At 69.8% G+C, this 114,914-nt stretch carries 98 protein-coding genes and 3 pseudogenes (2 of these 101 cut by a window edge); 46 read left to right on the top strand and 55 right to left on the bottom strand.

What is annotated here, in order from left to right; translation table 11 throughout:
• The 6 genes from OG787_RS45220 to OG787_RS45245 form a co-directional block, all read left to right on the top strand.
• Positions 1 to 32: the final stretch of an amino acid permease gene (locus OG787_RS45220; RefSeq protein WP_405539258.1), read on the top strand. The gene continues 1,465 nt to the left of window position 1, outside the view; the window shows 32 of its 1,497 coding nt (coding positions 1,466-1,497); the start codon falls outside the window, past its left edge; its stop codon occupies positions 30 to 32.
• Positions 33 to 82: 50 nt separating this feature from the next.
• On the top strand, positions 83 to 1,090 hold the full coding sequence (locus OG787_RS45225) for an asparaginase (protein ID WP_405540770.1): 1,008 nt from the start codon (positions 83 to 85) through the stop codon (positions 1,088 to 1,090).
• Positions 1,091 to 1,328: 238 nt separating this feature from the next.
• Entirely contained in the window at positions 1,329 to 2,759 is a 1,431-nt protein-coding gene (gene aspA / locus OG787_RS45230; RefSeq protein ID WP_369029878.1) for an aspartate ammonia-lyase, read from the top strand.
• Positions 2,760 to 2,911: 152 nt separating this feature from the next.
• The gene (locus OG787_RS45235; protein WP_369029877.1) at positions 2,912 to 3,853 is read left to right on the top strand and encodes a glutaminase; all 942 of its coding nucleotides are present in this window, start codon (positions 2,912 to 2,914) and stop codon (positions 3,851 to 3,853) included.
• A gap of 205 nt (positions 3,854 to 4,058) precedes the next feature.
• Positions 4,059 to 5,465 (top strand): polyprenol phosphomannose-dependent alpha 1,6 mannosyltransferase MptB, encoded by a 1,407-nt coding sequence (mptB, locus tag OG787_RS45240; RefSeq protein ID WP_405539259.1) that lies wholly within the window; start codon positions 4,059 to 4,061, stop codon positions 5,463 to 5,465.
• On the top strand, positions 5,462 to 6,850 hold the full coding sequence (locus tag OG787_RS45245) for a glycosyltransferase 87 family protein (protein WP_405539261.1): 1,389 nt from the start codon (positions 5,462 to 5,464) through the stop codon (positions 6,848 to 6,850). Before mptB ends, OG787_RS45245 begins: the two co-directional genes overlap by 4 nt.
• Positions 6,851 to 6,933: 83 nt before the next feature.
• Here the strand turns inward: OG787_RS45245 and OG787_RS45250 are convergent.
• Together OG787_RS45250 and rho are read right to left on the bottom strand one after the other, a co-directional pair.
• Positions 6,934 to 7,767 (bottom strand): annotated as a pseudogene (locus tag OG787_RS45250) (D-alanyl-D-alanine carboxypeptidase family protein); the annotation flags it as partial.
• 177 nt (positions 7,768 to 7,944) lie between these two features.
• The gene (gene rho, locus OG787_RS45255) at positions 7,945 to 9,093 is read right to left on the bottom strand and encodes a transcription termination factor Rho (RefSeq protein WP_405539262.1); all 1,149 of its coding nucleotides are present in this window, start codon (positions 9,091 to 9,093) and stop codon (positions 7,945 to 7,947) included.
• 418 nt (positions 9,094 to 9,511) lie between these two features.
• Here rho and OG787_RS45260 point away from each other — a divergent pair, with 418 nt between their 5' ends.
• From OG787_RS45260 to OG787_RS45270, 3 genes are read left to right on the top strand one after another with little or no spacing between them, the layout of a single operon-like run.
• Positions 9,512 to 10,291 (top strand): SDR family NAD(P)-dependent oxidoreductase, encoded by a 780-nt coding sequence (locus tag OG787_RS45260; RefSeq protein ID WP_405539264.1) that lies wholly within the window; start codon positions 9,512 to 9,514, stop codon positions 10,289 to 10,291.
• Positions 10,292 to 10,297: 6 nt separating this feature from the next.
• Positions 10,298 to 10,711, top strand: coding sequence for a VOC family protein (locus OG787_RS45265; RefSeq protein ID WP_369029873.1), 414 nt, complete (start codon positions 10,298 to 10,300; stop codon positions 10,709 to 10,711).
• Positions 10,708 to 12,252: an MFS transporter gene (locus OG787_RS45270; RefSeq protein ID WP_369029872.1), complete on the top strand. Its 1,545-nt coding sequence runs from the start codon at positions 10,708 to 10,710 to the stop codon at positions 12,250 to 12,252. The genes OG787_RS45265 and OG787_RS45270 overlap by 4 nt, the downstream gene beginning before the upstream one ends.
• Before the next feature lie 80 nt (positions 12,253 to 12,332).
• Here OG787_RS45270 and OG787_RS45275 read toward each other — a convergent pair whose 3' ends face one another.
• From OG787_RS45275 to OG787_RS45310, 8 genes are all read right to left on the bottom strand, one after another.
• Positions 12,333 to 13,103 (bottom strand): SDR family NAD(P)-dependent oxidoreductase, encoded by a 771-nt coding sequence (locus tag OG787_RS45275; RefSeq protein WP_369029871.1) that lies wholly within the window; start codon positions 13,101 to 13,103, stop codon positions 12,333 to 12,335.
• A gap of 37 nt (positions 13,104 to 13,140) precedes the next feature.
• Positions 13,141 to 14,136, bottom strand: a complete 996-nt coding sequence (locus OG787_RS45280) for a LysR family transcriptional regulator (protein WP_405539266.1) — start codon at positions 14,134 to 14,136, stop codon at positions 13,141 to 13,143.
• A 223-nt stretch (positions 14,137 to 14,359) separates the two neighbouring features.
• On the bottom strand, positions 14,360 to 15,316 hold the full coding sequence (locus OG787_RS45285; protein WP_405539268.1) for a fumarylacetoacetate hydrolase family protein: 957 nt from the start codon (positions 15,314 to 15,316) through the stop codon (positions 14,360 to 14,362).
• A 3-nt stretch (positions 15,317 to 15,319) separates the two neighbouring features.
• The gene (locus OG787_RS45290; RefSeq protein ID WP_405539270.1) at positions 15,320 to 16,690 is read right to left on the bottom strand and encodes an FAD-binding oxidoreductase; all 1,371 of its coding nucleotides are present in this window, start codon (positions 16,688 to 16,690) and stop codon (positions 15,320 to 15,322) included.
• Positions 16,691 to 16,701: 11 nt separating this feature from the next.
• Positions 16,702 to 17,694, bottom strand: a complete 993-nt coding sequence (locus tag OG787_RS45295) for a cyclase family protein (RefSeq protein ID WP_405539271.1) — start codon at positions 17,692 to 17,694, stop codon at positions 16,702 to 16,704.
• Complete coding sequence (locus OG787_RS45300; RefSeq protein WP_405539272.1) at positions 17,691 to 18,695, bottom strand: amidohydrolase family protein; 1,005 nt, start codon at positions 18,693 to 18,695, stop codon at positions 17,691 to 17,693. The genes OG787_RS45295 and OG787_RS45300 overlap by 4 nt, the downstream gene beginning before the upstream one ends.
• The gene (locus tag OG787_RS45305) at positions 18,692 to 19,816 is read right to left on the bottom strand and encodes an FAD-dependent monooxygenase (protein ID WP_405539273.1); all 1,125 of its coding nucleotides are present in this window, start codon (positions 19,814 to 19,816) and stop codon (positions 18,692 to 18,694) included. The genes OG787_RS45300 and OG787_RS45305 overlap by 4 nt, the downstream gene beginning before the upstream one ends.
• Before the next feature lie 53 nt (positions 19,817 to 19,869).
• Positions 19,870 to 20,175, bottom strand: coding sequence for an antibiotic biosynthesis monooxygenase family protein (locus OG787_RS45310; RefSeq protein WP_405539274.1), 306 nt, complete (start codon positions 20,173 to 20,175; stop codon positions 19,870 to 19,872).
• Between the two features lie 395 nt (positions 20,176 to 20,570).
• Between OG787_RS45310 and OG787_RS45315 the strand changes: the two genes are divergently transcribed.
• The 6 genes from OG787_RS45315 to OG787_RS45340 all read left to right on the top strand — a co-directional run bounded on the left by OG787_RS45315 (position 20,571) and on the right by OG787_RS45340 (position 27,612).
• Positions 20,571 to 21,536 (top strand): fumarylacetoacetate hydrolase family protein, encoded by a 966-nt coding sequence (locus tag OG787_RS45315; RefSeq protein WP_405539276.1) that lies wholly within the window; start codon positions 20,571 to 20,573, stop codon positions 21,534 to 21,536.
• Complete coding sequence (locus OG787_RS45320) at positions 21,533 to 22,483, top strand: VOC family protein (RefSeq protein WP_405539278.1); 951 nt, start codon at positions 21,533 to 21,535, stop codon at positions 22,481 to 22,483. The genes OG787_RS45315 and OG787_RS45320 overlap by 4 nt, the downstream gene beginning before the upstream one ends.
• Positions 22,484 to 22,512: 29 nt before the next feature.
• Positions 22,513 to 23,817: a histidinol dehydrogenase gene (hisD, locus tag OG787_RS45325; RefSeq protein WP_405539279.1), complete on the top strand. Its 1,305-nt coding sequence runs from the start codon at positions 22,513 to 22,515 to the stop codon at positions 23,815 to 23,817.
• A complete protein-coding gene (locus OG787_RS45330; protein WP_405539280.1) occupies positions 23,814 to 24,584 on the top strand; it encodes an SDR family NAD(P)-dependent oxidoreductase in 771 nt (256 codons plus the stop codon). Before hisD ends, OG787_RS45330 begins: the two co-directional genes overlap by 4 nt.
• A gap of 275 nt (positions 24,585 to 24,859) precedes the next feature.
• Positions 24,860 to 26,764 (top strand): hypothetical protein, encoded by a 1,905-nt coding sequence (locus OG787_RS45335; RefSeq protein ID WP_405539281.1) that lies wholly within the window; start codon positions 24,860 to 24,862, stop codon positions 26,762 to 26,764.
• Between the two features lie 86 nt (positions 26,765 to 26,850).
• A complete protein-coding gene (locus tag OG787_RS45340; RefSeq protein ID WP_405539283.1) occupies positions 26,851 to 27,612 on the top strand; it encodes a class I SAM-dependent methyltransferase in 762 nt (253 codons plus the stop codon).
• 38 nt (positions 27,613 to 27,650) lie between these two features.
• Here the strand turns inward: OG787_RS45340 and OG787_RS45345 are convergent, their stop codons facing one another.
• Together OG787_RS45345 and OG787_RS45350 are read right to left on the bottom strand one after the other, a co-directional pair.
• Positions 27,651 to 28,817, bottom strand: coding sequence for a serine hydrolase domain-containing protein (locus tag OG787_RS45345; protein WP_405539285.1), 1,167 nt, complete (start codon positions 28,815 to 28,817; stop codon positions 27,651 to 27,653).
• A gap of 175 nt (positions 28,818 to 28,992) precedes the next feature.
• Complete coding sequence (locus OG787_RS45350) at positions 28,993 to 29,961, bottom strand: acetylxylan esterase (RefSeq protein WP_405539286.1); 969 nt, start codon at positions 29,959 to 29,961, stop codon at positions 28,993 to 28,995.
• A 168-nt stretch (positions 29,962 to 30,129) separates the two neighbouring features.
• On the opposite strand from OG787_RS45350, the gene OG787_RS45355 reads away from it, so the two are divergent.
• On the top strand, positions 30,130 to 31,488 hold the full coding sequence (locus OG787_RS45355; protein WP_369029855.1) for an 8-oxoguanine deaminase: 1,359 nt from the start codon (positions 30,130 to 30,132) through the stop codon (positions 31,486 to 31,488).
• Between the two features lie 6 nt (positions 31,489 to 31,494).
• On the opposite strand, the gene OG787_RS45360 is transcribed toward OG787_RS45355, so the two are convergent.
• From OG787_RS45360 to OG787_RS45370, 3 genes are all read right to left on the bottom strand, one after another.
• Positions 31,495 to 32,085, bottom strand: a complete 591-nt coding sequence (locus tag OG787_RS45360) for a hypothetical protein (RefSeq protein WP_405539287.1) — start codon at positions 32,083 to 32,085, stop codon at positions 31,495 to 31,497.
• A 335-nt stretch (positions 32,086 to 32,420) separates the two neighbouring features.
• Positions 32,421 to 33,143 (bottom strand): ferredoxin reductase, encoded by a 723-nt coding sequence (locus OG787_RS45365; RefSeq protein ID WP_369029888.1) that lies wholly within the window; start codon positions 33,141 to 33,143, stop codon positions 32,421 to 32,423.
• A gap of 46 nt (positions 33,144 to 33,189) precedes the next feature.
• Positions 33,190 to 33,795 carry a sulfite oxidase-like oxidoreductase gene (locus OG787_RS45370; RefSeq protein ID WP_369029853.1) on the bottom strand — a complete coding sequence of 202 codons (606 nt, stop codon included), beginning with the start codon at positions 33,793 to 33,795 and terminating at the stop codon, positions 33,190 to 33,192.
• A gap of 210 nt (positions 33,796 to 34,005) precedes the next feature.
• Between OG787_RS45370 and OG787_RS45375 the strand changes: the two genes are divergently transcribed.
• From OG787_RS45375 to OG787_RS45385, 3 genes are all read left to right on the top strand, one after another.
• The gene (locus tag OG787_RS45375; protein WP_405540771.1) at positions 34,006 to 34,935 is read left to right on the top strand and encodes an NADP-dependent oxidoreductase; all 930 of its coding nucleotides are present in this window, start codon (positions 34,006 to 34,008) and stop codon (positions 34,933 to 34,935) included.
• Entirely contained in the window at positions 34,932 to 35,651 is a 720-nt protein-coding gene (locus OG787_RS45380) for a GNAT family N-acetyltransferase (protein WP_369029852.1), read from the top strand. The genes OG787_RS45375 and OG787_RS45380 overlap by 4 nt, the downstream gene beginning before the upstream one ends.
• A gap of 209 nt (positions 35,652 to 35,860) precedes the next feature.
• Positions 35,861 to 36,652 (top strand): putative protein N(5)-glutamine methyltransferase, encoded by a 792-nt coding sequence (locus OG787_RS45385; protein ID WP_369029851.1) that lies wholly within the window; start codon positions 35,861 to 35,863, stop codon positions 36,650 to 36,652.
• A 153-nt stretch (positions 36,653 to 36,805) separates the two neighbouring features.
• On the opposite strand, the gene OG787_RS45390 is transcribed toward OG787_RS45385, so the two are convergent.
• Positions 36,806 to 37,342 carry a hypothetical protein gene (locus tag OG787_RS45390; RefSeq protein ID WP_369029850.1) on the bottom strand — a complete coding sequence of 179 codons (537 nt, stop codon included), beginning with the start codon at positions 37,340 to 37,342 and terminating at the stop codon, positions 36,806 to 36,808.
• Between the two features lie 206 nt (positions 37,343 to 37,548).
• Positions 37,549 to 38,532 (bottom strand): fibronectin type III domain-containing protein, encoded by a 984-nt coding sequence (locus tag OG787_RS45395; RefSeq protein ID WP_369029849.1) that lies wholly within the window; start codon positions 38,530 to 38,532, stop codon positions 37,549 to 37,551.
• A gap of 366 nt (positions 38,533 to 38,898) precedes the next feature.
• Between OG787_RS45395 and OG787_RS45400 the strand changes: the two genes are divergently transcribed.
• A complete protein-coding gene (locus OG787_RS45400) occupies positions 38,899 to 39,612 on the top strand; it encodes a glycoside hydrolase family 75 protein (RefSeq protein WP_369029848.1) in 714 nt (237 codons plus the stop codon).
• 60 nt (positions 39,613 to 39,672) lie between these two features.
• Here the strand turns inward: OG787_RS45400 and OG787_RS45405 are convergent, their stop codons facing one another.
• From OG787_RS45405 to dhaK, 3 genes are all read right to left on the bottom strand, one after another.
• Complete coding sequence (locus OG787_RS45405; protein WP_369029847.1) at positions 39,673 to 40,086, bottom strand: PTS-dependent dihydroxyacetone kinase phosphotransferase subunit DhaM; 414 nt, start codon at positions 40,084 to 40,086, stop codon at positions 39,673 to 39,675.
• The gene (dhaL, locus tag OG787_RS45410; protein WP_405539288.1) at positions 40,079 to 40,678 is read right to left on the bottom strand and encodes a dihydroxyacetone kinase subunit DhaL; all 600 of its coding nucleotides are present in this window, start codon (positions 40,676 to 40,678) and stop codon (positions 40,079 to 40,081) included. Before dhaL ends, OG787_RS45405 begins: the two co-directional genes overlap by 8 nt.
• A gap of 62 nt (positions 40,679 to 40,740) precedes the next feature.
• Complete coding sequence (gene dhaK, locus OG787_RS45415; protein WP_405539289.1) at positions 40,741 to 41,733, bottom strand: dihydroxyacetone kinase subunit DhaK; 993 nt, start codon at positions 41,731 to 41,733, stop codon at positions 40,741 to 40,743.
• A 796-nt stretch (positions 41,734 to 42,529) separates the two neighbouring features.
• Between dhaK and OG787_RS45420 the strand changes: the two genes are divergently transcribed.
• From OG787_RS45420 to OG787_RS45435, 4 genes are read left to right on the top strand one after another with little or no spacing between them, the layout of a single operon-like run.
• Positions 42,530 to 44,026 (top strand): hypothetical protein, encoded by a 1,497-nt coding sequence (locus OG787_RS45420; protein WP_405539290.1) that lies wholly within the window; start codon positions 42,530 to 42,532, stop codon positions 44,024 to 44,026.
• On the top strand, positions 44,023 to 44,838 hold the full coding sequence (locus tag OG787_RS45425; RefSeq protein ID WP_405539292.1) for a hypothetical protein: 816 nt from the start codon (positions 44,023 to 44,025) through the stop codon (positions 44,836 to 44,838). Before OG787_RS45420 ends, OG787_RS45425 begins: the two co-directional genes overlap by 4 nt.
• Positions 44,839 to 44,850: 12 nt before the next feature.
• Positions 44,851 to 49,317, top strand: a complete 4,467-nt coding sequence (locus tag OG787_RS45430) for a hypothetical protein (RefSeq protein ID WP_405539293.1) — start codon at positions 44,851 to 44,853, stop codon at positions 49,315 to 49,317.
• Positions 49,298 to 50,413: a Wadjet anti-phage system protein JetD domain-containing protein gene (locus tag OG787_RS45435; protein WP_405539294.1), complete on the top strand. Its 1,116-nt coding sequence runs from the start codon at positions 49,298 to 49,300 to the stop codon at positions 50,411 to 50,413. The genes OG787_RS45430 and OG787_RS45435 overlap by 20 nt, the downstream gene beginning before the upstream one ends.
• Before the next feature lie 421 nt (positions 50,414 to 50,834).
• Here OG787_RS45435 and OG787_RS45440 read toward each other — a convergent pair whose 3' ends face one another.
• From OG787_RS45440 to OG787_RS45470, 7 genes are all read right to left on the bottom strand, one after another.
• Positions 50,835 to 51,248 (bottom strand): hypothetical protein, encoded by a 414-nt coding sequence (locus OG787_RS45440; RefSeq protein ID WP_405539295.1) that lies wholly within the window; start codon positions 51,246 to 51,248, stop codon positions 50,835 to 50,837.
• Between the two features lie 186 nt (positions 51,249 to 51,434).
• Complete coding sequence (locus OG787_RS45445; protein ID WP_405539296.1) at positions 51,435 to 52,232, bottom strand: ATP-binding cassette domain-containing protein; 798 nt, start codon at positions 52,230 to 52,232, stop codon at positions 51,435 to 51,437.
• The gene (locus OG787_RS45450) at positions 52,229 to 53,230 is read right to left on the bottom strand and encodes an ABC transporter ATP-binding protein (RefSeq protein WP_405539297.1); all 1,002 of its coding nucleotides are present in this window, start codon (positions 53,228 to 53,230) and stop codon (positions 52,229 to 52,231) included. The genes OG787_RS45445 and OG787_RS45450 overlap by 4 nt, the downstream gene beginning before the upstream one ends.
• Positions 53,227 to 54,084, bottom strand: coding sequence for an ABC transporter permease (locus OG787_RS45455; protein ID WP_405539298.1), 858 nt, complete (start codon positions 54,082 to 54,084; stop codon positions 53,227 to 53,229). Before OG787_RS45455 ends, OG787_RS45450 begins: the two co-directional genes overlap by 4 nt.
• Entirely contained in the window at positions 54,081 to 55,064 is a 984-nt protein-coding gene (locus tag OG787_RS45460; protein ID WP_405539300.1) for an ABC transporter permease, read from the bottom strand. The genes OG787_RS45455 and OG787_RS45460 overlap by 4 nt, the downstream gene beginning before the upstream one ends.
• A gap of 18 nt (positions 55,065 to 55,082) precedes the next feature.
• Positions 55,083 to 56,744: an ABC transporter substrate-binding protein gene (locus tag OG787_RS45465; RefSeq protein ID WP_405539301.1), complete on the bottom strand. Its 1,662-nt coding sequence runs from the start codon at positions 56,742 to 56,744 to the stop codon at positions 55,083 to 55,085.
• A 159-nt stretch (positions 56,745 to 56,903) separates the two neighbouring features.
• Complete coding sequence (locus OG787_RS45470) at positions 56,904 to 57,527, bottom strand: TetR/AcrR family transcriptional regulator (RefSeq protein ID WP_405539302.1); 624 nt, start codon at positions 57,525 to 57,527, stop codon at positions 56,904 to 56,906.
• Between the two features lie 186 nt (positions 57,528 to 57,713).
• On the opposite strand from OG787_RS45470, the gene OG787_RS45475 reads away from it, so the two are divergent.
• From OG787_RS45475 to OG787_RS45515, 9 genes are all read left to right on the top strand, one after another.
• Entirely contained in the window at positions 57,714 to 59,471 is a 1,758-nt protein-coding gene (locus OG787_RS45475; RefSeq protein ID WP_405539303.1) for a CocE/NonD family hydrolase, read from the top strand.
• Between the two features lie 1,044 nt (positions 59,472 to 60,515).
• Entirely contained in the window at positions 60,516 to 61,943 is a 1,428-nt protein-coding gene (locus tag OG787_RS45480; RefSeq protein WP_405539304.1) for an aldehyde dehydrogenase, read from the top strand.
• Positions 61,944 to 62,444: 501 nt separating this feature from the next.
• Positions 62,445 to 62,567, top strand: coding sequence for an alpha/beta hydrolase fold domain-containing protein (locus OG787_RS45485; protein WP_405540772.1), 123 nt, complete (start codon positions 62,445 to 62,447; stop codon positions 62,565 to 62,567).
• A gap of 309 nt (positions 62,568 to 62,876) precedes the next feature.
• A complete protein-coding gene (locus OG787_RS45490) occupies positions 62,877 to 63,701 on the top strand; it encodes an SDR family NAD(P)-dependent oxidoreductase (RefSeq protein WP_405539305.1) in 825 nt (274 codons plus the stop codon).
• Positions 63,702 to 63,797: 96 nt separating this feature from the next.
• Positions 63,798 to 64,553, top strand: coding sequence for an SDR family NAD(P)-dependent oxidoreductase (locus tag OG787_RS45495; RefSeq protein WP_405539307.1), 756 nt, complete (start codon positions 63,798 to 63,800; stop codon positions 64,551 to 64,553).
• Between the two features lie 423 nt (positions 64,554 to 64,976).
• Complete coding sequence (locus OG787_RS45500; RefSeq protein ID WP_405539309.1) at positions 64,977 to 65,651, top strand: TetR family transcriptional regulator; 675 nt, start codon at positions 64,977 to 64,979, stop codon at positions 65,649 to 65,651.
• Positions 65,652 to 65,748: 97 nt separating this feature from the next.
• A complete protein-coding gene (locus OG787_RS45505) occupies positions 65,749 to 65,949 on the top strand; it encodes a hypothetical protein (RefSeq protein ID WP_405539310.1) in 201 nt (66 codons plus the stop codon).
• Between the two features lie 134 nt (positions 65,950 to 66,083).
• Complete coding sequence (locus OG787_RS45510) at positions 66,084 to 66,332, top strand: hypothetical protein (RefSeq protein WP_405539311.1); 249 nt, start codon at positions 66,084 to 66,086, stop codon at positions 66,330 to 66,332.
• A gap of 914 nt (positions 66,333 to 67,246) precedes the next feature.
• On the top strand, positions 67,247 to 67,423 hold the full coding sequence (locus tag OG787_RS45515) for a hypothetical protein (protein ID WP_405539312.1): 177 nt from the start codon (positions 67,247 to 67,249) through the stop codon (positions 67,421 to 67,423).
• Positions 67,424 to 67,558: 135 nt separating this feature from the next.
• On the opposite strand, the gene OG787_RS45520 is transcribed toward OG787_RS45515, so the two are convergent.
• The 3 genes from OG787_RS45520 to OG787_RS45530 are packed head-to-tail and all read right to left on the bottom strand — an operon-like array spanning position 67,559 to position 71,549.
• On the bottom strand, positions 67,559 to 68,524 hold the full coding sequence (locus OG787_RS45520; protein ID WP_405539313.1) for a DedA family protein: 966 nt from the start codon (positions 68,522 to 68,524) through the stop codon (positions 67,559 to 67,561).
• A gap of 5 nt (positions 68,525 to 68,529) precedes the next feature.
• Positions 68,530 to 69,480, bottom strand: a complete 951-nt coding sequence (locus tag OG787_RS45525; protein WP_405539314.1) for a phosphatase PAP2 family protein — start codon at positions 69,478 to 69,480, stop codon at positions 68,530 to 68,532.
• Positions 69,477 to 71,549, bottom strand: coding sequence for a glycoside hydrolase family 15 protein (locus OG787_RS45530; RefSeq protein ID WP_405539316.1), 2,073 nt, complete (start codon positions 71,547 to 71,549; stop codon positions 69,477 to 69,479). Before OG787_RS45530 ends, OG787_RS45525 begins: the two co-directional genes overlap by 4 nt.
• A gap of 244 nt (positions 71,550 to 71,793) precedes the next feature.
• Here OG787_RS45530 and OG787_RS45535 point away from each other — a divergent pair, with 244 nt between their 5' ends.
• Positions 71,794 to 72,603 (top strand): patatin-like phospholipase family protein, encoded by an 810-nt coding sequence (locus OG787_RS45535; RefSeq protein ID WP_405539317.1) that lies wholly within the window; start codon positions 71,794 to 71,796, stop codon positions 72,601 to 72,603.
• 25 nt (positions 72,604 to 72,628) lie between these two features.
• On the opposite strand, the gene OG787_RS45540 is transcribed toward OG787_RS45535, so the two are convergent.
• The gene (locus OG787_RS45540) at positions 72,629 to 73,354 is read right to left on the bottom strand and encodes a TetR/AcrR family transcriptional regulator (RefSeq protein ID WP_405539318.1); all 726 of its coding nucleotides are present in this window, start codon (positions 73,352 to 73,354) and stop codon (positions 72,629 to 72,631) included.
• 479 nt (positions 73,355 to 73,833) lie between these two features.
• Here OG787_RS45540 and OG787_RS45545 point away from each other — a divergent pair, with 479 nt between their 5' ends.
• Both OG787_RS45545 and OG787_RS45550 read left to right on the top strand, forming a co-directional pair.
• A complete protein-coding gene (locus tag OG787_RS45545; protein WP_405539319.1) occupies positions 73,834 to 75,321 on the top strand; it encodes an MFS transporter in 1,488 nt (495 codons plus the stop codon).
• 37 nt (positions 75,322 to 75,358) lie between these two features.
• Positions 75,359 to 75,961, top strand: a complete 603-nt coding sequence (locus tag OG787_RS45550) for a TetR/AcrR family transcriptional regulator (protein ID WP_405539320.1) — start codon at positions 75,359 to 75,361, stop codon at positions 75,959 to 75,961.
• A 24-nt stretch (positions 75,962 to 75,985) separates the two neighbouring features.
• On the opposite strand, the gene OG787_RS45555 is transcribed toward OG787_RS45550, so the two are convergent.
• The 3 genes and pseudogenes from OG787_RS45555 to OG787_RS45565 form a co-directional block, all read right to left on the bottom strand.
• Positions 75,986 to 76,270, bottom strand: a complete 285-nt coding sequence (locus OG787_RS45555) for a hypothetical protein (protein ID WP_405539321.1) — start codon at positions 76,268 to 76,270, stop codon at positions 75,986 to 75,988.
• Positions 76,271 to 76,322: 52 nt separating this feature from the next.
• Positions 76,323 to 77,101: pseudogene (locus tag OG787_RS45560) on the bottom strand (SDR family NAD(P)-dependent oxidoreductase).
• A gap of 44 nt (positions 77,102 to 77,145) precedes the next feature.
• A complete protein-coding gene (locus OG787_RS45565) occupies positions 77,146 to 77,628 on the bottom strand; it encodes an FAD-binding protein (protein WP_405539323.1) in 483 nt (160 codons plus the stop codon).
• An 862-nt stretch (positions 77,629 to 78,490) separates the two neighbouring features.
• Between OG787_RS45565 and OG787_RS45570 the strand changes: the two genes are divergently transcribed.
• Positions 78,491 to 79,039, top strand: a complete 549-nt coding sequence (locus tag OG787_RS45570) for a YceI family protein (RefSeq protein ID WP_405539324.1) — start codon at positions 78,491 to 78,493, stop codon at positions 79,037 to 79,039.
• Positions 79,040 to 79,252: 213 nt separating this feature from the next.
• Positions 79,253 to 79,633: a transposase gene (locus tag OG787_RS45575; RefSeq protein WP_405539325.1), complete on the top strand. Its 381-nt coding sequence runs from the start codon at positions 79,253 to 79,255 to the stop codon at positions 79,631 to 79,633.
• Between the two features lie 366 nt (positions 79,634 to 79,999).
• Here OG787_RS45575 and OG787_RS45580 read toward each other — a convergent pair whose 3' ends face one another.
• The 9 genes from OG787_RS45580 to OG787_RS45620 form a co-directional block, all read right to left on the bottom strand.
• Positions 80,000 to 80,692, bottom strand: coding sequence for a TetR/AcrR family transcriptional regulator (locus OG787_RS45580; protein ID WP_405539326.1), 693 nt, complete (start codon positions 80,690 to 80,692; stop codon positions 80,000 to 80,002).
• Positions 80,693 to 80,791: 99 nt separating this feature from the next.
• Positions 80,792 to 81,358: a hypothetical protein gene (locus OG787_RS45585; protein WP_405539327.1), complete on the bottom strand. Its 567-nt coding sequence runs from the start codon at positions 81,356 to 81,358 to the stop codon at positions 80,792 to 80,794.
• Positions 81,355 to 81,633 (bottom strand): hypothetical protein, encoded by a 279-nt coding sequence (locus tag OG787_RS45590; RefSeq protein ID WP_405539328.1) that lies wholly within the window; start codon positions 81,631 to 81,633, stop codon positions 81,355 to 81,357. The genes OG787_RS45585 and OG787_RS45590 overlap by 4 nt, the downstream gene beginning before the upstream one ends.
• A 165-nt stretch (positions 81,634 to 81,798) precedes the next feature.
• Complete coding sequence (locus tag OG787_RS45595; protein WP_405539330.1) at positions 81,799 to 82,449, bottom strand: CoA transferase subunit B; 651 nt, start codon at positions 82,447 to 82,449, stop codon at positions 81,799 to 81,801.
• Complete coding sequence (locus OG787_RS45600) at positions 82,449 to 83,231, bottom strand: CoA transferase subunit A (protein WP_405539332.1); 783 nt, start codon at positions 83,229 to 83,231, stop codon at positions 82,449 to 82,451. The genes OG787_RS45595 and OG787_RS45600 overlap by 1 nt, the downstream gene beginning before the upstream one ends.
• A complete protein-coding gene (locus OG787_RS45605) occupies positions 83,231 to 84,403 on the bottom strand; it encodes an acyl-CoA dehydrogenase family protein (protein ID WP_405540773.1) in 1,173 nt (390 codons plus the stop codon). The genes OG787_RS45600 and OG787_RS45605 overlap by 1 nt, the downstream gene beginning before the upstream one ends.
• A 40-nt stretch (positions 84,404 to 84,443) precedes the next feature.
• Entirely contained in the window at positions 84,444 to 85,457 is a 1,014-nt protein-coding gene (locus tag OG787_RS45610) for a hydroxymethylglutaryl-CoA lyase (protein ID WP_405539333.1), read from the bottom strand.
• The gene (locus OG787_RS45615) at positions 85,454 to 87,514 is read right to left on the bottom strand and encodes a biotin carboxylase N-terminal domain-containing protein (protein WP_405539334.1); all 2,061 of its coding nucleotides are present in this window, start codon (positions 87,512 to 87,514) and stop codon (positions 85,454 to 85,456) included. Before OG787_RS45615 ends, OG787_RS45610 begins: the two co-directional genes overlap by 4 nt.
• A gap of 43 nt (positions 87,515 to 87,557) precedes the next feature.
• The gene (locus OG787_RS45620; protein ID WP_405539335.1) at positions 87,558 to 89,270 is read right to left on the bottom strand and encodes a carboxyl transferase domain-containing protein; all 1,713 of its coding nucleotides are present in this window, start codon (positions 89,268 to 89,270) and stop codon (positions 87,558 to 87,560) included.
• A gap of 653 nt (positions 89,271 to 89,923) precedes the next feature.
• Between OG787_RS45620 and OG787_RS45625 the strand changes: the two genes are divergently transcribed.
• Positions 89,924 to 90,580, top strand: a complete 657-nt coding sequence (locus OG787_RS45625) for an FMN-dependent NADH-azoreductase (protein WP_405539336.1) — start codon at positions 89,924 to 89,926, stop codon at positions 90,578 to 90,580.
• Positions 90,581 to 91,340: 760 nt separating this feature from the next.
• Here the strand turns inward: OG787_RS45625 and OG787_RS45630 are convergent.
• From OG787_RS45630 to OG787_RS45640, 3 genes are all read right to left on the bottom strand, one after another.
• Complete coding sequence (locus tag OG787_RS45630) at positions 91,341 to 92,387, bottom strand: LLM class flavin-dependent oxidoreductase (protein WP_405539337.1); 1,047 nt, start codon at positions 92,385 to 92,387, stop codon at positions 91,341 to 91,343.
• 180 nt (positions 92,388 to 92,567) lie between these two features.
• A complete protein-coding gene (locus OG787_RS45635) occupies positions 92,568 to 93,482 on the bottom strand; it encodes a VOC family protein (protein ID WP_405539338.1) in 915 nt (304 codons plus the stop codon).
• Positions 93,483 to 93,566: 84 nt separating this feature from the next.
• Positions 93,567 to 94,505 carry an NADP-dependent oxidoreductase gene (locus OG787_RS45640; protein ID WP_405539339.1) on the bottom strand — a complete coding sequence of 313 codons (939 nt, stop codon included), beginning with the start codon at positions 94,503 to 94,505 and terminating at the stop codon, positions 93,567 to 93,569.
• 105 nt (positions 94,506 to 94,610) lie between these two features.
• Between OG787_RS45640 and OG787_RS45645 the strand changes: the two genes are divergently transcribed.
• Entirely contained in the window at positions 94,611 to 95,285 is a 675-nt protein-coding gene (locus tag OG787_RS45645; protein WP_405539340.1) for a TetR/AcrR family transcriptional regulator, read from the top strand.
• 498 nt (positions 95,286 to 95,783) lie between these two features.
• Here OG787_RS45645 and OG787_RS45650 read toward each other — a convergent pair whose 3' ends face one another.
• Positions 95,784 to 96,269, bottom strand: coding sequence for an Lrp/AsnC family transcriptional regulator (locus tag OG787_RS45650; protein ID WP_405539341.1), 486 nt, complete (start codon positions 96,267 to 96,269; stop codon positions 95,784 to 95,786).
• 161 nt (positions 96,270 to 96,430) lie between these two features.
• Between OG787_RS45650 and OG787_RS45655 the strand changes: the two genes are divergently transcribed.
• Complete coding sequence (locus OG787_RS45655; protein WP_405539342.1) at positions 96,431 to 99,946, top strand: indolepyruvate ferredoxin oxidoreductase family protein; 3,516 nt, start codon at positions 96,431 to 96,433, stop codon at positions 99,944 to 99,946.
• A gap of 197 nt (positions 99,947 to 100,143) precedes the next feature.
• On the opposite strand, the pseudogene OG787_RS45660 reads toward OG787_RS45655, so the two are convergent.
• From OG787_RS45660 to OG787_RS45670, 3 genes and pseudogenes are all read right to left on the bottom strand, one after another.
• Positions 100,144 to 100,873, bottom strand: a pseudogene (locus tag OG787_RS45660) (transposase); the annotation flags it as partial.
• Between the two features lie 82 nt (positions 100,874 to 100,955).
• Positions 100,956 to 101,900 (bottom strand): nuclear transport factor 2 family protein, encoded by a 945-nt coding sequence (locus OG787_RS45665; protein ID WP_405539344.1) that lies wholly within the window; start codon positions 101,898 to 101,900, stop codon positions 100,956 to 100,958.
• Between the two features lie 96 nt (positions 101,901 to 101,996).
• Positions 101,997 to 103,415: an FAD-binding oxidoreductase gene (locus OG787_RS45670; protein ID WP_405539345.1), complete on the bottom strand. Its 1,419-nt coding sequence runs from the start codon at positions 103,413 to 103,415 to the stop codon at positions 101,997 to 101,999.
• 73 nt (positions 103,416 to 103,488) lie between these two features.
• Here OG787_RS45670 and OG787_RS45675 point away from each other — a divergent pair, with 73 nt between their 5' ends.
• The gene (locus tag OG787_RS45675) at positions 103,489 to 104,145 is read left to right on the top strand and encodes a TetR/AcrR family transcriptional regulator C-terminal domain-containing protein (RefSeq protein WP_405539347.1); all 657 of its coding nucleotides are present in this window, start codon (positions 103,489 to 103,491) and stop codon (positions 104,143 to 104,145) included.
• A gap of 28 nt (positions 104,146 to 104,173) precedes the next feature.
• Here OG787_RS45675 and OG787_RS45680 read toward each other — a convergent pair whose 3' ends face one another.
• From OG787_RS45680 to OG787_RS45695, 4 genes are all read right to left on the bottom strand, one after another.
• Positions 104,174 to 105,013, bottom strand: a complete 840-nt coding sequence (locus OG787_RS45680; protein ID WP_405539349.1) for a fumarylacetoacetate hydrolase family protein — start codon at positions 105,011 to 105,013, stop codon at positions 104,174 to 104,176.
• 160 nt (positions 105,014 to 105,173) lie between these two features.
• Positions 105,174 to 105,920, bottom strand: a complete 747-nt coding sequence (locus tag OG787_RS45685; RefSeq protein WP_405539351.1) for a FadR/GntR family transcriptional regulator — start codon at positions 105,918 to 105,920, stop codon at positions 105,174 to 105,176.
• Between the two features lie 60 nt (positions 105,921 to 105,980).
• On the bottom strand, positions 105,981 to 106,571 hold the full coding sequence (locus OG787_RS45690) for a VOC family protein (RefSeq protein WP_405539352.1): 591 nt from the start codon (positions 106,569 to 106,571) through the stop codon (positions 105,981 to 105,983).
• A gap of 129 nt (positions 106,572 to 106,700) precedes the next feature.
• Positions 106,701 to 107,636, bottom strand: coding sequence for a PDR/VanB family oxidoreductase (locus OG787_RS45695; RefSeq protein WP_405539354.1), 936 nt, complete (start codon positions 107,634 to 107,636; stop codon positions 106,701 to 106,703).
• A gap of 557 nt (positions 107,637 to 108,193) precedes the next feature.
• On the opposite strand from OG787_RS45695, the gene OG787_RS45700 reads away from it, so the two are divergent.
• Genes OG787_RS45700 through OG787_RS45715 form a run of 4 tightly spaced genes read left to right on the top strand, consistent with a single transcriptional unit; the run spans position 108,194 to position 113,685 of the window.
• Positions 108,194 to 111,007, top strand: coding sequence for an ABC transporter permease subunit (locus OG787_RS45700; protein WP_405539355.1), 2,814 nt, complete (start codon positions 108,194 to 108,196; stop codon positions 111,005 to 111,007).
• Positions 110,988 to 111,770, top strand: coding sequence for an ABC transporter ATP-binding protein (locus OG787_RS45705; protein ID WP_405539356.1), 783 nt, complete (start codon positions 110,988 to 110,990; stop codon positions 111,768 to 111,770). Before OG787_RS45700 ends, OG787_RS45705 begins: the two co-directional genes overlap by 20 nt.
• Complete coding sequence (locus OG787_RS45710) at positions 111,767 to 112,945, top strand: ABC transporter substrate-binding protein (RefSeq protein ID WP_405539358.1); 1,179 nt, start codon at positions 111,767 to 111,769, stop codon at positions 112,943 to 112,945. The genes OG787_RS45705 and OG787_RS45710 overlap by 4 nt, the downstream gene beginning before the upstream one ends.
• Positions 112,942 to 113,685 carry an SDR family NAD(P)-dependent oxidoreductase gene (locus OG787_RS45715; protein ID WP_405539359.1) on the top strand — a complete coding sequence of 248 codons (744 nt, stop codon included), beginning with the start codon at positions 112,942 to 112,944 and terminating at the stop codon, positions 113,683 to 113,685. Before OG787_RS45710 ends, OG787_RS45715 begins: the two co-directional genes overlap by 4 nt.
• A gap of 54 nt (positions 113,686 to 113,739) precedes the next feature.
• On the opposite strand, the gene OG787_RS45720 is transcribed toward OG787_RS45715, so the two are convergent.
• Positions 113,740 to 114,914: the final stretch of an indolepyruvate ferredoxin oxidoreductase family protein gene (locus OG787_RS45720; RefSeq protein ID WP_405539360.1), read on the bottom strand. It continues 2,386 nt past the right edge of the window; the window shows 1,175 of its 3,561 coding nt (coding positions 2,387-3,561); its start codon lies off the right edge, out of view; it ends in the stop codon at positions 113,740 to 113,742.

The raw sequence follows: 114,914 nt of genomic DNA on the forward strand, positions 1-114,914 counted from the left end.
GATCCAACGGGTCGGCCGGAGCCGACGCGTGAACCACGCAGTGATGCAGGATGCAGTAATGCAGGAAGCAGCGCAGACAGCCATGTACGGCAGTTCCCTCTCGGACGCTCCCGCGATCCGCGAACCCCTCCACTCTCCCGTCGCGCACCTCGTGCGCGGCGGGGTCATCGAGGGCATCCACTACGGCTCCGTCGTCGTCCTCGGCGCCGACGGACAGGTGGAGTTGCAGGTCGGCGACATCGAGGCGGCCTTCTATCCGCGCTCGGCCCTGAAGCCGGTCCAGGCGGTGGCGATGCTGCGGGCGGGCCTGCCTCTCGACGGCGAACTGCTGTCCCTGACCGCCGCCAGTCACTCCGGCGAGGAACGCCACCTGGCAGGCGCCCGCCGCATCCTGGAACTCGCCGGTCTCACCGAGGACGACCTGCGCAACGTGTCGGACCTGCCGTTCGACCCGGTCGTCCGGGACACCTGGATACGCGAGGGCCGACCGCCCTCCCGCCTCGCCCAGAACTGCTCCGGCAAGCACGCGGCCATGCTCTACACCTGCAAGCTCAACGGCTGGCCCCTCGACACCTACCTCGACCCCGCCCACCCCCTCCAGCAGGCGATCGCCGAGATCGTCGAGGACCTCACCGGCCAGCGCATCGCCCAGGTGACCGTCGACGGCTGCGGCGCACCCCTCTTCTCCATCTCCCTGCATGGCCTCGCCCGTGCCGCCGCCCGGATCACCACCGCCGCCCCGGACACCCCGGAGGCGCTGGTCTCGGACGCGATGCGCGACCACGCCGAGATGGCCTCCGGGTCCGGCCGGGACGTGGCCGCGCTGATGCGGGCCGTGCCCGGGCTGCTCAGCAAGGACGGTTTCGAGGGCGTTCAGGTCGCCGCACTGCCGGACGGGCGTTCCGTCGCGGTGAAGATCGCCGACGGGGCGAATCGGGCGCGTGTTCCGGTGACGGCGGCGGCGCTCGTGCGGGCCGGGGTCGCGGAGTCGGCGCTCGCTGAGTTCGCGGGCGAGGCGCTGCTGGGCGGTGGGCAGGAGGTCGGACGGGTCCGACCGGTCCGCGCGCTCGATCCGGTGGCGCGTCGATAGGGGGCCGCGCGGAATCCTTTTTTCGCCCCCGCCGCCCTTACCCGTTCCCATCCTTCTGGGGGCTGCCGCCCCCAGACCCCCGCTGTCGGCCTGAACGGCCTCGTCCTCAAACGCCGGACGGGCTGGAGGGCGGAGGTGCGGCGGGTGGGTGGGAAAGTCGCGCTGAACATGCTCGTCCTCAAACGCCGGACGGGCTGAAATGCCCCAGCCCCTCTCACGAAAGCAGGCCCGCCCCACCATGACCGCAGCAGCCCAGCGCAGCGCCGCCGCAGTCCATCGCAGTGAACACGATCTGCTCGGTGACCGTGATGTTCCCGTCGAGGCGTACTGGGGTGTCCACACCCTGCGTGCCACGGAGAACTTCCCCATCACCGGCATGACCATCTCCGCCTACCCGCACCTCATCGACGCCCTCGCCGCCGTCAAGGAGGCCGCAGCCCTCGCCAACGAGGAACTCGGCCTCCTGGAGCCGAAGAAGGCCGCCGTGATAGTCGAGGCGTGCCGGGAGATACGGGACGGCAGGCTGCACGACCAGTTCGTGGTGGACGTGATCCAGGGCGGGGCCGGCACCTCGACGAACATGAACGCCAACGAGGTCGTCGCCAACCGGGCGTTGGAGCTGCTGGGCCACGAGAAGGGCCAGTACCAGCACCTGCACCCCAACGAGGACGTCAACCTCGGCCAGTCGACCAACGACGTCTACCCGACCGCCGTCAAGGTCGCGACCGTCTTCGCGGTGCACGAACTGCTCAAGGCGATGGCCGTGCTCCAGGACGCCTTCGCCCGCAAGGCGGTTGAGTTCCGCGACGTGCTGAAGATGGGCCGTACGCAGCTCCAGGACGCGGTACCGATGACGCTCGGGCAGGAGTTCTCGGCGTACGCCGTGATGATCGAGGAGGACCGCAGCCGTCTCGCCGAGGCGGTCGAGCTGATCCACGAGATCAACCTCGGCGCCACCGCCATCGGTACGGGCCTCAACGCGCCCGCCGGATACGCCGAGTCGGCCCGCCGCCACCTTGCCGAGATCACCGGCCTCCCGCTGGTCACCGCCGCCAACCTGGTCGAAGCCACCCAGGACTGCGGGGCGTTCGTCCAGATGTCGGGGGTCCTGAAGCGGATCGCGGTCAAGCTGAGCAAGAGCTGCAACGACCTGCGCCTGCTGTCCTCCGGGCCGCGCGCGGGCCTCGGCGAGATCAACCTGCCGCCGGTGCAGGCGGGTTCGTCGATCATGCCCGGCAAGGTGAACCCCGTGATCCCCGAGGTCGTCAACCAGGTCGCCTTCGAGGTGATCGGCAACGACGTCACGATCACGATGGCCGCGGAGGCGGGCCAGCTCCAGCTCAACGCCTTCGAGCCGATCATCCTGCACTCCCTCTCCGAGTCCATCACCCACCTGCGCACCGCCTGCCTCACACTCGCCGAGCGCTGCGTCGACGGCATCACCGCCAACACCGAGGCACTGCGCGCGAGCGTCGAGAACTCCATCGGCCTGGTCACCGCCCTCAACCCCCACATCGGCTACACGGCCGCCACCGACATCGCCAAGGAGGCCCTCGCCAGCGGCCGAGGCGTAGCCGAACTGGTCCTGGAGAAGGGCCTGCTACCGGCGGAACGCCTCGCGGAGCTACTCCGCCCGGAGAACGTGGCGGGCACGGGCGCGGCAAGGTAACCGGCCTACGGTGCAGCCGGGGCGCGTAGCGCGCCCCTCAGGGGCGCGGGGAACTGCGCGACCAGCCCCCACCGGGCCGCAGATTCATCACTACCGCCCCAACGAAGCGCCCAGCACACACAAACGCGCATCAGGACCTGCCCGGAGGGACAATGGCGATCATGGCATCCGCACCGTCGCCCCCGACCTTCCAGCCGGTCCTGGACCGCATCGCCGAGGAGATCGCCCGCACCCCGGGATGCGGGCGCCCCGCCGACTACATCCCTGCCCTCGCGTCGCAAGACCCCCGCAGCTTCGGCATGGCCGTCGCCGAACTCGACGGCACGGTGTACGGCGTGGGGGACTGGCGGCAGCCGTTCTCCGCACAGTCCGTCACCAAGGTGTTCACCCTCGCCCTCGACCTGGCCCGCGAGGGCGACGAACTCTGGGAGCACGTGGGTCGCGAACCCTCCGGGAACCCCTTCAACTCCCTGATCCAGCTGGAGTACGAGAACGGCATCCCGCGCAACCCGTTCATCAACGCGGGCGCGCTCGTCGTCACCGACCGCCTGCACACCCGTACCGGCGACGCGGCCGGCGCGCTCCTCGACTTCCTGCGCGCGGAGTCGGGCAACCCCGGCCTCACCTTCGACAAGGAGGTGGCCGCCTCCGAGGCCGGACGCGGTCACCGCAACGCGGCCCTGGGCCACTTCATGGCCTCGTACGGCAACATCGACAACCCGGTACCGGACCTGCTGGAGCAGTACTTCCGCCAGTGCTCCATCGAGGCGTCCTGCGCCGATCTGGCCCTCGCGACCGGCTTCCTGGCCCGCCACGGCGTCCGCGCCGACGGCACCCGCCTCCTGACCCGCAGCCAGGCCAAACAGATCAACGCCATCATGCTGACCTGCGGCACCTACGACGCGGCAGGCGACTTCGCCTACCGAGTGGGCCTCCCCGGCAAGAGCGGGGTCGGCGGCGGCATCATCGCCGTGGTCCCCGGCCGCTGCACGCTGTGCGTCTGGAGCCCCGGCCTGGACGAGAGGGGCAACTCGGTAGCAGGCGTCACAGCGCTGGCCCGCTTCACCACACTGACGGGAGTGTCGGTGTTCTGATCGGTTCGAGTGATCTGAGGGAACATCTCAATGCCCTGCGGGAGACGTGCCCTGTCTTCAGGGGCGCGGGGAACTGCGCGACAAGCCCCCACCGGGCCCGCACCCGACACTCAACCCCCAGAGATCACCCGCCAGTAACTCCCAGGTCCCCACCCGGAGAGCACTCCTTAGCCTCCCGGCCACCCACGATTGACACCCTGACCGAGTGTTGGCCAAGGCTCTCCCCATCAACCTCCCCCGCTGCCAGGCCACAGGCCTGATCGGCACCGCCTGCCTCGCCCTGGGAGGCGAGACCGCCGGCGCCCTCCCCGTACGAGAACTCATCGCCCCCTCGACGGGCCGGGCGGCGCTGGGCCTCGTCGGTGTCTACTTCGGCGTCGTCCTCCTGATCGCCGCCTGGACCATGCTCGGCAAACTGGTCCGCAGCCAGGACCCGCCCACCGTACGGTCCCTGATGCTCGTGCTCGTCGTCTGGGCGGCCCCGCTGCTCCTCGCCCCGCCCCTCTTCAGCCGTGACGTGTACAGCTATCTCGCCCAGGGCGCGATGGTCGAGGCGAACATGGACGTGTACACGCACGGCCCGGCCCTGCTCGGCGGCCCGCTCGCCGCCGAGGTCGCCCCGGTGTGGCAGCAGACCGGCGCCCCGTACGGCCCCGTGTTCCTCGCCGTCGCGTCCGGGCTCTCCGGACTGACCCGGGGCGAGATACCCGCCGGCCTCTTCGGCATGCGGCTGGTCGCGCTGCTCGGCGTGGCCCTGATGGCGGCGGCCCTGCCCCGCCTCGCCCGGCACAGCGGCGCCGACCCGGCCGCCGCACTCTGGCTCGGCGCCCTCAACCCGCTGGTCCTGCTGCACCTGGTGGCCGGCGCCCACAACGACGCGATCATGCTCGGGCTGCTCGGCGTCGGCCTGGTCACGGCGCTGGGCCGCTGGCCGGTCCTGGGCGCCGTACTCGTCACACTCGCCGCCCTCGTCAAGGCACCCGCGCTGCTCGGCCTCGCCGCGGTCGTGGCCCTCCAGATCCGCGCGGGCCGCAGCCCGCTCCGGGCGGTACTGACCACGGCGGGCGCGGCAGCCGCCACCACCGTGGCCGTCACCACGCTGGCCGGTACCGGGTACGGCTGGATAGGCGCCCTCAAAACCCCGGTGTCACCCCAGAACTGGGCCCTCACCAGCCTCCTCGGCCGCGCCACGGCCGCCGTGCTCACGGAGATCGGCAGCGACCTCGCGCCGCTCGCCGTGCCGGCCTGGCATCTGCTCGGCATCGCGCTCACCGCCCTCGCCGTTGCCCACATATGGCTGCGCCGCCCACGCCTCAGCCCGGTCTACGCACTCGGCCTGAGCCTGGCCGTCGTGGTCGTCCTCGGCCCGGCGATCCGGCCCTGGTACGCCCTGTGGGCCCTGTTCCTCATCGCCGCCGCCGCGCCCAGCAGTTCGGTACGGCGGCGGCTCGCGGCCGTCACGGGAGTCGTCGCGCTCCTCGCCCTGCCCAGCGGCGCGCCCGCCGGCACCGAGGAACTGGTCCTGGCGGTCTCCGGCGGCGCGCTGGCCGTCGTCGTCCTCTGGCAGGCCCACCAGGCGGCCCAGGCACCCCTGCGGGAGAGCACGGTATGAGCATCAGCACTGTCAGACTGCCCCGCACCGACCGGGGACGGCTCCTCCTGGTGCTCGCCCTCGCCGTCGCGGTGACCGTGTTCACGGCGACCGTGCCCCTGCTGCGCGGCTGGTTCGACCTGCGCGTCTACTACGGAACCATCGACACCTGGGTCCACCACGGCGGCCGGATCTACGACTACCGGGTGCCCGGTACGACGTACGGCTTCACCTATCCGCCGTTCGCCGCCGTCAGCATGCTGCCGATGGCACTCCTCGGACTGCACGCCGCCATCACCGCCGCGCTGCTGCTCAACCTGGCGGCGCTCGGCGCGGTGGTGTGGATGACGGCCGGGCCGGTGCTGCGCCGCCACGGCTGGTACGGCTGGGCCCTGACCGGCTGCGCGCTGGCCCTGTTCGAACCCGTTCGCGACACCTTCAGCTTCGGCCAGGTGAACCTCGTCCTGCTGGCCCTCGTCCTCGTCGACGCCTGGCTGCTGACGACCGGCAGGGCGCGCTGGGCGGGCATCGGGATCGGGCTCGCCGCCGCCATCAAGCTGACGCCCGCCCTCTTCATCGGGCTGCTGCTGCTCGCCGGGCGGCGACGGGCCGCCGGGGTCGCGACGGCCGTCGCCGGTGCGGCCACCGGCCTCGCGGTCTGGATCGCGCCGGACGCCTCCCGCTTCTACTGGGGCGAGGCGCTGTGGGACACCCAGCGCATCGGCAGGCTCGCGTACGTCTCCAACCAGTCGCTCCAGGGTGTGCTGGCGCGGCTGGCCGTGCCGGGCGAACCGAGCCGCGCCGTATGGCTGGTGGTGGTTCTGGTCGTCCTCGTGGTCTGGGCGTGGCGGGCCCGGCGGGCCGTCGTGGTGGGGGACTGGTGGGCCGCGTTCGCCCTCACCGGGCTGACCGCCTGTCTGGTCAGCCCGATCACCTGGGTGCACCATCTCGTCTGGCTGCTCCCGTCGTTCGCCGTCCTCCTGCGCACCGGGCACGCGCGCGTGGCGGGCGCCCTGTACGCGGTGCTGTGCACGAGCGTGGTGTGGCTGTGGTTCGACGACGCGTCCGGCGTCGACGGGTTCATCGGCGGCAGCGCGTACGTCTGGGTCACCCTCGGGCTGCTGCTGTGGCTGCCGGTGGACGGCGCCGATCAGGCCCGCCGTACGCCCGCGATCCGCAGCGCCAGCGACACCGCTGCGGCCCCGAGCACGGCCGCACCCACGATCGTCCAGGTCTCCGGCCAGCCAGGCCCGGTCCCGGACGTCACGGTGGCGGCCACCGGGACCGAGCGCGGCGCCTGCGGACCGGCCTGCGGTACGGGCCGTGAGACGGCCAGCGAGCCGACGGGATCGACGCGTCCGGCGGCCCCGAAGCCCCAGTCGAGCAGCGAGCGAGCCTCCTCGTAGACGGCGTACCCGCCGCCCTCCTGAGGGTTCATCACCGTGACGACCAGAGTGCGCTCGCCCCGGCGCGCGGCGGCGACCAGCGTGTTGCCCGCCTTGCTGGTGTAGCCGTTCTTGACACCGACGACGCCGGGGTAGCGCCCGACGCCGTCGGCACCGGTCAGCAGCCGGTTGGTGTTCTGGATCTCGTACGACCAGCCGCCCCCGCCGGGGAACTTCGCCCGCGCGGTGCCGCAGTAGTCGGCGAAGTCGGCGTTGTGCAGTCCGGCCCGTCCGAACACCGCGAGGTCGTACGCCGACGACACCTGCCCCGACGCGTCGTACCCGTCGGGAGACCGTACGTGCGTGTCGCGGGCGCCCAGGGAGCGGGCCTTGGCCTGCATCCGGGCGGCGGTCTCGCGCCAGCCGCCGCTCATGGCGGCCAGGACGTGCACGGCGTCGTTCCCGGAGTTGAGGAACACGCCCCGCCACAGGTCGGCGACCCGGTACGTACGCCCCGCCGCGACCCCGACCAGACTGCTGCCGGCCCCGATGCCCGCCAACTCGTCCTCCGTGACCTTGTGCCGCAGGCCCGCGGGCAACGTCGGCAGCACGGTGAGGGCGAAGAGCGTCTTGAGCGTGCTGGCCGGGGGCAGCTTGCGGTGCGCGTTGTGCGCGGCGAGCACGTCACCGGTGCGGGCGTCGGCCACCAGCCAGGACAGTGCGGACACGTCCCGGGGGAGGCGGGGTGCGCCGGGACGGAGGCGGGCGTGTGTGCCTGTGCGGTACAGCAGCTGGGCGTCCGCCGTCGGCGGCGTGGTCTGCGTGGTTGCGTCGGCGGTGGCGCGGGCGGATGCCGGGGCCGGTGCGAGGGCCAGTACGCCCGTCGCGCACAGCGCACAGCAGGAGACGGCGACGCGAGAAGAGAATCTGATCGTCATACCGCAAACGTAGGAACGGATGTGCGGTACGGGGTGGTGCCGGGGCCGAGGGCTGGGCCCTAACACCCGGATGCGCTAGCGCTCCGCTGGGTGGGGCCGCTTTTTGGCCGCGGGTCGGTGGGGGCTGGTCGCGCAGTTCCCCGCGCCCCTGTCGGGGGCGCTGCGCGGCCCCCGACTTCAGCCGGTCGTGGGCAGTGTCGGCTGGATTCGGCGCAGGAAGGTCGCGTTGTCGGGGGTGTCGCGCAGGCGTTCCAGGAGGGTCTCCATGGCCGACTGGCCGTCTCGCGTCTGGAGGACCCGTCGCAGGCCCTGTGCGGTCGTCAACTCGGCCGGGGGCAGCAGGAGTTCCTCGCGGCGGGTGCCGGACGGGACGATGTCGACGGCCGGGAACACGCGCCGGGACGCCAGCTCGCGGCTGAGTCGCAGCTCCATGTTGCCGGTGCTCTTCAGCTCCTCGAAGAAGAAGTCGTCGGCGCGCGAACCCGTCTCCACCAGGGCGGTGGCGAGGATGGTCAGCGAACCGCCCTCCTCGGCGAGGCGCGCCGCGCCGAACAGCCGCTTCGGTCCGTGCAGCGCGGCGGCGTCGACACCGCCGCTGAGCGTACGGCCGCCGGAGGCCGCCGCGTTGTTGTGGGCGCGGCACAGCCGGGTGAGGGAGTCCAGGAGGATGACGACGTCCTCGCCCGCCTCGACGAGCCGCTTGGCCCGCTCGATGACGAGTTCGGCGAGGGCGATGTGCTGCTTGGGCGCCTTGTCGAAGGTCGAGGCGTACACCTCGCCGCGTACGGAGCGCCGCATGTCGGTGACCTCCTCGGGGCGCTCGTCGAGCAGCACCACCATCAGGCGGCACTCGGGGTGGTTGCCGGCGACGGCCGCCGCGATCTGCTGGAGCAGTACGGTCTTGCCGGTCTTGGGCGGGGCCACGATCAGCCCGCGCTGGCCCTTGCCGACGGGCGTGACCAGGTCGGCGACGCGTCCGGCGAGTCCGGCGGCCGGGTGTTCGAGGCGGAGCCTCTCACGCGGGTGCAGCGGGGTGAGGTCTCGGAAGTGACGACGGCCGCGCAGCTCTTCGGGCGTACGGCCGTTGACCAGCCCGACCTCGGTCAGGGCGCGCTGGGCACCGCGGGCGCCGGCGACGAGGTCGCCCTTGCGCAGGCCGTACCGGCGGATCAGCGCCGGGGAGACCTGGAGGTCGGTGGGGGAGGGCAGGCAGCTGTCGGCGGCCCGCAGGTATCCCTTCCCGTTGCCGTCGATGTCGAGGACACCGGTCGCGACGCGGGTCGGGGGCAGTTGTTCCACAGGGGGGTGTTCGAGTGTGGTGGTCATGAGACTGGGTCCTTTCAAGGACGGAGACGCATGCCGCATGAGGCACGCGGAGACAGAGAGGAAGGGGGAGAGGCCGCTGGAACTGAGCGCGCCGAACGCGCTACGGGCGGCGGAAGAGCCGATGCGCCGGTCGGAAACCGACGGGCGGGTCAGCGAGAGTGAGAATGAACTGGCACCGGCGCCCAAGACAGGGCGTACACAAGTGCTGTGGGCACCGTACCACACGATGCACGGCCACGGCTGTGAGGTGTGACTCAGCGGCTCGACGCCCGCCGAGGTGCGGACGCGCCCCCGACTCCACTGCCCGCATACCTGCCATACGAACCCCCGATGGACCTGAAGCGACGCATTTCTTGTTCTGCCCAATGGCCGTACCTACGCTTCCACCACCGCACTCCGGCGGTACGGGACAAGGGACATGGCAACCATGGGTCGACTGGCCGGGAAAATCGCTTTCATCAGTGGAACGGGGGCCGGAATAGGTCGCGCCGCGGCCCTCGTATTCGCCGCGGAAGGCGCCACGGTATTCGGCTGCGACCTGGACGAGGCGAACGCGTCCGAAACCGTCGAACTCGTCGAGAAGGCCGGCGGAACCATGAAGTCCCTTGCCCCCGTGGACCTCTCCACCGAAAGCGGCGCCCGGGAATGGATCGAGGCGGGCCTGGCGGCCTTCGGCGGGATCGACATCCTCTACAACAACGCCTCCGCACTGCGGAACGGGCCGTTCGACACCCAGCCCGTCGAGGACTGGTACTTCACCATCCGCAACGAACTGGACATCCCCTACTTCTGTACACGCGCGGCCTGGCCGCACCTGATCGCGCGCGGCGGCGGAGTCGTCCTCAACGTGGCCTCCGTGGCCGCCGTACGCGGGGCGCCCTTCATGCCGATGGTGCCGCACGGGGCCGCCAAGGGCGGGGTGCTGGCGATGAGCAAGCACCTGTGCGCGGCCGGCGCCCCGCACCACATCCGCGTCAACACCATCGCCCCCGGCATGACCCGCACCTCGGCCACCGCCCCCTTCCTCGACGATCCGGACGGCCCCCGGGCCCAGTTGGAGGCCCGTATCCCCGTCGGGCGGGTCGGCGAACCGGAGGACATCGCCCGGGCCGCGGCCTTCCTCTGCTCCGACGAGGCGGCCTTCGTCAACGGCGCCAACCTCATGGTCGACGGCGGCGACAGCGCGATGGCGGGCTGAGCGGACGTGACCACCCGACTCGACCACGTGGGCGTCAACGTGCGCGATCTGCCCGCCCAGACCGCCTGGTACCAGGGCGCGTTCGGCCTGAGGACCGTCTTCGAGTTCCACCTCGAAGGACCCGGACTGCGAGGAGTCGTTCTCGAACATCCGGACGGCTGGCGCATCGAACTGCTCGCCCGGCCCGGTTCCGCCCCGGGCCTGCGCGCACCGGACCCGCTGACCGCCGCCCTCACCGAGGGATACGGGCACTTCGCGGTCACCACCCCCGAACTCGACCCCGTTCATGACGCCTTGGTCGCCCATGGAGCGGGCGAGGTCATGAAACCGGGGCCGTCCCCCGAACCGGGCGTGCGTATGGCCTGGGTCAGTGACCCCGAGGGAAATCTCATCGAACTCATAGAGAAGAAGCCGCGATGACGCAACCAACGAAATCGATCTCCCTGAACAGACTCGACAAGGGCACGCTCATAGCCTGCTGCCTCGCGGTCGCGGCGGCGCAATTGTGCATTACCGTTCCCTCGCCCATCAACGGGGAAATCCAGGCCGCATTCGGGGCCTCGGGTTCCCAAGTGGCCTGGGTGACTTCCGCCTTCATTCTCCCCACCGCCATTCTGGAACTCAATTTCGGTGTGGTCGGAGATCTCTTCGGCCGTAAGCGCCTGCTGGTCCTCGGCGGACTGATCCTGGCCCTCGGTGAACTCCTCAACGCCACCGCGCAGAGCATCGGCATGCTCTGGACCGGCCAGGCCCTCGCCGGTATCGGCGCCGCCGCGCTCTTCCCCAGCTCCCTCGCGGTCATCGCAGCGGCCACCCCGGACCAGAAGGACCGGGCGAAAGCCGTCTCCACCTGGGCACTGAGCATCTCGCTGGCTTCGGCGCTCGGACCGCTGTCCTCCGGTGTCCTCGCCACCGTCGCCGACTTCCGCTGGGCGTTCGTCCCGCCGGTCGTCCTCGGGCTGATCGTCGCGGTCGCCTGCTGGAAGCTGGTCACCGACTCCAAGGCACCCGAGGGCCGCACCCTGGACTGGCCCGGCCAGATCACCATCGCCGTCGGCCTCACCGCCCTGCTCTGGGGCATCATCGAGGGCGGCGAACGCGGCTGGAGCAGCGCGGCGATCGTCGGCTCCCTCTCCCTGGCCGCGGTGGCCCTCGTCGGGTTCGTCGTCGCCGAACTGCGCGCCGCCTCACCGATGTTCAACCTCGAACTGCTGAAGATCCCCTCGTTCGCGGCGGCGGCCGTCGTCGCCCTCGCCGGGATGTTCGGCTTCATCGGTACGGCGTACTGCGTGTCGATCCGGCTCGGCGCGGTCATGCACCTGAGCGCCCTCAAGGCCGGCATGCCCTTCGTCATCCTCCAGCTGATCCCGCTGCTCCTCGCCCCTGTGCTGAGCAGAATGCTGACCAGGATCGACGCCCGCTGGCTGCTGATGGGCGGTCTGCTGCCCATGGCCGCCGGTCAGTTCTGGATCGCCGCCCTGCCCATCACCACCACCTCCCTCGCGGCCTTCATCGGCCCGGTGCTGCTGCTCGGCGTCGGCTTCATCTGCGTGGTCTCCTCGCTGACCTCCGCCGCCGTCAACGCCGTACCGATCCACATGACCGGCATGGCCAGCGGTGCCACCAGTCTCGTCCGTGAGTTCGGGCAGGGCCTCGGCCCGGCCGTCATCAGCACGATCGCGATGAGCGCCGCGTCCTCCGCCCTGGTCGGCAAGCTCAGCGGGGCCGACGCCGGGATGGAGGCGGCGGCCGGACCGCTCGCCGTCGTCAACGCGGGCAGCGAGAGCGCCCGGGCCGCCGCGCAGGATGCCCTCGCCCACGGCATGGCGCTGGGCGTGGTGATCTGCGGTTGCGCCTCACTGCTCGGCGCGGTCGTCACGCTGCTGCTGGTCCGCAAGAACACGGCCCGGTCGGAGGTCGACGCGACCGGGGAGGCGGCGGTGCAGCCCGCGACCGCGTGATCCGTAGGGCGTACACGAGGAGGAGGCCGGGGCACCCGCCCCGGCCTCCTCCTCGTTCGCACATGAACCAAAGGCGTTCGTCAGGACGCGTCGAGCGCGTTCGTGATCGCCTTCACGCCACCGTGTGCCGCGTAACCGCCGTCCACCGTGATCTCCGCGCCGTTGACGTACGACGCCTCGTCCGACAGGAGATACACGACCAGGGGCGCCACTTCGTCCGTGGTGCCGGGACGGCCTTGAGGCGTCATCGCGAGATGTGCGCTCACGAACACCGGGTTCGCGGTAGCCATCAGCGGCGTCTCGATGTACCCGGGGTGGATCACGTTCGTACGGATGCCACGCGGCGCCAACTCCAGTGCGGCCACTCGCGACAGGCCCCGCAGCGCCCACTTGCTCGCCGTGTACGCGACCGCGTGGTGAGCGGTGAGACCTGCCACCGAGCCGACGTTGACGATCGACGAACCGGTCGGCATCAGCGGAGTCAGTGCCTGGATGCCGAGCAGCGCACCCGTCGTGTTCACCGCGAACGCCCGGTTCCAGTCGGCGAGTTCGACGTGCCCGAGCCGGGCCCGTACGGCGATGCCCGCGTTGTTCACCAGCCCGTGCACGACGTCCAGCGAGGCCGCGAGGGTCGCCCAGTCGTCCTCCGACGACACGTCCAGGTGCCGGTAGGTGACGTCGAGGCCGTCGGCGCGCAGGGAAGCGGCGAGTTTCTCGCCGGGCTCGTCGAGGACGTCGGTCGCGATCACCGACGCGCCCTCCCGGGCGGCCGCCGACACCTCGGCGGCGCCCTGTCCCTGCGCGGCTCCGGTGACGACGACGGTACGGCCGGCCAGACGCGTACGGCTCACGGTTCCTCCAGGAGGCTAGGGGTCTTCCCCTGCCACGCTAGGAAGCGGGGGCCAGATCCGGAAACGCGCGTTCCTCATGGCTGGCATCCGTGTCCACGATCGCCTCGGTACCGTCGGTCGACGGCTCCTCGTCCAGCGAGGCGCCCACCCTGCGCATGGTCTCGCGCAGCCAGCGGTGCGCCGGGTCGGAGTGCCGGTTGTGGTGCCAGTACATGGCCTCCACGAGAGGTACGTCCGGGAACGGCGTCGGTACGGCGACACAGCGCGCGAAGCCCTCGTAGCGCCGGGCGAGCCGCTCGGGCACGAGGGCGACCAGGTCGGTGCCGCCCACCAGGAACGGCAGCACACTGAACCCCGGTGCGCTGACCTGCACCTTCGGCACGATGCCGAGGGTCTCCAGCTGCCGGTCCGCGGGCGTCTGACTCTTGCCGAACGCGGAGGCGGCATGCGGCATGTCGGCCAGGTCACGGAGCGTGAGCCGGCCGTCGACGAGGCGCGGGTTGTCGGGGTCCACGATGCAGACGAACCGGTCGTGCATGACGGCCTCGCTGATCCCGGGCAGCCGGTAGCCGAGCGGTACGACCATCAGATCGTGGCAGCGCAGATGGGTCTCGTTCTCCGGCTGGCCGTGCACCAGGGGGTGGAAGTCGATGCGTACGCCGGGCGCCTCGTCCGCGATGGCCCGCAGCAGCGGCTCGACGAACACCGTCATCACGTAGTCCGACATCACCACCGAGAACCGCTGCCGACTGCGCTCCGGGTCGAAGCGCCGGGTCAGCGACAGGGCCTCCTCGGCCTTGTACAGGGACGCCTGTACGACGGGCAGCAGCCGCTCGGCCAGCGGGGTCAGCTCGTACTCGCGGCCCACGCGGACCAGCAGCTCGTCGTTGAAGTGGCGGCGCAGCCGGGCGAGCGAGCCGCTCATCGCGGACTGGCTGGTGGAGAGCCGGACGCCGGCGTGCGTGACGTTCTTCTCCTCCAGCAGGGCCTCCAGCGCCACCAGAAGATTGAGATCGATCGCTCCCAGACCCACGGATGTCCCCTTCCGTCACGCCTGGCGGCAGGCGCCGGCCACATCGTCGTACGGCCGTGAAACCGGAGCGTAACTTCGGGAGGACGTCATGAGGAAGGTCCGTGCGCGCATTCTCAGAAACGCGGATGCGAGCCATCGCGCCCGGGAATACGCGCAGGTCGGCGGGCCTGCGCCCGCATGGGCAGGACACAGGCCCGGCTCGGCGGACGCACAGGATTCCGTGCTACGGCCGTGGGGTGCGGCCCCGCTTTCGGGCGCGTGGAAGGTACACGTCCGTACGTCCGGTGACGATGCGGTTGGAGAGGCTGCCGAGGCGTTCCACGGTGAGTGTCACCTCGTCGCCGGGGGCCAGCGGCGGGGGAGTGCGCTCGCCGACGCGGCCCCAGAACTCCGCCAGGGCGCCCCAGCCGCAGGTGCCCGAGCCGAGGATGTCACCGGGGCGCACCCAGGCGTCACGGGCCGCGTAGGCGATCATCTCCTCGAAGGTCCAGGAGACGTTGGCAAGAGTGTCCCGGCCGATCAGCTCGCCGTTCAGGGTCGCGGTCATCTCCAGATCGAGGAAGCCGTCGGCGTCCCTGCGGTCGTCCACCTCGTCCGCCGTGACCAGGAACGGGCCGAGCGTGTTGGCGAAGTCCTTGCCCTTGGAGAAGCCGAGGCCAAGATTCTTCTCCGGTTTCTGAAGGTCACGCGCAGACCAGTCGTTGAAGACGAGATAGCCGACGATGTGCTCACGGGCCTGCTCGGGCGTGAGGTCACGCCCCGCCCGCCCGATGACCACGCCCACCTCCAGCTCGAAGTCGAGCACCGAGCAGCCCGCCGGAATCGGCACCTCGTCGTGAGCGCCGTAGGCCGCGTGCGGATTGGTGAAGTAGAAGTTGGGCGCCCGGTACCACTCCTCGGGCACGTGCTCCAGCCCGTCGAGGGACTTGGAGACCCCCTCGATGTGCGCCTCGAAGCCGACGAAGTCCCGGATGGACGGCGGTTTGAGCGGCGGCAGCAGCCGCACCTGATCCACCGTCAATTCGCTTGCCCGGCCCAGTGCTTCGGCCCCGGCCGCGTGCAGTGTCTCCGTCTCGACGAGCGAGAGGACGGTGACACCGTCCGGCAGCGGATGGATGGTCTGCCCCTGGACGGCACCGGCGCGCTCCACGCCCGCGTACTCGTATGTCGCGAACCGCATGCCTCACTGCTCCCAGTGGTTGGTGTTGGTGACGGCCCCGGCGCTCAGATACCCGGCGAAGAGGCCCTTCGGGTCGCGGACGGCCCGGATCTCGCGCAGCCGCCGCCACTGCGCGTCGCCCATGAACCTGACCTGCCGGACGGTGAAGTCGGAGTCCCCGAGGTACTGGCCGGCGGTCACCGGCTCCATGTCCGCCATCGCGTCGTCGAGCCAGGCCCGCAACTCGGCGTCCCGCTCGGGCTCGTCGTGCACGACGTAGGTGGCGCAGTAGATCTCCGACTGCAACGAGAAGGCCATGTCGGGGAGTTCATGCAGCGGGGCCATCGAGAACCAGATCGTGAACGTCTGTCGAGTGGGCTGCTCGGTGAACGCCTTCCGGATGGCCGGTACGACCTCCTCGGCGGGCCCGGTCAGCCAGGCGTTGTCGACGAGATAGCGATACCCCTCGGGGTTCGCGCTCCGCTGGCCCTGGAGCTGCTCGGCGAGCGTGGTCGGCTGCGCCTCGACGCGGAAGACGGCCCGGTCGGCGTACGGATTCGTGTGCAGCGGCGCCAGCGCCTCGGCGGCCTGCTCGGCGGTGTCGGTCATCGACACGCCTGTGACCAGCAGCAACGGCTCGTCGTGGCCGGGTGGGGTCTGGGTGAGGGCGACGATCTCGACCAGGTCCGACACCGTGTGGTGCATCCCGTGCAGCCAGGACATCACCTCGTCGAAGAGGGCGACCGGGTACGCGTGGACCGTGTGCGCCAGATGCTTCGGCAGGGGACGCGTGCGGAGGTGGAAGCGGGTGACGACGCCGAAGAAACCCGGGCCGGCTCCCCGCGCCGCCCAGAACAGGTCGGAGTTCGTCGTCTCGTCCGCGCGGACCAACTCACCCTCGGCGGTGACGACATCGATCGCCACGAGGTTCTCCGCCGCCCAGCCCCAGCCGCGCGCGTTCCAGCCCTGGCCGCCCTGGAGGAGGAAGCCTCCGATGCCGACCGAAGGGCAGTGCCCGCCGTTGAAGAACCGGCCGAACTCGCCCAGGAACGGGTTGAGTTCATCGCCGCCCTTGACGCTGGGGGTGGCCGTCACGATCCCGGTCGTGTCGTCGTACGTCATCTCGCGCAGATCCCCGAGGTCGATCAGCAGCGCGTCCGTACGCACCGACCAGGCGGCCCAGCTGTGCCCGCCGGAACGGACGGCGACCTGCCAGCCCCGCTCCAGGGCCAGCCGTACGCCCTCCACGACGTCCTGCTCGGTCGCCGCCCGCAGTACGGCGGCCGGTGAACGGTCCGACGGTCGGCGGGCGTTGAAGACACGCCCGAAGCAGGCCTCGTCGAAGTCCTCGTCACCGGGGAGGTGGAGGGTGCCGGAGAAACGGTTGGTGTTCATCGATGCCGTACTCACTTGACCGCGATCGGGTTGACGGGGGCGCCCACCGCGCCGGTCACCGGCAACGGCGCCGCGACCAACAGGAATTCGTACACACCGTCCGCCGCGCAGTCCTCCGACAGCTCCTCCAGGTCCCACATCTCGCCCAGTGGCAGGCCCATGTTGGGAATCGCGATCTGGTGCAGCGGGGACATCGCCCGCTCGGCGAACTCGTACGGTCGCACCTCAAGTCCCCAGGTGTCGGAGGCGATTGCGGCGATCTCCGTACGGTGCAGCCAGCCGAGGGTGGTGAAGGAGAGGCCGGGGGCGTCGCCAGCCGCGTAGCCGCCCCAGTCGCCGAGCCGTCGTACGCGGCCCAGTTGGCCCGTGCGGACGAGGACGAGGTCGCCGCGGCGGACCGTCGAAGTGGCGCCCTGGGCCTCGATCGTGGCCCGCAGATGCTCCTCCAGGATGGGGAAACCGTCGGGGAGTTCGCCGTGTTCGTCGCCGATCGCGCGGCCGACGTCGAGGAGGACACCACGTCCGGTGAAGGCGTCCTTCATGTGCTCGATGCCGGTGACGGAGTCGCCGTCGCCGTTCACGATCGTGCATGAACGGCCGTTCCACGCCTGCTTGTTGTCGAAGATGTGGCCGAGCCCGTCCCACTGCGTGGACGCCTGGAGCGGCATCACGACATGGTCGTCGGCGCCGCCGAACCCGTGCGGAAAGCCCTGTGTGCCCGCCGCCGCGTCCGAACCGGTGTCCTTCATGTAGTGCACGGGGTTGATCCGGCCCCGGAAACCGCGCTGCGGGCCCTGCTCGTTGAACTCCTGCGCGAGCGAGAAGGGCCGCCCGCGCCGCACCAGACCCACCGCGTGCGCACGCATCGCGTCGTCGACGTGGTTGAGGGTGCCGAGTACGTCGTCCGGGCCCCAGCGCCCCCAATTGCGGTACGCGGAACGAGCCTTGGCGAGCTCTTCCTCGATGGGGCCGAGAGTGGGACCAGGGTTCGGGCCGGAGTTCATCGGACGCGTCCTTTCAGCAGCAGGTCGTAGGCGTTGCCCCCGGCGACGGCGGACCGGTCCGCGGCGATGAGCCCGGAGGCGTCCAGGCGGTCGAGCGGGTCGTCCACGCCCATGTCGAAGGGGTAGTCCGTGCCCAGGACGACCCGGTCCGCGCCCACCTCCTCGACCAGTTGGCGCAGCGCGCGCGGGGTGTAGACGAGCGAGTCGAACCACATGCGCCGCAGATACGTGCTCGGCGGCTCGACACACCCGCGCGCGTCCTCGCGGACCCGCCAGGCGTGGTCGGAGCGCCCGATGTACGTCGGCAGATAGCCGCCGCCGTGCGCGACCACCAACTTGAGGCGGGGGAAGCGGTCGAGGACGCCGGTGAAGATGAGATGCGAGAGCGCGACCGTCGTCTCGACCGGCTGTCCGACCGTGTTGCCGAGGTAGTTGGTGGCCAGGCGGGCGCCGAGCGAGCAGCCCCACGGATGCACGAACACGACCGCGCCCAGCTCCTCGGCCCGCCGCCACACCATGTCGCGCGCGGGATCGGCCAGCTCCCGCCCCTCGACGGTTGTGGACACGCTGATCCCGTACAGGCCGTGGTCGACGACCGCCGCGCCCAGCAGGGCGACCGCGAGTTCCGGGTGCTGGAGCGGAACCGTGCCGAGCCCGTACAGCCGCTCCGGCGCCTCGGCACAGTGCGCGGCCACCGCTTCGTTGACGGTATGGGACAGGCGTGCGGCGAGGTCGGTGTCGGCCCAGTAATGGTGCATCGGCATCGGGCCGACCACCTGGGCGTCCACGCCCATCGCGTCGAGATCGGCGAGGCGTGCGCCGACGTCCGTCAACTTGGGGGCCAGTCGTTGGAGTTGGGCCCGGTTGACGGTGAGGGAGGCGGGGGAGTGGGCGCGCTGTTCGGCGGCGAACTCGGCGGCGAGACCGGGCGTACCCGCGCACAGCGCGTCGGCGTCCGGTACCGCGAGATGCCCGTGGAAGTCGACGACGGGGCCGCTCACGCCGCCGCCGTCAGGGAGTTCAGCGTCCGCGACATGATGCCCGCCGGGTCGGCGCCCGGTGTGCCCGGGGCGATCTCCCACGCGGCCAGCTGGAGCGAGTTCTCCAGCACCATCCGCACCCTCGGCAGCCGTCGCGCCATGAAGTGCTCCAGGGCCAGGTCCACCGGCTCGTCCCCGGTCACCAGTTCGGCCAGCAGCACCGCGTCCTCCGCGCACATCGCCGCGCCCTGCGCGATGAGCGGCGGGCACGCGTGCGCGGCGTCGCCGATCACCACCGTACGGCCGCGATGCCAGGGTTCGTCGACGAGGATCGCCTCGATCCAGCGGTAGTCGACCGCCGTGTCGTCGGGCAGCGAGGCGAGTATCTTGCCCCAGGTGCCGCCGTACCCGGTACCGCGCTCGCGCAGCAGCCCGAGGGGGGCGCGGGGGCCGACGAGGGAGGCGTCGAGGTTCTCGTCGAGGAGGTAGGCGTAGCACTGGTCCGGGGAGATCGGGCTGTAGCCGGCCTTGTAGCGGGGGCCGCCGTAGTACACCTCCGCACAGTCCATCTCGGCGGGGCGGTCGGCGACGACCCGGAAGATCGACATACCGACCGGGTGGGGCCGCGTGTCGATACCGATCTGTCCGCGCATCCGCGAGTTGATGCCGTCGGCGCCGACCACCAGGTCGTACCGCCCGGTCGAGCCGTCCGTGAAGGTGACGTCGACGTGGTCGGAGGCCTGGTCGAGCCGCTCGACGGTCAGCCCGAGCCGGACCCGTACCCCGTGCGCGTGCACGGCGTCGCACAGCGCGTTCTGTAGATCGGTGCGCAACGCCCCTGCCGTGGACGGCAGTTCGGGCCCACCGGTGTGGGGCGTCGGCAGCTCGGTGAGCAGCTCACCGTCGGCGTGTCGCAGCCGCATGATGTCGAACGGCACCGCCCGGGCCAGCACCCGTTCCAGTACGCCCACGGAACGCAGCGCCTTGAGGGCGTTGCCCTGGAGGGTGATGCCGTGCCCCACCCCGAACCACTGGGGCGACAGTTCCACCAGCTCGGCCTCGGCACCGCGCTGGGCCAGCGCGAGGCACAGCACGCTTCCGGTGATGCCGCCGCCGACGACGAGCACCTTTTCAACGGGCATGGGGATCCTTGCGAACGTAGGGGGAGGTAGAGGTAGGGGGTGGCCGGCAGAGGTCAGCCGGTGAAGCGGGCGGCGCGCTCGCTGTAGTGCTCGACCACCGGCGGCGCGGCGAAGAACGGGCCGACCAGCGCACGCCAGCGGGCGAAGCGTTCGGACTCGCGGAACCCGACCGTGTGGTGGGCGACGGACTCCCAGCCGACCAGCAGCAGATAGGTGTCCGGCCGCTCCTCGCAGCGCAGCAGCTCGGTCCAGCGGAACCCGTCCGCCTCGGCGAGAACGAGGCGCGCCTTCTCGTAGGCCTCCTCGAACGCCTGCTCACGACCGACTTCGACGGCCAGCTCGGCATGCTCGACGATCACGACTGTCTCGCTTCTTTCTTAGGGCTCGGTTCGCCTCCGGGGCGCTACAGACGGTGTCGAGGGGGCGACCGTGCTCAGCCCTTCCTTCGTCAGGGCCTCCGCGCGCTCGCCCCCTCGACACCGTCGCGCCCCTTTGGCTCACTCGCCGGGTTCGGTGGGTGGTCCGAGCCTGCGTGGGCGGTGGATGCAGGGTCAACGGATCGAGGCATCGGCAAGGGGCACGTCATCCATTGCGCACGGCGATGGGCCGCTGATCACGGGCCGTACGGGCCGCTGATGCCAGGCATCGCCAATCACCATTTCCGCCGCCGGGCAGCGCTGCCTAGCGTCAATGGCAGCCAACGCCCCCGCTTTCACCAGTCCGCCCGCCCGTACGTCGTACGAGGAGACCGCCCGTGTCCGACCGACCCCCCTCCCACGCTGGCCCGTTCGCCCTGGGCACCTTCGAGGCCGGCAACGGCACGTTCCCGGGCCTGGTCGTGGGGCCGAGGGTGCGCGACCTCACCGACCTCGCGCCCTCCGTGCGCGCGATCGTCGAGGACTGGGACACCTGGCTGCCCCGCCTCCACGACCTCGCCGCGGCCGCCGACGGCCCTTGGCTCGACCTGGCGGCGGTTCGCGTCCTGGCCCCGGTCGAACCCGGCCAGATCCTCCAGAGCGGCGCCAACTACCGCAAGCACGTGGTCGATCTGGTCGCCGCCGAGAAGGAGAGCGTGCACGGCGCGACACCCGAGGAGGCCCGCGCCGACGCCGAGAAGATGATGGACGTACGGGCACGGAACGGCGTCCCGTACGTCTTCCTCGGCTCGCCGCGCGCGATGTGCGGCCCGTACGACGACATCGTGCTCCCCGCACTCGGTGAACAGCACGACTGGGAACTCGAACTCGCCCTGGTCATAGGGAAGTCGGGCAGGAACATCCGCACCGAGGACGCGATGGAGTACGTCGCCGCCTACACGATCTGCAACGACCTCACCACCCGCGACCGCCTTTACCGGCCCGATCTGAAGGCCATCGGCACGGACTGGTTCACCGCCAAGAACGCCGACACGTTCCTGCCGACCGGCCCCTTCCTCGTCCCGGCCGCCTTCGTCGGGGACTCCTCCGACCTGCGGATCACCCTGCGCCACAACGGAGTTGTGCGCCAGGACGAGTCCACCAAGGACATGATCTTCGACATCCCGCGGCTCATCGCGTACGTCTCCACGACCACCACCCTGCGCCCCGGCGACCTGCTCCTCACCGGCTCCCCTGCCGGCAACGGCGCGCACTGGGGCGTCTTCCTCAAACCCGGGGACGTCGTGGAGTCGGAGATCACCGGCCTGGGCCACCAGCGCAACACCGTCAGGAGCGACGCATGAGCACCCTGGACACTCCCTTCCAGCCCATCACCCATCTGCGCCATGTCGACCTGGCCGTACCGGACTTCGCCACCCAGCGCGCCTTCTACGGCAGCACCTGGGGCCTGACCGAGGTCGCCGACGACAACGGCATCGCGTTCTTCGCCGCCGAGGGCAGCCCCGAGCAGTACATCGTGCGGATCCGCCAGGACGAGCGGAAGCGGATGGACCTGATCGCCTTCGGGGCCGCGACACCGGCCGCCGTCGACGAGCTGGCGGTACGGCTAGGCAGCGCAGGTGTCCAACTGGTCCATGAACCAAGGGCGTTGGACACCCCCGGCGGCGGCTACGGCTTCCGCTTCTTCGACCCGGACGGCCGGGTCGTCGAGGTGTCGGCCGACGTCGCCACCCGCGCACACCGGAAGATCGAGGAACGCGAGGCCATCCCGGTACGGCTCTCGCACTGTGTCGTGAACTCCCAGGACCCGGAAGGGCTGCGGGACTTCTATGTCCGGCACCTCGGCTTCCGGCTCACCGACACCCTCTACTCGACCCACATGGGCGACCTCATGTACTTCCTGCGGTGCAGCCCCCTCCACCACTCCTTCGCCATCGCGCGCGGCCCCCATGTCTCCCTGCATCACGCCTCGTTCGAGATGCGGGGCGTCGAGGAGTACATGCGCGGGACGGGCCGTGCGCTGCGTGCCGGGACCCGGCTCACCTGGGGGCCCGGCCGACATCTGGCCGGCGACAACACCTTCTCCTACTTCCACGACCCGCACGGCAACACCGTCGAGTACACGACCGAACTCGCCGTCCTCGAAGAGGACTTGTGGCACCCCGGCCGCCATGACGTCGACGATCCGATCACCCAGGACCAGTGGGGGACGGCCGATCCGATGAGCGAGTCGGTCGCCAAGGAGCAGTTCAACGACCCCGACGTGCTGTTCACCGCGCCGCCCGTCTGAACCGAACTACCCACGGAAAGGCCGCAGTTGTGGCAGAGATCCTGAAGCACGCCGTACCGAGGTCCGAAGTCGCCGCCTCCCTCGCCCAGGTGCGGGAGACCGTGACCGGCGTCATCGCGGACATCCGTGAACGCGGTGACGCGGCCGTGCGCGAGTACTCCGAGAAGTTCGACAACTGGAGCCCGGACTCCTTCCGGCTCTCCGACGAGGAGGTCGAGAAGATCGTCGCGTCGGTGCCCGAGCAGGTCATCGCCGACATCCGCTTCGTGCAGGACCAGGTCCGCGCCTTCGCCCGCCAACAGCTGGACTCCATGCGGGAGTTCGAGGTCGAGACGCTGCCGGGCGTCCGGCTGGGCCAGAAGCACATCCCCGTGAAGGCGGCAGGCGCCTACATCCCGGGCGGCCGCTACCCGCTCACCGCCTCCGCCCACATGACCATCGTCACGGCGAAGGTCGCGGGTGTACCGCGAGTCGTCGCCTGCACGCCGCCGATCCGTGGCGAGATCCCGGCCGCGACCGTCGCCGCGATGCACCTGGCGGGCGCCGACGAGATCTGGCTCCTTGGCGGAGTACAGGCTGTCGCCGCGATGGCGGTCGGGACGGACTCGATGCGGCCCGTGAACCTGATCGCCGGACCCGGCAACGCCTATGTGGCCGAGGCCAAGCGGCAGTTGTTCGGCGGGATCGGCATCGACCTGTTCGCCGGGCCCACCGAGATCCTCGTCCTCGCCGACGAGGACGCCGACCCGTTCGTCTGCGCGGTCGACCTGCTCTCCCAGGCCGAACACGGCCCCGACTCCCCGGCCGTCCTCATCACCACCTCCCGCGAGGTCGCCGAGCGGACGATCGCCGAGGTGGAACGGCTCCTGCCCGGCATGCCGACCCGCGACTTCGCCGGACCGGCCTGGCGCGACCACGGCCAGGTGCACGTCGTCGACACCCTGGACGAGATGTACGCACTCGCCGACGACTTCGCCTTCGAACACGTCGAGGTCCTCACCGCCGAACCACGCCTGGCCCTGGAGAAGATGACCCAGTACGGCGCCCTGTTCCTCGGCGAGGGCACCTGCGTGTCCTTCGGTGACAAGGTCATCGGCACCAACCACGTCCTGCCCACACGCGGTGCCGCCCGCTACACCGGCGGCCTCTGGGTGGGCAAGTACCTCAAGACGGTGACGTACCAGGAGGTCACCGACACCGCCTCGCAGGCCCTGCTCGGCCGCCTCTGCGGGCGCGCCTCCCGCGTCGAGCTGTTCGAGGGCCACGCTCGCTCCGGCGACGTACGCGCGGCGAAGGCCGAGGGTGACGCCCTGCCGTGGAACGGCGTCGCATGAGCCTGCACGGGCGTACGGCACTGATCACGGGCGGGGGAGGACCGCTCGGGCGGGCGTTCGCGTCGTCGCTGTCGGACGCGGGCGCCCGGGTGATCCTCGTCGGCCGAGACGAGACCGCCCTCGCGGACGCGGCGGACCGGATCACCAAGGAGGGCGGCGAGGCGCGTACGGCGGTGTGCGACGTCTCCGCCCCCGACTCGGTAAGCGCGCTGGCATCCCAACTGGCCGACGAGGACGTGTCGTTGCTGGTGAACAACGCGGGCGTCGCGGGCCCCGTGAAGCCGCTCGTCGACATCGAACCGGACGAGTGGGACGACGTGTTCGCCGCCAACGTCCGGGGCGTCTACCTGATGTGCCGGGCCTTCCTGCCGCCCATGCTGGCGGCGGGCCGAGGCGACATCGTCAACATCGCCTCGGTGAGCGGCAAACGCCCCCTGCTCCACCGCACCCCGTACACGGCGTCGAAGATGGCCCTCCTCGGCCTCACCCGCACCCTCGCGGGCGAGGCAGGCCCCCAGGGCGTCGCGGTCAACTCCCTTTCCCCGGGCCCGGTTCGAGGCCCACGCATGGACCGCAACTTCCGCCTGACTGCCGAACTGACCGGCTGTACTCCGGAGGAGGCGGAACGTGACTTCGCCTCCCGGGCCGCACTGGGCCGCTTGGTGGAAGCGGACGAGGTGGCCCGCGCCCTGCTGGCGATGCTCGCGATGCCGGGCCTGTGCGGGGCGGACATCGACCTGTCGGCGGGGATGATCGCCCCGGCGTAGCCGACCGATGGTGCCCTGATCAGCAGGCCCTTATGGACACGCTGTGTGAATGTCATGGACCGGGCCGTGCGATCCGAGGCATCGGGTTCCGGGATGGGTGCGCCGGGCCCCTTCTCCCCGTTGTGCAGGGCTGATTCACTCCCGGGAGTGCTTCATCGGGCCTCAAGTCCGAGCCGTGGCCGCCGTGTTGAGGCGGCCGGACAGTCACTCTGCGCGATTCCGCATCTGCGTCCACTCGGACCGCACCGCGCATTCGATCCCTGGGAAGGCATGCCATGACGCTGATCACCCGACGTTCGATCCTCATCGCCGGTACCGCGACCGCCGGTGCCGTACTGGTCCCGGTGGCCTCCGTGAGCGCCGCGCCGGCGACCGCGCGGGGCGCGCGGATCACGGTCGCCGCCGGGGAGACGTACGAGCTGTCCGCGACCACCCGCGTGGACCGACTGTCCATCGCCGAGGGCGGAAAGATCGTCGCCCCCGACGGCTACAGCGTCACCCTGACCGTCGACGGCGTGGAGACGGGTCAATTGCTGACCGAGACGGGCGGTACGGAGACGCTGATCCAGGCCGGTACCTACCGGGGCGATGTCGTCCTCACGGTGGCCGAGGCGAACCCGGTGACCTACGAGACGCTCACCTTCCCCTTCCGGCAGGCCCTTTACGTGGACGCCGACGGCGTAGCGCGCGCCAAGTCCGTGCTGACCAGCGTCATCGGGGGTCGGCTCGCCGACTCCGTGGCGAAGAACGTGTCGATCACCTCGACCGGCGAGTGTTTCGACGGCGTGTATGTGAAGGACGCCGACTACACGCTGGAGCGGCCCGTCATCTCCTTCACCGGGAACGGGCGTTCCGATTTCGCCGGGTACGGAGCCGCAGTCGTCGGCGCCGGATCGGCGACCAAGCTCGTGCTCGACGGCGCCCGGATCGCGACCAAGGGCGTCGTGCGTACCGGTGTCATCGCGGACGCCGGTGCGAACGTCGTCGTCAAGAACTCCCGGATCCACACCCGCAACGGCGTCCTGCCCGCCGACTACCAGGCCACCGTCGAGACGCCGTACATGCAGTCGGTGCCCTGGATGCTGGGCCTCGACGGGAACGTCCGCGCCACCAACCTCATCGGGGCCAACAGCCGGGCGACCTATGTCAACTCCACGGTCTTCTCGGAGACTTGGGGCGCGCTGTCCGTGGAGGGCGGCCGGGGTCTCAAGCTGACGGTCGTCAACAGCCATGTCGGCAACACCGGTTCGTACGGCTACGGCACCTACGCCATCGGCGACGCGACCGTCCGCGTCCTCGGCTCGCGGTTCGACGTGGGCAGCTACGCGACGATCATCGCGGGCCCGGCGGCCGTCGTCCACTACGGCGACAGCACGCCCGCAGCCGTCGCCGCACTCAACACCGAACTCGAACTCGGTCTGACCAAGACCGAGTTGAAGGCCGTACCGGCCCGGAACACGGTCGTGAACTCGGGGCACTTCGGCTACATGTTCTTCGGTGCCGGAACGCTGACGCTCGACGGCGGGACCGTCATCAACTCCGAGAAGGCCACCTTCCTCAACAAGGGGCAGCAGACCACCATCACCGTCGACGGCTCGCAGGGCGCCCGGCTCAACCCGCGCAACGGGATCGTCCTTCAGATGATGGAGCTGGACGACCCGGGACCGGTCCCCGTCGACGGCAAGATGATGAACGTCGGCGTCTACACCGAACCCACCGGCGACCCGGCCGAGGACACCACCTTCGACGTCACCGCCGTCCACACCGCCGACGGAGCCGCCACCTTCACCTCCATCGCGCTGAAGGGCGACTTCTACAACGGCATGCGCAAGGGCAAGAACCTGGTCCTCACCTTCGACGACAGCAGCGTGAAGGGCGTCATCTCGGCCTCCAGGACCCAGCACTACGTCTCCACCATCGACGCTTCCACCTTCTACGAGCTGGGCGAGGTCACCAACACGAAGCAGGCGGCCGTCAACAACGGGGTGATCGTCCAGCTGGGCGCCGGCTCCGCCTGGACGGTCACCGGCACCTCGTACCTGACGAAGCTCACCCTCGCGGCCGACGCGGTGGTCGAGGCACCCGGCGGCAAGAAGCTGACCATGACCGTCGACGGGACCGTCACAGCCGTCACGGCCGGGCAGACGTACGCCGGAGCGATCACGCTGACCGTGGGGTGAGCCGTCCCCGGCAGGGAGGCCAGGGGCCCGCTCGGGCGGGCCCGACGGCCTGAGCGATCCGCCCGCTCTCCCCCTAAGCTGAGCCGATGTTCAGCCCCGAAGGTCCCACCCTCCGTGAACTCGCCGTACAGGCGCTGTCGTCCGTCGAGCACGGCTACGACCTGCTCGCACCGAAGTTCGACCACACCCCGTTCCGTACGCCGGACACGATCCTCGACGCCGTGGCGTCGGCGCTCGGCGGCCTCGGGCCCTTCGACGACGGCCTCGACCTGTGCTGCGGCACCGGCGCCGGTCTGGACGTACTGGAGCGGGTGTGCCGGGGGAGCGTCACCGGGATCGACATCAGCGCGGGCATGCTGGAGGTGGCCCGGCAGCGGACCGGGGCGGGTGAGCGGACCGGCGGGCCCCGCGTCTCCCTGGTACGCGGCGACGCCCGCGCCCTGCCCTTCGCCACGACAGCCGCACCCACCCCCGCCTTCGATCTGGTCGTCAGCTTCGGGGCGTTCGGGCACTTCCTGCCGGGTGAGCTGCCGGGGCTGTTCGCCCAGGTCCATTCCGTACTGCGGCCGGGCGGGCGCTTCGCCTTCCCCGTCGTGGCACCGGCCCGCCCGGGAACGCGCGCCTACTGGGCGCTCCTCGGCTTCGACGCGGTGATGCGGGTGCGCAACGCCGTGTGGAAGCCGCCGTTCGTCATGTACTACCGGGCCTTCCGACTGGCCGACGTACGCAGGGAGTTGACCCGCGCCGGCTTCGACGTGGAGACCTGTGCGCTCCCCGAGTTCGGACGGCGACCGGACGGCAGTCCGCGCTGCCGGATGGTGGTGGCGACGCGGACACCGGCCGGGTAGGCCTTCAGCACTCCTCGGCGCAGTCGTGGGCAGCCGGGTCAGAGCGCCCCGTAAAGGGCGTCGATCAGCGCCATCTTCCGCGGGTCGTCGGCGATATGCGGCCCCATGCGGTTCATGACGTACCCGAGCGACACGCCCGCCTCCGGGTCGGCCAGCCCGCAGGAACCGCCGAAGCCGTCATGGCCGTACGCCCTCGGGTTCGGCCCGTACGAGCCGCCCGGGCCACTCAGCCACAGCCCCAGCCCGATCTCCGTCTCGTGGCCGAGACCCGCGCCGAGCACCAGGTCGCGGCAGCTGCCCTGCCCCTCGCGCACCCGCTCGGCCGCCTCGGGGGAGAGGACGCGCTGTCCGCCGTACGAGCCCTGCCCGGCGAAGACGCCGTACAGCGCGGCGATCGCGCGGGCCGTGCCGTGGCCGTTGGCGGCCGGTACCTCGGCGGCCCGCCACTCGGGGCTGTTCGCCTCGGCGGCGCCCAGAACGGGATTGGCCAGGGCGGCGATCGCGGCGGGCGTCAACTGGGCGAAGATCGCGGCCTGTTCACTGGACGAGGCGGCCGGTGGCTGCACCAGCTCGGCGGCCCGCCCCGCCTCCTTCTCCGGCAGCCCGATGGTGAAGTCGACGCCCAGCGGCCCGGTCACCTCCCGCTCCAGGAAGGCACCCGGCAGCAGCCCCGACACCCGGCGGACCACCTCACCGACCAGGAAGCCGTACGTGAACGCGTGATAGCCGGACTGCGTCCCCGGCTCCCACCAGGGCTCCATCGCGGCGAGCCGCTGGGTCGTCAGCTCCCAGTCGTAGAACTCGGCGAGCGCGTGGGGCTCACGCAGACCGGCCAGGCCCGCGCGGTGCGACAGCAGATGCCGTACGAGCACACCCTCCTTGCCGCCCGCCGCGAACTCCGGCCAGTACGTGGCCACCGGGGCGTCCAGGTCGAGCACGCCCCGGTCGGCGAGGATGTGCGCGCACAACGCCGTCGGGCCCTTCGACGTCGACCACACGTTGACGAGCGTGTCGCGCTCCCACACGCGTGTGCGGCCCGCGTCGGCCCAGCCGCCCCACAGGTCTACCACCGTCTCGCCGCCGACCGTGACGCTCACCGCCGCGCCCAGTTCCCCGCGCTCGCGGAAGTTCTCCTCGAACGCCGTCCGCACCGCCGAGAAGCGTGCGTCGCAGTCACCGTGAACGTCTGGTACGTGCTCGGCCATGGGACCTCCGTCGTCCGCCGGAAAACCGGGCCACGACACTGTGACCCGGCACCGCCGAACATACCGACTGGTCGGATCGCGGGGAAGGGAGGGGAAGTCATCGGAATCGACGAGTTGGCCGTCGCCGTTGCCGCTCTCCCTGCCGCTGCCCCGACCGCAGCCGCCCACGGGCCCGTCAGGCGTACGAGCGCAGCCACCTCACCTTCGTCGCCTCCTGGAAGGGGCCGCCGCCCTCGTGGTCGTTGAAGTCGTAGACCTCGACCTTCTTGTCCTCGTGCGCCCAGGCGTTGAAGGCCGCGAAGACCGTCGACGGCGGGCAGGTCTGGTCCTCCAGGGCCGCCGAGAAGAGCGCCGGGGCCCGGCCGCGTGCCGCGAAGTGCACGCCGTCGAAGTAGGCGAGCGTGTTCTGCACGTCGGCGCTGCGGCCCCGGTGGGTCTTGAGGTAGTTGCCGATCTCGCGGTACGGGTGGCGGTCCGTGAGGGTCGCCGCACGCGGGAAGTCGCACAGGAACGGCACGTCCGGGGCGATCGCGACCAGGTCGGGGACCAGCCCGCCGACCGCGATCGTGATGCCGCCGCCCTGGCTGGTGCCGATGGCCACCGTGCGCGCCGGATCGACCAGGGGATGCGAACGGGCGGCCTCCACCGCGCGCACCGCGTCCGTGAACACCCGCCGGTAGTAGTAGTTCTCGGGGGCGTCGATGCCACGGGTCATGAAGCCGGGGAACGCGGGCGCGTTGCCCACCGGGTCCGCCGTGTCACCGCCGCCGCCCCAGGCGCTGCCCTGGCCGCGGGTGTCCATGACGAAGTGGGCGCGGCCGGTCGACGCCCACAGCAGGTCCCCGTGCGGCAGGCCGCGCCCGCCGCCGTACCCGATGAACTCCACGACCACCGGCAGCGGCTCGGACGCACCGGCGGGCAGCCGCAGCCAGCCCTTCACCGGGTGACCGCCGAAGCCGGCGAACGTCACGTCGTACACGTCGACCGTGGTCAGGCCCGTGTCCACCGGCTCGAAGCGGGCGTCCAGGTCGTGTTCCCGGGCCTCCTGGAGGGTCTTGGACCAGAAGGCGTCGAAGTCCTCGGGCTCGACGGACGCGCTGCGGTACTCGTGGAGTTCGTCGAGGGGGAGGTCGAACTGTGCCATGCAGGACCGCCTTTGTGGGGTGACAGCAAGCGATTGCGGGTGATCACACCGTACGTGGGAGGCCTGGACGCCCGCCAGGCCTCATGCCCCGGACGGGCCCCGGACGAGCCCCGGACGCGGGCCCGGACGAGATCCCCTAGGGGCTCGCGCCGCTCTACGATGACGACCATGTCGACTCCTGTGGAACTGCTGGTCAGGGACGCCGAACTGCTCGTCGTGGACGGCGGGCGCGAGATTCCCGGCGGGTGGGTCGCCGTCGACGGCGGGCGTGTCACCGCCGTGGGCGCCGCCGGGACCGAGCCCGAGGCCCGGACGACCGTGTCGGCGGCCGGGCGACTGGTCACCCCGGGCCTGATCAACACGCACCACCACATCTACCAGAACCTCACGCGGTCCTACGCGCCCGCCGTCAACGGCACCCTCTTCGACTGGCTGACCACGCTCTACCCGCTGTGGGCGGCGCTCGACGAGGAGGCGGCGTACGTGTCCGCGTACGTCGGCATGGCCGAACTCCTCATGGGCGGCTGCACCACCTCCTCCGACCACCTGTACGTGCACCCCCGCCCCGGACTCGTCGACGCCGAGATCCGCGCCGCCCGCGACATCGGCTTCCGCTTCCACGCCACGCGCGGCTCCATGACCCGGTCCGTGGAGGACGGCGGCCTGCCGCCCCGCAGCGTCACCCAGACCGAGGACGAGGTCCTCGCCGACAGCGAGCGCCTCATCAAGACCCACCACGACCCGCAGCCGGGCGCGCTGATCCGGGTCGCGCTCGCCCCCTGCTCACCCTTCTCGGTGACCAAGGAGCTGATGACGGCCACCGCCGAACTCGCCGAGCGCCACGACGTACGCCTGCACACGCACCTCGCGGAGGACCACGACGAGGACACCTACTGCCTGGAGACCTACGGCTGCCGGCCCGTCGAGTACTTCGAGGAGGCCGGGTGGATGAGCGACCGCACCTGGGTCGCCCACTGCATCTATCCCAACGACGCCGAACTGCGCCGCCTGGCCGCAGCGGGCGTCGGGGTCGCGCACTGCCCCAGCTCCAACATGCTCATCGGCGGCGGCACCGCGCGCGTGAAGGAGATGCGCGAACTGGGCCTGCCCGTCGGCATCGGCTGCGACGGCTCCGCCTCCACCGACCACGCCTCCCTGTGGATGGAGACCCGCGGCGCCCTGCTGCTGGGCCGCTACCGGGGCGGCCCCGGCGCGATGACCGCGCGGGACGCCCTCGACATCGCCACGCGGGGTTCGGCACGCTGTCTGGGCCGCGCCGACGAGATCGGGCATCTGCGGCCCGGTGCCTGTGCCGACCTGGTCGTCTGGGACCTGCACGAGGTCGCTCTCGCCGGTGCGCTCAGCGACCCCGTGGAGGCGTGGCTGCGCTGCGGACCCGCGCGCGCGTGGACGACGATTGTCGCCGGACGGGTCCTGGTCGACCGGGGCGAGCCCGTCCTGCCCGGCCTGCGGGACGCGCTCACCGACCACGGCAGGATCGCCCGCCGGATGCAGGAGCGCGTGTAGATCCCGTCACGCCCGACGCCGCGTCCACTCCGGCTCCGTACGCGCCCACGCGCGCTCCCACTCCACGAGCCGACGCTGAACGGACGTATGGTGTACGGCGCTTCGGGCAAGGAGGGCGACGCCGACGGTCGCACCCGCGGCGCAGATCCCGACCGCGACCGCGTGCTGCCGGACCGCGGCTGCGCCGGGCGGCGGTGCGACGGCCTGCCCCTGCGCGTCGAGCCACAGGTCGATGACATCACCGCGCCGCGTACCGGCCGGAACGTGCGCCGTCGCCGTACGCGCCCCCGCGCCCGGCTCCGTCCACAGCACCTGTACGCGGTACAGGTGCTGTCTGCCCACGAGCGCCGAAGGCTCCCCGGGCCCGGCGACGGCCACCGCACGCACCTGATGCCGCTCCGCCCGCTGTGCGTCGGCCGTCGCCCGCGCCTCGTCGTGCGCCCACCGGGCCGCGAGGGCCCCGACCAGGGGCGCGCCGACGCACAGCACCACGGCGACGACGAGCACCGTCCACGCCTCCACGACGTCCGACCGACGGCGCAGCGGATTGCGCCGCCACCGCCAGCCGTACACCCGCGTTCCCCTCCGGACCTCCACCCACCCATCGTCGCGCGCGACATCGACCGAACGGGAGCCGCGCACGAGGGGTCGTGCACACGGCCGGCCCACGCCCCCATGGATCCGGCGCACCACCGTGGCCGTGGCCTCTGGCGCGGACGGGAAGGTGCGGGGCCGCACAGTTACGTCGGGAGGCCGCCACCGGGGGCCGGATTCAGATCCGGTTCACGGGTCGGCTCGCCGCGACCAGCAGTCGTGGCGCTGCCGGGTGTTCGGCGAAGGCGTTGGAGCCGCGCGCGTACGTCACGCACCCGCGGCCGACTGCTCGGCGGCCGGCACCGGCGGGCGCATGGGCACCACCAGGAGCGGGATCCTCAGCCGAAGCGTTCGACGCGGATCCGATCCACGGGCTGGCCCGCCGCCACGAGCAGCCGTGAGGCGTGTTCGGCGAAGGCGTTGGAGCCGCAGACGTACGCCTCCCATCCGCCCGGGGGGTGTTCGGCGTCCAGGAGGGGCGTCACATGGGCCGGTGCCAGTCGTCCGACCGGCACGCCCTCGGGGGCCCGGCGGGTGAAGACGGGGGTGGTCTCGGAGCCGTACTCCCGCGCGTAGATCAGATCCTCGGGGCCGCGCGCGGACACCAGCAGCCGCAGTGGCACGGACAGGTCCCGCGCGCGGTGGTGGCGGACCATCGACATCAGCGGTACGACTCCGGAGCCCGCGCCGATCAGCAGTGCGGGGCGGTCGCCCGGCCAGGCGAAGAAGCCGCTCAGCGGGCCGCGCACCTCCACTTCGTCGCCGGGTTTGGCCACCGTGTGGAACCAGCCGGAGACCTCGCCGTCCTCGACATGGTCGAGGGTCAGTTCGATGTGCCCGGTGTCGTCCGGGGGCGAGGCGATCGAGTAGTGGCGCTGGGCCGTGTAGCCGTCGTCGGCGGTCAGTCGCAGCATCAGGTGCTGGCCGGGCAGATGCCCCGCCCAGCCGGGCACCGCGAACCGGAAGGTGGACGCCTGGGGCGTCTCCCGGCGGACCTCGGTGAGGGTGGCCGTCTGCCAGAGGGCGGCGGCGCGATTGCTGACGGCGATCCGGCCGGGCACCGCGAACCGCGTCACCGGCACGAAGTCCGAACTTTCAGCGGAGCGCTCAGTCACCGGAGTACCTCTGTTCCTCCCACGGGTTCCCGCGCGCGTGATAGCCGTTCTGCTCCCAGAACCCCGGTTCGTCGTGGTCGAGGAGCCGCAGCCCCGCGATCCACTTGGCGCTCTTCCAGAAGTACAGATGCGGCACCAGCAGCCGCGCCGGACCGCCGTGCTCGGCGGGCAGCGGCCGGCCCTCGTACTCCCAGGCGATCCACGCCCGTCCGCCGGTCAGATCGGCGAGCGGCAGGTTCGTGGTGTACCCGGTGTGGGAGTAGGCGACGGCGTGTGTCGCGGACGCGTCGGGCCGCACCGCGTCGAGGAACGCGTCCAGGGACACACCCCCGAACCGCACCCCGAACTTCGACCAGCTCGTCACACAGTGGATGTCACCCTCGTACGCCGACGCGGGCAGCGCGTGGGCCTCCGCCCAGTCCCAGGTGCGCGGTGCGGCCACCAGGCCGTCGATCCGGAAGGACCAGTCCGCGGGCGCCAGATCGGGGGTGACCTCGGCGGACAGGACGGGCCAGTCGTCGCCCGCGTCGTACTGGCCGGGCGGCAGACCGGCGTTGTGGACGCGCGGGCGTCCGGTGAAGCCTCGGGTGACGTTCATAGGGTGGGCGCCTCACGGTCAGGCCTGGTCAGTCGGTACGCGTACCACCGTACGGGGTCGCCGTGCGTGCCCCTGACCCCGGGCCCGTGGTGATCATTGCGGCCGTATGAACTCTCGGCCGTCACGGGAATAGCGCTCCGGAGATCGACCTTGCCCTGAATACCGGTTGATCCGGATGGTCCGGCGGTGAGCGAAGGAGAGTGGGAGCAGATGCCCAAGGCGTACGTCTTCACACGGTTCGGCGGTCCGGAGACCGAGGCGTTGGTCGACGTGGACCGGCCGCGCCCCGGTCCCGGGCAGCTGCTCGTGGCGGTCCGCGCGGCCGGTGTGAACCCCGTCGACTGGAAGCAGCGCACCGGCTACGCGCGCGCGGGCGGCGGGGCACGCGAACTGCCCGCCGTCTTCGGCAACGAGGTCGCCGGAGTCGTCGCGGAGGTCGGCGAGGGCGTCACCGGCTTCGTCGTCGGGGACGAGGTCTTCGGCAACCCGGTCGCAGGCGGCTACGCCGAGTACGCCCTGCTGCCGGTCACCGTGACCGCCCACAAGCCCGCCGGGCTCTCCTTCACGGACGCGGCGGCCCTGCCCGTCGCGGCGGCGACCGCGTACGACGGCATCGTCCAGCTCGCCCTGCCCGCGGGCGCGACCCTGCTGGTCACCGGCGCGGGTGGCGGGGTCGGCGCCGCGATCCTCCAGATCGCCCGGGCCCGGGGGCTGCGGGTCGTCGGGGTCGCGGGCGACGGCAAGAAGGACTTCGTCGAGTCGCTGGGCGCGGTACACGTGCCGTCCGGCCCCGACCTGGCGGCACGCGCGCGTGCCGCGGCCCCGGAGGGCGTCGACGGCGTCTACGACCTGGTCGGCGGCGAGGTGCTCGACGAGGCCGCGACCTTGCTGACCGACCGCACGAAGCTGATCACGGCCGGCGCGTCCGCCGAGGCCGTGGAGCGGCTGGGCGGCGCCCGGGTCGTCCGCGCCCGCGACGCCGCCGTTCTCGACGCGGTCGCGGACCTCGTCGTACGCGGTGCCCTGGACCCCTATGTGACCAGCACCTTCCCGCTCGACCGGGCCGGTGAGGCACTGCGTACGGTCGAGGAGGGCCACGCGCGCGGCAAGACGGTCATCACGGTCGAGGTCGCCCGATGAGCGACGGCACGCATGTTCTCGACAACCCCGCCCTGGCCTCGCTGACCGGCCCGCACGCCCACTTCGCCGAGCGGCGCGGTCGGGTGCTGCGCTATCCCGTCGACGTCTCGCCGTGGCTGGCGCTGCCCGACGAGCCCGACGCCGACGACTGGGCCGACGCCGCCGCCCTCGCGGGCCCCGGCGCCGAGGTGCCCCTGGCGGGCTTCGTGGGACAGGTCCCGAAGGGCTGGGAGATCACGTTCGAGATCGACGGTGTGCAGTTCGTGGACGACGGCATCGCCGCCGCACCGGACCCGGAGGCGGTCCGCCTCGGCCCTGCCGACGTCCCCGAGATGCTCGACCTCGTCGAACGGACCCGGCCGGGACCCTTCCTGCCCCGCACCGTCGAGATGGGCACCTATCTGGGCATCCGGCGGGACGGCGCCCTCGTCGCCATGGCGGGGGAGCGGCTGCACCCGCCGGGCTGGACCGAGATCAGCGCGGTCTGCACCGACCTTTCGGTTCGTGGCCAGGGCCTCGCGACCCGGCTGATCCTCGCCGTCGCCCATGGCATCCGCAGCCGGGGAGAAACCCCGTTCCTGCACACCGCCGCCGAGAACACCAACGCCATCCGGCTCTACGAGTCCCTCGGCTTCCGGCTGCGCCGCAGAACCGCGTTCCTGGCCGCCCGCGTACCCGAACGCCTCGGCGACGAGCGGGAGTTGGCGCTGCCGTAGCAAGAGCGTCGGGGTGCGGGAGGGCGTGGGCCCGACCGTTCGGGTAGTGTTGCCGTCCGGCTGCGGAACGCCCCAGCCGGACATTCACCTGGGAGGTGAGACCCATTACCGCTGTGTCAGGTCGGGTGCTCTCACCTCGAGGCAACGCGGACCGCCTCCGCTAGGCGACCGCGAGAGCGCCCTTCGGCTTCCGAAAGGCTCGCGGCTCCATGCCCCCCAGTTCTTCTTCGCTCGATCCCTCCCCGGCCGTGGTCGCCGCTCTGCGCGCCGCCGGCTGTGTCTTCGCCGAGGACGAGGCCCGGCTGATACTCTCCGCCGCCCGTGACCCGGACGAGCTGGCCGCCATGGTCGCCCGCCGCGCCTCGGGACTGCCGCTCGAACACGTCCTCGGCTGGGCCGAGTTCAGCGGGCTGCGCATCGCCGTCGAGCCGGGCGTCTTCGTGCCGCGCAGACGTACCGAGTTCCTCGTCGCCGAGGCCCTCGCCCAGGCTCCGGACGCCTCCGTCGTCGTGGACCTGTGCTGCGGCTCGGGCGCGGTCGGTGCGGCCCTGGCCGCCGTACTCACCGGTGTCGAACTGCACGCCGCCGACATCGACCCCGTGGCCGTGGAGTGTGCCCGTCGCAATGTCGCCGCGTACGGCGGACACGCCCACGAGGGTGATCTGTTCGACGCGCTGCCCGTCGGTCTGCGCGGGCGGGTCGGCATCCTTGCCGCCAACGTGCCGTACGTCCCCACCGAGGAGGTGGGACTGCTGCCACCGGAAGCACGCGACCATGAACCGCTCGTCGCCCTGGACGGGGGTGGCGACGGGCTCGACGTGCTGCGGAGGGTCGCTGCGCGGGCCTCGGAGTGGTTGGCGCCCGGTGGGTGTCTCCTGGTCGAGACGAGTGAACGCCAGGCGCGTTCGGCGATTTCGGCGTTCGAGGGGGGTGGGTTGGATGCGCGGCTGGCGGTGTCGGAGGAGCTGTATGCGAATGTGGTGATCGGGGTTCGGAGTTGAGCGGGTTGTGGGGGATGGTGCTTCGGCTGCTGCGCCGTCGTGGCTGGTCGCGCAGTTCCCCGCGCCCCTGGCGGGGCTGGCGCCCCTCCCCCGCCCGGTCCGCCGGCCCCTAGCGGGGGCGGGGGACGGGACGGGCGAAAAGGCGGCGGGGGGTCAGAGTCGGTACGGCTTTGAGCGGCGGCGTAGTGCCCATGCCGCTGCCACCGCGCCGCACACCACCAGGGTGCCGCCCGCTGCGAAGGTGAGGGTGCCGTAGTCCTTGGTGGCGCCGCCCAGGCCGCCCATGACGCCCCGGGAGGGGGAGGCCGTGGCCGAGATGGTGGGCGTCGAGGCGGTGCTGACGATGACCGCCTGGGAACCTGCGGTGGCACCGTTCGCGCACCGCACGGTGACCGTGTAGGTGCCGGTGCCGACGCTGGACCAGACGGCGGACTGGCTGGCGCTCGTACCCGAGAGCGTCACCACACGCCCTTCGTCGAAGGACCGCTGACTGCTGTTGAGGAGCGAGGCGCTGCCGTAGCCGCTGCCGCTGCTGGTGGGGCACGCACTGGTGGTCACCGAGACCGTGGACCCGCTGGTGCTCACCGAGATCCCGGCCGCCGAAGCGGTCTGGGCGGTCAGGACGAGCGGAAGCACGGCGGCGGCCGCCACGGTCAGGCCGGATCGGAGGAGGAGTGGAACGGTTCGCATGTGGACTGCCCTCCGGCGGCACGGTTGGCGGTACGTCCCATGCGCCGCCGAGGGTCGGGGATCGCCCGTGCTGCCTCGGGGCCAGCCAACGTGCCCTCGCCCCGGCCCGCACCCGGACGGCGACCGGGCAGGTGACGGATTCGTTCGTACGGCGGACCGGTGATGGGCTGTCACGGTGGTCCGGGACCGCGGCGGGCCCCTCGGCTCTACGGTGCCGTCACCGCCGTCCGCTCCGCCGAGAACCCGCCCCACGTCCCGTCCGGCAGCCGCGCCCGGATCCGCACCCGGTACTCCGCCCCCGCCTCCCGGCCCACATAGAAGCTGTACGACGCCCGTCCGCGCGGAACGGGCCCGCCCCACACCAGCGAGGTGGCCGGATGTCCGTCGAGCTGGATCTCGTACTCCGTGATCACGCCGTCCGCGCGCGGCGGGATCCAGGACAGGTCCAGGTAGTACGCCCCGTCCGTGCGATGCGTCGTCGCCCGGAAGCCGGTGGGGGCGGTCCCCTGTCCGGTGTCGGTGCCGGGGGCGGTCGTGAGACGTACGGGGGCGCCGGCCGCGGAGACGTTGTCGGCGGCGTCCCGGGCGCGGACGGTGAAGGTGTAGCGGGTGCCCGGCCGAAGACCGGTGACCACGGCCGTCGTCCGGTCCCCGGCCACCGTGTGGATCCTCGCCCCGCCCTGGTGGATGTCGTACGAGGCCACTTCCCGGTCGTCCGTCGACGCTCCCCAGGACAGCTCCACCGACCGGCTGCCGGTGGTCTCGCCCCGCGTGCGGCCGGGGCGGGTCGGGGCGGTGGTGTCCGTCGCGGACGCTGCCCGGGTCGTCGCGCGGACGGTCTTGCTGCGGGGGCCGGAGTGTCCGGCCGTGTTCCGGGCCCGCACCGTGAAGACGTACGTGGTGGACGGGGTGAGCCCGACGACGTCCACCATGTGCTCCGACCCGGGGACTTCCCTCACCTTCGCCGTGCCGCGATACACCTCGTACGCGGAGACCTCGGGACCGTCCGGCGCGCGGTTCCACATCACGTGCACGCTGGTCGCGCTGCCCGCGGCGGCCGTGACCCCGGCCGGGGCGGGCGGGAGCCCACCGTCCGTGCCGCTCCCGCCCGCGTCCCCGGTCCAGGTGCAGGAGGCGGTGAGCAGCAGTGTCCCGCAGACGGACGTGACGTACCTGGTCACGCGTCGCACAGCTGTCCCCTCCTCCGCCCCTCCCGCACGGTATTGGTCCGGACCAATATGGACCCGGTGGGGCGGGTGCATCAAGAGGGGTGCGGTTGCTCCGTGTCCGCCGTGATTACGTATGCTGAGGCTCGTCAAGGCTGAACTCGCCCCGCTGTCGGGGCAGTTCATGTCAGGGGCGCGGAACCGCTGTCGTCGCAGGACCCGCGCCGTCACGGGTGGCCGGGTCGCCGGAGCCGACACGGGCTCAGGCGCCCGGCCCCTGTCGCGAGTTCGGGGCATGCACCGTACGGCCCCCTAACGGTGGACGCGTGATCGGACCGGCACCAGATTGGGCCGAGTGTCCGTCAGATCCCCCAGGAGAGGGCCCCTATCGTGCGTGTCCACACGCTGACACTCGCCGCGGCCGGTGCCGCCCTGCTCGCCCCGACCGCGCTGCCCGCCGCTCACACGAACGCGCCGGCGCGGTACGAGGGCAGCGTCCGGGCCGTCGACCTGCTGGCCAGGGTGCAAGGCTGCACTCCTGTGTCCAACGGCCACTACCGCAGCGACGCCGGAGCCCGCGCGGACATCCCGGTCTGCGGCACCGACGAAGCCGTCTACTGGACGGCCGACATGGACATCGACTGCGACGGCCAGGCCGGCCCGCGCTGCAACAGCCGCACCGACCCCTACTTCGCCGACACCACCGCCTACCAGCAGTCCGACGGCCGCCAACTGGACCCCGAACGGCTGCCGTTCATCGTCGTACCGGTCGCCAGCAGCATCTGGAACTACCGCGACTACGGCATCCGGGGCGGCTCGGTCGCGGCCGTCGTCTACAAGGACCGGGTGCAGTACGCGGTCGTCGGCGACACCGGCCCCCGCGACATCATCGGCGAGGCGTCCTACGCGACCGCCGACGCGCTGGGCATCAACCCCGACCCGCACGGCGGCGGAGCGGCCTCCGGCGTCACGTACATCGTCTTCAAGAACTCGAAGGTGTCGCCGATCGAGGACCACGCGGCGGCGGTGGAGACGGGGGAGCGGCTGGCGAAGGAGTTCGTGGGCGAGGGCGTCGGCCGTGCCGGGGCCGTGGACGGCGACTGAGCAGGCCCGTGAGGGCGCGGCGGGCCGGTCCTCGAACCGTTGCCCGCCGCTCCCGACCCCCTACACCTTGCGGTACGTGTACGCCTCCGCGGCCGCCGCCTCCACGGCCGCGAGGTCGGCTCCCGTCGACGCGGTGACGACCGCCGCCACCGCTCCCTCGACGAACGGCGCGTCCACCAGGCGGGTGCCGTCCGGGAGTTCGTCGCCCTCCGCGAGGAGCGCCTTCACCGTGAGGACCGCGCTGCCCAGGTCCATCAGGACCGCGACCCCGGCACCCCGGTCCACGGAACGGGCCGCCGCGGTGATCAGTTCGGCGCTCGTGCCGAGTTCGCCGGACTCGGTGCCGCCCGCCGCGGCGACGGGAACGGCCGCACCGCCGCCGACCAGCGCCCGGGCCAGGTCCGCCACCGAGGCGGCCACCGCCGCGCTGTGCGACACCAGCACGACCCCGACCAGGCCGCTCCCGTCACTCACCGGCGGTCTCCGCGAGAGCCGCGATCAGCAGCGCCGACGAGGTGGCCCCCGGGTCCTGGTGACCGATGCTGCGCTCGCCGAGATAACTCGCCCTGCCCTTGCGGGCCTGTAGTGGCACGGTCGCGAGGGCGCCCTGTTCGGCGGCCGTCCGTGCGGCGGCGAACGAGACGGCGAGGGCGTCCACGGCGGGCACGAGGGCGTCGATCATCGTCTTGTCGCCCGGCGCCGCACCGCCGAGTGCCATCACCGCGTCCACCCCGGTGCGCAGCGCGTCCGTGAACTGCTCCGCGCTCACCTCGGCCGCCTCGCCGAGCGCCTTGCCGGTACGGCGCAGCAGCGTTCCGTACAGCGGCCCCGAGGCGCCGCCGACCGTCGAGATGAGCTGGCGTCCGGCGAGGACGAGGACGGCGCCGGGCGTGGCCGGCGCCTCCTTCTCCACGACGTCGGCCACGGCGTTGAAACCGCGCCGCAGATTGCTGCCGTGATCGGCGTCGCCGATCGGCGAGTCCAGGGCGGTGAGCCGCTCCGCCTCATGGCCCACGGACACGGCTGTCGCCGTCATCCAGCGGCGGAAGAAGTCGGCGTCGAGCACGGGATCTCCTTGCGTGGTAGGTGCGTGCGTGGTGGGTACGTCGGTCACTGCCGTACCCGGGCTCACATGCCCCAGCGCAGACCCGCCGTGCGCACCGGCGCGTCCCACAGCCGCAGCAGCTCCTCGTCGATCTCGCACAGGGTCACCGAGGCGCCCGCCATGTCGAGCGAGGTGACGTAGTTGCCGACCAGTGTGCGGGCCACGGCGACCCCGCGCCCGGCCAGCACCCGGTGCACCTCCGCGTTGAACCCGTACAACTCCAGCAGCGGTGTCGCGCCCATCCCGTTGACCAGGAGCAAAACGGGATTGCGCGGGTTCAGATCCTCCAGCACCGCTTCCACCGTGAAGTCGGCGATCTCGCCCGAGGTCATCATCGGCCGCCGCTCCCGGCCCGGCTCGCCGTGGATGCCGACGCCCAACTCCAGCTCGCCCGGCGGCAGATCGAAGGTGGGGCTGCCCTTGGCCGGGGTGGTGCAGGCGCCGAGCGCGACACCGAAGCTGCGGGAACTGTCGTTGACCTGCTGGGCGATGGCGCGCACCTGCTCCAACGGGCGCCCCTCCTCCGCCGCCGCGCCCGCGATCTTCTCGACGAACAGCGTGCCGCCCGTGCCGCGCCGCCCGGCCGTGTAGAGGCTGTCGGTGACGGCGACGTCGTCGTTGACGAGCACCTTCGCGACCTGGATGCCCTCGTCCTCGGCGAGTTCGGCCGCCATGTCGAAGTTGAGGACGTCGCCGGTGTAGTTCTTGACGACGAACAACACGCCCGCTCCGCTGTCCACGGCCGCCGCGGCCCGCACCATCTGGTCGGGCACGGGAGACGTGAACACCTCACCCGGACAGGCCGCCGACAGCATCCCCGGTCCCACGAACCCTCCGTGCAGCGGCTCGTGCCCCGAACCGCCACCCGAGACGAGGGCCACTTTTCCGGCCACGGGAGCGTCCCGCCGTACGATCACCCGGTTCTCCACGTCGACGGTCAGCTCGGGATGGGCCGCCGCCATGCCCCGCAGCGCGTCGGCGACCACGGTCTCCGGAACGTTGATGAGCATCCTCATGGGTACCTCCTGGGGAGCTTAGCAGGCCGGGCCACGGCCTGCTTCTTTGCTGGTCAGAGTAGTTGAGGCTGATTGCCGATCTTGGCGGTTCATGGCGGCCTGTGGCGGGTTCTGGCGGTGCTGATGCTGACTCAATGCTGACTTCTGTGACGGGGTGTCAGGTAGCTGCGGAGTGCTGGTTGGACGGCGGCTGGAGTCCTGCTGTGGGCAGTATCGGCCTTGCGGCAGTGAAGGTCACCCGCGCCGACGGTGTGGCTTGCTGCCGCCTTGCGGCTCCTGACCGCAAGGGTGCGTCGTGCCGCCTGCTGAACCGCGCCGTCGCATTCATGTCCCGTTGCTTCGGGAGGATGCCAACGCGGCACGAGTACTGGCTGCGAAGTGGGCCTGCCGGTGCAAGGCTGACGGGCCGCTGGGCAGGTGGAAAACACATCTGCGGTTCCTCTTTCCGTTCTCATGGGAATGTCGCTCGGCGCGGTGCGACTGCCACCACCGCACCGAGGCAAGCCGCGATGTTCGACCTGGTCCACATCAAGCCGCTTTGCCACAGGAACGAGGCGGTGCGGGGGAGGGGCAGCTGATCCGGTCCTCCCGATAGATCGTGATTCAGCCAATTTGTTGAGGCGCCTTCCGAGTCCCGATTCATGGGCAGAAGGGCGTGTGTTCAGGGAATACGCAGTAAATGAGCGCGTAGGGTCGCAAGTTACTGCTGAGTCATTGCGAAAGATCACCTCCGCGATTCTCGCCAGGCCATGTGGATCAGGTGACATCCACAGACTCAAGCGTGTCTAGTGACGCCATGAACGCTCAGGGGGGCGAACGGAACGTATGGGCGGACGAAGGACTCACGCGCAGGCTCAAGGCCCTGGCCTGCACAGCGCCTTTGCACGATCTCGACATCCGCAAAGCGAAACTGCCATGGCTGGACGGCTCTCACTACCAGATGGCCGAAGTTGCTCTGCAGATCATCGATCATGTGGCCATCGCGATGGACTACGACACCGGGGCGAACCATGAACAGGTCCTAATCAGGGCCAGGGGCTTCGTCGGCTGGCAGGCGCCTGACCGTCCGGTCGACGAGCACGCACGGGTCGCCGGATGGGTGCTTGACTCCCTGATCAACGTACGGGACACGGACAGGGGTTTCCGCCGCTACTACGGAGAGGTGGATGCTGCGGGCTCGTATGCGCTGAGAAAGTGGGACTTCAAGCTCATCGAAGAGCGTTCGGACAGCAATGGGGATCTGTATCTGCGCGCCTCCAATGAGGCGTTGAACGTTCTGGTCGGTGCGTTGGATACGGACGTCGAATCAGCTCAGATCGCCGCCGAGGTGAGGTTGCGCAACCTCATCGGCAGGGGACAGCTGGCCGACGCGAAGGCCGTGGCCGAGCAGGCGCGCATACGCACCATCCAGTACGCGGAGATCATTCGCGCCCAACTCGACGCCACCAGTCGCAACGTAACGACGGTCGACTGGACGGACGAGGTGCCGAACCTTCTCAACGAGGCTCTCGACCACGTCGATCACCGGCTTGAGGAGGAGTCAGCGATCGCCCGGTCCGTCTCCACCGATCGTGACCAGTCCCAGGATCCGATCCGCAGGCGGCAGGCAGCCGAGCTGGTCGACGTCGTGGAGGACTGCATTCGCCGGCACACTCGGCTACAGATCCGATTGCGCGGTGCTCGCACGCTCTTCCTCGACGAACAAGACCGCCAACAGTTCTCCGGCACCGCACTCAGGGCTTCGGTGGACGTCTATGGCGACCTCCTTCAGCCGGTGCTCGGACTCACGCTGGCCGATGCCGCCCATCCAGTGCGGTCCTTCTACGAGCACTCCATGGGGCCGGCGGTGGATGACCAGCTCTGCCTGGTCACGCTGGTCCCCACGTTGCTCGCCCCGCCACCGGAACGAGCCCGGTTCACGGGAGAGGAAGAGGTACCGGAGTTCGTCCCGGTGGTGGAAGTACGCGGATACACCGACGATCAGCAGCGCCTGGCCGACTCCTTGCTCGATCTGATCGAGGAGGCGCGGCCGTTGTCCGAGCTGCTGGAGGAAGCCGCTGCTATCGATCCGGAACTCCCCGACCTTCTGGTGTTGTTGGCGTTGCGGGCCTTTAGCCCACAGCTGGGGTCGGCGTTGAGTGAGGGAGCCGACCGCGTCCTGCTTGCCGTATCGGCGGGAATCCCACTGGACAGTCAGGGGTTCGAGGGCGACGACCTGCTGCTGACGTCCGCGGCATTCGACCGTGCGGCTCTGGATGCCGACCGTCTGGAGAGGAACAGCGGACGATCATGAGTATCGAGACCATGGCCGAGGACGCGGAGGCAGCGGGCAGACTCATCGGCTACGGCTTCAAGCCCAAGACCCGACCTGCGCGCGACAGCGCCTACGCAGTACTCGTGAAGCGCTACGCAGAGGATCCTGACTTCGAGACGCTCGTCACCCGGTACGCGGAGGGCATGGGACTGCGGGTCATCGCCGTCACCTCGCGTGCCGGCATGGTGCACACCGCGCTGCCAGGGTCGGTCTTCGAGACACGGATGGACCAGTACGCCCGGCACGTGCGGATGCGGGAGAGTCGGGAGGCCGAACGCATCTTGTACGGCCTCACACACCTGGCTGTCGCGGCCCTGGCCTTCCCCCGGCCCGAGGACTTGGCCGATGACGGCTATCAGGGCAAGGTCCGAGTGTCGGCCGTCGACCAGCTCGTGCGGTCGGTGTGCCGAGTGCTGGCGGAACGTGTCGCCGAGAGCGAGGAGTCGCAAGATCCACCGGCTGACGCTCCGGAACTGGAGAAGGCCTGGCGAGCATACGAGCGCCGACCCGAAGTGGCCCCGACCAAGGGTGGGCGACCGGGAGCATCGGCCACCCGCACCCTCATAGGCCGGGCTCTCGTACACCTCGTCGACCGCGGAATGTTCATCCAGGGCAGACCCGACTCCGACGACGGGGAGAAGATCTTCGCCGCTACCCACCGCTATCAGCTCCAAGTGCGCGAGCTGGCCAGCACCCGCGCTTACGAGGAACTGACCGAACTCGGGGTGCTGCCTCCCATTGCCGGGACCCGGACGCTCCGGACCACCCGTGCCGAGACGCTGTACGACTAGGAGAACCGCGCCATGTACGAGCTGTCCCGCGTCCGGCTGAGAACTGTCGGACCGGCCGGTGCCCGTTTCCACGACGTCACCCTGGACCTCAGTCGCGCGGGGCGCCCGGTGGGTGTCGAGCAAGGGGCCCTCTTCGACGCCGCCACCACGACCTACCGGCCGTCCCCCGCCACTTTGGTCCTTCTGGAGAACGGGGGTGGCAAGTCCGTTCTCCTCAAGCTCGTTTTCTCCGTGGTTCTTCCTGGACGTCGCCACACCGTGGGCACGACCAACACGCGTGTCATCGAGAAGTTCGTGATGCCCAAGGACGTGTCCCACATTGTTCTGGAGTGGATGAACCCGCTCACCGGCGATCTGCTGCTCACCGGCAAGGTGCTCGCCTGGCGCAGCCAGATCGCCTCCGAAGTCTCCGACAACCTGCGCGAACGTTGGTACTGCCTGCGTCCCAGTGACGAGATCAACCTTCGAACGCTCCCGATGGCGGTCGGTACCAAGTCGTGTGCCCTGGATACATATCGGGACGAGCTCCAGGAGGCGTACACAGCCGACCAGAGCCTTGAGCTGTACTGGACACGGCATCAGGGCGACTGGACGAATCGGCTGCAGCTGCTCGGCATCGACCCCGAACTCTTCCGGTACCAGCGGGAGATGAATGTCGACGAAGGCGAAGCGGCGAACTGGCTCAAGCTCGATTCGGACGTGAAGTTCGTCGACTTCCTGCTACGGGCGATTGTCAGGTCCGAGGAGATGGACGACCTGGCGGCGCTGGTCGCCGAGCACGTGGAGCGGCTCGCGGGACGCGGGTTGCTCCTCACGGAGCGGGCGTTCGTTGCCGGCGCGCTCGATCTCCTGGGCCCGATCGTCGAACTGGCTGGAGCGGCCCAGCAGTCGCGTCGCCGTGCACAGCAGGCCACCCGTGACGTCGTGGAACTGGTCGGACGGCTTCGGGTACGCGCGCGTGACGAGCAGAACGTGGTGCTCGCCCAACGATCACAGGTCGACCAGTCACAAAAGGAACTCGGTAAGCTGACAAGTGCCGCCGGTCATGCCGAGGCAATTGTGACTGAACTACAGCGTCTCCTGGCCGAGTTGAAGCACAAGAAGGCCGAACGGGAGCTGACGGCGCGCGAAGAGGGACTGCGCAAGGCGCGAGCTCTGGTGGACGCGTGGCGAGCAACCCCCATTGTGCATGAGCATGACGACAGCGTCGCCCAGGTCAAAGCGGTGACCGATCTCATCGGCGCCGAGGAGGAGAAGGCGCGCCCGGCGCTGGAAGAACGCGACACCGCGGCACGCCGCCTGGCGCGCAGCCTGTGGGCGACGGCCGACGAGGCCGCCCAGACTGCCTCCGACGAGTTGAAGCAGGCCGAGGATGGGGAGAAGGAGAAGCTCGCGGCGCAGAAGCGTGCCCGCGAGGCGCACCGGGACGCCACGAAAGCCGAACACGAGGCCTCCCAGTTCGACCAGTTGATCACGCGACTGCGTGAGGACATCGAGGCGGCTGTCGGTGCCGGTCTGCTGCACGACGCCGCCGCATTGCCTCGGACCGTGGAGACCGTTCAGGAAGGACGCGACAACACAGCCCAGCGCGTCACGGATCTGGAAGGAGAATGGGCGGAACTCGCAGAGCGAGAGGCCCTCGCGCAGGACAAGTTGCGCAAGGCCGAGGCGGAGGCAGGGGACCTGCTTCGGCGTCATGAGCAGCTCACCACCCGCCTGGACGAGGCCCGCTCACAGGCGGTGCGCTTGGAGACGAACCCCCGGCTCTCCGGGCTCCTCGACGTGGCGGACATCGACCTCGAACGCGACATCACCTCGCTCCTGGACGCACTGAGTACCGCACGCAATGAGGCCGAACGGGAACGGACCGAACTCAATGTCGCCGAGTCCATCGACGCACAGGCACGCCTCGCGCTGGCCGCCGGCGACCTCCTGCCGCCCACCCAAGTGGTCACCGACGCCTGCAAGGCCCTTGAGGACGCCAAAGTGGTCGCGGTCCCGGGATGGCACTACCTCGCTGCCATCCCTGACGCACATCGGCGACGCGACATCGTGGAGCGACTGCCGCACCTGGCCGCGGGTATCCTCCTCAACGACCCTGACGACATCGACCGGGCCCGGGAAGTACTCACGGCACTGCGTCCCCAGCCAACTGTCTTCGTGTCGGTCTCGACAACCAGGGCCTTCACCGACCCCGAGACAGAACTGACAGGCGGCGTCGTGGCGGTGATCCCGCCCCACCCCGCCCTGTATGACGTGGACGCGGCGACCGCCGAGCACGTTGCGATCGATGCTCGGCACGCCGTACGCAGCGCCCGGACCCAAGAGCTGGCCACTCGCATGGAGGAGGACAGCAACCTGACCTACGCACTCACGGCCTGGCGCACGCGCTACCCGGAAGGCAGTATCACCGCACTGACCGAAGAGCATGCAGGCGTGGTGCGGGAGCAGACAGTCGCCGAAGCAAAGGTGGTTGAACGCAAGGAAGTGCTCCAGACGTTCCAAGAGCGGCGGAGGAAGATCCAGGAGGAACTCCCTCCCCTGCGCGAGACTCGGGACTCCCTCACCAAGCGGCTGCAACGTCTCACGGAACTCGCCGGTCGTCACGGCCACCTGCCGGAATGGACAGAGCAGGCCTCGTCCGCGAAGGAGAGGATGCGGGAGCGCCAGGAAGCCGCTGGGGAAGCAGAGGGCGAGGCCATCGAGTTGCAGAAGCTCGTCACGGACCATCTGCGCAGAGCCGACGAGCACCGGCGCACCGTGCGTATCGTCAACGACGACCGGGCCAAGCTCCCGGGGAGCGAGGACGTCCGCCGTTCCGATCCGGTTCCCGAACTCTCGACGGCCTTGCTACGGAGTACGTACGAAGGGGCCGAAGCGCGATACCTGCGGGTTCAGGTCGGGAGCGATCTGCTGGAAGAGCTCGGGCGAGCCAATGAACGCGCAGCCACCGCGAAGCGTGGCTACTTGGCGCTGTCCGAAGACGTCCGTGACAGGGCGGCCGTACTGTTGAAGAGCCCCGAGGGATCCGACGAAGCGGCACGTGCGACAGCTCTGGAGAGTGCGGACCGCGCTGCTCAGGCAGCCGACACCGGGGCGCGAAAAGCAGCAGTGGCCGAGTCGCGCTGCGCGGACGAACTAACAGCTGCGAAGAACCGCGTGACAACTCAAGTAGAGCTTCCCAAGTACCCAGCCGATATCGAGTCCTGCACCGAAGCCGTCGACGAAGCCAGGCAGAAGCAGACGCTCTGCGCTCGAAAAGCGGCGGACCAACAGGAAGTACTCACGCGGCTCGGACTTCAACTGGCCGATGCCGAGGTGTCGGCGAAGGCCTTCCAGTTCATCGTCGACGGATTCACTACGGACCTGGCAGAGGGCGACAGCGACGCCGCTGACACCGCGCCCTACGAGGGGGACGCGGACACGGCCCAGGAACTCGTCGCCCGGATGGGCAAGGAACGTACGACCCGCGAAGGGAAGGCCCGGACCGACGAGCAAACTCTGCGCGCGGCTACGGAGAAGATCACCCACCATGCCGGGGCCCAGGAGTTCAAAGACCTGCATGTCCGTGTGCAGACACAGATTCGTATCGCGGGTTGGGAAACGGTGGCGGCCCGTGCCACAGAGTGGTCCGATGCCCTCAGGCCGCGCCTGCGCGCCTTGAACGAGGAGATCGACCAGACAGAGCGACACCGCACACTGATCGTGCGCAACCTCAAAGCACAGGTCGACAAGGCGTTGGCCTCGTTGCGCCAGGCGCAGCGGATGTCACGACTGCCGGCAAGCCTGGAAGACTGGGCGGCCCAGGAATTCCTCCGCTTCCGCTTCACCCCGGCACAGGACGACACCGCGCACCTGCACATCGGGGAGGTCATCGACGAGGCGGCGAAGGGCCATACCGCAGACGGGCGGACTGTGCGCAGGGACGGGATGTCGCTGCTGCTCGCGGGGGTGAGGGCAGCAGTCCCCAAGGGGTTCCGGATCGACATGCTCAAGCCCGACGCCGTGCTGCGCAACGAGCGCGTCAGGGTCTCCGAGATCAAGGATGTCTTCTCCGGCGGGCAGCACCTCACCGCGGCCATCCTCCTGTACTGCACCATGGCCGCTCTGCGGGCGAGCAACCGGGGCAGGGAGAGGGACGCGCACTCCGGTGTCCTGTTCCTCGACAACCCGATCGGCCGGGCAAACGCGGACTATCTGCTTGCCCTTCAACGCAAGGTCGCCGAGGCACTGGGCGTGCAACTCATCTACACGACAGGGCTGTCCGACGACGGAACGCTGAGGCGCTTCCCTCTCATCCTGAGGTTGCGCAACGACGCTGATCTGCGGGCGGGGCGCAAGTACCTCACTGTGACCGACCGGATCCAGGAAGCGCTCGACGCGTTGGACGAGCCGGATGGCACAGGCAACGTCACGACAACCAGAATCTTCAAGCGAGAGGCGGAGGGCGGACACCCCCGTGAAGCACAGGCAGAGTGAGTTCATCCGGCACCTGAGAACCGGTGCTACCGAGGCGGGCTGGAACGGTGTGCGCAGGACGCGTGTCGCACTGGACGACATCTGGACGGCATTCCGAAAGGTGAACAACCGCAACCCAGATGGTGAATACGAACCCCTGCTCATGTCAAGGCAGTTGGACGAACTCGAAGACCAAGGCCTGATCGAGCAGATGAAACAGCGCACCCGGGACAAGGTGTCCCTGCCTGTCAAGATCTGGCTCTGTCCTACCGCGCCACCGCGACCCGCTGTACCGCCCATGCCGCACTGGCACCCTGACCTCTACACGCTCGCCGGGGAGTGGCCGACTGCGACTTCGAAGCAGCGCTCTGCGTACGTGGCCGTCAACCAGTGGCTGATGGGCGATCCGGACCTATTTCCTGTGCCGCTACGGGAGCGGGCTCTGGAGATCTTCGGAACGTACGGCAGCGAAGCGGATTTCCCCATGCCGGAGAAGACTTTCGACACCCTGCGCTCAGGGCCTCTCTTCGGCGACCTCGACCGGCTCCACGCCACTCTGCGCACGTTCACGACACACCCGCCGCTGCTCACCGAGACGTTTCTGACCGAAATCGGGGACGGTTACTACCAGCGTGTCGGCGCCGGAGACATCCTGCTCGTGGTCGAGAACTCGGCCACCTGGTGGTCTCTCGTGCACAGCCTCCCCGACGACCACCGACTTGGGTACGTCGCTTGGGGACTCGGCGGCACATTCCGCGCGTCAGTCAACACACTCGCGGCCAAACACCGCATCGAGGAGATCCGCTACTTCGGCGACCTCGACCTCAGCGGGATCCGCATTCCGCACGCGGCATCCAAGACAGCGACCGACCGGGGCCTTCCTTCTGTCCAGCCCACTGAGCGCCTGTACGGCGCGCTGCTGGAACTCGGACGCGCCCGCGGTGCGAAGGAAAAGGCTATTGAAGCGGGAGAGGCTTCCGCCCTGGTCGAATGGATGCCCGGGCCGCACCGAGCGAAGGCGGCCGGCCTCCTGGTGGCAGGCCGGCGCCTGGCCCAGGAGTGGGTCGGCTACCGGTACTTGACCCGCGACACGGCTTGGCACGCCGACCTCGTTTGATCAGGCCGGGCTCACCCCGAGGCTGGCCTTGCAGGAGGAGGCGGGCCAGCTCCCTCGCCCCCTGTTCGGCGTCTTCCTCCACACGCTCGTGGGTCAGGAGCAATGCTTCGGGACGGGAGAGGGAATCGATGAGCGAAGTGAGGAAAGAAGCAGCTCGGTCAAAGGGGTCAGTCGTGGCGGCGGCCGCATACGCTCCAGTCATCGGGCTCTCGCTTTTCGAGCGTGGAATCGGTTGGTATTTTCGATGCTAGGGACGAGAGCCCGACCCCACACCGGCGCGGCCGCGCACGGCGGAGGACCCCCGCCTGCTCCGGCGCATCCCCGGCCGCTGTCAGGGCCTCGCACGGCGTGAACAGTCCGGGCCCCTCCTCCGCCCCAGCCAGCCCCGCTCGACCAGCCGCTTCAGTTTCGACCGGAAGCCTTACACCTTGCTTTTGTCCGTCGACAGGCCCAGCGCGGCACGCAGGTGATGCGCCCGCATCGGATGCACCGCGTCCTGGGGAACCTCGACGATGTCCCGGTACGAACCCGGCAGCACCTCTATCCCCAGCCCGGGCGTCCACTGCGGCACCAGCCGCACCCCGACCGGCGAGCCCGCCGGGGACCGGTACTCCTCAACCCCCGCCCCGCCGGCGTCCGCTTCCGCCCCGGCAGCCGTGACCGTGCCGTCACCGGACAGGATCTCGGTCATCGTCTCCCGCGTGATCTCCAGCCGGGACAACACCCCCTCCCGCTCAGCAAGACACCTGCTCAACTCCCCGATCCTGTCCCACAGTTCGGCAATCTCCTCCCGCGCGGCAGCCTCCCGCCGATCGAGCTCCTCCAGCCACGACAACCATCGCCGCCTCCAAGACCACGTCCTCGGACACGACAATCCGCCGTCCGACCACACACGGCAGCAGCGCACGGCATCACCAGCTCACTGCAGAAGAGTTACACCCTGTTCCTTTCAGGTCCTTCCCACGGGGCAGACCACTTCAAGGCGTCTTCACACATCGCTGCCGAAATGGCGTCAGCGGTGTCAGTGGCGGCGGGTCGGCTGCCAGCCCTCGCGGGGCACCGCCGCGAGGAGGTCGCGGGTGTATGCGTGCTCCGGGGCGGTCAGCACCTGGTCGGTGGCGCCGCGTTCCACGACGCGGCCTCGGTGCATGACGATCAGCTCGTCGGTCACCTGCTGGGCGACGGCCAGGTCGTGAGTGACGAAGAGGTAGCTGATGCCGAGTTCTTCACGCAGGTCGGCGAGGAGGTTGAGGACTTGGGCCTGGATCGACACGTCCAGCGCGGAGACCGCCTCGTCGAGTACGAGGATCTTCGGGCGGGACACCAGGGCGCGGGCGATGGCTGCCCGCTGGCGCTGTCCGCCGGACAGGGCACTCGGTGTCGAATGTGCCATCCGGGTGTCCAGGCCGACGCGGTCGAGAAGTTCGGTGGCGCGGCTGCGGCGCAGGTCGCGGTCAGGTTCGTGGAGGCGCAGAAGTTCATCGATGCCGTCGCCGACGGTCTGGCGCGGGTCGAGGGAGGCGTACGGGTCCTGGAAGACCAACTGGACCCGGCGTGCCTGGCGGAGCCGCTCGGCGCGGCTCGGGCGGGCGGCGGTCCGGCCGGTGGGCACGGGTTCGCCGGAGATGCTGATCGTCCCGGCTGTCGGGGTCTCCAAGCCTACGAGCATCCGGGCGACCGTGGTCTTGCCTGAGCCGGACTCGCCGACGACGCCCATGGAACCCCCGGGAGCGAGAGCGAGGGAGACATCGTCGACGGCGACCCGGTGGCCGGGGAATTCCTTGCGCAGGCCGGTGGCCTCCAGGACGGGAGTAGTCATGAGGTCGTCTCCAGGAGGGTTCCGGCCGCGGCGAGTTCGGCCACACGATGGCAGGCGACCAGGTGACTGCCGTGTGCTTCGAGACGCGGGCGCTCCGTACGGCAGCGCTCCTCGGTGAAGGCGCAGCGGTCGGCGAAGACACAGCCAGGGCCGGCTTCGAAGGCAGACACGGGCCGGCCTGGGAGGCTGACCGGGCGAGACCGGGTGCCAATCGCCGGCCGCGAGCGCAACAGGCCTGCTGTGTAGGGGTGCTGCGCGGTTCGGTGCAGGCCCTTGGAGGGCGCAAGCTCGACGATGGTGCCGGCGTACATCACCGCGATGCGGTCGGTGACCGCCGCGGCCAGGTCGAGGTCGTGGGTGACAAGGACCATGGCGAGTTGATGCCGTCGGCGTTGCTCGTCGAGGATGGCCATGACCTCCTGCTGGGTGGTCACGTCGAGTGCGGTGGTCGGTTCGTCGGCGAGCAGTAGCCGGGGGCCGGCGGCGAGGGCTGCGGCGATCATGACGCGCTGGAGCAGCCCGCCCGAGAGCTGGTGGGGATGCTGGCGCAGCCGCTGTTCCCCGTCCGGGATGCCGACGTCGGCAAGGTGCCCGACCACCCGATCGGCGGCCTGCGCACGCGGTACGCCTCGGGTGCGGACCAGGACTTCAGTGAGGAAGTCCCCGACGGTACGCACGGGGTTGGCGGCGGCTCGCGGATCCTGCGGGATCATCGCCACCTGGCCAGACCGGAACGCGCGCAGCTCGCGCGGGTTCATGGCGGTTACGGAGCGCCCGTCGAAGGTGACGTCCCCCGTCGTACGGGCTCCTGTGGGCAACACGCGCAGCACAGCCTTGAGGCTCATGGACTTGCCCGAGCCGGACTCCCCGACCAGGCCCAGGGACTCGCCGGGCCGGACGGCGTACGACACGTCGTGCAACACGGTCCGCTTCCCCGTCAGGTCGATGCGCAGGCCGCTGATGTCGAGCAGGGGCTGTTCTGCCGTGGGCGCGTTCATGCGCGTACTCCCGCCGTGTCCGAGTCGCTCGCCCGCTCACCGATCGTGTTGACGGCGAGGACGACGAAGATGATCAGCAGCCCTGCCGACAGCGACTGCCAGGGCGCTCCGCCGAGCAGCGCGGACTGGCCCTGGGACACCATCAACCCCCATTCGGAGTCGGGCGGTTGGACCCCGAGACCCAGATAGGAGACGGCCGCGAGGTCGACCAGCGCCGAGCCGAAGGCGATCGCGGACTGGGCGCGGATCACCGGCCACACGGCCGGGGTGAGGTGGCGCAGGCAGATCGCCCAGCCGCCGAGGCCGTGGGTGCGCAGCGCCTCGACGTACGCAAGGTTGCGTTCGCGGACGGCGATGGTGCGGGTGACACGCGCGATGTACGGGGTGTATGCGAGAGCGAGCGCGGTCACCGGGGCGAGGAAGCCGGTGCCGATCATGGCGACGGCCAGGACGGACAGCAGCAGGCCGGGGAAGGCGAAGAAGAAGTCGAGGATCCGGCTGATCACCGCGTCGAACCAGCCGCCCAGCCACGCCGAGGCGATACCGAGGGCTGTGCCCAGGACAGTGGCCGCCGCGATGATCAGCGTGGGGCCGAGCAGGCTGAGCCGTGCGCCGTACAGCAGCCGCGAGAGCACGTCCCGCCCCAGCTCGTCCGCACCCAGCCAGTGGGCAGACGATGGGCCGGAGTTGGCGGCCAGGATGTCGGTCGCAGCCGGGTCGTACGGGGCGATCTGCTGGGCGAGTACGGCGGCGAGGGCGAGGAGCAGCAGGAATGCGCCGAGGACGGCGGACACGGCGTCGACACGTGGGCGGCGGCCCCGCGACGCGGGGAGAGCGAGGGTGGTCGCCGTCATCGGGCCTGCCTTTCACGGGGTTGAGCCTCGGCGGTTGGGCCGGCACCGGTCTTCGCCTTGGCGGTCGCGGCGCGGATGCGGGGATCGAGTGCGCGGTGCAGGAGGTCGGTGGCGGTGGTCGTGACGATGAATGCGGCCACCATCAGCAGGCTGATCGCCAGGACGACGTTGCTGTCCTTGTTGGCGACGGACTGGACGAGGAAGGAGCCGAGGCCTCCGATACCGAAGGCCTGTTCCACCACGACGGTGCCCGCGATGAGCCCGGCGACCGCGAGCCCGGACACGGTGGTGATCTCGGGGGCCGCGTTGCGCAGCGCGTGTCGCCGGAAGACGCCGACTGGGCTCAGGCCCCGGGAGCGGGCGATGGTCACGTGTTCCTGCGAGAGGCTCTCCCGCAGCGCGGCGCGAACCACTTGTGAGAGGTACGCCGCCCAGGACAGAGCCAGTGCGAGGGCGGGCAGGATCAGGCCGCGCACGTCGCCGACACCGGTGGAGATGGCGGGCAGCCAGCCCAGCCAGAGGGCGAAGACCTGGATGAGCAGGGTCGCCGCGACGAAGGACGGCACCGCGACCCCGACCCCGGAGAGCATGGTCAGGGCGGCGGAGCCGGGGCGGCTCAGCGCCCCCGCGATACCCGCCCCGATGCCGCCCACCAGGATGAGCAACGCGGTCAGGCCGACCAAGGCCAGGGTCTGGCCGACGCGGGGCCCGAGAAGGGAGGAGACGCTCTGCTGGTACTGAAGCGACAAACCGAAGTCGCCGTGCAGGCAGCCCTCAAGCCAGTGCAGATAGCGCAGCGGCAAGGGCTGGTCGAGGCCGTTGGCGTGGCGGATCACTGCGATCTGCGCGTCCGTCGCCTTGGAGCCGGCGAGCCGGGAGGCGGCGTCGCCGGGAGAGGCTTCAAGTGCGACGAAGATGGCGATGCTGGAGGCGAGCAGGGTCACCAGGGCGCCCAGGGCGGTGCGGAGTGCGGAGCGCATCGTCGTCTCCTCGCGCTACTACTTCGCCGAGCCGATGACGGCGAGCGAGGGTTGGAAGATCGCGGCGGTGGTGAGCGGGGCCCCGGTGACGCGCTTGTTGAGGTAGGTGACCTCGTTGATGCTGAGCAGCGGGACGGACCAGGCGGCCGCCTCGTACCGGGCCTGCGCCCGGACGATGTACTCGGCGCGTTTGGCGGCGTCCGTGGTCTGCCTCGCCTTGGCGATCAGGTCGGCGGTCTTGGCGTCGTTCCAGCCGATCCAGTTGAACTGGCCGTCCGGCACCGGGCCGAGGGCGAGGTAGTCCAGCGGGTCGGCGACGCTGAGGAAGCCCTTGGTAAGCATGAAGTCGATGCCCGCCCGTTCCTTGGGATCGTAGAAGGCGGTGCTGAACTGGAGCGGCTGCATCTGCTTGATCTGGACCTTGAGTCCGATCTTGCGGGCCTGTTCCTGGATCAGGGTGACGGTGGTGACCTCAGTGGCGTCGCCCGCCTGCACGCCGATCGTCACGGTGGAGCCCTTGAGCGGGCTCTTGGCCAGTTCCTGCTTCGCAGCGTCGGCGTCGCCGCCGGGGGCGGGCTTGTCGAGCTTGTCGTAAGCGGCTTGGAAAGTCTGCTTGGCTTCCGTGTCCCAGCCCGACGACGGGACGAACGTGTAGAGCGGGGAGGCACTGTTGCGGAAGACGACGGTGGCGAGGGCCTTGCGATCGATCATCTTGGATAGGGCCAGCCGTATGTGCTCGTCCCTGCCCGCGGGGGTGTCATTGGGGGCCAGCTGGTACGAGCCGAGGCCCGAGCCCTGGTGGATCGCGCCGGTCGTCGCGCCCGTGAGGGCTGGTATCGCGGCGGCGGGGACACCGAAGGCACCGTCGAGCTGGCCGGACTTCAGGCCGAGGGTCAGGTTGGTGGTGTCGGTGACGAAGGAGACGTCGACCTTGGCGGCGCGGGCGCGGAAGGCCTTGTCCCAGTAGGAGGCGTTCCGTACGAGGGTGATGCTGGTGTTGGCCTTCCAGCCGGAGAGCTTGAACGGCCCGGTGCACATGACGCCATTCGCGCCCTTGCCGTACGCGGCGCCCTTCTCCTTGATGAAGTCGGCCTTGGCGACGACTCCCGACGTGGCCGCCATCTCCTTGTTGAACAGCTCGTCCGGCTGCTTGAACTTCACCGTCACCTCCAGCGGGCCGGTGGCCTTGATCGCAGTGACGTTGACGAAGTTGGGGAAGTTGTTGGAGGCAACCTTCTCGTCGACGTTGCGGTTCAGGCTGTAGGCCACGTCGGCGGCGGTCAGGGCGGAGCCGTCCCAGAACTTCACCCCCGAGCGGATCTTGTAGACCAGGGTGGTCGGGTCCGGGCTTCTCCAGGAGGTCGCCAGGCCGGGTGCGTACGAGAGGTCGGCTCTCATCCTGACGAGGGTGTCGCAGAGGTTGGCGACGATCACGTTGGAGCTGTAGTCCCCGGCGCGGGTGTAGTCCAGGCTGCCGGGCTCCCCTGCGGGCAGATCCCAGCGCAGGGTGCCGATGTCGCCCTTGGCGGTGGGCGTAGTAATACCGACGGAGAGCGAGGCCCCCGAAGAGGCGTCGCCACCGGAGCCGGTCGAGGGCTGGGCGCCTGTACACGCGGTGAGTCCCAGCAGGGGGACGGCGGCCAGGAGGGGCCAGCGGGATGCGCGGTGCTTCGGGGACACAAAAGCCTCCCAGAGAAGGGTGGGGTGCGGCATGAGGCCGGAGACGGCCGGAGGAGGGCCTGTCCCGCTCGTCGCGGTTCCCCGACAGTGACAGCACCCGAATACCTTGTCAACGATGACAAAGTAACGACCAGGTTTCTCCACCCCTGCCGCAAGACATCACACTCGTGGCGTCGCCGCACCGTTTGCGCTGGCGGTGACCGCCCCCAACTGTGCGACCAATGCCTCGCCGGCCACCCGGATCAGCCCACCGGAGGCGAGCGCCCTGTCGAGGTCCGACATCATCGCGTTGCCGAGGGCGAGGCAGAGCAGGCCGTACGCAGTGCCGCGCCGCATGGCAGGCGCGCTGTCCGGGAACTCCGCGGCCAGCCCCGAGTCGATCGCGCCCAGCATCATCCGGTAGCCGGACATCATCGCCTCACGCAGAGTCTCATCGCTCTGACCTGCCCTGATGAGCTCCAGGATGACCGCACTCTCGTCGCCCACCCCGAGGAACCAAGGCCCGAACAGGTAGTCCATGGCTACTCCGAGGCGCCGCTCGGGCGGCGCCTGCTCCACGGCGGCGGCGAAGGCCCGGTCGTCGCGCTCCTGCACCCACTCCACGACCGCGAGCAGTAGGTCGTCCCGGTTGCCGACATAGTGCCGGATGTGGCTGCGGCTCAGCCCTGACTCCTCAGCGATCTTCTCCAGAGTAGCCCCGGCCAGCCCGTGCCTGGCCAGGCAGCGGCTCGCCGCCTCCAGCACCTGCTGCCGCCGCTCGGCGACCAGACTCCGACGCCCCATGGCCGATGTGCCTCCCCTGCGATCCGAGCACCAGATGAGCCGAAGCATCGCACACCCCGTCGAGCCGGCCCTTGGGGGAAGCATTTTGTTTGTCGGCATTGAAAAACTAAACTCTAGGTGTCACTGTGTGCAAAGCCGTCGGGTTTCCCGCCCGCGCCTCCACCCCACTCCCATCTGAGGCTGCCTGTGAACGCGCCCTTCGCGCCCCACGCGTCTTCCACGCCCTCCGCGTCGTTCGCGTACTTCGAGACCGTCACGCCCGCGCCCGTCGATCCCTCCGCCCTACCCTTCAAGGTCCGGATGCGCGACGGCGTACGACTGGCCACCGACGTCTACCTCCCTGACAGCCAGTCAGCCGATGAGCCCGGCCCGACCATTCTGGTCCGGCTGCCGTACGACAAGTCCGGGACGTATGCCGCGCTCCCTCTCATCGCCCGCCATCTGACAGGCCGCGGCTATCGCGTCGCCGTCCAGGACGTGCGTGGGAAGTTCCGCTCCGAGGGCGAGACACTGCTATTCGTCAATGAGGTCCACGACGGCTACGACACCCTGGAGTGGATCACCCACCAGACCTGGTCGGACGGCATCGTCGGCATGTGGGGCGACTCGTACTACGGCTACACCCAATGGGCCGCCGTGGCGAGCGGGCATCGCGCTCTTCGCGCCATCGCGCCCCGGGTCACCGGCACCGAACTCGGCCAGGTCGTCGAAAACCCGGACGGCACACGGGATGTCGAGATGGGTATCCACCTCGGCTATATGGCCACCCACTACGTGGGACCAGATACCTACGAGTGGGAACCGGACCCAGCCCGCCGGCCGCTGATAGCCCCCTTCGAGGAGTTCTTCCAGACGCTGGGCCGCCGCTCACCCTCGTTCGACATCGCGTTCCCGCAGGAGGTACGGCTGCGGCGCTGGCCCGAAGGGCACCCCTTCGACCACCGCGCCGTCCCCGTCCTGCATACCGTCGGCTGGTATGACAACTGCGCCCCCTGGCACTGGCGCGACATCGAGGAACTCACCCGCCGTCCCGACTGGGCAAACCAGCAGTACCTGCTGATCGACGCCATCGACCACGAGAACTACCACCTCAAGGGCGCCCCGTACGACGACGAGTCGACCGACCACGCACTCAGCGAGGACGCGTTCCGCACCCTCCTGCCGGGATACCTCGACCCGGCCCTGGACTTCTTCGACGTCTTCCTGCGGCGTCAGGGCAGCCCCGCCGACCTGCCGCGCGTGCGCTGGCACCTCGTCCACGGCGACGAGGAGGACTTCCGGACGGATGCCGTCTGGCCGCCGACCGGCAGCCAGGCCCTCACTCTCCATCTGGCACCCGGGGCAGCAGCCCCGGACGGAGACACGCCCGGCCTGCTCAGCCCGACCCCACCCGCGGACCTCAACACGGCGATCTGGACCCATGACCCGGAAGACCCGGTGCCTTCGGCTGTCCCCAACGCTTTCGCCTACCTCCAGACCAACCCTCGACTGCACGACTGGTCCAAGCGCGGCGACATCCTGGTCTTCGACGCCGAACCGGCCGCCTCCCCCCTCGACTTGGCGGGGCCGGTATCCCTCGACCTCGCGCTTACCACGACCGGACCGTCCACCGATCTCTTCGTCAAACTGCTGGACGTCCACCCAGACGGCGAAGCCGAACTCGTAGCCCAAGGTCGCGTCCATATCGACACCCCGAGCAGGCGGCTGACACTGCCCCTCGGTCACGTCGGATACCGGCTCCACCGCGGCCACCGACTGCGGCTGCACGTCCACAGCAGTGACTTCCCCGAGTTCGTCCTCCACCCCGGCACCGACGAGAACCCCTGGCTCGCCACCCACACGAATATGACGACCCAGCAGATCCAGCTGGGCGGCAACGGCGGAGCGCGACTCAAGTTGACCGCCACGTCGACAGGGCATCTGGACGACGCGGCGCGGTCATGAACTGCGCGCAGGGACGCAGCACGGCCGACAACGCACGAGACGCCGGACACCGGCCGGGGGTCCGGATCGGCGCCTGGCGTTTCGATGCGTGCGAAGGGGCTACCTCTTCGTCAGCGGTGTGACGTCGACCTGTTCGATCACCGGCGCTAGGGGCGAAGTGCAACTGGAGTACTAGTACTCCAGTTGCACTTCGCCATATGCCCTGGTCGCGGGGCCCTTTCGGAGTCTAGTCGACTGACGCTGTATCAGGTTGGGACAGGGCCATCGTGCGCTCCTCCGGTTGAACTGCCCGTTCACCAAGGAGACTTGCGCGATTGTCTGCTCTCTGCCCTGTTCAGGGAGCAGGCGGCGGAAGCAGATGCACACCCCTGGCAGACACCCGCGCGTTTCCGACCTGCGCCAGATCGCCGCTGTGAGCGTGAGGATCCGGCACAGGACGCGGGCCGCCACCCCCGCCGGGCCTTGCCGCAGTATCGTTCCAGGTCGAGCTGTCCCTTGAGGCTCTGGTCGATCGACTCGATGGCCTGCCGCAGCGGCTTGAACAGGTGTGCCCCGGCCCGTTCGGTCTTTCCCTTGATGGCTGGCCGCAGCAGCTCAAGGTGATGCTCGGCAGTTCGCTGTCGAGGGGCATCGAGCCAATCCTGCGGAGCTCTGTTCAACACCTCGAGAAAGACCGCCTCGCGAGATTAGAAGTAGCGCAGAACGTCCGACTTGGCCAGCCCCGCCCTGCGGCTGGGTTCGCTCAGGCTGACATCCGCCGCCAGCTTGACGGCGAGCAGATCTTCGGCGGCGTCCAGGATTGCCCGTCGGCGCTGCTCGGGCTGCGGGCCCGCTGGAATTCACTGCCTTGAATCTGACTCATGCCCCTTCCCTTCCTTGGCCCTTCCTGAAGTCTGCCGTGCCGACATTCCAAAGTATCAGACCCGCAGTCTCTTGCCGAAAGACCGTCGGTCCGTTAATGTGGAGCCCGTAAGGGACCATCGGTCCTTTGCGGGGGTGAGGGCTTCAACCCGCCCGCAACGCAAGCTGAAAGCGAGATGCACCATGACGTCGTCGTTCGACAAGCTCTTCATCGGAGGTCACTGGGTCGAGCCAGCCGGATCGGAGGTCATCGAGGTTCATTCCCCGCACGACGGTTCCCTGGTGGGTACGACTCCGCATGCCAGTCCGGCGGACGTGGACGCTGCGGTGGCCGCCGCCCGCGAGGCGTTCGACCACGGCCCGTGGCCCCGGATGGCCCCCGAGGAGCGGCAGAAGGTGGTTGCCCGCTTCCACGAGGTGCACACCGCCCGCGCTTCCGAGCTCGCCACCCTGGTCACTTCGGAGAACGGCTCACCGGTCGCCGTGACCGGCGGGCTGCACAACTACGTGATCCCCGAGCAGACCGCGGCCTACCTGCGTGCCGCGGAAAACCTGCAGTGGGAGGAGAAGCTGCCGTCCGGCGGTCTGCTGCGCCGCGAAGCGGTCGGTGTCGTCGCCGCCGTCATTCCGTGGAACGCCCCGCACCAGTCGGCCCTGGTCAAGCTCGTGCCCGCCCTGCTGGCCGGCTGCACGGTCATCCTGAAGGCGTCGCCCGAGACCCCGATCGACTCACTGGCGCTCGCCGAGATCTTCGCTGAGGCCGGCTTCCCCGAGGGCGTCGTCTCGGTCCTGCCCGCCGGCCGTGAGACCAGCGAGTACCTGATTGCCCACCCAGGCGTCGACAAGATCGCCTTCACCGGTTCGACCGCTGCCGGCCGCAGGATCGCCTCCATAGCGGGCGAGCACCTCAAGCGGGTCAGCCTGGAACTCGGCGGCAAGTCCGCCGCGATCATCCTCGAGGACGCCGACCTCGACGCCGTCGCCCAGGGCCTGAAGTTCAACTCCCTGGCCAACAACGCCGAGAACTGCCAGGCCCACACTCGGATCCTGGCCCCGCGCAACCGCTACGAGGAGGTCGTCCAGGCGCTCAAGACCATGATCGAAGGGCTCGCCGTGGGCGACCCGTCCGACCCGGCCACCTTCATCGGCCCCATGGTCCGTGCCGGCCAGCAGCAGCGCGTGCGTTCCTACATCGAGCTCGGCATAGAGGAGGGCGCCCGCCTTGTCACCGGCGGCCCGGAGGTCCCCGAAGGACTGGAGGGCGGCTTCTACGTCAAGCCCACCCTCTTCGCCGATGTCGACAACTCCATGCGCATCGCCCGCGAGGAGATCTTCGGTCCCGTCCTGGTCGTCATCCCCTTCGACGACGAGGACGACGCGGTCCGCATCGCCAACGACTCCGACTACGGCCTGGGCGGCGGCGTATGGTCCGCCGACACCGAGCGCGCCCTCAACGTGGCCCGCCGCGTCCGCACTGGCCTGCTCCTGGTCAACGACGCGCCGGTTCCGATGGACGGCCCGTTCGGCGGATTCAAGGCCAGCGGCATAGGCCGCGAGTTCGGCGCCGTCGGGCTGGGCCAGTACATCGAGTACAAGACCATCGGCGTCTGACCCCGGCCTGCGCGCGTGGGCCGGTCAAGGCCCCGCCCACGCGCGCGGCAAGGCCTCGTGCCGCTGGGTGCAGAGCGTGTCGTACGCCCGGCCAGGCCGGACCTCTGTCCGCATGAGCCATCCGGCAAACGCAGCCATCGATGAGCACCCAGCCCACGGATGGCCCTCAGTGTGACACCTGGCCCCGTACCCTCTCGGCGGCCAGACCCCCGATCCGACCGCGTCGCTGATTGCCCCTTCCGGCAAGGAGCAGCCCCCACGTCCCTCTTCTCCGCCCGCTCGCCCGGGCACTCCAGAGCACATCCGCCCCCAGCCGACGCCCGAGGTGACCTACCCGGAGATCCCCGGACGCACGAAGCAGCTCACCATTCCCACCAGCCAGGGCGACGCGGAGTGCACCGTTTACTACCCGCCTCAGGACCTGGACACCATTCCCCGGTCTACGTCAACTTCCACGGCGGCGGCTTCGTCATCTCGGCCACCCCCGAGCTGGACGACCCGATGTGTCGCTACCTCGCGGCACATGCGCCCGCCGCTGTCGTCAACGTCGACTACCTCGTCGCACCGCAGCACCCCTGGCCGGCCCCGGGTCATCACCTGCGAGTACGACCCGTTTCGCGATGAGGGAGGTCGTACGCCGAAAGGCTGCGTGCCACCGGCGCACTCCTGGAGCACCGCGACCTCAAGGGCGTCGACCACGCCTGCGACATCCTGGGCAAGGACACGGAACCAGCCCGCGACATGTACGACCTGATCGCGCAGTACATCGCGAAAGTCCAGGCCGCATACCCCCGCGCAGTGCAGACTGTTGGTCTTTTGACATCAGACTGACGGTCCCTTACGTTGGGGGGATCCCAAGGGGCCGGCGGTCTGCAATCCGGGGCGGTGCGGCACTGCCACCCGCAGCCCAACTCAAACAGGACGAGAACTCTCATGTCCAAGGTCTGGTTCATCACCGGAAGCTCTCGCGGCCTGGGCCGCGCATTCGCCGAGGCAGCGCTGAAGGCGGGCGATCAGGTCGTCGCCACCGCCCGCAAGCCGGCCCAACTCGAGGACCTCGTCGCCCGTCACGGAAGCCGCATCCTGTCGCTGGCGCTCGACGTCACCGACAACGACGACGTCCTGGACGCAGTGCGGCAGGGTCTGGAAGCCTTCGGCCGCTACGACGTCGTCGTCAACAACGCTGGTTACGGCGACATCGCGTCCATCCAGGATGTCGACCTCGATGCCTTCCGCGCCCAGATCGACACCAATTTCTACGGAGTGGTACAGGTCACGAAGGCCGTGCTGCCGATTCTTCGTAAGCAAGGCTTCGGTCACATCTTCCAGGTCTCCTCCGTCGGCGGCCGGATCGGTTCGGTGGGGCTGAGCGCCTACCAGAGTGCGAAGTGGGCGGTCGGCGGCTTCTCCACCGTCCTTGCCCAGGAGGTCGCCCCGCTCGGCATCAAGGTCACCGTCCTGGAACCCGGCGGCATGCGCACCGACTGGGCCGGGTCATCCATGACCATCCCTCCGATCAGCGAGCCGTACGAGCAGACGGTAGGCGCATTCGCCAGCCGGCTCAGGGCCTCCTCCGGCTTGGAGGAGTCCGACCCCGCGAAGGTCGCCGAGGTCGTGCGCACGCTTGCCGGTCGCGAGGACGCTCCCGTCCGGATCGTGCTCGGCACCGACGCCTACCAGTACGCGCAAGCCGGCGCCCGGAGCCTCGCCGAGTCCGACGCCAAGTGGCGCCATGTTTCCGAGTCCGTCGCCGTCTAGCACCCGCCGGGGCGGCTTTGGTGAACGGGCCCGCCAGACTGCCCCGATCTCGCAGCCCCATCCCGGGCCGTCAGCTCAGCTCGAAGGAAGCGCATCATGTCGCGAGACAACGAATTCCAGAACAAGGTCGCTCTCGTCACCGGAGCGGGCACCGGCATGGGAGCCGCCACAGCCATCCTGCTCGCCGAACGCGGGGCCCAGGTGACCCTCGTCGGCCGCCGGGAGCAGCCACTGCGCGAGGTGGAGGAGGCCATCGTCAAGGTCGGCGGCGAAGCGCTCGTCGTAACCGCCGACGTCTCCGACCCTGAAGCCGTCCAGAACGCGGTCACCAGCACGGTGGACCGATTCGGCGCCCTGCACTACGCAGTCAACAACGCCGGGATCGGCAGCGAGAGTCACGACCTGCCCGACATGCCCATGGAGGTGTGGGACTCCACCCTCGGGATCAATCTGTCGTCCATCTTCTACGGCATGCGCTCCCAGCTGCCTGCCATCGAAGCCTCGGGCGGGGGCGCGATCGTGAACGTCTCCAGCGTGTACGCGGACCGTGCCCTGCCGATGCGTGCCGCCTACGCCACGTCCAAGCACGCCATCCGCGGTCTCACCCGCGTGACCGCCCACGACTGGGCAGCCCGCGGAATCCGCATCAACGAGCTCCAGCCCGGCGTCATCGAGACCCCGATGCTCGGCGGCGCGGGCGCCGAAGAGCTGAAGGCCATCAGCTCAGGAATCGCCGCCCGGCGCGTCGGCGAGCCTCGCGAGATCGCGACTGCAGTCGCCTTCCTTCTCTCGGACGACGCCTCCTACATTACCGGCGCCCACTTGGCCGTCGACGGAGGCTTCCTCACCTGAGGGGGACGGTCAGCCCCGACAGGCGGAGGCGCTCCGCCTCCGGTGCATGCGACTTGGGCCTGGCCTCGGCAGTCGCTGACCGTCATCTGCCCGACGGACTCCGGTTCCACGTGGCCGCAGGGCACACACTCCAGCCCCGCCTGCCACCCGTGCAAAGAGGAACGAGCATGACCACACCCGCCGGGATCGACCGAGCCGCACCGCCCTGCTCCTGATGGACTACCAACCCGCCATCCTGCAGACCCGGCCTGACGCCGAGTCACTCGTCGAGCGGGGGTAGACAGTGCAGCTGTCGGGGCGACGGGTGTACACGGGTGGATGCGAGCCTTCGCGACCGACGCTCCTCTTGCGCTCTTCAAAAAGGCTGAAATTAAGAGACCGTCAGTTTGATGGCAAGAGACCTATAGTCTGTAGCATGGGGATATGACGACTTTCCAGCGTGCGCGCAGCGAGGAGCAGCGTGAGGTCCGGCGGCGGGCGATCCTCGACACTGCGGCAGCGATGCTTGAAGAGATGTCGGTGAGCGAGATCAGTCTCAATGAGCTGAGCCGACGCGTGGGCCTGGCGAAGTCCAATGTGCTGCGCTACTTCGAGTCGCGTGAAGCAGTCCTGCTGGAGCTCCTGGACAGTGCGTGGAAGCAGTGGACGGCCGAACTCCCCGAGCAACTGGCCGTCGGAATCGACCCGGACGGTTCGGTGTGGCAGCGTGGCGAAGAGCTCGCCGCTGTCGTGACCCGTTCCTTCGCGCAGTACCGGGTGTTCTGTGATCTGCTCAGCGCCCAGGCCGGCGTCCTGGAGCACAACGTCTCCGCCGAGGTGGCCGCCCGGTACAAGAAGGCGGCTGTCGACAACGTCATCGCCCTGGCCACGCCCGTACGCCAGCATGTGCCCGAACTCGGCGACCGGGCCGAACAACTGTGTGCCCAGGTACTCATGGTGGCCGGCACTGTGTGGACCTACGCCCGGCCCTCCCCGGCCATGCTCGCCGCGTACGACGCCGATCCCTCAGTGGCAGCCTTGCGCATAGACTTCACCGCCACTCTTGAGGAGATGCTGAACACCCTCATCGCTGGCACACTCGCCCGGGAAGCTCACTGACCACCGCGCAGGCCGGCCCTCGTCAGCCGGGGCGCCGACGGGTCTCGCTCCCGACACCGGCTCCCGGCCTTCACTCAACTCCCGGGAGCGGCCATGCGTGTGGTCATCTTCGGAGCGTCTGGATCAGAGCATCGACGACATCCTGGTCGTCGGACGTGCACCCCTGCACCTGCGCCATCCGAAGGTTCACGAGATCATCCACGCGGACTTCACCGACTTCAGGGCGAGCCAGCGCGAGTTCGAGGGAGCCGACGCCTGCTTCTTCCGTCCTCGGCATCTCCTCGTCCGGCAGTGGTGAGGAGGAGTACACCCGGGTCACGCACGCCTACACCCTGGCCGCCGCACGCGCCGTGAGGTGGGCGCGAACAACCCAGACCTGGCCTTCGCCTTCGTAGCGGGCGGGACCGACAGCACAGGAGCGGGCCGTTCCACGTGGTCCAGGGGCAAGGGCCTAGCGAGAACGAGCTGCTGGCGATGCCGTTCCACGCCTACATGTTCCGGCCTGCTTACATCCGGCCCCGGAGCGACGCCGTCTCGAAGACAGCCCCCTACCGGCGGACGTACCGCTTCACAGCGTGGCTCTATCCCCTGCTGCGCCGGATAGTACGCAAGCACATGACGAAGACCGAACATCTGGGACGCGCCGTGATCGCCGTCGTGGGCCCTGTCCACGAACAGTAGCCCCTCCGTGCTCTACAGCCCTGACATCGACCGCTTCGGTGCTCCCGCCAACACGGTCGCTCACGCTCGGGTGACCGGTGGCGCCATCTGAGGCCACTGGCCATCGCTGTGCGTGGTCGGCGACTCCCCTGGCGCGGCGTGGCCAGACCGTGAGACAGAAACCGGTCACGGCGGCGGGTCCCGCGAACGTGGTGGCGCCGGGCTGCTCCTGTACCGCGCCCGCGGTGCCGCAAGAGACATGTACGGTTGACGCCTCAACGATTCACCGCGGAAAGAGTGGGGGCGTGCCTCGGAGAACACAGGCCGATACCGCCCGGGCACACGAGACAGCGCGTCCTTCCCCCGTTGCCCCGTGGGGGGAGAGCGCTCAGCCCTCCCTCCCTCAGCTCCCTGATCCGGGACTGCGGCTCAATCGGAAGGTGACGTGCCAGTGAGAGGCAAGAAGAACGCGAGTGAGCGGGATGGCCGCCCCCGGCCCGAGCCGATGCTGCAGCGCGAGGGAAGCAGCCGTCTCACGTTGCTGACCGGAAGCGTGGCAGCGGGCGCCGTTCTGGCTGCGGTTCCCGTCATCGGTCCGGCACGAGCGCAGCCGCAGCCGCCCACACCCACCGTTCGTTGACCCGCAGAGTCGCCTTGCGGGTCAACAGCCAGGCCAGCACCGTCGACCTCGACGTTCGCACCAGCCTGCTGGACGCATTGGCGGCACTGCCTCTCATCCGTGAGGCGCTGCAGGCCGAAGCCTCCCCACAAATCCGTAAACATGGCCACCGTCGGCGGAAGCATCCTGCAGCGTGTGTGCTGCACCTGACTTCGGGCTGCCGGAGTTTGCCTGCGACCGGCGCGATCCCGGCCGCGCGTGTGCCTCCCACGGCGGCGGCTCCAAACAGGCATTTTTCGACGGGACCGCCTCCTGCATGGCCGTACACCCTTCGGACCTGGCGGTGGCGTCGGCCGCGCTGGAAGCCGTGGCCCTCGTCGCCGGGCCGAGCGGCATCCGCCAAGACCCCATGGGGTCCTTCCACCGGCTGCCCGCGGAGATCCCGCGGCAGGAGACCACGCCCGCCAGCACGGGCGGCACTCGCACCACCTGAAATTTCGTGACCACGCACCGTTCGTATTCGCGCTGGTCCCCGCGTTATGCTCCGTGCCTTGTGCGATCTCGTGTGTATGGCACATGTTTCGGCTCGGGCGCGTTGCACCGAGCGGACAGGACTCGGCAGCCAGCTCTACGGGATGCGACAGAGCCCCTGCGACACGGGTGCGGCCGGAGCCTGTCCGACAGCCGCGATGCCGGGTGCGTCCACGCTTAGCGGTGGCGCGTCGCAGATGTTTACGGACTCCTCGGGCGTGGCCGCCGCATCCCGTGTGGCTGCGTGGCGGTGTGCTCCAGGACGAGGCCGCGCCTGGCCCGCCGCCCCAGGCGGCCGCATGGCCTGGCTGTTGCCGGCCGGGGCGCCGCGCGGGGTGTGTCTGCGGCAGGGCGCCGGGCGGCGGCGTGCCGTGGTCGCGCGGCCCGGTCCGGGCCCACCATCGCCTGTCGTGGACACCGGATCCGCCATGGTCTCCGAGCGCGCCGGCCCGTCGGCATACGTGGAGGTGCGACGGCGGCGGGTGCGCACCACCAGAAGAACGACCAGGGTCACCGCCGCGGCGGCACCGGCCCCGGCGACACCGGCGGTGCGGATGAGCTTTTCGGCCGAGGCGCCGAGGAAGTACCCGGCGAGGACGCTTGCCGTCCCCCAGAGGACCGAGGCCGCCGAGCTGTAGAGAAAGAACCGGCGGAAGGGCATGCCGACGGCTCCTGCGGCGAACGGCAGAAAGGACCGTACGAAGCCGATGAACCGGCCGGTGAAGACGGCGGCCCCACCGCGGCGCAGCAGGAAGTCCTGGGCGCGGTCGATGCCGCCGCCGGGCCGGATCCGTCGGCGCAGCCGTTCGGCGCTCGGCCGGTGCTCGTACCAGTGGCCGAGGGCGTAGCCAAGGCTGTCGCCGGTGATGCCCCCGCCGATCACGGCTGCGGTCAGCAGGACCGGGTCGAGGTCACCGCGCCCGGCCAGGGCGGCGGCGAGCAGGATGATGGTTTCGCCGGGGAGGAGCAGGCCGATGAAGGCGCTGGTCTCTCCGGCGGTGATGGCGAACACCAGCACGTACGTCCACAGGCCGGCGGCCTCGATGAAGTCGGTGGGGATCATGGTGATCACCCGGCCCTGCGAAGCGGCGTCGGCTCCGCGGCGGGAAATGCCGGCGGTTCGGACCGAACAAGCACCAGCGGCTGTGCGGGCACTGGTTCAGGTGCGGATTCGGGCACCGGGAGCGGCGGAAGACCGCGCAGCCGGGCAGGTGCCGTTGGGGGTGCCGAGGCCGAGTCGACTGCGGTCGGGCTCGTCCTCCGGGTCGGCAGGTGCGCTGCGGCGTACCAGCTCACGGCAGCCAGGGCCGCTCCCGCGACGGCGTCGAGCGGCAGGTGGCCGGCGGTCAGCACGACCGCGGTGTCCATGGACAGCGTGAGTGCCACCGCCACCACACGGACCCAGGTCCTGCGCGTGGCGGCGAGGACCGCCAGCGTGATCAGCAGGTTCAGTGCCACGTGGAGGCCGGGCAGCGTCGCGTACTGATCGACGAGGGCGGTGGTGTCCAGGACGGGGTACGCATCCGACCGCACCGGACCCCTGCCGGTGTCGGCGGCCGGGGCGATGGCGAAGAGCGTGAGCCCGATGGCGCCGGTCAGCACTATCGCCGTGGTGATCCGTACGTAGACCCGGTGGTGACGGGGGGCCAGCCACAACAGGGTGAGCGCGACGACCGGCCAGTGACCGTAGGAGTAGATCCAGTCGAGCGCCTGGGTGACGGCGTGGTCGACGGTCGCCAGACTCCGCTGGACGGTTTCCCGGCCGGGATGCGGGATCCGCTCGGCCGCCGTCACCAGACCGGCGCTCCTCTGCGTGGCGTTCGGACTGCCATCGGTGAGCGCCCACATCCCGACGTAGGCGAGTGCCGTTGCGACGGAGACGCCCATCGGCAGGATGAACCGGCGCACCGATGTGTGCCGCGCGTCGGCCGCCCGCAGCGGACGGTGCAGCGGGTGACCGGTGACCACGTCGTACAGCAGATGCCGGGCATGCTGGGCGCATGGCGCCGTGGAGCTCATCGCCGGACTCCCGCGCCTTCGGGCCCGGGCACTTCGGCGGCAAGACCGGCCACCCGGTGCCATCCGTCCTCGTACGCCTGCTGCTCGGCGCGTACGACGTGCAGTACGGCGTTGATCAGGGCGAGGTGGGTGAGTGCCTGGGGGAAGTTGCCGAGATGGCGTCCGGTGCGCGGGCTGAGTTCCTCGGCGTAGAGCCCGAGGGGACTGGCGGCTGCCAGCAGCCGCTCGCACAGCGCGCGTGCCCGGTCGCCCTCACCGATCTCGGCGAGGGCCGAGACGAGCCAGAAGGAGCAGGCGAGGAAGCTGCCCTCGTCGCCTTCGAGTCCGTCGTCGGTGGTCTCGGTGCGATAGCGCAGGACCAGGCCGTCCTCGGTGAGTTCGTCGGCGATGGCCAGGACGGTGGCGCGCAGCCGCGGGTCGTCGGGCGGCAGGAACCGGAACAGCGGCAGCAGCAGGAGGGAGGCGTCCAGGCCGTCGGAGCCGTACGACTGGGTGAGCCGGCCGGACGCGTCGACGGCGCGCGCGAGTACGTCGGCATGGATCTCGTCCGCGGCGGAGCGCCAGCGGTCCGCGCGTGCGGTGTCACCGCGCAGGGCGGCGAGCCGCGCGCCTCGGTCGGCGGCCACCCAGCACATCACCTTGGAGTGGGTGAAATGGCGGGGTTCGCCGCGGACTTCCCAGATGCCGCGGTCCGGCAGCCGCCAGCGCGCCAGGGCGGCCTCCACGGCGACCTGGACGAGGCGCCAGGAACGTTCCGAGAGCGCGTCACGGCCGCGGGTGTGCTGGTAGACGCAGTCGACGACGGCACCGTAGATGTCGTGCTGGTCCTGGTCGTACGCGGCGTTGCCGATGCGGACCGGGCGGGAGCCGTCGTAGCCCGACAGGTGGTCGAGGAGGCTCTCCGCCGCCTCCCGTGCGCCGTCCACGCCGTACAGGACCTGCAGTTCACCCACGGTCTCGCCGCCGTCGAGAGTGTCGGCGAGGAAGGCCAGGAAGTCGTCGGCCTCGGTGTCCAGGCCCAGGCCGTGCAGCGCCCAGAGGGTGAAGGAGGCGTCGCGGATCCACGTGTAACGGTAGTCCCAGTTGCGTTCGCCGCCCGGCTGTTCGGGCAACGAGGTGGTGGAGGCGGCGAGCAGGGCGCCGGTGGGCGTGTAGGTGAGAGCCTTGAGCGTGAGGGCGCTGCGCTGCAGGGGCTCGCGCCAGGCATGGTCGGGGAACGCCGCCGCGTCCAGCCATTCGCGCCAGAACCTCTCGGTCTGCGCCAGGGACTCCCGGGCTTCTCCGAGGTCGGCGGGCAGGGGGCGGGTGCCCCAGCCGAGGGTGGCGTAGCAGGACTCCCCGGCCTGCAGCCGATGACGTGCGTGGACCGCCCGGCCGCCGATTCCGAGCCGCAGGTCTCCGGCGAGGCGCAGGGTGACCGGCCCGGGTGTGGTCGTGGCGGCCTCGTCGTAGCCGGCTCCGGTGTACTCCCACGTGGCGTCGGTACGGCCGTAGTCGAAGGAGGGCTCGCAGTCCAGGGCGGTCTCGACACTGCCGTACACGCAGGTGGCGATCCGTATCAGGACGTGGTCGGCGTCGAAGTCGCCGGGGGTGCGGCGGTGCAGCGCGGAGCGTTCGCGGGTGCGGTGCCAGGGGCCGACGGCGAGGAAGTCGGTGACGACGAGCCAGCCGGTCCGGGTCTGCCAGGTCGTCTCCAGCACCTTGGTGCCCGGCAGATAGCGGCGGCTGGCAGGCACCTGGGTGTCGGCCGGGCCCAGCCGGAACGATCCGGCGGAGCGGTCGAGCAGGGTGCCGAACACGCTCGGGTCGTGGGGGCGGGGCAGACACAGCCACTCCACGGCTCCGCCGGGAGCGACCAGGCAGGTGTTCTCGCAGTCGGAGAGCACGACGTAGTCGGCGATGGCGGGAAAGGCCGAGGGGGCCGCGGCCGGCCCGTACGTCGTCTCGCCAGCCTCTGCCGGAGCCTGCAGGTACGGCCGGTGCGCCGAGCGGGCGGACCACAGCGGGACGACGCTGCCGTCGTCCGCCGTGCTGCCGGTTTCCCCGGACGGAGAGGGTGGGTGGTTCACGCCTGCCTCCTGAATCGGCCCTGGGAGCCTTCTAAGGCACCGAGACCCCAGTTGATCCTGTCGAGGCAAGGTAACTGGAGGTGTATTTCCATTTATTCCCCAGTGTGGCGTGGTTCACTCGATCGATCACGGGAACCTGTCATCGTCTTGCGCTTCCGGATATATGGAGAGTAGCTTCCACTTGTCGGTGAGTGGCTGGACGGCCGGACCGCTGCCGAACGGGAACCGAGGAAAGGACTGCCCCATGACCGTCGCTTTCGTCTTCCAGGGCGGTGCCGGCCTCGCCGCGGTGCAGGTCGGGATGGTTCGCGCGCTGACCGACGCCGGTATACGGCCCGACATCGTGGTGGGCTCGTCCGCGGGAGCGCTCAACGCCGTCGCCTTCGCACAGGATCCGACCGAGCGAGGTCTCGATGAGCTGCGGCGGCTGTGGGTCGGCGTACGGCGCAGTGATGTGTTCCCCGTCAGTCTCCGATCCCTGGCAGCCGGACTGACCGGGCGCGGGGACGGCCTGGTGGCGTCGGACGGGCTGCGGTCACTGATCGAGCGCGGCCTGCGCGTGCGCGATCTGCGGGACACCGTGATCCCTGCGCACGTGGTCGCCACCGACGCCCTGACGGGTTCGACCGTGCTGCTCTCCCACGGGCCCGCGGCCCAGGCGCTGCTGGCCAGCGCGGCGATCCCCGGGATCCTGTCGCCGGTCGAGCGCGACGGACGGCTGCTGATCGACGGCAGTATGTCTGCGGACATCCCGATCCTGCAGGCTGAGGCGCTCGGGGCGACGACGAGTTACGTACTTCCTTCGCTCGTCCCTGCGAGCCCGGCGGGAGCGCCGAGCGGGGCGCTGCCGATCCTCCTGCGGACCATGGGCATGCTGCTGGACCGCACCGCTACCCGTGATCTCGCCGCCGCGCGCGGAGATGTCCATGTGCTGCCTGCGCCCAGCCTGCGCGGAGTGACCCCGCTGGACTTCCGGCATGGTGTCGAGCTCATGCGCCTGGGGCGCGAGACTGCCCTGGGCTGGCTGGCCGAGCGTGCGGGAGCCGCTGCCTGAGCCGTCGCCATGCCCTGACGCCGGCTCAGGGCATACTGCCCTCGATGCTCTCCTCGTTGCCGCTCTCCTCGTTCCGGACCGAGCAGATTCCCTTACTGTGGGCGTTGCCGATCATCGCCCGGTATGTCTGCGAGGGGGTCGGCGCGGCCGGCAGCGGGTTGGAGTGTTCGGCCCGGAATCCCTCCAGCAGATAGGCGACCAGTCGTCGCCAGGCGTGCGGGGCGGCGTCCCGGGTCGCGTGGATCACCCCGGCGGTGGCCATGAGCAGCAGCGGGATGTCCTCCGCGACGAAGTCCTGGCGCATCGTCCCGGCCGCCTGCGCGCGCCGGATCAGTTCGATGAGGGTGTGGTAGCCCCGGTCCCGCAGCCGCTGCGCCTCTTCGGAGGCCGGCAATGCCATGACGATCACATCGGTGAAACCCCGGTCGGCCGCCTGCAGGGCGCAGATCCGCTCGATGTAGCCGGTGAATCCGGTCCAGGGGTCCCGGGCCTCCAGTTCCTCCTCGGCGGCTTTCGCGTGCTCCAGGAGCTTGGACTCGAAGACCGCGACGACAAGCTCTTCCCGGGTGGCGAAGCGCCGGTACAGCGTGGCAATGCCCACCCCGGCCCTGTCGGCTATGTCCTCCAGCGGTACGTCCAGGCCCTTCTCCGCGAAGACCGCGCGGGCTGCCTCTACGACGCGCTGACGGTTCCGCTGGGCGTCTGCGCGCAGTGGGCGGCCGGTGTTCTGTCCGTCCTGAGTTGCTCCCATGTTCCCAGTCTAGCAAATTGGAGGAGTCTCTCCGGTTACTTTTCGGTCTTTCGCCGCGGCCCGCGAACGCTTGACCTGGAAGATGTCCCATGACCCCGACGGCCTTGTACTGGATGAGGTCGGGCCGCACGAGGGCGCCGAGTGAGTCCACGTCGCCCTGCTGGAAAAGTTGGTCGAGCGAACGCGCCGCCGGCCAACAGGCGCGAAGAGCGAGCGGTACGGCCGTGGTCCCGGTGAGTTCCGGCGGTCTCCATGCGCCGTAGCGCGGAGTCCAGCAGTCCACTGGCCCCGCCGTCTTCTGCCGTGACGCGCAGCAGTCCGTACTCAAAAGGTGTCCCGATGTCGGTGTGTGGCCCGCCGGCGGCGAGTCGGCGTGGTCGGCCGTAGCAGCGCTTACCCCCCGAGCGATTACTGGAGTAGTGGCTCCGATTAGGATGGTGGTCTAACCGGACCCAGGGGTCCTTTTTCTTGGAGCGGCGATGAAACAACCTCAGGAAGCCGTGCCGGTGGCGCGCAGCCTGCCCATCCTGGCTCTCGCGGCACTGGCGTTCTCGTTGGCCCAGACCTCGATCGTGCCGGCCATCGGTCAGCTGGCGGTCTCCCTGCATACCAGTACACAGAACGTCTCCTGGACGTTGACCGGATACCTGGTCTCGGCTGCGGTTCTGACTCCAGTGCTGGGGCGGCTCGGCGACATGTTCGGCAAGCGTCGCCTGCTCGTCGTCTCCCTGGTGCTCTTCGCCGCGGGCGGAGCGGTGGCCGCGCTGGGCGAGAGCCTGGGGCTGGTCGTGGCTGGGCGCGTGTTGATGGGTGCGGGCGGTGGCATCTTCCCGCTGTGCTTCGGCATCATCCGCGATGAGTTTCCGGCCGGGCGTCGGCCCGGCGCGGTCGGGCTGGTCTCGGCGACCGCGGGGATCGGCGGTGGCATAGGGCTGCTGCTGGGTGGTCTGCTGGTGGACCATACGTCGTACAAGTGGATCTTCTGGGCCGGTACTGCGATGGCGCTGATCGCGGCTGCCGGGGCCCAGCTGGTCCTCCGGGAGTCGCCGGTGCGTACCCGGGGCCGGGTGGACGTGCCCGGCACCGTTCTGCTGGCGATCGGGGTCACCGTCCCGTTGATCGCGATCAGCAAGGCGAGCGCCTGGGGCTGGGGAAGTGGCCGTACCCTCGGACTGATCGTGGGCGGCCTGCTGGTCCTGGTGGTGTTCGGGCTGGTCGAACGGCGTGTCAAGGAGCCCCTGGTCGACATGACCGTGCTGGCCCGGCCGCCGGTGCTGATCACCAACATCGCGACCCTGCTGGTCGGTTTCAGCATGTTCGGCATCTTCCTGCTCGTCCCGCAGCTGGCCGAGACCCCCAAAGCCTCGGGATACGGCTTCGGGGTCGATGCCACCCAGGCCGGGTTGCTGATGCTGCCCGGCAGTCTGATGATGATCTTCTTCGGGCCCTTGTCGGGGGCGCTCACCCGGCGTTACGGCGGCAAAGTGCCCCTGGCGCTCGGCGGTCTCGCCACGGCCGCGGGACTGGCACTGCTCGCCGTCGAGCATGGATCCCAGGCGGCGGTGCTGGGCTTCACGATGGTGGTCTTCAGCGGAATCGGCCTGGCGTTCGCCGCCATGCCGAACCTGATCGTCGACGCCGTGCCGGCAGCCCAGACCGGGCAGGCCACCGGCGTGAACGCGCTCATCCGCTCGGTCGGCTCGTCGCTCGGCACACAGATCATCGCCAGCATCCTGGCTGGAAGCGTCACCGCGGCAAGCCCGCTGCCGACCGATCACGCCTACAGTGTCGCCTTCGCCGTGGGAGCCGCCGGTGGCCTGGTCGCCGCTGTCGCGGCCGTGATCATCCCGCGCGCCTCGCGCCACCCCGACCCGTCGGTGCTGCAGGCGGCCGGAGCCGTTGCTCAGCCCGGTGGGCCTGCTCCGGCCACCGACCAGGCCCACCCCGATTCGACCCGATCCCGCTGACGTGAGTGGCCCCGGCCCGACAGGACAGACCGAATCCATGCCGACCTCGCGCGCCGCCAACCCGCCCGAATCGGGGACGGCGACCCCGGACTGGTCCTGCCGCCGCGCGGATGCCCGCCGCAACCATGAACGGATCGTCACCGCCGCCCTCCAGGTCTTCGCAGAACGGGGCTTGGAAGCCACTGTGCCGCAGGTCGCCGCGCGTGCTGGAGTGGGCAAAGCCACGGTCTATCGCAGCTATCCCACCAAGGCCGACCTGATGGCCGCTGTCGCCGAACACCAACTCCAGTGGCTGGAGGCACGAGCCTTGGCCGCCACACGGGAGCCCGAACCCGGACCGGCTCTCGGGGAATTGCTCGGTGACGTCTTCGAACGCCTCGCCCAGGACCGTATCCTCGCCGAAGTCATACCACGGGGCGCCGTTCCGGGAGCCGAGCAGAGCATGCAGCGCATGGTCGCCCTCATGGGCGTGCTTCTGGCTGCCGCGAAGGCCGAGGGCCGGATCCGCTCCGACGCGACCAGCGAGGACCTGAGCATTCTGATCGCCGGCTGCGCCCATCAGCTGCGACGGCTGCACCCCCGCGACCCAGCGCAGTGGCGACGCTACGGAGAACTCGTACTCAACGCCTTGCGCCCCTGAACCGCCGACCCCGAAATCCGGTTGTCACCGAGGACCGGCCCGCCGCCGTGGGCGTAGTGGACCGTCGGCAGTGCTGCGGTGCCGGGGGGCGATGAGCAGCAACACGGTCGGGGCGCCGGGCGGGCCCGGGACGGTCCAGTCCTCGATCTCGAAGGCCCTGTCGCGGTACAGCTCCTCGTCCGAAGCCTGCCCAGCCATGCCACAGTCCCGTATGGCGGGGACCAGTTCCAGGGCGATCGACGGCGGAATGTGTTCGGCGAGCACCTTGAGCACCGCGCCGAGTTCCGGGTCGAGCGGCGGCGGACTCACGGGAGGGGGCGGTCGTCTGTCTCTCTTTCGTCTGGCTGAGCGGGGGACGAGCTCAGACGGCGGACCAGCCGTTGCCGACCGGGCGTACGACTCCGTTGATGTTGCTGGCGGCGTCGGACGCGAGGAAGACGATCGCCGCGGCGAATTCAGCGGCTTGGGCGAGGCGGCCGACGTTGTTCTGGTAGGCGGCGAACACGGTGGGCCCTACGGCTCCTTCGGACTCGCCGATCTGGATGTTGGTCTGTACGCCGCCGGGGTGACGGCGTTGATGCGGACGCCGCTGTCGCGGTACTGGACGGCAGTGGCCTTGGTGAGGCCGACAATGCCGTGCTTGGCGACGGTGTACGCGGTGCCGGCGGCGCTGCCGCGCAGCGACGCCGCGGAGGCGGTGTTGACGATCGCTCCCTTGCCGGCGCGGAGCAGGTGCGGCAGGGCGGACGGGGTGAGCAGGAACGGTGCGGTGAGGTTGATACGGATGCCCCGTCCCCACACGGCGTCGTCGAGGTCGCCGGTCACGTCCAGACCGTCCATGATGCCTGCATTGTTGACCAGGACGTCGATACCGCCGAAGGAGTCCACGGTGGTGGCGATGACCTTGTCGACGACTGTCTGGTCGCTCAGATCGCCGGTGATCGGCAGGGCGGTGCCGCTGGTGATCTCGATCTCCTTGGCGACGGCGGCGGCACCGTCGGCTCTGATGTCGGTGACGACGACCTTCGCGCCCTGGGCGGCACAGCGGAGCGCGGTGGCGCGGCCGATGCCGGAGCCGGCGCCGATGACAATGACGCTCTTGCCGGTGAAGTCGAAGCCGGCGGCGGGGATGGTGCTCATGGGGGATTCTCCGTAAGGGGGCGGTGTGGAGGGGAAACGGGTTGTCAGCGGCGTGGGGTCGTCGCGGTGTGGCGCATGGCCAGGCAGGCGAAGGTGGTGGCAGGGCTGATGGCCGAGCCCGGTCCGGGGCAGGTGCGGCCCAGCACTGAGGCGGTGGTGCTGCCCGCCGTGTATAGGCCCGGGACGGGGCTACCGTCCTCGCGCAGTACCCGGGCGCGCTCGCTGGTGCTGAGACCGCCCTTGGTGCCGAGGTCACTGGGGTACAGCGCGGTGGGGTATGAAGGGCACTTTGCCGAGCGGCCCGAGGCTGGGGTTGGTGCGCGGATCTCCGTAGGACCGGTCGTACGCCATGTCGCCGCCGAAGTAGGTGGTGCCGGCGGGCTCATGTGGGGGGTGTCGGGTATCCAGAGCCCACCGCCGGACATTGCCGAGGCGCCGTCGCCCTTGTCGGACTGCTCGATCAGGAACGGCCGGTAGACGGCCTCCTCGGCGGTCGGCCTGGCGGCGCCGGTTCCGGTGATCAGCACATCAACGGTGGTGGTCCTTTTGAGCACCTTCCACTGCGCTTCCGAGCGTTACGGAAGGGGCACAGGCGCCTCGTTGGGAGGAAGGCGCCAAGACGGCGAGCGTGCCTGCAGGCGCATCGGAGTCGCATGGGGTAAGTGAAGAAACCGGAAGGCCTGCTCCGAATCGTCGGATCCGCGCCGGGTGATCTGGTGGCGGTGAGCCGGGAGTGAGATGGCAGCGTCATGATCCTTTGGCCGTGCAGTCAGGGGCTGGCCGGCTGGTCGCGGATCGGCCGGAGGGTGGCCCGGTGTGGCTCGGCGGGTGCGGGGATGAGTGGTTTTGGCACCTGCGGTGTTGTGTACGTCTGGGCGCGCTGTCGGTGCTGAAGGGTGTGCCCTGAGGTAGAGGTCTGCACGTGACCTGTAGGAATCCACGGCCTGCGCGGCCGCCTGGTGAGGCCGCGGGACGCTGCGGGCCGGGTTGGCATGGCGGACGCCTCTTACTGGATCGGCCGTGGCGGGTGAGGGGGTTCACGGTCGGCAGGTTTCCGAAGTCGCGGTCGGCGGCCTGCGCGGCGCACGCCTCCTCGGCGTGCGCCGCGGTGCAGAGTGGCTGGGTGGCTTTGGAAGGCTGATTTATGGCGTGAGGCAACTAACTGGACGATCCCATCCGTTTATGGGTTAGGGTGATCCGCGAACTGGGTGGCCCATTCCGATTTGGGTGGGTCGAGGTCGATCGGCGTGGCGAACATCGCCAGCTGTTTCCGACCGTGGCCTTTGTTCCGATGCAGGTGAGCATCATGTTCACCGATGTGCGCGGCAGGATGTACCCCGTCCGGCCGTGCGCCGCCCCCTGAATTGCAACACGAGAGGCACGACCACCATGGCAAAGCACAGTACGGCATCCGGACGTTCTTCCAGCCCGCTGACCGGTCTCAGCACCGGCCACTGGATCCTCGACGCGGCCGGCTCCTCGGTCGGCATCCGACACAAGTCGATGTGGGGCCTGGCCACCATCAAGGGTCTGTTCACCAGGATCAGTGGCGAAGGCGAGATTGGTACCGACGGCGCAGCGCACGGCACGCTGACCATCGACGCGGCGTCGATCAACTCCAAGCAGGCGAAGCTCGACACCCACCTGCGCTCCGCGGACTTCTTCGATGTCGACCGGCATCCGACGTTCACCTTCGCCGCCACCGAAGTCGTCCCCGACGGCGCCGGCGCCGCGAAGGTCAGCGGCAGCCTCACGGTCCTCGGCAAGACGCGGACCCTGTCCTTCACCGCCCATGCCACCGCGTCCGGCGCGGACGAGGTCACCCTCAGCGGCGAGGTTGTCATCGATCGTGCCGACTTCGGCATGACCTGGAACAAGGCCGGAATGATGAAGGGGCTCACCACCGTGGCCCTCACCCTCCGTTTCACCCACCGCTGAGCCGGAAATACGCAGCAGCAGGCGACGATGAGAAGCAAAGAGACCCCTTACGGGGACGCGGCTTCGGAGCACGACTGATCAGACGCTTGCCGGCGAGCAGGCCGCTCGAGAGGTACTTGAGCGGCTGGCGCTGATGCCGGGCGGGTACCCGGCCCGGCGGACACGCTCGCTGTCCTGGCGAGCCGTTCCACCCCGCTGTGTCTGCTACGTGCCTTGCCCGAACCGACACCGCGCGCCAAAGGTGCTCGGGAGGGCGGGTTCGCGTGGCGCGAGGGACATGCCTACGCCACCGTCGTGGTGGACATCGAGACCGGACATCCGGTGGATGTATCGCCCGACCGGAGCGTGCCGACGGTGGCGAAGCGGCTCGCGGATCATCCCGGCGTCGAGAGGATCTGTCGCGAGCGCTCGCCCGCCTACGCCGAAGTCGGACGGCTCGGTGCACCGAACGCCGTCCATGGCGCAGATCGACCGCACCTCTGGAGGAACCTCGCAGACGCCGGCGAGAATGGTGTCAATCACTACGTCGCCCTGCTGGGCGGAATCAGAAGAGAAGCCCCAGGCCCTCGTGGTCCTGGACAACACGGAACTTGATTCTGATGTCCAATCGGGCCGCGGCGGTCCTGTCGTCTGACGAACCAGGTGGTGGGACCGACGCGAAGCTGTCCAGGCTCCTGCTACTTCCTGCCGTCGGTTCCGGCCGTGGGTGAACTGGAGTCGCTCCCCTTCCAGGCCCCTGCCGCCCTGCTCCGGACGATGCGCTGATGGTCGGGCGGGCCACGAACGGAGGCCTGGCAGTCGCGCGGGAGTGTGTCCACGTATTGACGCCGACGGCGCGGGGGTTGAGTCCGATGGGCTTTCCGCGCAGCGCCGAACCTAGCCGCCTCGGACGTGACAGTGCCCGGCGCCGGGCTGGCCGACCCTGCGGAAGCGGCGGCGGCAGCGTGAGATGTGGTGACGTCAGTCCTCGGCTCGGGAGGCCGAGTGGAGTCCCTTGGTTGCGGCGTAGTCGATCATCGCCCGCTCCGTCTGTGCGGGTGTCGGCGCTGCGGGCAGTGGACCGGAGTTGTCGGCCCGGCAGGCTTCCAGTACATAGGCAGTCAGCCGCCGCCAGGCATGCGGAGCGGCGTCACGGGTCACTTGGACCACGCCCGCGTTGGCCATGAGGATCAGGACAATGTCCTCCGGAACAAAGTCCGCGCGCAGGACTCCGGCTTCCTGCGCTCGCCGGATCACTTCGACAGTGCCCTGGTAACCGCGTTCCCACAGGTGTTTCGCCGTTTCCGACGTCGGCAGCACCATGGTGATGACATCGGCGAAGCCTCGGTCGGCCGCCTGCATGGCGCAGATCCGCTCGACATAAGTGCAGAAGCCGGTCCAGGGGTCGGGGGAGCGCAGCGCTTCCTCGGCGGTCGTCGCGTACTCCAGGAACTTCACCTCGAACACCGCCGCGACGAGTTCCTCGCGTGTGGGAAAGCGCCGGTAGAGCGTGGCAATGCCAACGCCGGCCCGGTCGGCGATCTCCTCCAGCGGTACTTCCAGGCCACGCTCCGAGAAGACGGCACGTGCGGCCTCGACGACCCGTTGGCGGTTACGCTGGGCGTCCGCGCGCAGTGCCCGGTCGGCGGTGTGTGTGTTCAGAGGTGCTCCCATGCCGATACTCTAGCAAACGGAGTTGAGTCTCCGTTTGGTCGTGGCGCTCTCGGCGTACCGCGTCGTGGAGGGAAGCGCGACCGGCTTGCGGTTACGCCCTCACCTCACGCAGGTCACGCCGTCTGGACGGCTGGATTCCTGATCGCTCGGACTCTGGACCGGCCAGGGCATGGAAGGGACCATCGAGTGCACCCGGTGAATGAGGAAGACCGCCATGGGCAGCTCGACGAAGACCGCCAGCGCGCCCGACAGCCAGATGTCCGGGGTCCCGAAGGCGAGCGATACGTCGAACCACGCGTCGCAGACGAGCAGTACAGCCGTCGCGATCGCGGAAGCGACGACGGCCCGGCGGCGGCGCCAGCCGAAGTGCACGGTGGAGGCCATGGCCGCGACCAGCAGGACGTCGAAACCGACCCAGGTGGCCCGCCACTCGTGCACCTGGTAATCGGACGGCAGGGTCAGTGCCAGCAGCACAGTCCACGGAACGAGACCGACGGCGCAGACCGCGAGCAGTTCGAGAGAATGCCGCCGATGCCGCCGATGCCGCTCGTATGTGTCGTCACGGCGATCGGCCCTCTCGCTGCGGGAGCGGGGATTCGACCGGATCCTGGGGAACGCCTGGGCTGAGTCTGCCGCCCCGACTGCTGTCCCGGTCGCGTGGCTCATTCCGTCCCCATCTCTTGCGGGAGGCCCCCGCTGGGGGTGGGGCGGGGGCGCCAGGCGGCGAGGCGTCCTGTGACGACCCAGCCCAGGCCCGCCAGGGCGATGCCCGCGACGGCTTCGGGCAGGCGGCGAGTCGTCACGAGGTACGCGGCGGTCACGTCCAGGACCACCGCGAACGCTATGGCCCACACTCGCAGGCCGGCTCTGTGCGCCGCGGCGCCCCGGAACCCGCGCGCGGGCGACCGGACGCGTCGGATGCCGGGTGTCAGGGCACTCACGGGAGCCACCTGCTCGACAGGGAGTCGGCGGACGGACGGCCACGTCCGTCCTCACCGCTCACTGGTGTCTCGCGCATGTCGGCCTCCCTGGCTCGGGGTTCTTCGTAAGCTTCAACTGGAGGGCTTACTCCAGATATTCCCCGGGCCGGTGAGGCGAGTTGCAGGTCACACGCCGAGGTCCGCCAACGCCGTCTGCAACGTGGGTTCGGTCCGGGACCGGACTTCCTGCACCGAGACACCGGGAGCGGTTTCGACGAGCAGCAGGCCGTTGTCCGTGATGTCGATGACAGCCAGGTCGGTGATGATGCGCTGGACGCACGCTGTGCCGGTCAGCGGCAGCGTGCACTCCTGGACGATCTTGGGGGCTCCGTCCTTGGCCGTGTGTTCCATCAGCACCACGACCTGGCGGGCCCCGTGGATCAGGTCCATCGCGCCACCCATCCCCTTGATCATCTTCCCGGGAACGGTCCAGTTCGCCAGATCACCGTTCACCGACACTTGCATGCCGCCCAGGATCGCCGTGTCGATGTGTCCGCCGCGGATCATCCCGAACGACAGTGCGGAGTCGAAGAACGCCGCCCCGGGGAGTACGGAGACCGTCTCCTTGCCCGCGTTGATCAGGTCGGGGTCGACCTCGTCGTCGGTCGGGTACGGTCCCACGCCGAGGATGCCGTTCTCCGACTGGAGGACCACCTGTACGCCTTCTGGGAGGTGGTTGGGCACCAGCGTCGGCAGCCCGATGCCGAGATTCACATACGAGCCCGGGGTCAGCTCCCGGGCCGCGCGGGCCGCCATCTCATTCCTGGTCCAGGCCATCAGCCGCTCACCGTTCCTCGTGCCGGGCGCGCGGAGATCGTGCGCCGCTCGATCCGCTTGTCCGCCGCCTGCCGCGCCGTCAGCGGCAGCACACCCTGGACGAAGACTCCGGGCAGATGCACCGCGTCCGGGTCCAGCTCGCCCGGCTCGACCAGCTCCTCGACCTCGGCGAGCGTCACCCGGCCGGCCATCGCGGCCAGCGGATTGAAGTTCCGGGCGGACTTGTCGAACACGAGGTTTCCGTGGCGGTCGCCCCGGGCGGCACGGACGAGCGCGAAGTCGGTGATGATCGACTCCTCCAGGACGTACGCAGTGCCACCGAACTCGCGTACTTCCTTCGCCGGTGACACCACCAGGGGCTGTCCCTCGGCGTCGTACCGCCAGGGCAGACCTCCCTCGGCGACCTGCGTGCCGACGCCGGCCGGGGTGAAGAAGGCGGGGATGCCGCAGCCGCCGGCCCGCAGCCGCTCGGCGAGCGTGCCCTGGGGCACCAGCTCGACCTCCAGCTCGCCGGAGAGGTACTGGCGGGCGAACTCCTTGTTCTCTCCGACATAGGAGCCGGTGGCGCGGGCGATGCGCCGGGACTCCAGCAGAATGCCGAGCCCCCAGCCGTCCACGCCGCAGTTGTTGGAGACGACGCTGAGGTCCGAGGCGCCCTGCTCGTGCAGCGCCTGGATCAGGACCGCGGGGATGCCGCACAGTCCGAAGCCGCCGACCGCGATCGAGGCGCCGTGGGATATTCCGGCGACCGCGTCGGCTGCCGAGGTGATGACCTTGTCCATCAGCGGGCACCGCCGCCGGTGAGGCCGAGTTCGCGGGCGAGCAGCATCCGCTGGACCTCGCTCGTGCCCTCACCGATCTCCAGGATCTTGGAGTCACGCCAGAAGCGTGCGACCGGGTATTCGTTCATGAAGCCGTAGCCGCCGTGGATCTGGGTTGCCTCGCGGGCGTTGTCGACGGCGATCTCGGAGCTGTAGAGCTTGGCGATCGTCGCCTCCTTCTTGAACGGTTCGCCGCTGACCAGCTTGGACGCGGCGTGGTACCAGCTCAGGCGGGCCGTGTGGGCACGCATCTCCATGTCGGCGATCTTGAACTGGATGGCCTGGTTGGCGCCGATGGGACGGCCGAACGCCTCGCGCTCCCGCGCGTACTTGACCGACTCGTCGACGCATCCCTGGGCCAGGCCGGTGGCGAGAGCGGCGATGGCGACCCGGCCCTCGTCGAGGATCTGCAGGAACTGGGCGTAGCCGCGGCCGCGTTCGCCCAGCAGGTTCGCCGCCGGGACGCGGACGTCGGAGAAGGAGAGTTCCCGGGTGTCCGAAGCGTTCCAGCCGACCTTGGAGTAGGGCGGCGCCACGGTCAGACCGGGGGTGCCGGCCGGGACGATGATCGCGCTGATCTCCTTCTTGCCCTCGGCGGTGCTCCCGGTGACGGCGGTGACCGTGATCAGCGCCGTGATGTCGGTCCCGGAGTTGGTGATGAAGCACTTGCTGCCGTTGATCACCCACTCGCCGGTGGCCTCGTCCAGCCGGGCGGTGGTCCGGGTCGCTCCGGCATCGGAGCCGCCGCCCGGCTCGGTCAGCCCGAAAGCGCCCAGGGCCTCGCCCGCGCACAGCCTGGGCAGCCACTGCCGTTTCTGTTCCTCGGTGCCGAAACGGTGGATCGGCATCGCGCCGAGGGAGACTCCGGCCTCCAGGGTGATGGCCACCGAGGAGTCGACCCGGGCGAGTTCCTCCAGCACCAGGCCCAGGGCGAGATAGTCGCCGCCCATGCCGCCGTACTCCTCGGGGAAGGGCAGCCCGAACAGGCCGAACTTGCCCATCTCACGGATGATCGAGTATGGGAAGGTGTGGTTCTCGTAGTGGTCGCCGATCACCGGAGCGATCACATCGTGGGCGAACTCGGCGACGGTGCGCCGGAGTTCCTCGTGCTCGGGGCTGAGCCTGTGGTTCAACATGTCGTCCTCTTGTCTGAGCGAGGGGGAGCGAGGCGGTTCAGGCGTCGCTGTCGTCGGCCAGGGGCCGGACGTCCAGACCGTGCGGGTCCGTTCGCTGCCCTGCCAGAGCGCGTACGGTCCGGGAGGGGCTGGGGCGGCCCAGCTGCTCGGCCATCCAGACGCTGGTGCCGGCCAGCGCGGCCAGATCGACGCCGGTCTCGATGCCGAGGCCGTTCAGCATCCACAGCAGGTCCTCGGTGGCGAGGTTGCCGGTGGCGCTCTTGGCGTACGGGCAGCCACCAAGGCCCCCGGCCGAGGCGTCGACCACGGTGACCCCGGCCTGCAGGGCGGCCAGGGTGTTGGACAGTGCCTGTCCGTAGGTGTCGTGGAAGTGGACGGCCAGCCGGTCCGTGGTGACGCCGACGGCGGTGAGCGCCGCCAGCAGCGTGTGGACCTGCCCCGGTGTGGCCACCCCGATGGTGTCGCCGAGGCTCAGCTCGTCGCAGCCGAGGTCGGCCAGCCGCCGGGCCACGTCGACCACTTGGGCCACCGGGACCCTGCCCTCCCAGGGGTCGCCGTAGCACATGGACAGATAGCCGCGTACCCGCAGGCCGCGTTCCGTGGCGCGTCGCACCACGGGGGCGAACATCTCCAGTGACTCGGCGACCGTGCGGTTGAGATTCTTGTGGGCGAAGGTCTCGGTGGCGCTGGCGAAGACCGCGACGTGCCGAACGCCCAGTTCCAGGGCGCGGTCCAGGCCGCGCTCGTTGGGGACCAGCGCCGGCAGGTCCAGGGAACCGGGCAGCTCCGGGTCGGCGGACAGCGCGGTGACCAGTTCCTCGGCGTCGGCGAGCTGCGGGATCCAGGAAGCGGGCACGAAACTGGTCGTCTCGATCGTGGTCAGGCCGGTGGCGGCGAGCCGCCGGATGAACTCGGCCTTCACCTCGACGGGTACGATCGCGGACTCGTTCTGCAGGCCGTCGCGCGGTCCGACCTCGTGGATGCGGACCGCTGTCGGCAGCCCGGTGACAGCGGTCACGTCGGGCAGCAGATACGGCGTGCTGGTTGTCATGCCACGACCTCCTCGGTAGCCGGTTCGACCAGTGGCTCGATGACGGCGAGGAGCTCGTCCATGGCGACGTTCGCGCCGGGAACGGCGCGCAGTTCGACAACCGTGCCGTCGAAGGGCGCGGTCAGGGCGTGCTCCATCTTCATGGCCTCGACGACCAGGACGGTCTGGCCGGCCGTCACGGTGTCCCCGACGGCCGCCTTGACCAGGGTGACCGTGCCGGGCATGGGGGCGGTCAGCGAGCCGCCGCTGCCCTCCCCGGCTGCTTTGGTCCCTGCGAGCCGCAGGGGGTCGGCTGCCCGCAGCCGCCAGGTGTCCGCGCCCCGGGCGAGCCAGTGCACCTCGCCGGCCGCCGTGTGTTCCACGGCGTGGTCGAACCGCCGGGTGGCCCCTGACCAGGAGAGCAGGACGCTGCCGGGCGGGCCGCCGCGGAGCGAGGCCTGCACGGGCTCGGCCCCGTCGACCGAGACTTCGTGACCGCCGGACTCGTGACCGCCGGGTGGATTCACGGCCCGGACGCGCACCTCCACGGGTTCGCCGTCGCCGGACGCGAAGCGATGTGTGCTCCACGCGGGGCTGCCGATGCGCCAGCCGGTTCCCGCTGAGAAGGGGTTGGCCCAGCCGCTGCCGTCGGCAGACGTGGTTGAAAGCGCTCCTCGGGCGAGCAGCGCCGCCGTCACCGGGACCTCCGGCGGCATCGGGGCCCGCACCAGCGAGTCCAGTCGGGCCTCGACGAGGCCGGTGTCGAGCCGCCCGGCGGCTACGTCCGGGTCGTCGAGAAGGCGGCGCAGGAAGCCGGTGTTGACGGTGACGCCGAGTACGCGGGTGTCGTCGAGGGCGGCACGCAGTCTGCGCAGGGCGGTCTCGCGGTCCGGGCCGTGGGCGATGACCTTGGCCAGCATCGGGTCGTACCGGCTGCCGACCTCGTACCCCTCGACCAGACCGGAGTCGACCCGGATGCCCTCACCGGACGGTTCCCGCAGGGCCAGCACCCGTCCGCCGGTAGGCAGGAAGCCGCGGTCCGGGTCCTCCGCGTAGAGGCGGACCTCCACGGCGTGCCCCTCGAAAGTGACCTCCTTCTGGCTGAACGCCAGGGACTCGCCGGCGGCTACGCGCAGCTGCCAGTCGACCAGGTCCAGGCCGGTGATCAGCTCGGTGACCGGGTGTTCGACCTGGAGGCGGGTGTTCATCTCCATGAAGAAGTACTCGTCCGGCCGGTCGGCGGAGACGATGAACTCCACCGTTCCGGCGCCGGCGTAGCCGCAGGAGCGGGCGGCTTCCACGGCCGCGGCGCCCATCGCGGCGCGGGTCTCTTCGTCGAGCAGGACCGAGGGGGCCTCTTCGACGATCTTCTGGTGGCGGCGCTGGAGACTGCACTCGCGTTCACCGAGGTGGACCACGTTGCCGTGGGTGTCGGCGAGTACCTGGATCTCGATGTGCCTGGGCCGGTCGATCCAGCGCTCCACCAGCAGGGTGTCGTCGCCGAAGGCGCCGCGGGCCTCGCGCCGGGCGGCGGAGATCTCCTCCAGCAGCAGTTCCGGGTCGCGGACGAGGTGCATGCCCTTGCCGCCGCCGCCGGCCGAGGGCTTGAGCAGCACGGGCATGCCCACCTCGTACGCCGCCTCGGCGAGCTGGCCGTCGGTCAGTCCACTGCCGCTGCTGCCGGGCACCACGGGGACGCCGTAGGCGCGCACCGTGTCCTTGGCGCGGATCTTGTCGCCCATGAGCTCGATGGCGGAGGCGGGCGGTCCGACGAAAGCCAGGCCGGCGTCCGTGACGGCCTGGGCGAAGGCCGCGTTCTCGGACAGGAAGCCATAACCGGGGTGGATGGCCTGCGCGCCGTTGTGCAGGGCGGCGTCCACGATCTGGCCGATGTCGAGGTAGCCGTAGGCCGGGCCGCCGGGGCGCAGCTCCACCGCGAGGTCTGCCTCCCGGACATGCCGGGCGTCGGCGTCCGCGGCGCTGTGGACGGCGATCGCGCGGATGCCCAGCCGCCGCAGGGTACGGATCACCCGGACCGCGATCTCGCCGCGGTTGGCGATCAGAACGGTGTCGAACACCGTGGGTCTCCTTGGTTCGTTGGAGCAGAGCGGGTTCCAGAGATCACATGCGGAAGACGCCGAAGGCCGGTTCGGCGAGCGGCGCGTTGGCGCAGGCGGTCAGTGCCAGGCCGAGCACGGTGCGGGTGTCCAGGGGGTCGATGATCCCGTCGTCCCACAGCCGGGCGGTGGAGAAGTAGGCGCTGCCCTGCTCGTCGTACTGGTCACGGATGGGCTGCTTGAAGCTCTCCTCGGCGTCGGCGGACCACTCCTCGCCGCGTGCGTCGTACTGGTCCCGGCGGACGGTGGCCAGTACGGTCGCGGCCTGCTCGCCGCCCATCACCGAGATCTTGGCGTTCGGCCACATCCACAGGAAGCGCGGCGAATACGCCCGGCCGCACATCGAGTAGTTGCCCGCGCCGTGCGAGCCGCCGATGACGACGGTCAGCTTCGGCACCCGGGTGGTGGCCACCGCGGTGACCATCTTGGCTCCGTGCTTGGCGATGCCGCCGTTCTCGTACGCGCGGCCGACCATGAAGCCGGTGATGTTCTGCAGGAACACCAGGGGAATCCCGCGCTGGTCGCACAGCTCGATGAAGTGCGCGCCCTTCTGGGCCGATTCGGCGAACAGGATGCCGTTGTTCGCCACGATCCCGACCGGATGTCCCTGGATCCGTGCGAAACCGGTGACCAGCGTGGTGCCGTACTCCGCCTTGAACTCCGCGAAGCGGGACCCGTCCACGATCCGGGCGATCACCTCGCGGACGTCGTACGGCGTGCGGTTGTCGGACGGGACCACGCCGTACAACTCCGCCGGGTCCACGGCCGGTTCCTCGACGGGGACGGTGTTCCAGGGCCTGGGGGAGCGCGGCCCGAGGGTGGCCACGATGTCGCGGACGATGCTCAGGGCGTGGGTGTCGTTCTCGGCCAGGTGGTCGACCACGCCGGAGAGCTTCGCGTGCACCTCGCCGCCGCCCAGGTCCTCGGCCGTGACGACCTCACCCGTGGCGGCCTTCACCAGCGGAGGTCCGCCGAGGAAGATCGTGCCCTGGTTCCGTACGATCACGGTCTCGTCGCTCATCGCGGGGACGTACGCGCCGCCCGCGGTGCAGGAGCCCATCACGGCGGCGATCTGCGGGATGCCGCGTGCCGACATCCGGGCCTGGTTGAAGAAGATCCGCCCGAAGTGGTCCCGGTCGGGGAAGACCTCGTCCTGCATCGGCAGGAAGGCGCCGCCGGAGTCGACCAGGTACACGCACGGCAGGTTGTTGTCCAGCGCGACCTCCTGGGCCCGCAGGTGCTTCTTGACGGTCATCGGGTAGTACGTGCCGCCCTTGACGGTGGCGTCATTGGCGACGATCACGCACTCGCGGCCGCTGACCCGGCCGATACCGGCGACCACCCCGGCGGCCGGGGCCTGACTGTCGTACATCCCGTCGGCGGCCAGCGGGGCCAGCTCCAGGAACGGTGACGCCGCATCGAGCAACGTCTCCACCCGGTCGCGGGGCAGCAGCTTTCCCCGCGCCGTGTGCCGTTCACGGGCCCGCTCACCGCCGCCCAGGGCAGCCTCGGCCAGCCGGTCACGCAGCGCCCCCGCGGCTGCGGTGTGGACGGCGGTGTTGCGGCGGAAGTCCTCCGACGCGGGCGCTGCCCGGGTCTCGATTCTGGCGCCCAGCACGCGGTCGTCCGGGCGGACTTCACTGGCGTTGGTGCTCACGGTTGCCCTCCCGAGGGTCTCCGGACAGTGGAAGCGATGCGCTGGTAACAGCGCCCTCATGTTTGTTAACGTTCACTAACCTATTTGGAGGCTAGTCTCCATTACTGTCTGGTGTCCAGGCTGTGGGGGAGGAGAATGCGGCATTCCATCTCGGCGCGACTCTCGACGGCTGAGTCGTGTAGGCGGTCGTTGCCGCCATGCCGGGTCGCGGGCGTGGCCGTTCGGCCGGGCGCCGTATGGGTGATCGTGCAGGGTTGGGCATTTGAGCGAGGGGCCGGCCGCGGCCGGAAAGGGGTCGCGGGGCTCGACCGGCACCGCGACCTTGCCGCCTGGTTGTTGGACTCCGTGTGGCCATGGGCGTCCACGACTGAGTCCAGCTCGCGGTAGGCCGTCCCGGGCTGGTTCCAGTGCCGCGGGAGGAGCGTGGAGCGCAGACCGGAGATTGATGCGTTCCACGCGGCGGTGTGCCCGGGGGTGCTCGGCGTGTCGAGGTGGATCGCCCGCGGCGGGTTCTTGGTCGGGGCTGGATCCCTTGGTCGTCCAGCCGTGGACGGTGTCGGCGGCTGCGGAGGTCTCGGTGGGCGCCGGGGGTGCAGGCGATGTCCCGGCCGTCCACTTTCCGGAGACGGACCTCCGGTAAAGTGCTACGCTGAATCTATCTGGAGGAAAACCTCCAGTCTCGTCTTGTGAATCGTAGACCGAAAGGCGACGCCATGACTCACCTACTGCACATCGACACCTCGTCCGCTCCGGCGAACTCCGCTTCGCGTGAGGTGGCCGCCACCTTCCGTCAGGTCTGGGAGCAGGAGCACCCGCACAGCGCTGTCACCTACCGTGACCTGGTCGCGGACCCGGTGCCGCACCTGGCCCCGGCGGGCATAGCAGCCCGTTTTGTCGACGCCGGAGAGTGGTCGGACGAACAACGCAGGGCCGCTGCCGTACAGGACTCTCTCATCTCGGAGCTCGCCGACGCCGACGCCTATCTCTTCAGCGTTCCGATGTACAACTGGGGGATTCCCTCTGTCTTTAAGGCTTGGCTGGACCAGATCATTGTCTCGGGTCGGACTACTGCCTTCGGAGGGGAGCCGCAGAGCGTCGCGGGTCGGCCGGCAACCCTGATCGTCAGCTCCGGTGGCTCATACGGGCCCGGGACGCCGCGTCACGGCTGGGACTTCGCTGCCCCTTACCTGAAGACGGTCCTGTCGGGAGCGCTCGGAATGGATGTGCACACGATCAAGGTCGAGCTGACCATGGCTCCCCATAACCCGGCCATGGCCGACTTCCTTGAGCAGGCCGAGGCCAGCCGCGCCCAGGCGCATGCCCAGGCGGAGACGCAGGCCCGTGCCCTCACCGGGTTGTCCGTCGGCTGAGAGCGAAGGACTCTATCGGGCGGAAGTGGAAGCTGTCCGCGGTGAAGAGCCGGACCGGGTCCGAGGTGCTGACAGGGCCTCGTCGGGCGAGCCGACCAGGCCGGACAGATCACAACATCGTGCATAGTCCGGAAGGGCGACTTCCACGACGGCCTTGCCGCTGAGGCGCTCCGGCGCCTGGTGAACATGCAGGCCGACGGAATCACGACGACGACACCTGAGGGCTGCCTGTCGTCACGGGGGGTAACGACCTTACGGGCGAACCATTTCATGTTCGCATCCGTGCAGGAGAAGGCAACGCGGCGGCCTCCCTGGGCTGCCCACCCCACGCTAGGGACGACGAGCTTCGGGCGCGGCGTTGCCGATGATGGCGCGACTTCGTCAGGGCCAGACCCATGGGCTTCCGCGCCGGGTGTCGCGACCACGGCCCATTTCTGATGGAGAGTCAGGTGCCACGGGTTCCGAGCCGCCTGATGAGGTACGCGATCTGCATCTTCGCCGTGATCGCGGCAGTACCACATGGCGGGACACACCCCTGGACTTCGACAGCGGTCCGTCCTTCGATGCCGTGCTCTCCCGTGCGTGGCTCCACACCTGCTACGAGAGCCGTTCCATGCCAGGAAATCCGCGTCTGCGAAGTCCACGACGGGCGGGCTGATCTCCCCGACAAAGCATGGCCACCTCACCGGAGAACATGCCCCGGGCGGTCGCCCACGGAATGGGACGACGGCCCGGGGCATCCACCGCAGAGCCCGCGTGGTCAGTGGCCGCCGGCGAAGCCGGTCTCCTTACGGATGGCGGGGGCCACTTCGGTGGCGTAGAGCTCGATGGAGCGGTTGACGAGGTGGGACGGCAGGCCGCCGAGGTCGATCTGGCCGAGGAAGCGGTCGGTGCCGAGGATCTCGCGTTCGGTGAGGATCTTGTCGATGACTTCCTGGGGGCTGCCGATCATCAGGGCGCCGGCGGGCCCGGCGATCTGCCGGTACTCGTCAGGGCCGACCAGCCAGCCGCGTCCGTCCGGGGTCTTGGGACGCAGATACTCGCGGTAGTAGGGGTAGAAGTCGGCGCGGCTGTCCTGGGAGGTCTCGCCAACGAAGAAGTGGCTGGTCAGACCGAGCTTCAGCGATTCGAGCGGGTGTCCGGCCCGGGTACCGGCCTCGCGGTAGAGGTCGACGACCGGTTTGGCACGCTGGAAGTTTCCGCCGATCAGACCGAGTGTCATCGGCAGGCCGAGCGAGCCTGCTCGGTGCGCGCTGCCCGGGCTGCCGCCGACCCCCAGCCACAGGGGCAGTTTCGGCTGCGCGGGGCGGGGTGGGACCTGGGCGTCGTCCAGCGGTGCGCGGAAGCGACCGGACCAGGTGACGCGGTCGCTCTCGCGCAGGGCGAGCAGCAACTCCAGATTCTCCGCGAAGACCTCGTCGTACGAGGCGGGGTCGACGCCGAAGAGTTCGAACGCCTCGATGAAGGCGCTCCGCCCGGCGATGATCTCCGCGCGGCCGGCGCTGAGCAGGTCGAGGGAGGCGAAGTCCTGGTGCAGGCGTACCGGGTCGAGGGCGGTGAGCACCGACACCGCGCTGGTGAGGCGGATCTTGTCGGTGGCCTGGGCCACGGCGGCCAGGGTCACCGCGGGTGAGGACACGGCGAAGTCCAGGCTGTGGTGCTCGCCGAGTGCGAAGACGTCCAGGCCCAGGCGGTCGGCGAGGATGCCGTAGGAGACGATCTCCCGGGTACGGGTGGCTGCGTTGTGCAGGCGCCCGGTCTCGGGGTCGCGCTGCAGATCGCTGAGGGAGAGGATGCCGAGTTCCATGGCTGTCTTCCTTGGCTGTCGCCCTGAGGCGGTTTCGGTGTTCGGCCGTTGGGCTCGACGTGGTGTGCGCTCGTCCGGCACTGCCGGGGCGAGCTTGGCGGGTGTGCCGGTCAGGAGAACCGGCACACCCCACCTCTCGCGCACGGTGTGTGTGGAGGGGCTGTTGTCCTGGTGGGCTGATCAGTCCGCGAGGGGCTTGACGGTGGGTGCCCAGCTCTTGGCGATGAACTTGTGTCCCCAGGCCTCGGAGTTGGAGGGGTTGGCCTGGACGAAGCTCTCGTCGAGGAGTGTGCCGCCCGCGCCGAACTCGATGTCGAAGCCGGTGGGCGAGCGCATGTAGAAGGAGACGAGGTTGTCGGTCATGTGCCGGCCGAGGGTGATGGTGATCGGGAGCTCGCGCTCCTGCACCAGGTCGTAGGCGCGGCCGACGTCGTCGAGGTGGTCGGACTCGATCGCGATGTGCTGGACGCCGCGCATTCCGGGGACGGCGACGAAGCCGAGGGCGTGGGTGCGCGGGTTGCAGCGGTAGAACTGCGGGCCGGTCTGCCGCCCGTCGGCGGTGGTCGCCACCCAGTCGCCGAACAGCTCCATGCCGAGCACGTCGGTGGCGAACTCCTCGAGCTCGGGGGTGATCTCGGGCACGACGAACACTACGTGCCCGACGCCGTCGAGGCCCGCGACGAACTTTCCTGTCATGGGCTTGCCCGGGAGGAAGGACCCGGAGGTGAAGGTGGCGCCGTAGAAGATCTCGTGGACGAAGTCGAAGGGGTCCTGGAAGCGGGCCAGCCCCTGTACCTGGCGGTCGGCGGTCTCCTCGGGCGTGCCCAGCCGCGGGGAGAAGCCCTTGTCCTCGAGCTCCTTGACGGCCGCGCGGAAGGCGGCCTTGTCCTTCAGCTCCCAGCCGACATAGGCCAGGCGCTCCTCGTCGCCGGGGTGGACGGAAATGCGCTGGTGACGGTCGTCCATCCGCAGCCGGACCGTGCCGTCGGCACCGGGTTCCCCCAGCCCGAGCCCGAAGATCTCCGGACCGAAGGTCTCCCACTCCTTGAAGTGGGGCGACTCGAAGCCCAGGTAACCCAGCGAACGGATTTGCATGGAGTGACTCCTGTCAATGAGCGGGCGAACTGCGGGGAGAGTGGTTCAGAAGGACCGCGGGCCGCGGCACGTCCGTGGCGGTTGTCAGCCGCAGGCGACGGCGAGTTTGCCGAGCGCTCCGGCGCCGAAGTCGGCGAAGGCCTGGGGCGCGTCGTCGAGCGTGTAGGTGGCGGTGACCGGAACCCGGAGGCGGCCCGCGGCGACGTCGGCGGCCAGGCGCTCGAGGGTGGCGGTGTTGGCGTCGGCCATCACGGAGACCGCGGTCAGCTCACGGCCTTCCACGGCCTCGGGACCGAAGCCGAGGGTGGAGGCGATCCGGCCGCCGGGCGCCACCAGGTCGGCGAGGGACCCGCCGTCACCGGCCAGGTGCAGTGCCGCGTCGACGCCCCCGGGGGCGATGGCCCTCACCTGGGCGCCCAGGTCGGCGGTGTAGTCCACGACGTGTACGTCCTCGCCACCGAGCGACCGGATGAAGTCGGCGTGGCCGCCCTGCCTGGCGGTGGCGATCACCCGGGCCCCCCGGGCGGCGGCGTACTGCACGGCGATCGCGCCGACACCGCCGGTCGCCCCGGCGATCAGCACCGTCTCGCCCGCCTTGGGATCGATCGCGTCCAGGCTGTCGACCGCGGCGGCCCCGGCCAGCCCCAGCGCCCCGGCATCGGAGACGGACACGCCGGCGGGGATACGCGCGACGCCGTATCCGGCGGGCACGGTGACGTACTCCGCCAGCGAGCCGGTGCCCAGGAACGCCTTCGCCACGACACCGAACACCGCGTCGCCGGCCGCGAAGCCGGTCACATCCTCACCGACTGCCTCGACGGTGCCGGCGAAGTCCTTGCCGAGCACCAACGGGAAGCGGTGCTCCATCATCCCCTGCAGGTACCCGGCGGCGGTGGCGGCGTCGAAGCCGTTGACCGAAGATGCCTCGACCTTCACCAGCAGCTCACCGGCCTCGGGTCGCGGCGCGGGCGTCTCAGCGACGGTGGGAGCGGTGGGGACGGAGTGAACGATCAGAGCACGCATGGCATGCCTCCTCGGAAGAATAAATGGATGGTGTTCTCCGGTTTCTCTTGGCTTACGATAACAGAGGAAATGGATGGGGTGCTCCATTTGGCTTAGAGTGGGGTCATGACTCAGCCCGCAGTCCCCGAGGAGGTACAGCCGTCCCTGCGTACGGACGCCGAACGCAACCGCTCACTCCTTGCGACGGCGGCCCGCCAGGTCTTCGCGGAGCAGGGACTTGACGCGCCGATGGCCGTGATCGCCCGCCGCGCGGGTGTCGGCATCGCCACGCTCTACCGGCGTTTCCCCACCCGCGAGGACCTCATCGGAGCGGTGTTCGCCGACCGAATGGACACCTATGTCGACCTCATCGACGAGGCCCTTGCCGACCCCGACCCCTGGCACGGCTTCCGCACCTACATCGAGCACATCTGCGCCATGCAGGCCGCCGACCGGGGCTTCGCCGATCTCCTCACCATGACCCTGCCCATGGCCAAGGGCTTGGAGGCCAGGCGGGCGGAGGCGTACGAGCGCTGGCTGGAACTGATCGCCCGTGCCAAGGAGGGCGGACGGCTGCGCTCCGACTTCTCCCCCCAGGACCTTCCCGTCCTGCTGATCGCCAACGCCGGCGTCCTCGCCGCCACCGTCGACGCTGCCCCCGACACCTGGCGCCGCCAGGTCGCCTACCTGCTCCAGGCCTTCGCGGTCCAGGGGCCCGACCCCCTGCCTCCCGCTCCGGCCCCCAGGGACCTGTTTCGCGCCATGCGCCGATTCACCGATCGGAGCGACGTCGACCGCTGATCCGGGCCGGCGCGCCGACCAGGCGTCCAAACCCCACCGCCGGAGCCGGGGCTCCACTCTCAGGGCCCGTTCGCCGGGTCCGGGGCGGGCAGGATGAGGCGGGAACGCAGAGTCGCATGGCAACCGACCGCTCCAACGCCGTAGGCGGATACGGCGCTCCGGGCACTCTCGCGATACCGCCGACATCACCGCCACAGTCGAACACTGATTCACCTTCGATGTCGCTCACCTCAACAAGAAGGGGTGGCGGGAACCGGCCCGAAGTCACGGCCGACACGACCAATTCGACGACATCGCCCCAGCCATCGCGGGCCTGGTCTCCAGGCGGCAAGCGGATGGCCGGGCAGGCCTCCGGAATCGGGCCCGTGCGCCTGGTGGCCGGACGGGCCGACATGGGGTGTGGCGGCGGTCGTGTCCGGTGCCGCACCGACGCTCGGGCACTCGTGCTCACCATTGGCGTCACGGACGCGGCGAGAAGCGGGGCGGACGGCGGCGCCGTCACTTCGCCGGAAGTTCGTGCCGTCTACCCGCTCGTGCGACGAGGGGGAGCACGCGGTAGCCCACGCGCTCGCTGAGCGCGACCTCCGTCTTGGTGCGGACGACGCCGGGCAGCCCGATCAGCTTCTGGATGACATCCTCCAGATGGGCGTTGTCGCGAGCGACTGCCCGGCAGACCAGGTCGCCCTCCCCGGCGATACTGAATGCCTCGATGACCTCGGCGATTGCGCCGAGATGAGTGGTGACCTCCTCCAGTCTGCCCTGTGCCAGGTGGAGGTGGACCAGCGCGAGTACGGGATAGCCCATTGCGGCGGGACTGAGCCGAGGGGCGAAACTGGCGATCACGCCCTCCCGTTCCAGGCGTGTCAGCCGACTCTGCACCGTCCCCCGGGCGACCCCCAGTATGCGTGCGTACTCCCGCATGCCGGCGCGTGGTTCCTCAAGCAGGAGGCGCAGCAGCGCCGCGTCCAGATCATCCATGTCCATGGCTGTACCGATTGCCCTTCTCGTCGGGCGGCGCGCGCTCAGAACTGGGCTACTGGCCCAGCTGAACCCAATTGGTATTGACCCGATGGCGTAAGTGGAGCCTAACATCCGGTCCATTGGGTCAGGTGTTGTGCTGGCAATCGGAATTCAGGCGGTAGGACATGGCAACTGCGGTGACCGGTACGGCTACGGGCAGCAGCTTCACCCTCGAAGACCGCTACGTGCGTGAGGAGGGCACGGTCTACCTCACCGGCGTCCAGGCTCTCGTGCGCCTGCTCTTCGACCGGGTCAGGCACGACCGACGCGTCGGTCGGAACTCCGCCGCGTTCGTCTCCGGCTACGAGGGCTCTCCGCTCGCGGGATTCGACCTGGAGCTGGGCCGCCGCTCGAAGCTGCTCAACGAGTACGACGTCGTGCACCGACCTGGTCTCAACGAGGAACTCGGTACCACCGCCGTCATGGGCAGCCAGCTCGCCGGCACGGTCGGCAAACTGCGGCCGGACGGTGTGACAGGAGTCTGGTACGGCAAGTCGCCGGGCCTGGACCGGGCGAGCGACGCCTTCCGGCACGCGAATCTGGCGGGCACCGATCCGCGCGGTGGTGCGCTGGCCCTGGTCGGTGACGATCCGGTCGCCAAGTCCTCGACCGTGCCGTGTGCCTCCGAGCTAACCCTGGCAGACCTTGCGATGCCCACCTTCTATCCGGCCGACTCACAGGACATAGTCGATTACGGCCTGCACGCCGTGGAACTGTCGCGGGTGAGCGGAGTGTGGGCGGCGATGAAGGTCGTCACCAATGTCGCGGACGCGGCGAACACCGCCGTCGTACGGGGCGACTGGACACCGCCCGAGGTGCCGACGCTCGGTTTCACCAAGCCCTACTCACACAAGCCCAGTACCCATCTGCTCGGCGCCAGTCTGGCCGCCCTGGAACGCAGCCTGTACACCGAGCGGCTGCCACTGGCCCTGGAGTACGTGCGGGCCAGCGGCGTCAACCGGATCATCGGCGGCGCCCGGCAGGGGGACCGGATCGGCATCATCGCGGCGGGCAAGCCCTACCTGGACCTCCAGCAGGCGCTGCGAACCCTCGGTCTGGACGAGTCGGCCCTGGAGCGGTACGGGGTCAGGCTGCTGAAGCTGGGCGTCATCCACCCCCTGGACCCCACCCTCGTACGGGAGTTCGCGACCGGACTGACGGAGATCATCGTCGTCGAGGAGAAGCGGTCGTTCATCGAGCTGGCCGTCAAGGAGATCCTGTACGGCGTCACCGGCGCACCCACCGTGCACGGCAAGACCGCGCCGGATGGAACCGTGTTGTTCGGCCAGGCCGGGGAACTGGGCGCGGACGCCGTCGCGGCCGGGCTCGGGCGGCGGCTGTCGGCGCCCGAGTACGGGGACATCGAGCCGGTCGCCACCTGGCGGGAGCGGCGCCGTCGGGAGCGCGTCCAGCTGCCGCTGCTGGGCGCGGCCCGGACCCCGTACTTCTGCTCGGGCTGTCCGCACAACTCCTCGACGAAGGTCCCGGAGGGCTCGCTGGTGGGGGCCGGGATCGGTTGCCACACCATGGCCGTCTTCATGGAACCCGACCAGGTGGGCACGGTCACGGGCCTCACTCAGATGGGCGGTGAGGGCGCCCAGTGGATCGGGATGGCTCCCTTCACCGATCATCAGCACTTCGTGCAGAACATCGGCGACGGCACCTTCACGCACTCCGGGAGCCTCGCGGTGCGCGCGGCGGTCGCGGCGGGCGTCAACATCACCTACAAGCTGCTGTACAACGACGCGGTGGCGATGACCGGTGGCCAGGAGGCGGTCGGCGGGCTGTCGATCGACCGGGTTGCCCAGCTGCTGCTCGTCGAGGGTGCCGCCAAGGTGATCATCACGACCGAGGATCCCGAGCGGCTGCGCAAGGCAGGGATCCCCAAGCGGGTGGAGGTCCGGCACCGCGACGAACTGATGCGCAGTCAGGAGGAACTGGCCGCGACCCCGGGTGTCACGGTGCTTGTCCACGACCAGGAGTGCGCTGCCGAGAAGCGCCGCAAGAGGCGCCGCGGCAAGGTGGAGACGCCTCCGACCAAGGTCGTGATCAACGAGCGGGTGTGCGAGGGCTGCGGCGACTGCGGAGTCAAGTCCAACTGTCTGTCCGTACAGCCGGTGGAGACCGAGTTCGGCCGCAAGACCCACATCGATCAGTCGTCGTGCAACGTCGACTACTCGTGCCTGGCCGGCGACTGCCCCTCGTTCATGACCGTCGTGCCCAGCGGACGCAAGGCCGAGCACCGCCAAGCCGCCGAGCTGTCGGCGGAGGCACTGCCCGAACCCGAACGGCGCGTGAAGGGAGACGACTTCACCGTACGCATCACGGGCGTCGGCGGCACCGGCATTGTGACGGTGGCCCAGATCCTCGCCATCGCCGCCGTGATCGACGGCAAGCAGGTCCGCACACTCGACCAGACGGGCCTTGCCCAGAAGGGCGGTGCGGTCGTCTCGGACGTCAAGATCACTTCGTCCGTCGTCGAGCAGGCCCCGAAACTGGCCAACGCGGAATGCGACCTCTATCTGGCCTGCGACTCGTTGGTCGGCACCGACCCGCAGTACCTCGAGGTGGCCGACCCGGACCGCACGGTGGCGGTCATGTCGACCACCGAAGTGCCCACCGGTAAGATGATCATCGATACGACGGCGTCGTTCCCGGAGCAGAGCAGCATCCGGGCGGCGATCGACGCGGCCAGCGCGCACGCGCTCTACCTCGACGGACGCGGGCTGGCCGAAGCTCTCTTCGACGACGACCAGTACGCCAACATCCTGCTCCTGGGCGCCGCCTACCAGTCCGGGGGGCTCCCGCTCCCGGCGGCTTCGATCGAGCAGGCCATCCAGCTGAACGGCGTGGCCGTGGAGCGCAACATCCAGGCGTTCCGACGTGGCCGCCAACTGGTCGTCGACCCCGAGGCCGTGAGTGCCTCCACCAAGCGCGGCGGCGCTCGTACCCCTGGACAGCCGAGCGTCGCCGCCCAGCACCTCAGGGCCCTCGTGCACGCTGAGCACGGCACGGAACTGGCCCGGTTGCTGGACATCAGGGTGCCGGAACTCATGGCCTACCAGGACGAGAAATACGCCCGTCGCTACGCCGAATTCGTCGAGCGGGTGAGGGTGCTGGAAGGCGGTCCCCTCGACGTCACCGAGGCGGTGGCCCGCAACCTGCACAAGCTCATGGCCTACAAGGACGAGTACGAGGTCGCCCGCCTCCACCTCGACGAAGGACTGCTGGCCGACATCGAGGCGCAGTTCGGCGAGGGTTCGACGTACACCTACCAGTTGCATCCGCCGGTGCTGAGGGCCATCGGCATGAAGCGGAAGATCGGCCTCGGCCCCCGCACCCGGCCGGCCCTGCGCGTCCTGCGCGCGATGCGCCGGGTGCGCGGGACACGGCTGGACCTCTTCGGCTACGCGGGCGTACGACGAGTGGAACGCGCGCTCGTCGAGGAGTACAGGGACGCCGTACTGCGCGCCCTCGAAATCGCCCGCTCTCACGGCTCGGCCACCGAGACCGTCGTCGAGCTGGCCGAACTGCCCGACATGGTCCGCGGCTACGAGCACATCAAGCTGGCCAACGTGGCCGCCTATCGGACCAGGCAGGCCGAGTTGCTGACGAAGCTGGAGCTTCCGGTGCCAGCCTGAGGCACACCGTGTCACGTCCGTGCCGCACTCCCTCCCCGCAGTAAACCGATTCGGGCCCCGGCTGATGGCGAATTCGAGGGGTCGCTGCAACACTGCTGGTCAGCTGGCTAGGTCCAGTAGCTTAGCGAGGCGCTCGGCTGGGGTTTCCCAGTCGAGCGTTTTGCGTGGGCGGCTGTTGCCGACATGTCTTTGACGGCGCGGGAGGTGCGTTTGTGGGCCTGGCGGTGCGGGCGCCGATGGGCCCGGCCGGTGCGCAGGGAGCGGGTCAGTTCCCGGCGGAGTTCTCCGCGGCCCTGGACGTAGAGGGCCTGGTAGACGGTCTCGTGGGTCACGTGCATCTCCGGCCGGTCGGGGAAGCGTGCCCGCAGAGCCTGGCAGATCTGTTCGGGGCTCCACCGCATCGTGAGGTGGTCCTGGACGAAGTCCCGCAGCTCGGGGTTGTGGCCGATCTTGCCGGTCTTGGGGCGGGGCCGGCGGGCTTCGGCCCGGGCCTGGGCGGTGTGCGGCCGGTAGTACCAGCCGCCCTTGGGCATGGTCCGCCGGTTGCGCCGTACCTCGCGGCTGATGGTGGACGGGCTGCGGCCCAGCTCGGCGGCGATCTGCCGGAGGGACGCCTTATCGCGCAGCCGGTCGGCGATGTGGATGCGGTCGTGCTCCTGGAGATACCGCGACGCAGCAAGAGGCGGCCCCTCCGGCTCCGGTGGTCCGGGGCGTGTGCCCGGGCTCCTGGTAGATCGGAGGGACCGCCTTGCGGCCCTTTTGGTGGCCGTTGCGCCACTTCTTGCCCGTACGGCGGTCGATGCCGACGATCCGGGCCGCTTCCCGCGTGCTGTAGCCCTGCTCCATGAGCTGGAAGTATGTGGCCCGCTCACGAGTCAACGGCTTGCGCCCCTGCGACTTCCTGTCCTTGCGGATCTGGAAGTCCATGACACCCCTTGAACTGGGGTGTTGCAACGACCACTGGAACTGGAGCGAACAGGGGCCCGAATCACGCGTCCGCGGGGGTGGGTCAGAACATGCCGTTGTCGTTGGCGGAGGTGGTCGGCACGGCCTGGATGATGTCCCAGAACTCGACGACCTTGCCGTCACGGACCCGGAAGATGTCCACGAAGGCAGTCCCGGGATCGTCGGCGGTGCGCTTGAGGTGGTACTGGAGCACGACCAGGTCGCCCTCGGCGACGACCCGCTTGATGTTGAAGGTGACGTCGGGGGACTCGGCGAACAGGTTCCTGAAGAGTTCCTTGGTCGCCGCGATGCCGTTGCCGACGTAGGCACTGTGGTTGTAGTAGGGGTCCTTGGCATAGCGGTCGGGGGCGGTGAGGTCCCGGTTGATGGCGGCCGCGGTGAAGAATTCCAGGGCGATCCTCTTGCTCTCGGCGCCGGAGGCCTTCGGGTCGGGCCCGGGCAGCTGCGGTGAGCTCACGGTGGTGAACATGTCGTTACCGCTGGGGATGGCGTCCGGGACCTGCTGGGAGACTTCCCAGGTCTCGGCGATCCTGCCGTCCTGCATCCGCAGGATGTTGACGACGGTCAGGCCCTTGGTGCCGGGCTCCAGGATGAAGTTGCTGTGCACCGCGACCAGGTCGCCCTCGGCGACGACCCGCTTGATGGAGACGGAGGACTCGGGGTACTGGGCCTTGAGGTCGGCCACGAACGTCCGCAGGCCCGTCGCGCGGTCGGCGACCGCCGGGTTGTGCTGGATGAGGTCGGGCCGTACGTAGGTGTCGATCGCGCTCAGGTCGCCCTCGTTGAACAGCTGGTTGAAGAAGCGCACCACCACCTTCTTGTTGGCGGCGGTCTGGAGCTTGCTGCCGTGGTGGGCCGAGGTTCCGGCCGTGTCGGATGCCGGGGCCGCGGAGGCCGCCGGTACGACCGTGAACAGTGTGGCTGCCGCGACGGCCATTGCGGCGAGCGGCCGGCCGAGGTGGGCACGGCGGAAGGACGGTGTGGACATTGTTCCATCTCCTTGGGTGCGGGTGTGGTGTGATCGCCAGCAGGGCTCAGGCCAGCCAGTGGGGCACGTGGTGGCTGGGCGCGAAAGCCGACTGCTTCAGGAGCCGGCGGGCGCGATGTTCTTGTTGAACCGCAGCAGGTTGTGCGGGTCCCAGGTGTTCTTGGCACGGACGAGCCGGTCGTACTTCTCCGCGGAACCCCACACCTTGCGTCGCCATTCGGGCCCCTGGTCACGGGTGAGGTTGATGTAGGTGTTGTCCCGCATGTGGGGCCGCATGTCGGTGTTGAGGGCGTCCACCCAGTCGCGCAGGACCTGGTCGTCGGCGGGGTCGTCCCAGACCGCGACGGCTTCGCAGAGCCAGTTCGCGCCCTCCCGGGAGAACGCGGCGGACGACTCGTCGAAGTCCTCGCTGATCGCTCCGCCCAGGGCCCAGATGTTCTGCGTGGCGTTGGCCCGCGGACGTACCTCGTCGGGCAGCAGGGCGGCGTGCCGGACGGCGACCTCGATCGCCTCGTCGGACAGCTCGGACAGGTAGCCGCCCTTGCTGTGGGCACGACGGCCGGGCGTGAAGATCATGTCCAGCATCCGGTTCGTCTCGGACCAGCGCCGACGGGTGATCTGGGAGAGGATCGGCCGGCCGAGCGCGGTCAGCGGAGTGGTCGCCGCATCGGCCTTGTCCAGCGGACCCACGTACACGACGATCATCATCAGGATGTCCGTGCCGTAGTGCTCCTCGGGCACCCCGGGCAGCGGCGGACACTGGGTGACCAGGCCGATGCCGGCCAGTTCCCGCGGGGCCTTCGGCATGTGCTCGCGCAGGCCGGCCAGGACGTCGTTGATCTGCTCGCGGGGGTAGAGCACCAATCCGGAGGCCACCTCGCGGTTCATCGGCCTGGCCTGGAACTCGAAGGAGGTGACGATGCCGAAGTTTCCGGCTCCGCCGCGCAGCGCCCAGAACAGGTCCGGGTTCTCGGTCTCACTGGCCCGCACCAGCCGTCCGTCGGTGGTCACCACGTCCATGGAGAGCAGGTTGTCGACGGTGGCCCCGTAGCGGCGCATGTTGTAACCCACGCCGCCGCCCAGCGTCAGACCGGCGACCCCCGTGGTGCTCACGGTGCCGGCGGGCACCACGAGCCCGTACTCCTCCAGCGCGGTGTCCATCTCGCCGAGCACCACGCCGGAGCTCAGTCGCACCACGCTGGTGTCGGGGTCGACGGCGATGTCCTTGAGGGAGCCGAGGTCGAGGACGAGTGCGTCCTGTGGTGAGGCGTAGCCGTCGGCTCCGTGTCCTCCGGCGCGCACTGCGAGGGGGGTACCGGTCTCGGCGGCGTACCGCGCCACGGTGAGCACGTCCTCGGCGTCCGCGGCCCTTGCGATCAAGGCGGGAGCGCCGATATCGGGTGTCGTGATCATGGTCTTGCGGGCGTCCGGGTAACTGGCATCGGCAGGCCGGTGGACCGTGCCGCGGAAACTCTCGGGAAAGTCCTTGAACGCGTCCCCATTCGAACCAGGCATGAGACCTCCTCAGACTTTGGACGCTTGGACGGCGTCCAAGTAGTGAACCCAATAGACTTGGACGATGTCCAAGATGTCAAGTCGTGCATCGGCCCCCGGGAAAAGCCGCGCCCCGGCGGGAATCTCATACACCCAGGTGCTGGCGGCCGCCCTGGAACTACTCGACGAAGCGGGTCTTGACTGTCTGTCGCTGCGGCGGGTGGCGGGCGGAATCGGTGTGCACGCCAACACGGTCCAGTGGCATGTCGGCGACAAGGCCGGCCTGCTGAGAGCCATGGCCGACAGCCTGATGGCCGACTGCACACGTGAACCGCTGCCACCGGATCCGGAGTACCGCGTCCGGACCCTCCTCCAGCGGTTCCGGAGTGCCCTGCTGAGCCACCGCGACGGCGCCCGGATGGCGACCGAGGGGTATTCGCCCGTCGAACCGAACACCCTCGCGCTGACGGAGGCCATGCACCACGCCCTGCTGGAGACCGGCCGTGATCCGCGCGACGCGGCCTGGACCAGTTGGACGCTGGTGTACTTCGCGCTCGGCCTGGTCCAGGAGCAGCAGTCCTCGCCCAGCCGGATGCCGGGGTTCCATGCGGAGGTCTTCGACCTCTCCGGCTTCCCCGCGCTGTCGCGCACCCTTCCGCATCTCAGCGGGAATGACTTCGACGCGCGCTTCGAGCACGGCCTCGACCTCATTCTGGGCTGTCCCCGGGGGCCGTCCAGTCGGCCCGGGTGACCTCCGGCCGACGGCAGTCATCGGTGGCTCAGGGGCGTGGGCCCACGGTGTTGCGCAGTACGCCGATCCGCTCGATCTCCGCCTCGATGACGTCGCCCGGCTCCAGGTAACGGCCGTCCTCGGCGCCCACTCCGTCGGTGGTCCCGGTGAACAGCAGGTCACCGGGACCGAGCGAGGTCCGGGCGAGGACGTACTCGAGGCATTCGTCGACGTTCCACAGCATGCTGCGGGTACGGTCCCGCTGCCGTTCCTCGCCGTTGACCCGCAGCACGATCTCGGTGTCGGGCTGGCCGGAGCCGCCGAACTCGTCCTTCGTGGTGATCCACGGGCCCACGGGGGTCGACCGGTCGAGCGCCTTCATGCTGAACAGGTCGAACCCGCCCAGCGGAGAGGGCGTGTCGCGGGCGCTGACGTCGTTGCCCACCGTGTAGCCGAGTACGCCGTCCGTCGGCCGGGGGAGGGCGGACAGGTCGGACGCGCCGATCACCGCGACGAGTTCGACTTCGAAGTCGAGCTGCTTGGTGATCTCCGGGTAGGCCATCTCCTCGTCGGGGCCGATGATCGCGGCGCGCGGCTTGAGGAACCCAAGGGTGCTGGGCGGCCGTTCGGTCACGCCCAGTTTCTCCAGATGCGACCAGTAGTTCATGCCGACGCCGACGATCGTAGAGGTCGCGGTCAGCGGGGGGAGCAGCTGGACGTCGCCGAGCTGCAGCGGTTTCCCCTCTGGAGTGGGGGTGCCGTGTCCGGCGGTGAGGGCGGGTCCCCAGTCGGTCAGGTCGCCGGCGACCGGCTGGAGTTCACCAGCCTCGATGTCGACGATGCCCCAGGCGCTGCGGCCTTGGTGCCGGAAGTGTGCGATCTTCATCATCGTCCCTGTTCTGAGACGCGGAGCGTCTCGAATTCGCTCTCGTACCGGGAAGCCGGGCCGTCGTACGAGCAGGGGCCCCGGCCTGTGGGCGTACGCCCCGTCCGTCCGGCCGCCCCGACGGCTCTTGGGTCGGGCCCCGGCCGCCTCGAACTGCCTGGGCTCAGGTCCGGGACAGCCACCAGTCGGCCGGGATGAACTCCTCGTCCAACCGGCCCTGCTCCTCGAGCAGTTCGCGGAAGCGGTGGAGGTGGTGTGCCATCGCCTGCGCGGCCTGCTCGGGATCGCGCTCCTCGACCGCGCTGAGAACCGTGTAGTGGTCGTGCCGGGCTCCGTCTTCGTCGGCTCCGCCCAGGTGCAGGCCGGAGGGACTGGAGGAGAGCCCGTGGTGGAGCATGGTGACGGCCATGCGCAGAAAGGAGTTGTTGCTGCACTCGGCCAGTACGGTGTGGAACCTTAGCTCCTCGTGCGGTTCCGTTTCGACGGTCCGCCGCAGCTCGGCGCGTTGCTTGTCGGTGGCCGTCCGGGCCGCCGCCGCGGCGGCCTCGGGTTCGATGAGCAGCCGGTAGTCGATGAGCTCGCGCACCGTCACCTCGGCCATCGTCAGCATCACCACGATGGAGTTCCCGATCCGGTCGATTCCGGGCCGACGGACCAGGATGCCGCCTTCCCTGCCGCGCCGGATCTCTATCAGGCCTTCGGATTCCAGGAGCCTGAGTGCCTCCCGGACCGTGCCGCGAGCCACGCCGTAGCGGGAGATGAGTTCGGCCTCGCTGGACAACCGGTCCCCGGGTCGCATGCCGTGGCCGAGGATGATCGCCCGCAGCCGGTCGGCCAGTTGCTCGGAGACCTTCGGCGCCCGTGGCAGGGATTCCCGCCGCTGGACCGGTCGCTCTACGCCCTCGGTCATCCATCCGCTCTCTAGCGCTACCACTACCGCCGTCACCCAGCCTGTGGGGCATAAACGGTATCAGGTTTGATCGGACTTGTTCGCGCCGTCCTTCTTCTCGTCAAGGGCCTTGCGGAACTGAGCCCGGAAGTCCGGGTCATGAGTGTGGATCATATTGAAGTTGCCCTTGAGGTCATCGAACTCGTGGTGGCCGGTCAGGTCGCGGTCGTCGTCGGCGTAGTCGGCGGAGTAGCCGCCGGGCCGGACCGAGACGATCTCCCACCAGTTCCCGTCGAGGTCGCAGAAGTAGAAGGCGCTGTCGCCGTGCGAATGGCGCGGCTTCTGGACCTGCTTCAGGCCGTACTCGTCCTTGACCCTCAGGAGGGTCTCGTAGGCGGCGTCCACCTCCTCGACGCTGCCGACGTTGAATCCGTTGTGGTTGAGCAGGATCATCTGCGCGTTGACCTTGCCGGTCTCCACGACGGCGTAGGTGTGGTTCGACCCCTTGCGGATCATCAGCGAGCGAGGGCTCGTCTGCAGCACCTGCAGGCCGAGAACCTCCTCGTAGAAACGCCGCGACTGGTGGATGTCGACGCATTCGAGCGTGCCATGGGCCAGCTCCTGCGTCTTCAGCAGCGGTTCGCCCTCGTAGCGGTCGGTGATTCCTGGCATGACGTCTCCTTTGACGTTGTTCCGGGATTCCTCTGGGGCGGCCGGAACGTTAATGAGGATCAGGATAGACCTAATTTGCTGGGGAGGTAACCCCAGTGTTGCGATCAGGCTTCAAGCGTGACTGGACCGTCAGAGGTCGAGGACGAGGCGGGGCGTGCGGGACCAACTGGTGCAGATCATCATTGTTCGCCCGCTGTCCGCCTCCTCCTCGGACAGGACGGTGTCGCGATGCAGCGGAACACCCTCGATGACGGTGGCTTCGCAGGAGCCGCAGTAGCCCTCCTGGCATGAGTAGGCCACCCCCGGTGCGACGTCGAGAATCGCGTCGAGGATGGTCTGTGGGGGCTCGACACGCAGCACCGTGCCGGTTCGGCGCAACTCGACGTCGATGGCGGTGGCGGGCGTGGCTTGGGCCGACTGCGGTGGTGCGCCGGCGGAGAACCGCTCGACATGCAGCGAGCTCGACGGCGGCAGGTCCGAGCAGGACGCTTCCACGGTGCGGAGCAGGCCGGGCGGGCCGCAGGCGTATACGGCCGTGCCGGGAGCCGCACTCTTGATCACCGCGTCGATGTCGGGATACCCCGTCTCGTCGTCGGTGAAGATCTCCACCGCGCTCTGCGGAAGGCGTCCGATCTCGTCGAGGAACGCCATCGAGTCGCGTGTCCGGCCGCCGTAGACGAGTTGCCAGGCCGCTCCTCGGCCCTGCACGGCGCGGATCATCGACAGGATCGGAGTGATGCCGATCCCGCCGGCGATGAACAGATACCGATCGGCGTCGACCAGCCGGAAATGGTTCCGCGGGTCGCTCACCTGCAGGACGGAGCCTTCGTGGAGCAGTTCGTGCACCTCGTGCGATCCGCCGCGGCCGTCGCGTTCGCGGAGTACGGCGACCGTGTGGCTGTGGCGGTCGGCCGGGTCGCCGCAGAGTGAGTAGTGCCTGATCAGGCCGGAGGGTAGGGCGACCTCGATGTGCGCGCCCGGTTCCCAGGCAGGCAGCGGGGATCCGTCAGCTGAGGTCAGCTGGAGGGCCATCACCCCCTCGGCCAGGATCCTGCGTTCTCGCACGAGGAGTTCCCGGACTTCCGAGGCGGCTTTCGAAGCGGCTTCCGGGGGGCGGGTGGCGTTGGAGGGTGTGGGCACGGGGCTCGCCTGTCTTTCGTCATGATCGCCGGCCGACTCGGGCCTGGGCGGGAGCGTGGGGGCCGGGGGATTCCGCCGGCGTCGCCGAATCGGCTCCATCCCGTCGCCGGGCCTTCGGCGGAACTGCATCGTCCATGCATTCCGACCATGCCGCTACGGCACGTGGCCAGAAGTGCGTACATGCATGAATGTACTGTGCGGCGCAAGGGTGTCGCTGTCAATGATTGAGATGTGCTCGGCGGAAAGATCGCTGCCCAGGAGCTGTGCACGCGCCTTGACAGGGCTCTCACCGCCCCTCCAGCATACATGCGTGTATGTATGTTCAATGGTGAACGCCCTCTGGCCTTGCGGTGTGGGGATGCCTCGAAGATCGGGCCTCGCTCCGTGCCTGTCGCCGGTCCCGTGAGGGTGGCGCCCTTGTCGCGGGATCGTCACCACCGACCGCTGTGGTGACGGGTCGACGGAAGCGCAAGGAGGGGCGAATGTTCCAGGCGATTCTCGGGGGGCTTGTCGCGGGGGCGATCTACGCGCTGCTCGGCATCGGTATCGCGACCGCATTCCGGGTCAGCAAGGTCGTCAATCTCGCCCAGGGCAACTTCTTTGTTCTGGGGATCATGGTCGCCGCGTCACTCGCCGGGCCGCTGCCCCTTCCGGTGGCGGTCCTCGGGGCGGTCCTCGTCTGCGCCGGTGCCGGCGCACTCCAGTACCGACTCGTCATCCGCCCGGCGTTGTCGGCCGCGCACGCCACCCAACTGCTCGTCACGCTCGGCAGCGGACTGGCGCTCTCGGGAGCGGTGCGTGTCGTCTGGGGTCCTGACGACCGCTCACTGAGGGCCATGTTCGAGGGGACGACCCGGATCTGGCACGGACGCCTCACTTATCAGGGGATCGTCGTCGTCGTCGCCGCCGTTCTGCTGACCGCGGCCCTCACGCTGTTTCTGCACCGCACCGACGCCGGCCTGCGGATGCGGACGATCGCCGACTCGCCATCGGTGGCCTCGTCCCTCGGCATCAACGTCGCCCGGACCTCCACCGCCGCGTTCGCGCTCTCCGCCGGTCTCGCCGGTCTCGCCGGTGTGCTGATCGCGCCGCTGCTGTTCGTGAACTTCTCCTCCGGGCTCCTCATGACCGTGTACGGGTTCGTCGCGGCCAGCTTCGGAGGATTGTCGTCACTGCCTCTGACGCTCGCGGGCGGCCTCGCGCTCGGCTGCCTGGAGGCGATCGCCGCCCACCAGTTCGACTCCGCGTTGAAGACCCCGCTCGCCATGACCCTGTTCCTGGCGATCGTGCTGGTACGCAACCGGGGCGGCCTCATCCAGCAGGCGCGGGTCGTCCAACGGATCGTTCCGTGGAGAACGCCGGGACGTGGACGGCCGTCGTTCAGAGCTCCGGGTGCCGCGCTCCCGACCGGAGTCAAGGCTCCGGGCGCCGCGCTCCCGGCCCGCAAGGCGTTCTGGCGGCGGAGGAGTGCCGGCACGGCGGCGGCCATCGCCCTGGCGGCTCCCCTCGGGGCGCAGTTCATCGACCCGTACTGGCTGTCGGTCCTGTCGTTCCTCGGCGTATTCGTGATCGTCGGTCTCGGTCTCGACCTCCTGCTCGGCTACACCGGGCTGCTGTCGCTCGGTCAGACGGCGTTCATGGGACTCGGGGCGTACCTGGTCGCCCTGGCGCCGAAGTGGTGGGGGCTCGGGCCCTGGGCCGCCATCGCGGTCGCCGTGCTCATCAGCTGTCTGGCCGCCGCGGTCGTCGGCACCCTCGTCCTCGGGCTTCGCGGCTACTACTTCGCGCTTGCCACGCTCGTGCTCGCCATCACGGCCGAGCTGGTGGCCAACGGATCGCCGGGGCTCCTCGGCGGACCGTCCGGCGTCGACGTCCCCGGGGAGCTGAAGCTCTTTGGCATCTCGTTGGACACCCCGGAGCGGCTGTTCCTCGTGATCTGGGTCATGGTCGCCGCGATCGCCTTCCTGCTCTCCCGCACGGTGACGAGCCGGTTCGGCCTCGGCCTCGACCTGGTGCGCTCGGACCCCGACCTCGCGGCCGCGGCCGGGGTTCCCGCCGATGTCCTCAAGCTTCAGGCGTTCGTGTTCTCGGCGGGCATCGCCGCGGTCGGCGGGGTGCTGTACGCGTATCTGCTGCGGTTCGTGTCGCCGCCGGCCATCGGCTTCGAAGGGGGTATCGACGCGCTCGTCGGACTGATGCTGGGCGGACTGGGCACCGTGTGGGGCGCGTTGGTGGGTGTCGCGGTCGTACGCCTGCTGCCGGAGTGGACCGGGTCGTCCGACACATATCAACTCCTCATCTACGGCGTCCTGCTCACGGCGATCGCGCTGGTCTTCCCCCGGGGGATCGTCGGGAAGGTCGGACACTGGGGCCGGGACGTCGGGCGAAGCCGGACCGCCGGGCCGAAGCGGCTGCCGGCACCGGCCTCCCGGCAGGTCCCGAGCGCGCCGACGGCACCGGCCTCCCGGCAGGTCCCGAGCGCGCCGACGGCACCGGCCTCCCGGCAGGTCCCGAGCGCGCCGGCGGCACCGCGGAGCCACGACCCGCGGCCGTTGCTGGAGGGGCGGTCGCTGACGAAGCGGTTCGGTGGCGTGACCGCGGCCGACGGCATCGACATCGCCCTCGTACCCGGCGAGGTCCATGGCCTGATCGGGCCGAACGGCGCCGGCAAGAGTACGACGCTCGCGCTGCTCAGCGGCCGCCTTCGCCCGACGAGCGGGGCGGTCCGGTTCGGCGGCAAGGACGTGACCGCCCTGCCCGCGTGGGATCTCGCCTCGCTCGGCGTCGTCCAGACGTTCCAGATCCCCCGCTTCCCCGCCGACCAGACATGCTGGGACGTCGCCGCGATGGGAGCGTTCAGCCAAGGGTCGGGAGGGCTCCTGCAGGGTGCCGGACCACGCGGCTCCCGCGTGGTCGGCATGCTGTACGACATCGGCCTCGACTGCCTGGAACGAGTGGGCCTGCTGGGCCAACGCGACCGGCTGGTGAGCGAGTTGAGCACCGGACAGCAGAAGCTGCTGGAACTCGCGCGTGCCCTCGCCGCGCGTCCCCGGGTGCTGCTGGCCGACGAACCGGCCGGTGGCCTGTCCGCCGATGAGCACGAGCGGCTGGGGGTGCTGCTCCGGTCGGTGGCCGAGCAGGGCACCGCGGTCCTGCTGATCGAGCACTCGGTTCCGCTGGTCATGAACGTCTGCGACCGGGTCACCGTGCTGGCCGAAGGCCGCCTGGTCACCTCCGGCAGACCCCGTGAGATCAGGACCAACCAGGAGGTCATCGATGCCTATCTCGGAACCTGAGTGCGTACTCACGCTGGAGGACGTGGCTGTCGGCTACGGACGCACGCGGGTCGTGGGACCGTTGTCCCTCACCGTCGGCCGAGGCGAGATCCTCTGCCTGCTCGGACGCAACGGCGTGGGCAAGACCACACTGCTGCGCGGGCTGCTGAACCAGGCGAAGGTCCAGCAGGGCACGGTCCGCCTCGCGGGTACCGCCATCAGCGGGCGGTCCCCGCACGCCGTCGCCCGGATGGGGATCTCGATCGTGCCCGAAGGGCGCCGGCTGGTGGACGAGATGTCCGTCCGCGACAACATCGCGACCGGCGCCCTCCGGCTGCCGCGGAAGGACCGCAGGCCCGCCGTCGACGCCGAACTCCGCAGGGCCGAGACCTGGCTCCCGGCCCTGCGGGACCGCAAGGGGCTTCGGTCGTCGAAACTCTCCGGCGGTGAGCAGCAGATCGTCGCACTGGCCCGGGCGCTCGCCGGCCGTCCCCGGCTGCTCGTCCTCGACGAGCCCTCGCTCGGCCTCGCTCCGCTCATCGTGCGGCAGTTGTTCGACCATCTCCGCGAACTGGCCGCACAGGGGCTGGCCATCCTCGTCGCCGAACAGAACTTCTCCGCGGCCCTCCGGGTGGCGGACCGCGCCCACGTCCTCGAAGGCGGCGGCATCGCCTTCACGACCTCGCGGGACGCCCCCGCGCACGACGAGGAGGTCATACGCGACCTCGTGTTCGGCCGGACACCCGGCGACAGCGAATCAACGACGACCATGGAGGAACGATGACAAGGCGACCGCATCGACCGTATCTCCCCGTTCTTGTCGCCGGTCTGGCCCTCGTGGCGAGCGCATGCGGCAAGGGCGACGCCGGGACGGCCGGCGGCGGTCAGGGCGGTGGGGGAAAGTACAAGGTGGGGCTCAGCCTCTCGCTCACCGGACCGGCGGCCGCCGTCGGGCGCGACTTCAAGTCCGCGTTCGAGGTGTTCCGCGAGGTGGCTCCCGAGGCCAAGGGGCTGAAACTGGAGTTCGTGGTCTGCGACGACCGTTCAACCCCGGACGGAGCAGCCGCCTGTGCCCGCAAGCTGACGGTCCAACAACGGGTCGACATCGTCTTCGGCCCGCTGCTGGCGGGCACGTACGCGGGCGCCGCCCCGGTGCTGAAGCGGGCTCAGGTCGTGTCGATCGAGCCGTCGCCCTACGTACGTCCGGATCCCGGCACGCCCATCTTCGCCACGGCTGCCCGAGCCGAGGACGCGGACCGAAGAACGCTCGAGTTCGCCAAGAAGAGCGGAGCCGGCCGGCTGGGCGTGCTGGCCACCACCGATGTGTCGGGCGAGAGCGCGGTCGAGAACGTACGCACGATCGCCGCGGATCTCGGTCTCAAGGTCGACATCGAACGGATGGGGCCGGCCGACGTGGACGCCACGGCGCAGCTGAACAGTCTGACGAGCAAGAAGCCCGACATGCTGTACATCCCCGCCCCCGGCGCCGCCTCGGCCGTCGCCCTGAAGGGACTCAAACAACTCGGGGTCGACCTGCCGACCGCGTTGAACTGGGCGAACACCACCAATGAGTTCCTGACCGCGGCCAAGACCGCGTTCCCCAGTGAGGTGTACTACGCCGGTCTGCCCGCGTGGCTGCCGGACGAGCTGGAGGACTCCAAGCGGGGCGAGCAGGCCCGCCGCTTCCAGCAGGCGTTCCAGAAGCGGACCGGGAAGCCGGTCTCGATGGCGGTGCAGAACGGCTATGCCGGATTCCAGGTCCTCGCCCTCACCCTGAAGAACACCGGCGGCCGGCGAGCGGAAGCCGTGAAGTACCTGGAGTCGCTGCACGGCTTCCAGTCGCTCGACTGGAAGATCAGCTACTCCTCTTCCGACCACACCTTGCGGGGCGAGTACGGGATGTTCCGCTATGACGCGACCACGGGCCGGTGGTCGACAGCGACGGAGGCCGGCGCATGAACAACCAACTGGAAGGCAGGACGGTCCTGGTCACCGGATCGTCCCGGGGGATAGGCGCGGCAACCGCCCGGATGGCGGTTGCCCAGGGGGCCCGGGTCGTCCTGCACGGGCGTACCGACAGCGAGGCCCTGCGGAGCATGGGCCATGAGCTGAAGGCGCCGGTCATCGCATGCGACGTGGCCGACCGTGAGGCCGTGGACGCCGCCGTGGAGAGCTGTCTCAGGGAAGTCGGCCGGGTCGACGTCCTGATCAACAACGCGGGCTTCGCCGCCCCCCGGCCCTTTCTCGAACTCGGCCGGGACGAGTGGCACGAGGCGTTCGACGTCAACTTCCTCGGTGCCGTGCACTTCGTCCAGGCGCTGGTACCGCACATGCGGGACAGCGGAGGCGGACGCATCGTCAACATCGCCTCTCTCGTCGGCCATGCGGCGACGACCCAGCCCAGGGTCGTCGCCTACGCGGTCGCGAAGTCGGCGCTGGTCACACTGACGGCGTCGTTGGCGAAGGAACTCGCCCCGGACATTGCGGTCAACGCCGTCTCGCCGGGCTATACGACGACCGAGGCGAATGTGAACTGGAACGAGGAGGCGCGGAGCCGGGCGCGGCGCTCGCTGCTCGGCCGCACGGCCTCCCCCGAGGAGATCGCCGAAGTGGTGCTGTTCCTCGCCGGATCCGGTGCCAGTTTCGTCGTGGGGCAGACGTTGGTCGTCGATGGCGGGTTCACGCTGGCGGGCTACTGAGCGGCTAGGGAAGAGTGTTCCATGAACGTCCGTGGTTCCCGCCGGCGGTTCGGGTCAGCTGCCGTGGGCCGTGTCGGCAGTGTGCGAGGCGCCCGTCGCCAGAAGCACCTTGAGCTCGTCGAGCCTTGTCCGGTACTGCCGCACGTTGGCCAGCTTGATGTCCTCGTAGCCCCGCACGGCGTCCGGCAGCGAGGCGATTTCGACCGCAAGGGCATGGTTGTCCGGGCCGAGAAGCGACAGCGACCGCTCGATCACATCCCGGTACTCCCTGATCAGTTCGCGTTCGACACGGCGTACGTGGGCGTAGCCGAACACGTCGAGACGGGTGCCGCGGAGCCGGCGCGAGGCCGCGAGCAGGCGGAAGGCCGGTTTGAACCAGGGGCCGAGGGTGAGCTTGTTCTTCATTCCCACGGCCCGCAGCACCGGCGGATGCAGTCGGTAGGAGATACGCGCATCCGCCCCGAACCGGGCCTTGACCGCCGACTCCGACGCCGGGTCGAGGGAGAGCCGTGCCACCTCGTACTCGTCCTTGTAGGCCATCAGTTTGTGGAGATGGCGGGCCACGGCCTCGGTGAACTCGGTCCGGCCGGGGACGCGTTCCGCCTCGGCGCGGCGGACGGACTCGACCGTCACCGCGTACTCGCGTGCGTACCCGGCGTTCTGATAGGCGACGAGGTCGGGTATCCGGATCGCGACCAGCCGGGCGAGTTGGGAGCCGGCCGGAGCGCCCACGGTGGTGATCAGCTCGTGTGCCTCGGCCGGAACGGCGGGCGCGGGCCGGGTGCCGGCCGTGAGTTCGTCCAGCGCGGCGGCGAACCCCTCCGGGTCCGCGACCGCCTGCCGCCCTCGCCGAAACGCCTGCAGATTGGCGTCGGTCTTGACCCCGTTGAGCCGGATCGCCTCTTCGATCTTCGCGGCGGGCAGCGGCAGGGCACCGGCCTGGTAGGCGGCTCCGGTCAGCAGGATGTTGGCGAACTGGTCCTCGCCGAGCAGTACGTCGGCGAGGTGGCGCGCGTCGAGGAAGACTCCGTGCTCGCCGCGGGTCGCGCGCAGGATCCGGTCCTTGATCCGCCCGGTCTCCGGGAAGGAGGCGCTTGTGTCGATCACCATCTGTCCGGTCGGGACCTCGGCGGTGGACACCACCGCGACTGTCCGGGCCGGGTCCGCCGCGGAGAGGTGCTTGTCGTCGGCCGCGACCAGAAGGTCGCAGCCCAGGTAGAGGTCGCACT

Source organism: Streptomyces sp. NBC_00075, assembly GCF_045041225.1.
Taxonomy (GTDB): domain Bacteria; phylum Actinomycetota; class Actinomycetes; order Streptomycetales; family Streptomycetaceae; genus Streptomyces; species Streptomyces adonidis.

Excerpts from the sequence above, each read along its gene's own strand:
- OG787_RS45245 (WP_405539261.1), top strand. The coding sequence starts at position 5,462 with ATGAGCATCAGCACTGTCAGACTGCCCCGCACCGACCGGGGACGGCTC.
- OG787_RS45715 (WP_405539359.1), top strand. The coding sequence starts at position 112,942 with ATGAACAACCAACTGGAAGGCAGGACGGTCCTGGTCACCGGATCGTCC.
- OG787_RS45480 (WP_405539304.1), top strand. The coding sequence starts at position 60,516 with ATGACGTCGTCGTTCGACAAGCTCTTCATCGGAGGTCACTGGGTCGAG.
- OG787_RS45425 (WP_405539292.1), top strand. The coding sequence starts at position 44,023 with ATGAGTATCGAGACCATGGCCGAGGACGCGGAGGCAGCGGGCAGACTC.
- OG787_RS45580 (WP_405539326.1), bottom strand. The coding sequence starts at position 80,692 with ATGGGAGCACCTCTGAACACACACACCGCCGACCGGGCACTGCGCGCG.
- OG787_RS45705 (WP_405539356.1), top strand. The coding sequence starts at position 110,988 with ATGCCTATCTCGGAACCTGAGTGCGTACTCACGCTGGAGGACGTGGCT.
- OG787_RS45335 (WP_405539281.1), top strand. The coding sequence starts at position 24,860 with ATGACGCTGATCACCCGACGTTCGATCCTCATCGCCGGTACCGCGACC.
- OG787_RS45455 (WP_405539298.1), bottom strand. The coding sequence starts at position 54,084 with ATGACGGCGACCACCCTCGCTCTCCCCGCGTCGCGGGGCCGCCGCCCA.
- OG787_RS45390 (WP_369029850.1), bottom strand. The coding sequence starts at position 37,342 with ATGCGAACCGTTCCACTCCTCCTCCGATCCGGCCTGACCGTGGCGGCC.
- OG787_RS45710 (WP_405539358.1), top strand. The coding sequence starts at position 111,767 with ATGACAAGGCGACCGCATCGACCGTATCTCCCCGTTCTTGTCGCCGGT.
- OG787_RS45305 (WP_405539273.1), bottom strand. The coding sequence starts at position 19,816 with ATGCCCGTTGAAAAGGTGCTCGTCGTCGGCGGCGGCATCACCGGAAGC.
- OG787_RS45445 (WP_405539296.1), bottom strand. The coding sequence starts at position 52,232 with ATGACTACTCCCGTCCTGGAGGCCACCGGCCTGCGCAAGGAATTCCCC.
- OG787_RS45235 (WP_369029877.1), top strand. The coding sequence starts at position 2,912 with ATGGCGATCATGGCATCCGCACCGTCGCCCCCGACCTTCCAGCCGGTC.
- OG787_RS45520 (WP_405539313.1), bottom strand. The coding sequence starts at position 68,524 with ATGATCCCCACCGACTTCATCGAGGCCGCCGGCCTGTGGACGTACGTG.
- OG787_RS45540 (WP_405539318.1), bottom strand. The coding sequence starts at position 73,354 with ATGGGAGCAACTCAGGACGGACAGAACACCGGCCGCCCACTGCGCGCA.
- OG787_RS45490 (WP_405539305.1), top strand. The coding sequence starts at position 62,877 with ATGTCCAAGGTCTGGTTCATCACCGGAAGCTCTCGCGGCCTGGGCCGC.
- OG787_RS45655 (WP_405539342.1), top strand. The coding sequence starts at position 96,431 with ATGGCAACTGCGGTGACCGGTACGGCTACGGGCAGCAGCTTCACCCTC.
- OG787_RS45355 (WP_369029855.1), top strand. The coding sequence starts at position 30,130 with ATGTCGACTCCTGTGGAACTGCTGGTCAGGGACGCCGAACTGCTCGTC.
- OG787_RS45525 (WP_405539314.1), bottom strand. The coding sequence starts at position 69,480 with ATGAGCTCCACGGCGCCATGCGCCCAGCATGCCCGGCATCTGCTGTAC.
- OG787_RS45645 (WP_405539340.1), top strand. The coding sequence starts at position 94,611 with ATGACTCAGCCCGCAGTCCCCGAGGAGGTACAGCCGTCCCTGCGTACG.
- OG787_RS45630 (WP_405539337.1), bottom strand. The coding sequence starts at position 92,387 with ATGGAACTCGGCATCCTCTCCCTCAGCGATCTGCAGCGCGACCCCGAG.
- OG787_RS45460 (WP_405539300.1), bottom strand. The coding sequence starts at position 55,064 with ATGCGCTCCGCACTCCGCACCGCCCTGGGCGCCCTGGTGACCCTGCTC.
- OG787_RS45570 (WP_405539324.1), top strand. The coding sequence starts at position 78,491 with ATGGCAAAGCACAGTACGGCATCCGGACGTTCTTCCAGCCCGCTGACC.
- OG787_RS45545 (WP_405539319.1), top strand. The coding sequence starts at position 73,834 with ATGAAACAACCTCAGGAAGCCGTGCCGGTGGCGCGCAGCCTGCCCATC.
- rho (WP_405539262.1), bottom strand. The coding sequence starts at position 9,093 with ATGACCACCACACTCGAACACCCCCCTGTGGAACAACTGCCCCCGACC.
- OG787_RS45225 (WP_405540770.1), top strand. The coding sequence starts at position 83 with ATGTACGGCAGTTCCCTCTCGGACGCTCCCGCGATCCGCGAACCCCTC.
- OG787_RS45650 (WP_405539341.1), bottom strand. The coding sequence starts at position 96,269 with ATGGACATGGATGATCTGGACGCGGCGCTGCTGCGCCTCCTGCTTGAG.
- OG787_RS45515 (WP_405539312.1), top strand. The coding sequence starts at position 67,247 with ATGGCCGTACACCCTTCGGACCTGGCGGTGGCGTCGGCCGCGCTGGAA.
- OG787_RS45375 (WP_405540771.1), top strand. The coding sequence starts at position 34,006 with ATGCCCAAGGCGTACGTCTTCACACGGTTCGGCGGTCCGGAGACCGAG.
- OG787_RS45380 (WP_369029852.1), top strand. The coding sequence starts at position 34,932 with ATGAGCGACGGCACGCATGTTCTCGACAACCCCGCCCTGGCCTCGCTG.
- OG787_RS45595 (WP_405539330.1), bottom strand. The coding sequence starts at position 82,449 with ATGGCCTGGACCAGGAATGAGATGGCGGCCCGCGCGGCCCGGGAGCTG.
- OG787_RS45430 (WP_405539293.1), top strand. The coding sequence starts at position 44,851 with ATGTACGAGCTGTCCCGCGTCCGGCTGAGAACTGTCGGACCGGCCGGT.
- OG787_RS45550 (WP_405539320.1), top strand. The coding sequence starts at position 75,359 with ATGCCGACCTCGCGCGCCGCCAACCCGCCCGAATCGGGGACGGCGACC.
- OG787_RS45685 (WP_405539351.1), bottom strand. The coding sequence starts at position 105,920 with ATGACCGAGGGCGTAGAGCGACCGGTCCAGCGGCGGGAATCCCTGCCA.
- OG787_RS45470 (WP_405539302.1), bottom strand. The coding sequence starts at position 57,527 with ATGGGGCGTCGGAGTCTGGTCGCCGAGCGGCGGCAGCAGGTGCTGGAG.
- OG787_RS45500 (WP_405539309.1), top strand. The coding sequence starts at position 64,977 with ATGACGACTTTCCAGCGTGCGCGCAGCGAGGAGCAGCGTGAGGTCCGG.
- OG787_RS45295 (WP_405539271.1), bottom strand. The coding sequence starts at position 17,694 with ATGAACTCCGGCCCGAACCCTGGTCCCACTCTCGGCCCCATCGAGGAA.
- OG787_RS45350 (WP_405539286.1), bottom strand. The coding sequence starts at position 29,961 with ATGGCACAGTTCGACCTCCCCCTCGACGAACTCCACGAGTACCGCAGC.
- OG787_RS45620 (WP_405539335.1), bottom strand. The coding sequence starts at position 89,270 with ATGAGGGCGCTGTTACCAGCGCATCGCTTCCACTGTCCGGAGACCCTC.
- OG787_RS45495 (WP_405539307.1), top strand. The coding sequence starts at position 63,798 with ATGTCGCGAGACAACGAATTCCAGAACAAGGTCGCTCTCGTCACCGGA.
- OG787_RS45690 (WP_405539352.1), bottom strand. The coding sequence starts at position 106,571 with ATGCCAGGAATCACCGACCGCTACGAGGGCGAACCGCTGCTGAAGACG.
- dhaK (WP_405539289.1), bottom strand. The coding sequence starts at position 41,733 with ATGAGGATGCTCATCAACGTTCCGGAGACCGTGGTCGCCGACGCGCTG.
- OG787_RS45485 (WP_405540772.1), top strand. The coding sequence starts at position 62,445 with ATGTGTCGCTACCTCGCGGCACATGCGCCCGCCGCTGTCGTCAACGTC.
- OG787_RS45665 (WP_405539344.1), bottom strand. The coding sequence starts at position 101,900 with ATGTCCACACCGTCCTTCCGCCGTGCCCACCTCGGCCGGCCGCTCGCC.
- OG787_RS45635 (WP_405539338.1), bottom strand. The coding sequence starts at position 93,482 with ATGCAAATCCGTTCGCTGGGTTACCTGGGCTTCGAGTCGCCCCACTTC.
- OG787_RS45700 (WP_405539355.1), top strand. The coding sequence starts at position 108,194 with ATGTTCCAGGCGATTCTCGGGGGGCTTGTCGCGGGGGCGATCTACGCG.
- aspA (WP_369029878.1), top strand. The coding sequence starts at position 1,329 with ATGACCGCAGCAGCCCAGCGCAGCGCCGCCGCAGTCCATCGCAGTGAA.
- OG787_RS45345 (WP_405539285.1), bottom strand. The coding sequence starts at position 28,817 with ATGGCCGAGCACGTACCAGACGTTCACGGTGACTGCGACGCACGCTTC.
- OG787_RS45370 (WP_369029853.1), bottom strand. The coding sequence starts at position 33,795 with ATGAACGTCACCCGAGGCTTCACCGGACGCCCGCGCGTCCACAACGCC.
- OG787_RS45320 (WP_405539278.1), top strand. The coding sequence starts at position 21,533 with ATGAGCACCCTGGACACTCCCTTCCAGCCCATCACCCATCTGCGCCAT.
- OG787_RS45625 (WP_405539336.1), top strand. The coding sequence starts at position 89,924 with ATGACTCACCTACTGCACATCGACACCTCGTCCGCTCCGGCGAACTCC.
- OG787_RS45285 (WP_405539268.1), bottom strand. The coding sequence starts at position 15,316 with ATGCGGTTCGCGACATACGAGTACGCGGGCGTGGAGCGCGCCGGTGCC.
- OG787_RS45385 (WP_369029851.1), top strand. The coding sequence starts at position 35,861 with ATGCCCCCCAGTTCTTCTTCGCTCGATCCCTCCCCGGCCGTGGTCGCC.
- OG787_RS45260 (WP_405539264.1), top strand. The coding sequence starts at position 9,512 with ATGGCAACCATGGGTCGACTGGCCGGGAAAATCGCTTTCATCAGTGGA.
- OG787_RS45585 (WP_405539327.1), bottom strand. The coding sequence starts at position 81,358 with ATGAGCCACGCGACCGGGACAGCAGTCGGGGCGGCAGACTCAGCCCAG.
- OG787_RS45535 (WP_405539317.1), top strand. The coding sequence starts at position 71,794 with ATGACCGTCGCTTTCGTCTTCCAGGGCGGTGCCGGCCTCGCCGCGGTG.
- OG787_RS45450 (WP_405539297.1), bottom strand. The coding sequence starts at position 53,230 with ATGAACGCGCCCACGGCAGAACAGCCCCTGCTCGACATCAGCGGCCTG.
- OG787_RS45330 (WP_405539280.1), top strand. The coding sequence starts at position 23,814 with ATGAGCCTGCACGGGCGTACGGCACTGATCACGGGCGGGGGAGGACCG.
- OG787_RS45270 (WP_369029872.1), top strand. The coding sequence starts at position 10,708 with ATGACGCAACCAACGAAATCGATCTCCCTGAACAGACTCGACAAGGGC.
- OG787_RS45610 (WP_405539333.1), bottom strand. The coding sequence starts at position 85,457 with ATGACAACCAGCACGCCGTATCTGCTGCCCGACGTGACCGCTGTCACC.
- OG787_RS45340 (WP_405539283.1), top strand. The coding sequence starts at position 26,851 with ATGTTCAGCCCCGAAGGTCCCACCCTCCGTGAACTCGCCGTACAGGCG.
- OG787_RS45640 (WP_405539339.1), bottom strand. The coding sequence starts at position 94,505 with ATGCGTGCTCTGATCGTTCACTCCGTCCCCACCGCTCCCACCGTCGCT.
- OG787_RS45670 (WP_405539345.1), bottom strand. The coding sequence starts at position 103,415 with ATGCCTGGTTCGAATGGGGACGCGTTCAAGGACTTTCCCGAGAGTTTC.
- OG787_RS45420 (WP_405539290.1), top strand. The coding sequence starts at position 42,530 with ATGAACGCTCAGGGGGGCGAACGGAACGTATGGGCGGACGAAGGACTC.
- OG787_RS45680 (WP_405539349.1), bottom strand. The coding sequence starts at position 105,013 with ATGATGAAGATCGCACACTTCCGGCACCAAGGCCGCAGCGCCTGGGGC.
- OG787_RS45290 (WP_405539270.1), bottom strand. The coding sequence starts at position 16,690 with ATGAACACCAACCGTTTCTCCGGCACCCTCCACCTCCCCGGTGACGAG.
- OG787_RS45675 (WP_405539347.1), top strand. The coding sequence starts at position 103,489 with ATGTCAAGTCGTGCATCGGCCCCCGGGAAAAGCCGCGCCCCGGCGGGA.
- OG787_RS45600 (WP_405539332.1), bottom strand. The coding sequence starts at position 83,231 with ATGGACAAGGTCATCACCTCGGCAGCCGACGCGGTCGCCGGAATATCC.